Source organism: Lysinibacillus sp. GbtcB16, from assembly GCF_019091145.1.
Classification (GTDB): Bacteria; Bacillota; Bacilli; order Bacillales_A; family Planococcaceae; genus Lysinibacillus; species Lysinibacillus fusiformis.
The window spans coordinates 1-115343 of record NZ_JAGXJV010000006.1; the positions used below are offsets into that span (position 1 = coordinate 1).

General features: G+C 36.8%; 113 protein-coding genes, 15 tRNA genes, 1 other RNA gene, 4 riboswitches and 1 other annotated feature (1 of these 134 running past the window's edge). Of the genes, 86 read left to right on the plus strand and 43 right to left on the minus strand.

The window, feature by feature from the left end:
• The 17 genes from KVT27_RS17965 (at position 1) to KVT27_RS18045 (ending at position 3271) form a co-directional block, all read left to right on the plus strand.
• Positions 1-76 (plus strand) — tRNA-Thr (locus KVT27_RS17965).
• Positions 77-83: 7 nt separating this feature from the next.
• A tRNA-Tyr gene (locus KVT27_RS17970) sits at positions 84-167 on the plus strand.
• A gap of 4 nt (positions 168-171) precedes the next feature.
• Positions 172-245, plus strand: a tRNA-Trp gene (locus KVT27_RS17975).
• A 43-nt stretch (positions 246-288) separates the two neighbouring features.
• Positions 289-364: transfer RNA gene (locus KVT27_RS17980), tRNA-His, on the plus strand.
• Between the two features lie 9 nt (positions 365-373).
• Positions 374-448 (plus strand) — tRNA-Gln (locus tag KVT27_RS17985).
• A gap of 13 nt (positions 449-461) precedes the next feature.
• Positions 462-534 (plus strand) — tRNA-Lys (locus KVT27_RS17990).
• Positions 535-552: 18 nt separating this feature from the next.
• Positions 553-629, plus strand: a tRNA-Arg gene (locus KVT27_RS17995).
• A gap of 9 nt (positions 630-638) precedes the next feature.
• Positions 639-715 (plus strand) — tRNA-Pro (locus KVT27_RS18000).
• A 17-nt stretch (positions 716-732) separates the two neighbouring features.
• Positions 733-808 (plus strand) — tRNA-Ala (locus tag KVT27_RS18005).
• 13 nt (positions 809-821) lie between these two features.
• Positions 822-914, plus strand: a tRNA-Ser gene (locus tag KVT27_RS18010).
• 4 nt (positions 915-918) lie between these two features.
• Positions 919-994, plus strand: a tRNA-Phe gene (locus tag KVT27_RS18015).
• A gap of 6 nt (positions 995-1000) precedes the next feature.
• Positions 1001-1074 (plus strand) — tRNA-Gly (locus tag KVT27_RS18020).
• 4 nt (positions 1075-1078) lie between these two features.
• A tRNA-Ile gene (locus KVT27_RS18025) sits at positions 1079-1152 on the plus strand.
• 7 nt (positions 1153-1159) lie between these two features.
• Positions 1160-1236 (plus strand) — tRNA-Asn (locus KVT27_RS18030).
• Between the two features lies 1 nt (position 1237).
• A tRNA-Glu gene (locus KVT27_RS18035) sits at positions 1238-1309 on the plus strand.
• Between the two features lie 328 nt (positions 1310-1637).
• On the plus strand, positions 1638-2684 hold the full coding sequence (locus tag KVT27_RS18040) for a nitric oxide synthase oxygenase (RefSeq protein WP_036122329.1): 1047 nt from the start codon (positions 1638-1640) through the stop codon (positions 2682-2684).
• 65 nt (positions 2685-2749) lie between these two features.
• Entirely contained in the window at positions 2750-3271 is a 522-nt protein-coding gene (locus KVT27_RS18045) for a hypothetical protein (protein ID WP_036122332.1), read from the plus strand.
• Positions 3272-3328: 57 nt separating this feature from the next.
• On the opposite strand, the gene KVT27_RS18050 is transcribed toward KVT27_RS18045, so the two are convergent.
• Positions 3329-4561, minus strand: a complete 1233-nt coding sequence (locus KVT27_RS18050; RefSeq protein ID WP_200886556.1) for a CynX/NimT family MFS transporter — start codon at positions 4559-4561, stop codon at positions 3329-3331.
• A gap of 151 nt (positions 4562-4712) precedes the next feature.
• A riboswitch (Lysine riboswitch) is annotated at positions 4713-4889 on the plus strand.
• Between the two features lie 82 nt (positions 4890-4971).
• On the opposite strand from KVT27_RS18050, the gene KVT27_RS18055 reads away from it, so the two are divergent.
• From KVT27_RS18055 to KVT27_RS18075, 5 genes are all read left to right on the plus strand, one after another.
• Positions 4972-6435, plus strand: coding sequence for an amino acid permease (locus KVT27_RS18055; protein ID WP_036122337.1), 1464 nt, complete (start codon positions 4972-4974; stop codon positions 6433-6435).
• Between the two features lie 163 nt (positions 6436-6598).
• A complete protein-coding gene (locus KVT27_RS18060) occupies positions 6599-7291 on the plus strand; it encodes a response regulator transcription factor (RefSeq protein ID WP_217581714.1) in 693 nt (230 codons plus the stop codon).
• Between the two features lie 5 nt (positions 7292-7296).
• Positions 7297-8232 (plus strand): sensor histidine kinase, encoded by a 936-nt coding sequence (locus KVT27_RS18065; protein WP_217581715.1) that lies wholly within the window; start codon positions 7297-7299, stop codon positions 8230-8232.
• A gap of 136 nt (positions 8233-8368) precedes the next feature.
• The gene (locus KVT27_RS18070) at positions 8369-9292 is read left to right on the plus strand and encodes an ABC transporter ATP-binding protein (RefSeq protein WP_217581716.1); all 924 of its coding nucleotides are present in this window, start codon (positions 8369-8371) and stop codon (positions 9290-9292) included.
• Complete coding sequence (locus KVT27_RS18075; RefSeq protein WP_036145329.1) at positions 9285-9974, plus strand: ABC transporter permease; 690 nt, start codon at positions 9285-9287, stop codon at positions 9972-9974. The genes KVT27_RS18070 and KVT27_RS18075 overlap by 8 nt, the downstream gene beginning before the upstream one ends.
• 238 nt (positions 9975-10212) lie before the next feature.
• On the opposite strand, the gene KVT27_RS18080 is transcribed toward KVT27_RS18075, so the two are convergent.
• The gene (locus KVT27_RS18080; protein ID WP_036122355.1) at positions 10213-11478 is read right to left on the minus strand and encodes an Nramp family divalent metal transporter; all 1266 of its coding nucleotides are present in this window, start codon (positions 11476-11478) and stop codon (positions 10213-10215) included.
• Positions 11479-11691: 213 nt separating this feature from the next.
• On the opposite strand from KVT27_RS18080, the gene KVT27_RS18085 reads away from it, so the two are divergent.
• From KVT27_RS18085 to KVT27_RS18125, 9 genes are all read left to right on the plus strand, one after another.
• Entirely contained in the window at positions 11692-12381 is a 690-nt protein-coding gene (locus KVT27_RS18085) for a response regulator transcription factor (protein ID WP_036122358.1), read from the plus strand.
• A complete protein-coding gene (locus tag KVT27_RS18090; protein ID WP_217581717.1) occupies positions 12378-13676 on the plus strand; it encodes a sensor histidine kinase in 1299 nt (432 codons plus the stop codon). The genes KVT27_RS18085 and KVT27_RS18090 overlap by 4 nt, the downstream gene beginning before the upstream one ends.
• Entirely contained in the window at positions 13673-14338 is a 666-nt protein-coding gene (locus tag KVT27_RS18095) for a PepSY domain-containing protein (RefSeq protein WP_217581718.1), read from the plus strand. The genes KVT27_RS18090 and KVT27_RS18095 overlap by 4 nt, the downstream gene beginning before the upstream one ends.
• 92 nt (positions 14339-14430) lie before the next feature.
• Positions 14431-14949, plus strand: a complete 519-nt coding sequence (locus KVT27_RS18100) for a PepSY domain-containing protein (protein ID WP_254636190.1) — start codon at positions 14431-14433, stop codon at positions 14947-14949.
• A gap of 213 nt (positions 14950-15162) precedes the next feature.
• Positions 15163-15312: riboswitch (cyclic di-AMP (ydaO/yuaA leader) on the plus strand.
• A 119-nt stretch (positions 15313-15431) separates the two neighbouring features.
• Positions 15432-17255, plus strand: coding sequence for an APC family permease (locus tag KVT27_RS18105; RefSeq protein ID WP_217581720.1), 1824 nt, complete (start codon positions 15432-15434; stop codon positions 17253-17255).
• 165 nt (positions 17256-17420) lie between these two features.
• Positions 17421-17522, plus strand: a riboswitch (purine riboswitch).
• A 131-nt stretch (positions 17523-17653) separates the two neighbouring features.
• Complete coding sequence (locus KVT27_RS18110; RefSeq protein WP_217581721.1) at positions 17654-18238, plus strand: xanthine phosphoribosyltransferase; 585 nt, start codon at positions 17654-17656, stop codon at positions 18236-18238.
• The gene (locus KVT27_RS18115) at positions 18238-19536 is read left to right on the plus strand and encodes a nucleobase:cation symporter-2 family protein (RefSeq protein WP_217581722.1); all 1299 of its coding nucleotides are present in this window, start codon (positions 18238-18240) and stop codon (positions 19534-19536) included. Before KVT27_RS18110 ends, KVT27_RS18115 begins: the two co-directional genes overlap by 1 nt.
• Positions 19537-19784: 248 nt before the next feature.
• A complete protein-coding gene (locus KVT27_RS18120; RefSeq protein ID WP_031418286.1) occupies positions 19785-20135 on the plus strand; it encodes a VOC family protein in 351 nt (116 codons plus the stop codon).
• A gap of 238 nt (positions 20136-20373) precedes the next feature.
• The gene (locus KVT27_RS18125; protein WP_036122375.1) at positions 20374-20895 is read left to right on the plus strand and encodes a DUF2179 domain-containing protein; all 522 of its coding nucleotides are present in this window, start codon (positions 20374-20376) and stop codon (positions 20893-20895) included.
• A 36-nt stretch (positions 20896-20931) separates the two neighbouring features.
• On the opposite strand, the gene KVT27_RS18130 is transcribed toward KVT27_RS18125, so the two are convergent.
• On the minus strand, positions 20932-22221 hold the full coding sequence (locus tag KVT27_RS18130) for a DUF2252 family protein (protein ID WP_217581723.1): 1290 nt from the start codon (positions 22219-22221) through the stop codon (positions 20932-20934).
• 171 nt (positions 22222-22392) lie between these two features.
• Between KVT27_RS18130 and KVT27_RS18135 the strand changes: the two genes are divergently transcribed.
• Positions 22393-22965 (plus strand): YitT family protein, encoded by a 573-nt coding sequence (locus KVT27_RS18135; protein WP_036122380.1) that lies wholly within the window; start codon positions 22393-22395, stop codon positions 22963-22965.
• A gap of 56 nt (positions 22966-23021) precedes the next feature.
• Here KVT27_RS18135 and KVT27_RS18140 read toward each other — a convergent pair whose 3' ends face one another.
• The 4 genes from KVT27_RS18140 to KVT27_RS18155 all read right to left on the minus strand — a co-directional run bounded on the left by KVT27_RS18140 (position 23022) and on the right by KVT27_RS18155 (position 26923).
• Positions 23022-23918 carry a DMT family transporter gene (locus KVT27_RS18140; RefSeq protein ID WP_036145347.1) on the minus strand — a complete coding sequence of 299 codons (897 nt, stop codon included), beginning with the start codon at positions 23916-23918 and terminating at the stop codon, positions 23022-23024.
• Between the two features lie 105 nt (positions 23919-24023).
• Positions 24024-25184: a PucR family transcriptional regulator gene (locus KVT27_RS18145; protein WP_217581724.1), complete on the minus strand. Its 1161-nt coding sequence runs from the start codon at positions 25182-25184 to the stop codon at positions 24024-24026.
• Positions 25185-25329: 145 nt separating this feature from the next.
• Positions 25330-26748, minus strand: a complete 1419-nt coding sequence (locus tag KVT27_RS18150) for an amidase (protein WP_036122388.1) — start codon at positions 26746-26748, stop codon at positions 25330-25332.
• Positions 26738-26923, minus strand: coding sequence for a hypothetical protein (locus KVT27_RS18155; protein WP_036122390.1), 186 nt, complete (start codon positions 26921-26923; stop codon positions 26738-26740). The genes KVT27_RS18150 and KVT27_RS18155 overlap by 11 nt, the downstream gene beginning before the upstream one ends.
• A 326-nt stretch (positions 26924-27249) precedes the next feature.
• Between KVT27_RS18155 and KVT27_RS18160 the strand changes: the two genes are divergently transcribed.
• The 3 genes from KVT27_RS18160 (at position 27250) to KVT27_RS18170 (ending at position 30745) form a co-directional block, all read left to right on the plus strand.
• The gene (locus KVT27_RS18160; RefSeq protein ID WP_150908328.1) at positions 27250-28131 is read left to right on the plus strand and encodes an EAL domain-containing protein; all 882 of its coding nucleotides are present in this window, start codon (positions 27250-27252) and stop codon (positions 28129-28131) included.
• Positions 28109-29059: a GGDEF domain-containing protein gene (locus tag KVT27_RS18165; protein ID WP_036122399.1), complete on the plus strand. Its 951-nt coding sequence runs from the start codon at positions 28109-28111 to the stop codon at positions 29057-29059. The genes KVT27_RS18160 and KVT27_RS18165 overlap by 23 nt, the downstream gene beginning before the upstream one ends.
• A 291-nt stretch (positions 29060-29350) precedes the next feature.
• Positions 29351-30745 carry an L-cystine transporter gene (locus KVT27_RS18170; RefSeq protein WP_008179575.1) on the plus strand — a complete coding sequence of 465 codons (1395 nt, stop codon included), beginning with the start codon at positions 29351-29353 and terminating at the stop codon, positions 30743-30745.
• A 45-nt stretch (positions 30746-30790) separates the two neighbouring features.
• Here the strand turns inward: KVT27_RS18170 and KVT27_RS18175 are convergent, their stop codons facing one another.
• From KVT27_RS18175 to KVT27_RS18185, 3 genes are all read right to left on the minus strand, one after another.
• The gene (locus tag KVT27_RS18175; protein WP_036222931.1) at positions 30791-31105 is read right to left on the minus strand and encodes a hypothetical protein; all 315 of its coding nucleotides are present in this window, start codon (positions 31103-31105) and stop codon (positions 30791-30793) included.
• 100 nt (positions 31106-31205) lie between these two features.
• Positions 31206-31745 carry an SLOG family protein gene (locus KVT27_RS18180; RefSeq protein WP_191967808.1) on the minus strand — a complete coding sequence of 180 codons (540 nt, stop codon included), beginning with the start codon at positions 31743-31745 and terminating at the stop codon, positions 31206-31208.
• A 228-nt stretch (positions 31746-31973) separates the two neighbouring features.
• Positions 31974-33113: a DUF418 domain-containing protein gene (locus KVT27_RS18185; protein ID WP_036122407.1), complete on the minus strand. Its 1140-nt coding sequence runs from the start codon at positions 33111-33113 to the stop codon at positions 31974-31976.
• A gap of 103 nt (positions 33114-33216) precedes the next feature.
• On the opposite strand from KVT27_RS18185, the gene KVT27_RS18190 reads away from it, so the two are divergent.
• Both KVT27_RS18190 and KVT27_RS18195 read left to right on the plus strand, forming a co-directional pair.
• Complete coding sequence (locus tag KVT27_RS18190; RefSeq protein WP_036122410.1) at positions 33217-33918, plus strand: response regulator transcription factor; 702 nt, start codon at positions 33217-33219, stop codon at positions 33916-33918.
• On the plus strand, positions 33915-35558 hold the full coding sequence (locus tag KVT27_RS18195) for a sensor histidine kinase (RefSeq protein ID WP_217581725.1): 1644 nt from the start codon (positions 33915-33917) through the stop codon (positions 35556-35558). The genes KVT27_RS18190 and KVT27_RS18195 overlap by 4 nt, the downstream gene beginning before the upstream one ends.
• Before the next feature lie 36 nt (positions 35559-35594).
• Here KVT27_RS18195 and KVT27_RS18200 read toward each other — a convergent pair whose 3' ends face one another.
• On the minus strand, positions 35595-36512 hold the full coding sequence (locus tag KVT27_RS18200; protein ID WP_008179565.1) for a TetR/AcrR family transcriptional regulator: 918 nt from the start codon (positions 36510-36512) through the stop codon (positions 35595-35597).
• A 157-nt stretch (positions 36513-36669) separates the two neighbouring features.
• On the opposite strand from KVT27_RS18200, the gene KVT27_RS18205 reads away from it, so the two are divergent.
• The 8 genes from KVT27_RS18205 to KVT27_RS18240 all read left to right on the plus strand — a co-directional run bounded on the left by KVT27_RS18205 (position 36670) and on the right by KVT27_RS18240 (position 45360).
• Positions 36670-38184: a DHA2 family efflux MFS transporter permease subunit gene (locus tag KVT27_RS18205; protein WP_036122415.1), complete on the plus strand. Its 1515-nt coding sequence runs from the start codon at positions 36670-36672 to the stop codon at positions 38182-38184.
• 154 nt (positions 38185-38338) lie between these two features.
• The gene (locus tag KVT27_RS18210; protein WP_217581726.1) at positions 38339-39358 is read left to right on the plus strand and encodes a serine hydrolase domain-containing protein; all 1020 of its coding nucleotides are present in this window, start codon (positions 38339-38341) and stop codon (positions 39356-39358) included.
• Entirely contained in the window at positions 39355-40668 is a 1314-nt protein-coding gene (locus tag KVT27_RS18215; protein WP_217581727.1) for an ABC transporter substrate-binding protein, read from the plus strand. The genes KVT27_RS18210 and KVT27_RS18215 overlap by 4 nt, the downstream gene beginning before the upstream one ends.
• A 56-nt stretch (positions 40669-40724) precedes the next feature.
• Complete coding sequence (locus tag KVT27_RS18220; protein WP_191967804.1) at positions 40725-41669, plus strand: carbohydrate ABC transporter permease; 945 nt, start codon at positions 40725-40727, stop codon at positions 41667-41669.
• 11 nt (positions 41670-41680) lie between these two features.
• Positions 41681-42508, plus strand: coding sequence for a carbohydrate ABC transporter permease (locus KVT27_RS18225; protein WP_036127525.1), 828 nt, complete (start codon positions 41681-41683; stop codon positions 42506-42508).
• Complete coding sequence (locus KVT27_RS18230; protein ID WP_036122421.1) at positions 42495-43502, plus strand: N-acetylglucosamine kinase; 1008 nt, start codon at positions 42495-42497, stop codon at positions 43500-43502. The genes KVT27_RS18225 and KVT27_RS18230 overlap by 14 nt, the downstream gene beginning before the upstream one ends.
• A 5-nt stretch (positions 43503-43507) precedes the next feature.
• Entirely contained in the window at positions 43508-44413 is a 906-nt protein-coding gene (murQ, locus tag KVT27_RS18235) for an N-acetylmuramic acid 6-phosphate etherase (protein WP_036145362.1), read from the plus strand.
• Between the two features lie 71 nt (positions 44414-44484).
• Entirely contained in the window at positions 44485-45360 is an 876-nt protein-coding gene (locus tag KVT27_RS18240; protein ID WP_036145363.1) for a MurR/RpiR family transcriptional regulator, read from the plus strand.
• Positions 45361-45616: 256 nt separating this feature from the next.
• Here the strand turns inward: KVT27_RS18240 and KVT27_RS18245 are convergent, their stop codons facing one another.
• Positions 45617-47803, minus strand: a complete 2187-nt coding sequence (locus KVT27_RS18245) for an MMPL family transporter (protein WP_217581728.1) — start codon at positions 47801-47803, stop codon at positions 45617-45619.
• Between the two features lie 118 nt (positions 47804-47921).
• On the opposite strand from KVT27_RS18245, the gene KVT27_RS18250 reads away from it, so the two are divergent.
• From KVT27_RS18250 to KVT27_RS26750, 5 genes are all read left to right on the plus strand, one after another.
• Entirely contained in the window at positions 47922-48551 is a 630-nt protein-coding gene (locus KVT27_RS18250) for a TetR/AcrR family transcriptional regulator (RefSeq protein WP_244294762.1), read from the plus strand.
• 237 nt (positions 48552-48788) lie between these two features.
• The gene (locus KVT27_RS27095) at positions 48789-48920 is read left to right on the plus strand and encodes a hypothetical protein (RefSeq protein ID WP_255319038.1); all 132 of its coding nucleotides are present in this window, start codon (positions 48789-48791) and stop codon (positions 48918-48920) included.
• Between the two features lie 83 nt (positions 48921-49003).
• Entirely contained in the window at positions 49004-49432 is a 429-nt protein-coding gene (locus KVT27_RS18255) for a helical membrane plugin domain-containing protein (RefSeq protein WP_004227758.1), read from the plus strand.
• Between the two features lie 45 nt (positions 49433-49477).
• A complete protein-coding gene (locus KVT27_RS18260) occupies positions 49478-50662 on the plus strand; it encodes an NAD(P)/FAD-dependent oxidoreductase (RefSeq protein WP_036122428.1) in 1185 nt (394 codons plus the stop codon).
• 128 nt (positions 50663-50790) lie between these two features.
• Positions 50791-51744: a methyl-accepting chemotaxis protein gene (locus KVT27_RS26750; RefSeq protein ID WP_036145369.1), complete on the plus strand. Its 954-nt coding sequence runs from the start codon at positions 50791-50793 to the stop codon at positions 51742-51744.
• A gap of 68 nt (positions 51745-51812) precedes the next feature.
• On the opposite strand, the gene KVT27_RS18270 is transcribed toward KVT27_RS26750, so the two are convergent.
• Entirely contained in the window at positions 51813-53474 is a 1662-nt protein-coding gene (locus KVT27_RS18270) for a M20/M25/M40 family metallo-hydrolase (RefSeq protein WP_150908310.1), read from the minus strand.
• Between the two features lie 238 nt (positions 53475-53712).
• On the opposite strand from KVT27_RS18270, the gene KVT27_RS18275 reads away from it, so the two are divergent.
• On the plus strand, positions 53713-54441 hold the full coding sequence (locus KVT27_RS18275; protein WP_036122436.1) for an IclR family transcriptional regulator: 729 nt from the start codon (positions 53713-53715) through the stop codon (positions 54439-54441).
• Positions 54442-54481: 40 nt separating this feature from the next.
• Here KVT27_RS18275 and KVT27_RS18280 read toward each other — a convergent pair whose 3' ends face one another.
• Complete coding sequence (locus tag KVT27_RS18280; protein WP_217581729.1) at positions 54482-55723, minus strand: MFS transporter; 1242 nt, start codon at positions 55721-55723, stop codon at positions 54482-54484.
• Positions 55724-55787: 64 nt separating this feature from the next.
• Positions 55788-56050, minus strand: a binding site (T-box leader).
• Positions 56051-56086: 36 nt separating this feature from the next.
• Complete coding sequence (locus tag KVT27_RS18285; protein WP_217581730.1) at positions 56087-56728, minus strand: hypothetical protein; 642 nt, start codon at positions 56726-56728, stop codon at positions 56087-56089.
• Between the two features lie 64 nt (positions 56729-56792).
• On the opposite strand from KVT27_RS18285, the gene KVT27_RS18290 reads away from it, so the two are divergent.
• Positions 56793-57761 carry a quinone oxidoreductase family protein gene (locus KVT27_RS18290; RefSeq protein WP_036122442.1) on the plus strand — a complete coding sequence of 323 codons (969 nt, stop codon included), beginning with the start codon at positions 56793-56795 and terminating at the stop codon, positions 57759-57761.
• A gap of 50 nt (positions 57762-57811) precedes the next feature.
• Here the strand turns inward: KVT27_RS18290 and KVT27_RS18295 are convergent, their stop codons facing one another.
• Both KVT27_RS18295 and pdxR read right to left on the minus strand, forming a co-directional pair.
• On the minus strand, positions 57812-58618 hold the full coding sequence (locus KVT27_RS18295) for an EcsC family protein (RefSeq protein WP_036122443.1): 807 nt from the start codon (positions 58616-58618) through the stop codon (positions 57812-57814).
• Positions 58619-58767: 149 nt separating this feature from the next.
• Positions 58768-60129, minus strand: coding sequence for a MocR-like pyridoxine biosynthesis transcription factor PdxR (gene pdxR / locus KVT27_RS18300; protein WP_217581731.1), 1362 nt, complete (start codon positions 60127-60129; stop codon positions 58768-58770).
• Between the two features lie 96 nt (positions 60130-60225).
• Between pdxR and KVT27_RS18305 the strand changes: the two genes are divergently transcribed.
• Together KVT27_RS18305 and ldmS are read left to right on the plus strand one after the other, a co-directional pair.
• Positions 60226-60810 carry a GNAT family N-acetyltransferase gene (locus KVT27_RS18305; RefSeq protein WP_036122450.1) on the plus strand — a complete coding sequence of 195 codons (585 nt, stop codon included), beginning with the start codon at positions 60226-60228 and terminating at the stop codon, positions 60808-60810.
• A 113-nt stretch (positions 60811-60923) separates the two neighbouring features.
• Positions 60924-62075: an L-aspartate--L-methionine ligase LdmS gene (ldmS, locus tag KVT27_RS18310; RefSeq protein ID WP_217581732.1), complete on the plus strand. Its 1152-nt coding sequence runs from the start codon at positions 60924-60926 to the stop codon at positions 62073-62075.
• A 17-nt stretch (positions 62076-62092) separates the two neighbouring features.
• On the opposite strand, the gene KVT27_RS18315 is transcribed toward ldmS, so the two are convergent.
• The 5 genes from KVT27_RS18315 to KVT27_RS18335 all read right to left on the minus strand — a co-directional run bounded on the left by KVT27_RS18315 (position 62093) and on the right by KVT27_RS18335 (position 66476).
• Complete coding sequence (locus KVT27_RS18315; RefSeq protein ID WP_036122455.1) at positions 62093-62800, minus strand: ABC transporter permease; 708 nt, start codon at positions 62798-62800, stop codon at positions 62093-62095.
• Entirely contained in the window at positions 62797-63645 is an 849-nt protein-coding gene (locus KVT27_RS18320; RefSeq protein WP_217581733.1) for an ABC transporter ATP-binding protein, read from the minus strand. Before KVT27_RS18320 ends, KVT27_RS18315 begins: the two co-directional genes overlap by 4 nt.
• Positions 63646-63791: 146 nt before the next feature.
• Positions 63792-64748: a LytTR family transcriptional regulator DNA-binding domain-containing protein gene (locus tag KVT27_RS18325; RefSeq protein WP_036222859.1), complete on the minus strand. Its 957-nt coding sequence runs from the start codon at positions 64746-64748 to the stop codon at positions 63792-63794.
• 12 nt (positions 64749-64760) lie between these two features.
• Positions 64761-65375 carry a dienelactone hydrolase family protein gene (locus tag KVT27_RS18330; RefSeq protein ID WP_217581734.1) on the minus strand — a complete coding sequence of 205 codons (615 nt, stop codon included), beginning with the start codon at positions 65373-65375 and terminating at the stop codon, positions 64761-64763.
• Positions 65376-65606: 231 nt separating this feature from the next.
• A complete protein-coding gene (locus KVT27_RS18335) occupies positions 65607-66476 on the minus strand; it encodes a GNAT family N-acetyltransferase (RefSeq protein WP_036122467.1) in 870 nt (289 codons plus the stop codon).
• Positions 66477-66999: 523 nt separating this feature from the next.
• On the opposite strand from KVT27_RS18335, the gene KVT27_RS18340 reads away from it, so the two are divergent.
• The 4 genes from KVT27_RS18340 (at position 67000) to KVT27_RS18355 (ending at position 71349) form a co-directional block, all read left to right on the plus strand.
• Positions 67000-68049: an NAD(P)/FAD-dependent oxidoreductase gene (locus KVT27_RS18340; protein ID WP_036122470.1), complete on the plus strand. Its 1050-nt coding sequence runs from the start codon at positions 67000-67002 to the stop codon at positions 68047-68049.
• 114 nt (positions 68050-68163) lie between these two features.
• Complete coding sequence (locus KVT27_RS18345; protein ID WP_208996553.1) at positions 68164-68931, plus strand: helix-turn-helix domain-containing protein; 768 nt, start codon at positions 68164-68166, stop codon at positions 68929-68931.
• A gap of 107 nt (positions 68932-69038) precedes the next feature.
• Complete coding sequence (locus KVT27_RS18350; protein ID WP_036122476.1) at positions 69039-70553, plus strand: DEAD/DEAH box helicase; 1515 nt, start codon at positions 69039-69041, stop codon at positions 70551-70553.
• 16 nt (positions 70554-70569) lie between these two features.
• Positions 70570-71349 (plus strand): YqhG family protein, encoded by a 780-nt coding sequence (locus KVT27_RS18355; RefSeq protein WP_217581735.1) that lies wholly within the window; start codon positions 70570-70572, stop codon positions 71347-71349.
• Between the two features lie 35 nt (positions 71350-71384).
• Here KVT27_RS18355 and KVT27_RS18360 read toward each other — a convergent pair whose 3' ends face one another.
• Entirely contained in the window at positions 71385-71705 is a 321-nt protein-coding gene (locus tag KVT27_RS18360) for an ArsR/SmtB family transcription factor (RefSeq protein ID WP_036122482.1), read from the minus strand.
• Positions 71705-72127 carry an SRPBCC family protein gene (locus KVT27_RS18365; RefSeq protein ID WP_036122484.1) on the minus strand — a complete coding sequence of 141 codons (423 nt, stop codon included), beginning with the start codon at positions 72125-72127 and terminating at the stop codon, positions 71705-71707. The genes KVT27_RS18360 and KVT27_RS18365 overlap by 1 nt, the downstream gene beginning before the upstream one ends.
• A gap of 165 nt (positions 72128-72292) precedes the next feature.
• On the opposite strand from KVT27_RS18365, the gene KVT27_RS18370 reads away from it, so the two are divergent.
• From KVT27_RS18370 to ytxJ, 6 genes are all read left to right on the plus strand, one after another.
• Positions 72293-72931, plus strand: coding sequence for a LysE family translocator (locus KVT27_RS18370; RefSeq protein WP_217581736.1), 639 nt, complete (start codon positions 72293-72295; stop codon positions 72929-72931).
• A 220-nt stretch (positions 72932-73151) separates the two neighbouring features.
• Entirely contained in the window at positions 73152-74024 is an 873-nt protein-coding gene (locus tag KVT27_RS18375) for a LysR family transcriptional regulator (RefSeq protein WP_036222838.1), read from the plus strand.
• A 119-nt stretch (positions 74025-74143) separates the two neighbouring features.
• Positions 74144-74851, plus strand: a complete 708-nt coding sequence (locus tag KVT27_RS18380) for a CoA transferase subunit A (RefSeq protein ID WP_036122491.1) — start codon at positions 74144-74146, stop codon at positions 74849-74851.
• Complete coding sequence (locus KVT27_RS18385; RefSeq protein ID WP_036122494.1) at positions 74851-75492, plus strand: 3-oxoacid CoA-transferase subunit B; 642 nt, start codon at positions 74851-74853, stop codon at positions 75490-75492. The genes KVT27_RS18380 and KVT27_RS18385 overlap by 1 nt, the downstream gene beginning before the upstream one ends.
• Positions 75493-75561: 69 nt before the next feature.
• Positions 75562-75975, plus strand: a complete 414-nt coding sequence (locus KVT27_RS18390) for a VOC family protein (RefSeq protein WP_217581737.1) — start codon at positions 75562-75564, stop codon at positions 75973-75975.
• 99 nt (positions 75976-76074) lie between these two features.
• Positions 76075-76404 carry a bacillithiol system redox-active protein YtxJ gene (gene ytxJ / locus KVT27_RS18395; RefSeq protein WP_208704845.1) on the plus strand — a complete coding sequence of 110 codons (330 nt, stop codon included), beginning with the start codon at positions 76075-76077 and terminating at the stop codon, positions 76402-76404.
• Positions 76405-76454: 50 nt separating this feature from the next.
• On the opposite strand, the gene KVT27_RS18400 is transcribed toward ytxJ, so the two are convergent.
• A complete protein-coding gene (locus tag KVT27_RS18400) occupies positions 76455-76916 on the minus strand; it encodes a hypothetical protein (protein ID WP_029986952.1) in 462 nt (153 codons plus the stop codon).
• 66 nt (positions 76917-76982) lie between these two features.
• On the opposite strand from KVT27_RS18400, the gene KVT27_RS18405 reads away from it, so the two are divergent.
• Entirely contained in the window at positions 76983-77141 is a 159-nt protein-coding gene (locus tag KVT27_RS18405; RefSeq protein ID WP_158499504.1) for a hypothetical protein, read from the plus strand.
• Between the two features lie 37 nt (positions 77142-77178).
• Here the strand turns inward: KVT27_RS18405 and ssrS are convergent.
• Positions 77179-77371, minus strand: a non-coding RNA gene (gene ssrS, locus KVT27_RS18410) — 6S RNA.
• 80 nt (positions 77372-77451) lie between these two features.
• Between ssrS and KVT27_RS18415 the strand changes: the two genes are divergently transcribed.
• Together KVT27_RS18415 and KVT27_RS18420 are read left to right on the plus strand one after the other, a co-directional pair.
• Positions 77452-77592, plus strand: coding sequence for a hypothetical protein (locus KVT27_RS18415; protein WP_155269809.1), 141 nt, complete (start codon positions 77452-77454; stop codon positions 77590-77592).
• 25 nt (positions 77593-77617) lie between these two features.
• Positions 77618-77956, plus strand: coding sequence for a zinc ribbon domain-containing protein YjdM (locus KVT27_RS18420; protein ID WP_036122619.1), 339 nt, complete (start codon positions 77618-77620; stop codon positions 77954-77956).
• Positions 77957-77990: 34 nt separating this feature from the next.
• Here KVT27_RS18420 and KVT27_RS18425 read toward each other — a convergent pair whose 3' ends face one another.
• Both KVT27_RS18425 and KVT27_RS18430 read right to left on the minus strand, forming a co-directional pair.
• Positions 77991-78527 carry a zf-HC2 domain-containing protein gene (locus KVT27_RS18425; RefSeq protein WP_217581738.1) on the minus strand — a complete coding sequence of 179 codons (537 nt, stop codon included), beginning with the start codon at positions 78525-78527 and terminating at the stop codon, positions 77991-77993.
• Positions 78528-78630: 103 nt separating this feature from the next.
• Positions 78631-79269 carry a YfbR-like 5'-deoxynucleotidase gene (locus KVT27_RS18430; RefSeq protein ID WP_191967802.1) on the minus strand — a complete coding sequence of 213 codons (639 nt, stop codon included), beginning with the start codon at positions 79267-79269 and terminating at the stop codon, positions 78631-78633.
• Between the two features lie 171 nt (positions 79270-79440).
• On the opposite strand from KVT27_RS18430, the gene KVT27_RS18435 reads away from it, so the two are divergent.
• Positions 79441-79881 carry a hypothetical protein gene (locus KVT27_RS18435; protein ID WP_150908283.1) on the plus strand — a complete coding sequence of 147 codons (441 nt, stop codon included), beginning with the start codon at positions 79441-79443 and terminating at the stop codon, positions 79879-79881.
• 47 nt (positions 79882-79928) lie between these two features.
• On the opposite strand, the gene KVT27_RS18440 is transcribed toward KVT27_RS18435, so the two are convergent.
• The 4 genes from KVT27_RS18440 to KVT27_RS18455 all read right to left on the minus strand — a co-directional run bounded on the left by KVT27_RS18440 (position 79929) and on the right by KVT27_RS18455 (position 84297).
• Complete coding sequence (locus KVT27_RS18440; protein ID WP_036145396.1) at positions 79929-81770, minus strand: FtsX-like permease family protein; 1842 nt, start codon at positions 81768-81770, stop codon at positions 79929-79931.
• On the minus strand, positions 81760-82521 hold the full coding sequence (locus KVT27_RS18445) for an ABC transporter ATP-binding protein (protein WP_217581739.1): 762 nt from the start codon (positions 82519-82521) through the stop codon (positions 81760-81762). Before KVT27_RS18445 ends, KVT27_RS18440 begins: the two co-directional genes overlap by 11 nt.
• A gap of 103 nt (positions 82522-82624) precedes the next feature.
• Complete coding sequence (locus tag KVT27_RS18450) at positions 82625-83611, minus strand: sensor histidine kinase (RefSeq protein ID WP_217581740.1); 987 nt, start codon at positions 83609-83611, stop codon at positions 82625-82627.
• Positions 83608-84297: a response regulator transcription factor gene (locus tag KVT27_RS18455; protein WP_217581741.1), complete on the minus strand. Its 690-nt coding sequence runs from the start codon at positions 84295-84297 to the stop codon at positions 83608-83610. The genes KVT27_RS18450 and KVT27_RS18455 overlap by 4 nt, the downstream gene beginning before the upstream one ends.
• A gap of 366 nt (positions 84298-84663) precedes the next feature.
• On the opposite strand from KVT27_RS18455, the gene KVT27_RS18460 reads away from it, so the two are divergent.
• Positions 84664-85674: a GGDEF domain-containing protein gene (locus KVT27_RS18460; RefSeq protein ID WP_036122638.1), complete on the plus strand. Its 1011-nt coding sequence runs from the start codon at positions 84664-84666 to the stop codon at positions 85672-85674.
• A 43-nt stretch (positions 85675-85717) separates the two neighbouring features.
• Here KVT27_RS18460 and KVT27_RS18465 read toward each other — a convergent pair whose 3' ends face one another.
• Complete coding sequence (locus KVT27_RS18465; protein WP_254636195.1) at positions 85718-86830, minus strand: response regulator; 1113 nt, start codon at positions 86828-86830, stop codon at positions 85718-85720.
• A 466-nt stretch (positions 86831-87296) separates the two neighbouring features.
• On the opposite strand from KVT27_RS18465, the gene KVT27_RS18470 reads away from it, so the two are divergent.
• The 5 genes from KVT27_RS18470 (at position 87297) to nhaC (ending at position 92381) form a co-directional block, all read left to right on the plus strand.
• Positions 87297-88052, plus strand: coding sequence for a 3D domain-containing protein (locus tag KVT27_RS18470; RefSeq protein WP_036122645.1), 756 nt, complete (start codon positions 87297-87299; stop codon positions 88050-88052).
• A 122-nt stretch (positions 88053-88174) separates the two neighbouring features.
• Positions 88175-88726, plus strand: coding sequence for a superoxide dismutase family protein (locus KVT27_RS18475; protein ID WP_217581743.1), 552 nt, complete (start codon positions 88175-88177; stop codon positions 88724-88726).
• Between the two features lie 482 nt (positions 88727-89208).
• A complete protein-coding gene (locus tag KVT27_RS18480) occupies positions 89209-89352 on the plus strand; it encodes a hypothetical protein (RefSeq protein WP_008176247.1) in 144 nt (47 codons plus the stop codon).
• Between the two features lie 190 nt (positions 89353-89542).
• A complete protein-coding gene (locus KVT27_RS18485) occupies positions 89543-90652 on the plus strand; it encodes an amidohydrolase (protein ID WP_036145408.1) in 1110 nt (369 codons plus the stop codon).
• A 280-nt stretch (positions 90653-90932) separates the two neighbouring features.
• The gene (gene nhaC, locus KVT27_RS18490) at positions 90933-92381 is read left to right on the plus strand and encodes a Na+/H+ antiporter NhaC (protein ID WP_025115547.1); all 1449 of its coding nucleotides are present in this window, start codon (positions 90933-90935) and stop codon (positions 92379-92381) included.
• A 56-nt stretch (positions 92382-92437) separates the two neighbouring features.
• On the opposite strand, the gene KVT27_RS18495 is transcribed toward nhaC, so the two are convergent.
• Positions 92438-93679, minus strand: coding sequence for a hypothetical protein (locus KVT27_RS18495; RefSeq protein ID WP_036122652.1), 1242 nt, complete (start codon positions 93677-93679; stop codon positions 92438-92440).
• Positions 93680-93759: 80 nt separating this feature from the next.
• On the opposite strand from KVT27_RS18495, the gene KVT27_RS18500 reads away from it, so the two are divergent.
• Positions 93760-94872, plus strand: a complete 1113-nt coding sequence (locus KVT27_RS18500; RefSeq protein WP_036122656.1) for a mandelate racemase/muconate lactonizing enzyme family protein — start codon at positions 93760-93762, stop codon at positions 94870-94872.
• Between the two features lie 11 nt (positions 94873-94883).
• Positions 94884-95564, plus strand: coding sequence for a hypothetical protein (locus tag KVT27_RS18505; protein ID WP_036122658.1), 681 nt, complete (start codon positions 94884-94886; stop codon positions 95562-95564).
• A gap of 59 nt (positions 95565-95623) precedes the next feature.
• Here the strand turns inward: KVT27_RS18505 and KVT27_RS18510 are convergent, their stop codons facing one another.
• The gene (locus tag KVT27_RS18510; protein ID WP_036145415.1) at positions 95624-96334 is read right to left on the minus strand and encodes a hypothetical protein; all 711 of its coding nucleotides are present in this window, start codon (positions 96332-96334) and stop codon (positions 95624-95626) included.
• A 118-nt stretch (positions 96335-96452) separates the two neighbouring features.
• On the opposite strand from KVT27_RS18510, the gene KVT27_RS18515 reads away from it, so the two are divergent.
• Positions 96453-96884 carry a DUF4395 domain-containing protein gene (locus KVT27_RS18515; RefSeq protein ID WP_036122662.1) on the plus strand — a complete coding sequence of 144 codons (432 nt, stop codon included), beginning with the start codon at positions 96453-96455 and terminating at the stop codon, positions 96882-96884.
• Positions 96885-97175: 291 nt separating this feature from the next.
• Here KVT27_RS18515 and KVT27_RS18520 read toward each other — a convergent pair whose 3' ends face one another.
• The 3 genes from KVT27_RS18520 to KVT27_RS18530 form a co-directional block, all read right to left on the minus strand.
• Complete coding sequence (locus KVT27_RS18520; protein ID WP_217581744.1) at positions 97176-98138, minus strand: DMT family transporter; 963 nt, start codon at positions 98136-98138, stop codon at positions 97176-97178.
• Positions 98139-98288: 150 nt separating this feature from the next.
• On the minus strand, positions 98289-99518 hold the full coding sequence (gene pepT, locus KVT27_RS18525) for a peptidase T (protein WP_036145420.1): 1230 nt from the start codon (positions 99516-99518) through the stop codon (positions 98289-98291).
• Between the two features lie 29 nt (positions 99519-99547).
• Positions 99548-100198, minus strand: a complete 651-nt coding sequence (locus KVT27_RS18530) for a lysoplasmalogenase (protein ID WP_036122671.1) — start codon at positions 100196-100198, stop codon at positions 99548-99550.
• 367 nt (positions 100199-100565) lie between these two features.
• On the opposite strand from KVT27_RS18530, the gene KVT27_RS18535 reads away from it, so the two are divergent.
• A complete protein-coding gene (locus KVT27_RS18535) occupies positions 100566-102245 on the plus strand; it encodes a tripartite tricarboxylate transporter TctB family protein (RefSeq protein WP_036122674.1) in 1680 nt (559 codons plus the stop codon).
• Positions 102246-102288: 43 nt separating this feature from the next.
• On the opposite strand, the gene KVT27_RS18540 is transcribed toward KVT27_RS18535, so the two are convergent.
• Together KVT27_RS18540 and chrR are read right to left on the minus strand one after the other, a co-directional pair.
• The gene (locus tag KVT27_RS18540) at positions 102289-102714 is read right to left on the minus strand and encodes a hypothetical protein (protein ID WP_036122677.1); all 426 of its coding nucleotides are present in this window, start codon (positions 102712-102714) and stop codon (positions 102289-102291) included.
• Between the two features lie 210 nt (positions 102715-102924).
• Positions 102925-103656, minus strand: coding sequence for a class II chromate reductase ChrR (gene chrR / locus KVT27_RS18545; protein ID WP_036122680.1), 732 nt, complete (start codon positions 103654-103656; stop codon positions 102925-102927).
• Between the two features lie 366 nt (positions 103657-104022).
• On the opposite strand from chrR, the gene KVT27_RS18550 reads away from it, so the two are divergent.
• Positions 104023-105543 carry a succinyl-CoA:acetate CoA-transferase ScpC gene (locus tag KVT27_RS18550; RefSeq protein WP_036122682.1) on the plus strand — a complete coding sequence of 507 codons (1521 nt, stop codon included), beginning with the start codon at positions 104023-104025 and terminating at the stop codon, positions 105541-105543.
• Between the two features lie 80 nt (positions 105544-105623).
• Here KVT27_RS18550 and KVT27_RS18555 read toward each other — a convergent pair whose 3' ends face one another.
• The gene (locus KVT27_RS18555) at positions 105624-107105 is read right to left on the minus strand and encodes a DASS family sodium-coupled anion symporter (RefSeq protein WP_217581745.1); all 1482 of its coding nucleotides are present in this window, start codon (positions 107103-107105) and stop codon (positions 105624-105626) included.
• A 199-nt stretch (positions 107106-107304) separates the two neighbouring features.
• Positions 107305-107937, minus strand: coding sequence for a glycerol-3-phosphate acyltransferase (locus KVT27_RS18560; protein ID WP_036122687.1), 633 nt, complete (start codon positions 107935-107937; stop codon positions 107305-107307).
• Positions 107938-108092: 155 nt separating this feature from the next.
• Positions 108093-108206: riboswitch (SAM riboswitch) on the plus strand.
• 116 nt (positions 108207-108322) lie between these two features.
• Between KVT27_RS18560 and KVT27_RS18565 the strand changes: the two genes are divergently transcribed.
• The 3 genes from KVT27_RS18565 (at position 108323) to KVT27_RS18575 (ending at position 111804) form a co-directional block, all read left to right on the plus strand.
• Positions 108323-109627, plus strand: coding sequence for an O-acetylhomoserine aminocarboxypropyltransferase/cysteine synthase family protein (locus KVT27_RS18565; protein WP_217581746.1), 1305 nt, complete (start codon positions 108323-108325; stop codon positions 109625-109627).
• 330 nt (positions 109628-109957) lie between these two features.
• Entirely contained in the window at positions 109958-110344 is a 387-nt protein-coding gene (locus tag KVT27_RS18570; RefSeq protein WP_217581747.1) for a hypothetical protein, read from the plus strand.
• 473 nt (positions 110345-110817) lie between these two features.
• Positions 110818-111804, plus strand: a complete 987-nt coding sequence (locus KVT27_RS18575; protein WP_036122696.1) for a homoserine dehydrogenase — start codon at positions 110818-110820, stop codon at positions 111802-111804.
• 65 nt (positions 111805-111869) lie between these two features.
• On the opposite strand, the gene KVT27_RS18580 is transcribed toward KVT27_RS18575, so the two are convergent.
• Positions 111870-112100 carry a MerR family transcriptional regulator gene (locus KVT27_RS18580; RefSeq protein ID WP_036122699.1) on the minus strand — a complete coding sequence of 77 codons (231 nt, stop codon included), beginning with the start codon at positions 112098-112100 and terminating at the stop codon, positions 111870-111872.
• Positions 112101-112251: 151 nt separating this feature from the next.
• Here KVT27_RS18580 and KVT27_RS18585 point away from each other — a divergent pair, with 151 nt between their 5' ends.
• The 4 genes from KVT27_RS18585 to KVT27_RS18600 all read left to right on the plus strand — a co-directional run.
• The gene (locus tag KVT27_RS18585) at positions 112252-113130 is read left to right on the plus strand and encodes a DMT family transporter (RefSeq protein WP_036122702.1); all 879 of its coding nucleotides are present in this window, start codon (positions 112252-112254) and stop codon (positions 113128-113130) included.
• Positions 113131-113206: 76 nt separating this feature from the next.
• Positions 113207-113899, plus strand: a complete 693-nt coding sequence (locus tag KVT27_RS18590) for a response regulator transcription factor (RefSeq protein ID WP_036122705.1) — start codon at positions 113207-113209, stop codon at positions 113897-113899.
• The gene (locus KVT27_RS18595; RefSeq protein ID WP_008176206.1) at positions 113877-114032 is read left to right on the plus strand and encodes a hypothetical protein; all 156 of its coding nucleotides are present in this window, start codon (positions 113877-113879) and stop codon (positions 114030-114032) included. Before KVT27_RS18590 ends, KVT27_RS18595 begins: the two co-directional genes overlap by 23 nt.
• A gap of 15 nt (positions 114033-114047) precedes the next feature.
• Positions 114048-115343, plus strand: the 5' portion of a protein-coding gene (locus KVT27_RS18600) for an MFS domain-containing histidine kinase (RefSeq protein ID WP_217581748.1). Its footprint extends 909 nt past the window's final position; only the first 1296 of its 2205 coding nucleotides appear in the window; it begins with the start codon at positions 114048-114050; its stop codon lies beyond the right edge, outside the window.

A 115343-nucleotide genomic window follows, 5' to 3' on the forward strand; every position in this document is an offset into this window, starting at 1 on the left:
GCCGGTGTAGCTCAGTTGGTAGAGCAACTGACTTGTAATCAGTAGGTCGTGGGTTCGACTCCTATCGCCGGCACCATTCCCTTGGAGGGGTAGCGAAGTGGCTAAACGCGGCGGACTGTAAATCCGCTCCTTAGGGTTCGGCGGTTCGAATCCGTCCCCCTCCACCATTTTAGGGGCATAGTTCAACGGTAGAATAGAGGTCTCCAAAACCTTTGGTGTGGGTTCGATTCCTACTGCCCCTGCCAGGTATTGAGGTACTCGTTCATATATGGCTGTTATTATATAGTGGCGGTTGTGGCGAAGTGGTTAACGCATCGGATTGTGGTTCCGACATTCGTGGGTTCGATTCCCATCAGTCGCCCCATTTTAAAATTGGGGTATAGCCAAGCGGTAAGGCAACGGATTTTGATTCCGTCATGCCTAGGTTCGAATCCTAGTACCCCAGCCATTTTTTCTTTTACGAGCCATTAGCTCAGTTGGTAGAGCATCTGACTTTTAATCAGAGGGTCGAAGGTTCGAGTCCTTCATGGCTCATCATTTTTTATTAATTTTGCGCCCGTAGCTCAATTGGATAGAGCGTCTGACTACGGATCAGAAGGTTATGGGTTCGACTCCTGTCGGGCGCGCCATAAGAACAACGGGAAGTAGCTCAGCTTGGTAGAGCACTTGGTTTGGGACCAAGGGGTCGCAGGTTCGAATCCTGTCTTCCCGACCATTTCCAAAAAATATTATGGGGCCTTAGCTCAGCTGGGAGAGCGCCTGCCTTGCACGCAGGAGGTCAGCGGTTCGATCCCGCTAGGCTCCACCATTTTAATATTTTTGGAGGTATACCCAAGTCTGGCTGAAGGGATCGGTCTTGAAAACCGACAGGCGGGTAACACCGCGCGGGGGTTCGAATCCCTCTACCTCCTCCATTTCGGGTCAGTAGCTCAGTTGGTAGAGCATTAGATTGAAGCTCTAAGTGTCGGCGGTTCGATTCCGTCCTGACCCACCATTATTTGCGGGTGTAGTTTAATGGTAAAACCTCAGCCTTCCAAGCTGATGTCGTGAGTTCGATTCTCATCACCCGCTCCAAAATGGGCCTATAGCTCAGCTGGTTAGAGCGCACGCCTGATAAGCGTGAGGTCGATGGTTCGAGTCCATTTAGGCCCATCATTATTCCGAAGTAGCTCAGTTGGTAGTAGCACCTGACTGTTAATCAGGTTGTCGCAGGTTCGAGTCCTGCCTTCGGAGCCACGGCCCGTTGGTCAAGTGGTTAAGACACCGCCCTTTCACGGCGGTAACACGGGTTCGAATCCCGTACGGGTCATCAAGCATGTAGCACAGTTGTGTGCTACATGCTTTTTTCTTTATCTTTTAATAAACAGGTATCAAAGCTACAAATCCTTTGACAGGGTTTTGTAGCTTTTTCATGTAAGGTCTAAACATTTCCTTCTACCAAATGCTCATAATCCCTCTTTTTTTAAGGCTCTTTTAAAGGAGTACTATAATTCAATTCAATTACTACTTGGAACGTTGCTTTATATTAAATTTGAACAAACTATTTCATATATGCAATATGTATGTTTTTTCACTAGCTATTTTCATGGTGCTTATTGACTTGTTCCTCTAATATGAGGATAAGTGGAGGAATCGATATGAATATACAGGAGATACAATGCTTTTTAAATCAATACCAGCTGGAACAAAATGAATCCAAACTTTGGTTAGAAAATAGATTACAACAGATTAAAAGTGCAGGGGAATATAAGCCTACTACAGAGGAGCTAGTTTTTGGAGCACGAGTTGCATGGCGTAATAGTAATAAATGTATTGGACGGTTGTTTTGGCAATCATTACATGTTGTAGATGCACGAGAAGTTTTAGATGAACAGGGCATTTTTCAAAAGTTACTAGAGCATATTGAGTATGCCACAAATCATGGGAAAATTCGTCCAACTATAACTGTGTTTGCAACTGATAGAGTACGGATTTGGAATCATCAGCTAATTCGTTACGCAGGCTACGAGACAGAAGAAGGCATTATTGGGGATGCACATTCTATCACTTTTACAAAAGTATGCGAATCGATGGGCTGGAAAGGCGAGCATACGCCGTTTGATGTGTTACCACTCGTCATACAGGTAGACGAACGTGCTCCCCAGCTATTTACGATTCCAGCTGAGTATATTTTAGAGGTTCCAATACGTCATCCAGAATCGGAGGACGTGGAGAAATTAGAGTTGAAATGGTATGCTGTTCCTATTATTTCGAGTATGCGTTTTCAAATGGCAGGCATTGATTTTCAAGCGGCTCCATTTAATGGCTGGTATATGGGGACTGAAATTGGGGCACGTAATTTAGCCGATCATGAGCGCTATAATATGCTGCCAGCTATTGCAGATATATTTAATCTGGATACAACCAAACAAGCTTCTCTTTGGCGTGACCGAGCATTAGTGGAGCTCAATATAGCTGTCCTTCATTCTTTTAAAGAGGATGGTGTGAGCATTGTAGATCATCATACTGCTGCTCAGCAGTTTAAATTATTTGAGGAAGCTGAGGAATCAGCAGGGCGAGAAGTTACGGGTAACTGGACATGGTTAATCCCACCACTTTCCCCTGCGACTACTCATATATTCCATAAGCCTTATATAAATACCTACCATACGCCCAATTATTTTTATCAGAAACCATGTTATTAACTTTAAAGGAGTTGTTCATAAACGAACAGCTTCTAAGTACCTTTTTGGGAGAGAGGAAATTCAAGATGTTGAACCAAAATATTTCGAATATCCCTTGGCAACAATTGACGACACCTTATGGCAGAGGAACAGATATTCCTCGTCTAATTGAACAGAAACAATATCAAGAGCTGACTGAACTAATTGAACATCAAGGAACACTTTGGCAGGTGACGCCATGGGTAGTATTTATTCTTTTAAAAAAGCTCTCAAGTAAAAATGTGGAGGAAGTCTCCTTAGCAGAAATAGAGCTTTATTTAGCTGTGGCTCATGCAATAACTAAGGATTATCAAGATTCAACACATAACGTTTCAACGATGCAGGAGCTTTTGGATAAGAAATATTTATGGGTGGAAAATGAAGAGGATGATGAGCTTGAATGGGAGGAAGATACGCCTAGAGGCTATGAACCAGAAGCTTTTTTAGGCTATTATTATTTTAGTTTTTTACTCCTTCAAGAGGCAATCCCTGTTTTTACTGCTATTAAGGCACGTTCCAAGAGCATAGCAGAGGAAATTGAGGAACTGCTAGCCTTACTAAAACATTAAAAAAAGAAATGTTATATAGATAAAGCAGATGGGCTCAGCTTCCCCATCTGCTTAAATTTAATGGACATATTCATCTTTAGAAGCTCGCATGGAACATAAGAAGAGTGTTATAGCTACAACAACAAAGAGCCAACCTGCAATATTCCATCCACCAAATAAATCATGGAGGTATCCGAAAAGAATCGGCCCAATGGCAGCGAATAAATAGCCCAATGATTGTGCAAACCCTGATAGATCAGCGGCTTCAAATGCTGTACGCGTACGGAGTGTAAAGAACATCATTGCTAATGCGAATGAAGCTCCACCTGCTAAACCTAGAAGGATCATCCATAATATCCCCAACGTTGTCCATTCCATTACAACGCCGACAAATCCTACTAAATAAAACGATGTAAACATAAGGACAAGTGGTCTTTGTGAAGTCATTTTACCAGCAATAATGGGGACAGCCAATGCCATGGGGACTTGTGAGAATTGCATTATGGAAAACATCCATCCAGCTTTATCAGGAGCCAATCCTTGCGCAATATAAATTTCAGGAATCCAAGCTGCTGTCGTATAAAATAATAAAGATTGTAAGCCCATTGCACCGGTTACTGCCCATGTAACAGGTGATTTATAAAGAGGTTTACCTGTTTTTTTTGCCGTAGTAGCTGGTTCTGGCTTATTCAATTTCAATTGAGGTATCCAAATTAAAATCGTTAATACGACTAATATAAGCGCCACAGCCAATGCTCCTTGCCAACCTAGTGAAGAATTAGCTATTGGATAACTAATACCTGCTCCAAGTCCAGCCGTTAAGTTCATAGACATAGTAAAAAATGCCATTAGTAACCCTACATGGTATGGAAATTTTAATTTTAATAAACCTGGAATCAACACATTTCCAAATGATATGGCTACGCCAATGAGCACTGTGCCAAATACAAGTAACCCTGTTGTACCAAGGGAGCGTAGTACAATTCCTAAGGCCAATAAAATAGTGGATAAAAATAAGGTTAGCTCAAGCCCAAGTTTTCGTGCTACAACTGGTGCGAACGGTGATATAATGGCAAAAGCAAGCAATGGAATAGTTGTCAAAAAACCGGCTAGAACATTGGAAATACCAAGATCGTCACGGATAAAGGATACAATTGGACCCACAACAGTTAGTGGCATTCGTAATGTAGACGCTATAAATATTATTCCAAAAACTAATAATAAGGTTGTTCCCTTCCAGCTAATTTTTCTGCTCGGGTAGCTGGCGGAATGATCATGTAAAGTCAAAATAATTCCCCCTGTTATAACCATTCTAATTGAACTACTATAACACTTTATCACACTATTAAAAATAGTGGAAAATTCACAAAATACAAAACATTAATGGTTATATTGAAATGTCTTAGGTCTTATGTTAGTATAGTAAACATCATAAATTTAATAATTATATGCCTCATGTTTGTAATGAGGTAGAGGTCGCGATATTTATAAGTAAGCTAATTGAAATGACAAGCATTGAAGAGATTAGTTGAAAGGAAATATTGCCGAAGTGTGAGGGGACTTGAAAACCTCATGCTGGGGCTGTATCCGAAAGGAACAGAACTGTCACGTTTGTACAACGTGTTGAGCTATCGTTTAGGAAAAACTGAGGATTAACTTAGCCATCACATTGTTCATGTGATGGCATTTTTTTGCCTCATAAATAGGAAGGAAGCTATATCGTGAGTGAAATAAAAGTAAATCAGCTCGGCCATAAAGCACCGAAGCTGAAAAAAGAATTAAAAAGCCGTCATATCACAATGATTTCTTTAGGCGGTACAATTGGTACAGGGCTATTTTTAGCCAGTGGTGGTGCCATTGCACAAGCAGGACCGGGAGGCGCATTGCTTGCCTATGCGTTAATCGGTATTATGGTATATTTTTTAATGACAAGTTTAGGGGAAATGGCTGCCTATATGCCGTCCTCGGGTTCTTTTAGTACGTATGCGACAAAATTTGTAGATCCCGCTCTAGGCTTTGCACTAGGTTGGAACTATTGGTATAACTGGGCAATTACGATTGCAGCCGAAATTGCGGCAGTGTCATTAATTATGAAATATTGGTTCCCAGATAGCTCATCAGCACTTTGGACAGTATTATTTATTGTAATTGTACTGACATTTAATTTATTGTCTGTAAAGAGCTATGGCGAAAGTGAATATTGGTTTGCGATGATAAAAGTGGCTACGGTCATTGTATTTATTATTATTAGCATATTAATGATTTTTGGTATTTTAGGTGGACAGGCACCAGTTGGTTTTACAAATTTCTTTATTAGTGATGGACCATTCCATGGTGGCTTTCTTGCTACATTTGGTATTTTCCTTGCAGCAGGATTTTCATTCCAAGGAACAGAGCTACTTGGGGTAACTGCAGGGGAAACAGATGATCCTGGAAAAAATATTCCGAAGGCAGTAAAATCGGTGTTTTGGCGTATTATTTTATTTTATATTTTAGCTATTGCTGCTATAGGGATGTTGATTCCATTCACAGATGAGCGCTTATTATCGGAGGATATCGCTGTATCACCATTTACGCTCGTGTTTGATCGTTTAGGCATTGCTTTTGCTGCCTCCTTAATGAATGCCATTATTTTAACAGCTATGCTATCAGCAGGTAATTCTGGACTATATGCATCTTCACGTATGCTATGGCAATTAGCGGTGGATGGTCATGCTCCTAAATTCTTTGCAAAGCTAAGTCGTCGAGGTATTCCGATTTATGCATTGATCGCAACATTAGCTGTAGGCTGTGTAGCGTTTTTAGCATCATTCTTTGGTGATGGGGTAGTTTATATCTGGCTTTTAAATGCCTCTGGGATGTCAGGTTTTATTGCTTGGCTAGGTATTGCATTTAGTCATTATCGTTTCCGTCGTGCTTTCGAAGCGCAAGGCTTAGATCCAAAGCTATTACCGTATAAAGCAAAGCTATACCCATTCGGTCCACTATTCGCCTTTACTATTTGTATGATTGTTGTAATTGGACAGAATTACACAGCGTTTATCGGAGGTACAATCGATTGGTATGGTATCCTTGTTTCCTATATTGGTATTCCACTGTTCCTATTGCTATGGCTAGGGTACAAAATTAAACATAAAACAAAAATGCTTCCTCTTAAAGATTGTGATTTAAAAGTGGAAAATTAAATAGAAGAGCTGTTCTATAAACCGTTGTATGATGGTTGATGGAACAGCTTTTTTTATCGGGGGACCTTTAAAATTATTACAAAATTAATGTCATATATATGGTAATATACTATAGATATGGAAGTGTGATTTTTGACTTTCTAGTAGAGAGAGGTGCATGAAAATGCAAAAACATATTTTACTAGTGGAAGATGATGAGGCTATTCGCGAAATGGTAGCGAATTTTTTATTATTGGAAGGCTTCGAAGTCACCACTGCCAATAATGGAGAAGAGGCATTGCAATATTGTTTAAATCAAACCTTTGATTTAGTCATCCTAGATATTATGATTCCTAAGCTTAATGGATTAGAAGTTTTAAAAGTCATTCGAGAACAGGCAGCACTTCCTATCATCATTATGTCCGCAAAGGATAGTGATGTAGATAAAGCGCTTGGCTTGGGATTAGGGGCAGACGATTATATTGCTAAGCCATTTTCTATGCTGGAATTCTCAGCTCGCGTAAAGGCCGTTATTAGAAGAGCTACGAAATACGCTGGCCAAATAGATCCCAAACAAGATGTAATAGTTATAGGCCATTTAAAGATAGATATTGTTAATTTCTCAATAAATAAAAATGGACAAGAAGTGAAGCTAACATCAAAGGAATTTGCCATCTTAAAGCTATTTGTAACAAACCGTAACCGAGTTTTTACGAAAGAGCAAATTTATCAGCTAATATGGAAAGATGCATATTACGGTGATGAAAATATTATTAATGTACATATTCGAAGGCTACGCGAAAAAATTGAAGATGATCCATCCAACCCCCAGTATATTAAGACGCTGTGGGGAATTGGCTATAAGTTTGAAGGATAACAGATATGATAATCATGCTATTAATCATAATTGTGGTGCTTATAGGAATAGTTATTTTTCAATGGAAAGCAAAAAAAGAACAAAATCAGACGATCCAATATATGAATGAAAAACTCCAAGCCATTGTTCAAGAAAAAAGTAACGAAAAGATTTTGGTAACTACGAGCAATTCACAAATTCAACAGCTACTTATTTCGATAAACGCTTGGCTGGACCATCACCAAAAAGTTCAGGCGACCCATCGCAAAATGGAAGATTCCATGAAAAAAATGCTGGCCAATATTTCACATGATTTAAAAACGCCTTTAACGGTTGTGTTAGGCTATATTGAAATGCTTCAGCTTCAAGGCTCAGCTAGTGAAGAGGAGCGTCAAAGACTATTAGCGGGTGTACATGCTAAAACATTAGAAGTATTAAAAATTATTCATACATTTTTCGATCTTGCCAAATTAGAGGCAGGGGATACAGATTATCCAATCACTAAAATCAATGTCTGTGAAATTAGCCGTAAAAATATATTATCATTTTACGATATGGTCACGTCCATGGGACTAAATATTACTATTACAATCCCTGAAACACCTATGTATGCCCTTGGTAATGAAGAAGCGTTAGATAGGGTTCTCAACAATCTTTTATCCAATGCTCTTGCCTATGGAGCGGATGGTAATGTAATTGGCTTAACCGTAAGAAATGATGAAACGACTATTTATATAGATGTATGGGATTGTGGTAAAGGAATCGATGAATACCATATTGATAGTGTTTTTGAGAGAATGTACACGCTAGAGGACTCTCGCAATAAATCCTTCCAGGGGAGTGGCTTAGGTTTAACGATTACAAAGCGATTAGTGGAAATGATGGACGGTTCCATCCAGTTATCAAGTATTCCCTATAAAAAGACCATTTTTACCATTGCATTAAAACGAATGATGTATTGAAATCACAGCTTGTAGAGCTTTTATTGTGCTTTACAGGCTTTTCTTATGCTCTTAAGAAATTTGTAAGAATCCAGTAATAAATTAGAGAGTTTCATTTTTTATAATGAAAATAGCCACATTTGAGGGAGAGATTGACATGACATACATTGTGAAAACAAACCAGCTTACGAAAGTGTACGAAGGAAGAGAAGTGGTTTCTGCTGTCAATATGAACGTGAAGAAGGGAGAGATTTACGGCTTTTTAGGCCCTAACGGAGCGGGTAAAACGACAGTTATGAAGATGCTAACGAATCTGACGAAGCCAACCAGTGGAGATGTTGAAATATTTGGTGAGAGGTTGACCGATCAATCGTATGAACTATTAAAAAGAATGGGAACGATTATCGAATATCCTATTTTCTATGAAAAATTAACGGCTAGGGAAACCTTAGAATTGCATTGCGAATATATGGGCTATTACAATAAGCAGGAAATTGCCCATGTACTTAACCTTGTAAAATTAACAAATGCAGAGGAGAAACGGGTAAAAGATTTCTCATTAGGGATGAAACAGAGACTAGGTATTGCACGCGCTATTATTACAAAGCCAGAGCTCCTAATTTTAGATGAGCCAATTAATGGACTAGATCCCATTGGGATTAAAGAGTTGAGAGAGCTTTTTAAAATGCTCTGTACGGAGTATGGCATTACGATCATTATCTCTAGTCATATATTAGGGGAAATTGAACAATTGGCCGATACGATTGGTGTCATCAAGGAAGGTAGGCTCATTACTGAAGTAACGATGGATACGATTAATCGTAATCAAGCCGACTATATTGAAGTGATCGTAAACGATGGTAAGAAGGCAGCCTTTATTTTAGAAAGTGAATTGAGAATGGCTAATTTCAAACTGATGGATGACAATTCTATACGAATTTATGATTTGACAGTATCCCAAAAGGTTCTAACAAAAACATTGATTGAACATGACATTGAAATAGAGGAGATTAGCAAAAAAACTAGCACATTAGAGGATTACTTCCTTAAGCTAATAAATGGAGGGATTGTTCATGCTTAATTTAATGCGTTTGGAAATGAAAAAATATCATTTAGGCTCCTATGTTAAAAGTGCTATGTTTGCTAACTTTATTATTTTAGGATTTATGTTTATGATTTTATTTATTTCTAAAGTAGAAGGGGAAGTTGATATTGCAAATTATGAAATGGCTTTAAGTGTCATCGATTCATTTGTCAGAGCCGTATTTATTATTTTTGCAGCTACATTAATAGCTAAACTGATCATCGGAGAATATAAGTTTAAAACAATCACATTGGCCTTTATGTATCCTATAAGCCGAAAGAAATTAATCGCTGCTAAGCTTGCGATTGTCATGCTTTTTACCTTTAGTGCAATCATCGTTTCAAATATCTTGATTACAACCATTTTTTGCATCGTAAGCGATAAATTTGATTTAATTCCTGATGTTTTATCTAATACTTTAATCATGCAACATATACCATCTGTACTCATGAATGCAATTGCTGCCTCAGGGATGGCATTAATTCCATTATATTTCGGAATGAGAAAATACTCTATTCCAGCAACAATTATTTCTTCTATTCTAATCGTATCAGTGACTTCATCCAATACAGGTAACTTCACATTAAATGACATCATTATTATTCCAATCTCGTTAGCAATCATAGGTATTAGTATTGCCTATCTAGCTATCCGCAATATCGAGAAGGTTGATGTTTAATGAAAGAGCCATAAATTTTGTTGTTATCGAACGATGATGATAGCAATTCGATAAAGGTGATTTCAATGAAGAAATTAACTGTAACTTCTGCGCTGCTTTAGCTATCCTACAAGAGTAAAGGATCATGTAGGATCCAATGGTAGTAAATTTGTCTATAATTATCACCTTTAGATTATCAACAAAAAGGCATCGAGATTTTTCTTCTCGATGCCTTTTGTTAGTCTATTAATTCACTATTTTATCCAAATATTGTTTCACCTAGTAAGTAAATATTTAATGCCACAACGATGACAACTACAAACCAGCCTAAAATAGTAGTAATACGGTGGTTCACTAAACCACCCATAATGTCTCGTTTGCTTGTAAACATAACGAGAGGGACGAGGGCGAATGCAATACCGAAAGATAACACAACCTGACTAAGAACGAGCGCATGGGTTGCATTTACACCAGATGCAATAATCGCTAACGGAGGCACCATTGTAATGGCTCTCCGTAAATAAAGTGGTATTTTTCGTTGAATGAAGCCTTGCATTACTACGTCACCTGCTAATGTCCCTACAGAGGAGCTAGCTAGCCCAGCAATTAGTAAACCAAGACCAAAGGAAATGGCAGCCATTGGGCCGAGAGCATTCTTTAGGCCGTTATAGGCAACATCTAAATCCTCTACTACAATCCCCTGTGTGTGAAATACTGCTGCCGCGATAATGAGCATACTCATATTGATGGCTCCTGCAATGATCATAGCGATGATAATATCAATAAATTCAAAACGGAAAATTCGTCTTTTTTCTTCTTCATTACGACCGATAATACGACTTTGTGTTAAAGAAGAATGTAAGTAAATAGCATGGGGCATGACGGTCGCACCTAAAATACCTGTTGCTAATAGTAATGAATCCACCCCTTCAAATTGTGGCGTGAACATACCAAACGCTACTTCGCCCCAATCTGGCTGTGCTAAAAATGTTTGGAAGGCAAATGCTAATACGACAATTAAAACCATGCCAGAAATGCCTGCCTCAAAGGCTCTGAAGCCTCTTCTTTGAAGCTCTAGAATAGCAAATGATCCGACTGCTGTAATGATAGCTGCTGGAAGCATAGGGATATTAAATAACAAATAAAGCCCTAATGCGGCACCTATAAATTCAGCAAGGTCGGTAGCAATAATGACTAATTCAGCCTGAATCCAAAGAAATATAGATGTCTTTTTAGAAAAATGTTCACGTGCCACCTCAGGTAAATTTTTTCCTGTCGCAATACCAAGCTTGGCAGATAAGGATTGGATGAGCACCGCCATTAAATTAGAAAAGGCTATTACCCAAAGGAGTAAGTAACCATATTGAGAGCCAGCTGTAATATTTGTGGCAAAATTGCCAGGATCAATATAGGCGACCGCTGCAATGAATGCAGGTCCAAGAAAAGGTAAAAACCGTCGCCAACCTTTTATATCTCCATCTAAAACCGCCTCAGCAGACGATTTTGTGACTTGTTTGTATACCATATTTGTTCCCTCATTTCAAAAAGTATCGTTTGTGAAATAAAGTTTCCTGGAGGAAAATAAGATAATAGTATTCTAACGCTAGGATTAGAAAAAGGGAAGCGCTTTGCTTAAAATTTTTAAAAAATAAGTATGCACATTTCTCATCAATTTCTAATTAGACTTTCCTTACCTGTATCGTTTACGATGAAAGAAAAGATGAAGGACTGATTCGACATGAGCAATCGAATTTTAATTATAGAAGATGAAGAAAATATTGCGAGAGTGCTCCAGTTAGAGCTTCAGTTTGAAGGCTATGAAGCGGTGATGGCCCATACAGGAGCAGACGGTTTATTGCAATATCGTGAGCAGCAATGGGATTTAATCTTACTGGATATTATGTTACCCGAAATGAGTGGCATAGATGTACTAAAGCGTATTCGCGCAACAGAATCACAGACCCCAGTTATTATGCTGACTGCTAAAAGTGAGGTGGAGGATAAGGTAAAGGGATTGGATTTGGGAGCTAATGATTATGTGACAAAGCCCTTTGAAATTGAAGAATTACTGGCCCGTATCCGGAATGCACTACGGTTTTCTCAAAAGGCTAGTCCAACAAAGGTTGGTGTATCGTTTGGACAGTTATCGATCGATGAGCAGACAAGAGAAGTTATTTATTATGGTAAGGAGATCCAACTGACTCCTAGAGAATACGATTTATTGTTATATCTAATGAAGCATCCTAAGCAGGTGCTCACAAGGGAACAAATATTAGAGACGGTATGGGGCTTTGATTACTACGGAGATACAAATGTTGTGGATGTCTATATTCGTTATGTGCGCCAAAAGCTTGAAATCGCTAATGTAACACCCATTATTCAAACAGTTCGCGGTGTAGGTTATGTGCTGAAGGAAAATAAATCATGAAGCTTAAAACAAAAATTCATCTACTTACCACTTTATTAATGCTAGTAATTTTAGTGGCAACTAACAGTGGAATTTACTTTTTGTACGAGAAATTTGCCTATAATACGGAATATAGTCAACTTCATACACGAGCGAATGATTTAAGCTCAACATTAAGCCAGTTAAATACACAAACCAACCTACAGCAGGTATTAAGAGCATATATGCCAGCTGGTGGTGCTATCTATGTATATGGTGGAGAAAATTTAAAGACCAAGGTTCAGGCCACTCTAGACATGCCAGATGTTACTTCTATTGCCTATACAATGCCTACTATTTGGATGGATGGGACAATTGTGGACATCACCTTACAGCAATCCATGGAGGAAGTAGAAAGTACACTGGATTTATTAAAGGCTATTTTGATCGTTGTGTCCATTATTGCCACCATTCCAATCTTTTTAGCGAGCTTGGCACTCGGTCGCCTAATTTTGTTACCACTAGAACGCTTAAATGCGACAATGCGCAAAAGTGCATCGACGGGAAAATATGAAAAAATGGACATCCCAGCTAAAGGTGGGGATGAATTAGCAAAAATTAATCGAACGTTCAATATGATGATGGAGAAGCTTGAACAGCACTATCAAAAGCAACAGGAATTCGTTTCAAATGCTTCTCACGAATTAAAGACGCCCATTACTGTCATTGAAAGCTATGCAAAGTTGCTCTTGCGAAGAGGTTTTGACAATCGTGAAGTAGCGCAGGAATCGCTACAGGCTATTGCAAATGAATCTTCTCGTATGCATGAAATGGTATTACAATTATTAGAGCTAGCCAAAAATAATGAGCATATGGATATTCATATTGAACAGCTAGAGCTAGCTCCCTTCCTTAATAAAGTGGCTGCACAAATGCAGCAGGCATACCATCGGAATTTTATAGTCGACGCAGAAGAAGCACCACAATTTATTGACAGTGATGAAAAAATTTTGAAGCAATTACTCTTTATTTTGCTTGATAATGCTAGGAAATATAGTGAGGATGACGTTCATATTTCCACAGCTGAAACTACTACGCATGTACGAATGACGATTCAGGATTTTGGCGTCGGTATTCCTGCAGAGCATGTTTCACATTTGTTTGAGCGTTTTTACCGTGTCACAGAGGATCGTAATCGTAAAACAGGCGGTTCTGGCTTAGGGCTTGCGATTGCACATGAACTTGCGGGACAATTGGGCATCACCATAGATGTGGAAAGTACAGTTGGAGAAGGTTCAAGTTTTACCTTGTGTATACCAAAGGAGGGGCAGCAATGAAAAAGTGGGTTTTAATACTTATTGTGATTATCCTTCTTTGTAGCGGAGTGCTTTGGTTTATTCAAAATCGCTATTTTCAAAAGGAGCCTCTCAGTGAAGCGGAGGCCATACGCCATATCGAAGCTATTTATAAGGGTCAAGTTTCAGAAGTAAAAAAGCGTGGAAATTCATTTGAAATACAATTTACACGTGAGAATTTGAAATATACAGCCATGCTTGATGCTACAACACAGCAGGTTTCTGATCTAACGTTGCAAAAAGGGCAAAGTAAATTATTGTTAACAGAAAATCAAATAAGAAAAATGGTGAAAGAAAAATATGGTGAGGTAGAAAGCGTCATGCTCACAGATACCATTTATACCGCACGTGTTGAAAAGGAGCATAAGCAAAAAGATATAACAGTAGATGGCTATTCGGGTGAAGTGTTATCTGAAAAAGATGTAGAACCATTAAATCAGCCTGAAAAACCTCACATTATTACCGAACAGCAAGCCATTGATATAGCGCTGCAACAATTAACAGGGAAAGTGGATTCTGTAGATTTTGAAGATACTGCGGAGGGCGGTTATTATTTAGTTGAAATTGAAACAGAGCATGAAGAAGCCACGTTCCAAATTCATGCTGTATCTGGAAAGGTCCTTTCTGTTTCATGGGACGATTAAAGAGTTTTCTCATGGAATTCTAATGTTCCTCTTATAGTTCTATCATCTTTGCTTGGTAAGCTAAAAGCAGATAAAACAAAGGAGAGATGAACATGAAAAAAATAATGATGATTCCTGCATTAGTGGTGACTCTTGGTGTTGGAGCGGCAATTGGTTCAACAACTTTATTATCAGGAAGTGCACAAGAAAAAAAGATCCTATCCATGCAAGAAATCGAAAAGAAAGCATTATCAGTAGTGGATGGGACAGTAGCAGATATTGAACTAGATCAAAACCGCTACCGCTCTGTTTATGAGGTAGAGGTGCATGCTGATAAAGAAGAGTATGATTTAAAATTCGATGCCTATACTGGTAAATTACTTAAGCAGAAGAAAGAGCGTCAAGATGACGATGATAATGAATGGGTTAACGCTAATACTGCTACTAACCTTATAAGTAAAGAAAAGGCTATTGAAGCGGCTCTAACAAAAGCAAAGGGTACAGTCACAAAAATTAAATTAGATGATGGTATTTATGAAATTGAGTTAAAAAATGGGCAATATGAATATGATGTTGATGTTGATTCGATTACAGGAGAAATTGTTGATTTTGAACAAGATATGGAAGACTAATAATAGTTGTTGCCTTAAAAGTAGAGCATACTTTTAAGGCTTTTTTTGTTGTAAAATGCCTTTAAATTAGGTATTCGCGGGTAAATTAATTTCTACCATGGATATTAACAATGTTTTCAAAAAGTCTATGTATTTCACTTGTAAAAAATAAAAATTTTCTTCTTTACTTTTTTAATCGACAGGCGTAATATGACATCATTATTAAAGTTTCAAATTTCTAAATCGCTGAAGCAAACTAGACGCGGGGGACCCATTTTAGACGGAGCGCATAAGCAATCCTTGGGGTGAATCTCTTCTTTTGAAGGGTAGGGCTACTCAGGCCCGAATCCGACAGCTAACCTCGTAAGCGTTAAGAGCAGAAAAGTTGGAGCTTGGCAGACAGATGAGCGTCTACAAGTCTTATTTAGTGATGACTTGTAGGCGTTTTTTGATCTCATTTAGGAAGGCGAAACACAATCTAAGAAACTAGAAGGTGTTTATTGATGAAATCCTCATTTAAACGTTATGTAATCGGCAAACCATTAAGATCCGATGCGTTAGGGGAACAAAAGCTTAGTAAAACAAAGGCATTGGCAATATTATCGTCCGATGCTTTGTCTTCCGTAGCCTATGGACCGGAACAAATTTTAATTGTCCTGATGACTGTGGGAACATTAGCATTTTGGTATTCTTTACCGATTGCGGTAGGGGTCGTTGTCCTATTGGTGGCGCTGACTTTATCATATCGTCAGGTTATATTCGCCTATCCACACGGGGGCGGCGCTTATGTAGTTTCTAGGGAAAATTTAGGTGTGAACGCAGGTCTTGTAGCAGGTGGCTCATTGCTCGTTGATTATATTTTAACGGTAGCGGTAAGTGTATCAGCAGGGACAGATGCAATTACATCGGCATTTCCAAGTCTGCACCCATACAATGTGCCAATTGCTATTATCTTTGTGATTTTTTTAACGGTCTTGAACTTACGTGGTGTAACAGAGTCCGCCTCTGTTTTGGCATACCCTGTCTACCTGTTTGTAGTCGTTATGCTAGTGTTGATTGGGATGGGGCTCTATAATGTTGCAACAGGTCAGGTGCCAGCAGAGCTGCATCCAAAGATAGGTACACCTGTCGCAGGGATTAGTTTATTTATATTATTAAAGGCATTTGCGACAGGGAGCTCAGCTTTAACAGGGGTAGAAGCTATATCGAATGCAATCCCTAATTTTAGAAATCCTGCTCCTAATAATGCTGCTAAAACATTGTTAGCAATGGGCGGAATCTTAGCGGTTTTATTTATCGGTATTGTTAGTTTAGCTTATTTTTACGGAATTGCGCCAACTTCGGAAGCGACAGTCGTTTCCCAACTAGCAGAAGCAAGTGTTGGTCGAAATTTCTTTTATTATATAGTACAGGGTACAACAGCGATGATTTTGGTACTTGCAGCAAATACGGGCTATTCAGCATTTCCTCTACTTGCTGTCAATTTATCAAAAGACGGTTTTATTCCGAGAATATTTCAAATGCGTGGGGATCGCCTAGGGTATTCTAATGGCATTATGATGCTAGGGCTAGCAGCCATTGTCTTAATCATCTTATTTGATGGGGCAACAGAGCATTTAATTCCACTCTATGCTGTTGGGGTATTTATTCCGTTTACATTAGCGCAAACGGGAATGATGCGAAAATGGTGGCGTGAAAAACCTACTGGCTGGATGGCAAAATTTACGATTAACACAATTGGTGCAGCTATTTCGTTTATCGTAGCGATGATGTTTTTTGTAACGAAGTTGCCTCAGGTATGGCCAGTGTTTGTCTTTTTACCAATTATCATTTTTGTATTTCATCGGATCAAGCTTCATTATCAAGCCGTTGGAGAACAGCTGAGATTGAGTAAAGAGGAAGTCGCTACTATTGAAGGAAATGTATTCATCGTACCAGTAGCTGGTATAACGAAGGTGGTTGAAAATTCCCTTCATTATGCGAAATCACTAAAGGTTGATAAAATTATTGCCTTTTATGTGGCTTTCGATCAAGCTGATGCAAAAGCCTTCGAAGAAAAGTGGCAGGCTTGGCAACCAGACATTCGACTAGTAACCTATTATTCGGCTTATCGTAGCATCACACAACCATTGATCAAATTTATAGATAAAGTGGACCATCAATGTGCGAAAACAGGTCATAAAGTAACGGTTGTCATCCCTCAATTTTTACCGAAAAAGGGCTGGCATCATATGCTTCACAATCAATCAAGCTTATTAATACGTACAACATTGTTATTTCACAGAAATGTCGTGATTATGACAGTACCTTTTCATTTATCAAAATAATGCTAGCATGCTAGAAAATTGTCTGTTATAATCAGTACGTTGATTGAAAACACGAACGTTTACAATTAAAAAGTCGCAGAATACCATTAAATTCCGAAAAATTAAACTTTTTTCAGTAGGAGAAATAGGCTTCTACCGAATAAAGTGTTTAAATTGGGTATTCTGATAGATTCATACAATTTTACTCATATAATAGCGAGGATATGGCTTGCAAGTTTCTACCGATTTACCGTAAATAAATCGACTATGGGTAGCAATGCTTTTAGAGAACTTCTTTCATGATGTTTTCTATTCCTTTCGACGTTTTAACGCTGAATGCTTTGCTCCACTCGTAGCTGAATGGGACCAAGGTGTTCAGCTTTTTTTATTAATATTTAAGAAAGAAGGATATGACAGAAATGAAGTTATTACACGACAAAATTATGCAAGAGGGTAAAGTTTTATCATCTTCAGTATTAAAAGTAGATTCATTTTTAAACCATCAAATTGACCCATTGTTAATGAAGGAAATTGGTCATGAATTCGCAAATCGATTTGCTGACCAAGTAATTACAAAGATTTTAACAATAGAATCTTCAGGCATCGCTCCTTCTGTCATGCTAGGACTAGAAATTGGTGCACCGGTAGTGTTCGCTCGTAAACGTAAATCATTAACACTTTCAGATAACCTTTACACATCAAAAGTACATTCATTTACTAAAAATGAAACGAATGATATCTCTGTATCACGTAATTTTTTAAGTGAAGACGACAATATTTTAATTGTTGACGATTTCTTAGCAAACGGAGAAGCTGTAAAGGGTTTACTTGATATTGCAGCTCAAGCGGGTGCTAATGTTGTAGGAGTTGGCATTGTTATTGAAAAAGGCTTCCAAGATGGGGGCAAATTATTACGTGAGCAAGGTGTTCGCGTAGAATCATTAGCGATTGTAGATTCTCTTGAAGATGGCAAAGTGACATTTGCTACGGAGGCTCACGCGTAATGAATACCTTTAAATCAACGACGCTAGCAATTCAACATTTACTTGCGATGTATGCTGGAGCCATCCTAGTGCCACTTATTATTGGAGGGGCAATTGGCTTTAATTCAACACAAATGACGTATTTAGTGGCGATTGATATTATGATGTGCGGGGTCGCAACACTTTTACAAGTTTACTCAGGTAAATTTATTGGTATTGGCTTACCTGTTGTACTTGGTTGTACATTTACAGCGGTAAGTCCAATTATTGCTATAGGTACAAACCCAGAGCAAGGTATCACAGATATTTATGGTTCCATTATTGCATCTGGTTTGATTGTCGTGATTATTGCGGGCTTCTTCGGGAAGCTAGTGAAATTTTTCCCGCCAGTAGTAACAGGATCTGTCGTTTCTATTATCGGTATTTCTTTACTGCCAGTAGCTTTAAATAATATGGCAGGTGGACAAGGAGCAGAGGATTTTGCATCCGGCTCAAATATTGCATTAGCATTTATTACACTAGTCATTATTTTAATCGTCTATCGTTTTTCTACAGGCTTCATCCGTGCTATTTCCATTCTAGTTGGGTTAGTAGCTGGTACAATTTTAGGGGCATTCATGGGCAAGGTTAATTTCGACCCAGTAGCAGAAGCGGATGTATTCCATATGGTACAACCATTCTACTTTGGAATGCCTACATTTGATGTAACGGCTATAATTACAATGACGCTTGTAGCAATGGTATCTTTAGTTGAATCATCTGGTGTTTATTTTGCACTAAGTGATATATGTAATAAAAAATTAGATTCAAAAGATTTGGCTCGTGGTTATCGCTCAGAAGGTCTTGCATCTGTAATCGGTGGAATTTTCAATGCCTTTCCGTACACTACATTCTCACAAAACGTGGGACTTACACGTATGTCAGGTGTTAAAGATCGTAAAGTCATTTACATCACAGGTGGTTTACTAGTAGCACTTGGCTTCCTACCGAAAATCGCAGCGTTAACAACGATTATTCCAACATCCGTACTAGGTGCGGCAATGTTAGCGATGTTCGGTATGGTGATTACACAAGGTATGGGTATGCTTGTACCAGTTATGAACGAGTCAGCAGAAAACGCGATGATTGCTGCGATTGCAGTAAGTTTAGGGGTCGGTGTATCAGTCGTTCCTGGCATTTTTGATGCACTACCAGAAAAAGTGTCTATTTTAACATCTAACGGAATCGTCTGTGGTTCAGTCACAGCAATTATCCTTAATATTTTATTCAACATGATTGGGCCGAAGCATAAAAAAGACCCGATGCATGGAGAAGCATAAAGAAATAATTCAATAGCATGTATCAGAATACAAACATATAAATAACGTTGTCACCTACTTTTATCTATTGATTTAGATGGGAGGAGGTGGCATTTTTTTATGCGAAAACAGGGCAGAAAATGTTCGAAGAAAAACATTAGGTACTAATAAGCAAGTTTCTTGTTTATCGTGATATGTTAATGAAAGAAGGTATTCACATTTAAAACTAGAATTTAAATTCATAACTAATTGGTAGGAGGGAGATCTTTATGAAAGTAAAGGGATTGGGAGGAATCTTTTGGAGGTCTAAAAACCTAGAAGAAATTAAACAGTGGTATAGCAAAGTTCTAAACATGGAAATTGAAAGTTGGAATGGTACCATGATTACACCACAGCCAGGCAATGAAACAATTTTTTCCTTCTTCTCTGAGCATGACAGCTATTTTCCAACAGATCAGCAAGTGATGCTAAACTTTCAAGTGGAAAATCTAGAAGACAGTATCAAACATCTTGAAAAAATAGGTGTGCCCCTTGCAATGGACAAGACAATTCATGAGTTTGGAAAATTTATTTGGATTGAAGATCCAGAAGGAAGACGTATCGAGCTTTGGGAAAAATAAATCAAAGGAATTAATTTGAAAGTGACAGCAATATGTTAACTTCGTTTAAATAGTAGGGGAAATAGCTTGTGGTTCGCCTTTAAAGTCGTTTGAACATTTTAGTACACAGCTTGTTTTAGGCGTGGATGTTTAGAAATGAGTGGCGAGGGAATTTATAAATAAGGTATTTTTAATAGAATGTAACTCTCTATTTCAACATACACTTATAAATAACTACTCTTAGAAAGGTCTAGTATAAATGCAAAGTATCGTTTTGATTTTAATACTTCAATTAGTATATGTACCATTTTTAACTTTACGTACAATATTTTTGGTGAAAAATATTACTTTCCTTGCTGCCATATTCGGTATGCTAGAGATGCTCGTGTATGTATTTGGCCTTTCGCTTGTTTTTAGTGGGAAACAAAGTTTGTTAGCTATGGTCGTTTATGCAATTGGTTTTGGCTTAGGTATTTTTTTAGGAGCCAAAATTGAACGAAAGCTGGCGATTGGCTATGTTTATGCAACAATCAATACTCAAAATAAGAATGAAGAGCTTGTGAGGTTTCTCCGTAATGAGGGATTTGCTGTGACAATTTATGTTGGTGAGGGGCGAGATAGTAATCGCTATAAATATGAAATTTTAACAAAGAGAAATCGAGAGGCAGAACTCTTTCAAATAGTAGAGCAATTTGAACCGAATGCTTTTATAATTTCGTATGAGCCAAAGTCATTTAAAGGCGGTTTTTTACTAGCTCGTATGAAGGCTAGGCAAAAATAATAGGACCTTAGCTACTAGCTGAGGTCCTTTTCTTTGCTATTTAAACTTTGCATCCATCCAGTTTTTAAAGAGGTGATAATCTGAGTAGACTGTATCTTTGTAGTTCATAGACTGTAAAATTACTTGTTCAACAAATACATGTCGATCTTTCCCAATCGTTTTTAATATTTCATCCTCACTATGATAGGTGAAAACAGGAGAATAATCGATATCCGCTCGTGCATGTATTTTAGCGGCAATTTGTCCCATAATCGAAGTTGTTGTATAGTAATCGTCGACATTTTTATAGTTTTTAGGCTTTACCTTCTTTTTATAAGGGGAACGCTCTCGAATGTAAAATTCCTGCTCATTCATGGTGATATAGTGTAAATGAGGATCCTCTAGATGGTGCATAGCTTTTTGTGTCCCAACTACTCTCGCACCTTGATGCTCATAATGCTTCCAAAATTCATGATTGTAAGGAAGGAAATAGGCAGGGATTGCTGTGCGGACCTCTTTCATTTCTAATACTAAATCGTCTACTCCCGATGCATCTTTTTTGTCTTCCACTAAAATATAGTAACGTTTTAAGCCGATTGAAGCAGTTCCTGAGCCATACTTGTAAGCAATGTCCTTAATCTTGTAAGCAGGAAGTGCACTCGAAATTGCATTATATTCCTCGGCAGTAACGGGCTTAATTTCATCATTGCTAATAAATAGGCGTTGCCCGTCTTCATCGACATAGGAAATATCCTGTAAAAACTGGGAGCGTTGGCGTTTCTCTAGCTTTTTCAATAATTTTTTGGCGGGTCCTTTTGTGTTGTTTTTCGTAAATACGAGCGTTAGAGGATCATCCTGTTTACGCTGAAATCGTTTAAGCTGATCGATATAGCTATTGAGCAGATGTTGAATGGCCGTTTCCTGAGCAGCCTTATGTATGCCTTGTTCTTCTAAATAAAGCGCAATACTGACACTCATTCGAACAATATCATATAAATAAGAACCAACATAACCCTCATCAAAATCATTGACATCAAAGACAATCGTGCCGTCTTCATTTTGAAAGGCACCGAAGTTATCCATATGCATATCTCCTTGAATCCAAGTCGGTTTGAGTGTAGGCGTATGGAAAATGGAAGAAGTTTTTGTTATGTCAAAATAAAATAGATAAGCACTTCCTCGGAAAAAACGGAATGGACTTTCAAGCATTTTCTGATACTTCTCCAAACGCTGTGCCTCAGTTAACTTCATTCGTTGAGCATCAAACTCCTCAAAGATGGTATTTAATAGCTCCTTTCTTAAAAAAACTCTTGTATGTTTCACCTGTTCCAATAATGCATGCTCCATCTAAAAACCCCCTTTAGGTTACATGTATATACGAAAAATATAGGAATAGGTTTCGAAGAAATTTATCAAAAGTGCTCGATAAAAATGGCTAAGGATCTAGGGTTATTTCGTAACATGTTCAATCACCTATTTTCATACTATAAGACATGCTTAGTTACGGAGGGGGGTTATATGTATTTTTTGACAAAAAGCCTTGTCATTATAGTAGGGAGTATTTCTTTGTCGTTAGGAATTAATTTATTCTTAACGCCCTATGAAATATTAGATGGGGGAGTAGTAGGATTAGCGCTGATTTTACATTATTTATATAAGTTAAAGATTGGTCTAATGATTATTATCATTAGTATCCCTATTTTTATTATTGCCTGGTTTAAATATAGAGCTTATTTTTATAATAGTATTCATGGCTTAATTACCTCTTCCTTGACTATAGATTTGTTAAAGCCAGTCAGAAATCTCATTCATATAGATGCTCTTTACAGTGCTATACTTGGTGGGATTCTCGTAGGCTTCGGAATTGGCTTAATGCTTCGGTTTCAGACAAGCACAGGAGGGACAGACCTCATTGCGCAATTTATTAGTGATAAAACAAGTATTAATGTAGGGATATTAATATTTTTTATTGATTCTATCGTTATTGTTGTGGGCGGCTTCCTGTTATCCTCCACTACTTTTTTATTGTCTATTATTACGGTTCTAGTAGTAGGCATAACGACAAGCATCATTACGATTCGTGCTTCATAACATTCGTTTACTCCTGAACGTATCGCATAAAAAATAGCTCCAGTAAGAGACTGAAACTATTTTGGCGTTTGATTGTCGAGTGTTTTCATTAGCTTCTTTTTAGGGTGTGCTGGTTTGACCTCTGCAATGAGTATGGCGAGTAAGATAAGAACAGCTCCTACAACCATACGGCTCGTTAAAATTTCGTGCAGGAAGATAACCGATAAGATCATGCCGAAAAAAGATTCCGTTGATAGAATAATCGCAGCCTTTGTAGCAGTTGTATATTGATTCGCCACATTTTGAAAAAGGTAAGCAATCGTTGTTGAAAAAATTCCTAAGTAAATAATCGAATAAATAGCTTCTTTTTCTAGTGACGTAGGGATTTCTCCTTGGCTTATGATCACAAAAATACCTATGAAGGAAGCGGTAAGAAATTGAATAATAGTTAGTGCAATGGCATCTTCCTTTTGAACAAAAAGATTTGTACAAAATATATCAAAGGCAAAAGCAACGGCACAAGCTAACGAAAGGGCATCACCAATATTCATCGTCAATGAACCTTGTAACGATAAAAAGCCAATTCCAATAATGGCCATTAAGGATCCAATAATTTCATACCCATCAATACGACGCTTATAAACCGCATAGGCGATTAATGGAACGATAACAACATTAACTGCGGTTAAAAAGGCATTTTTCGATGGTGTTGTATATTGAAGTCCAACCGTTTGAAGAGCAAATGCTATATACAATATGGTACCTAATAAAGCACCTTTCCATATGACCGATTTTGACGCTTTTTTTAATCGGGAACCAAATAAAACAGTTAATATAATTGAAGCTATTAAAAATCTACCAGCCATAACTTGATAAGCCGTTAAATATTCTAAGGCAATGGCTGTTATAACAAACCCACTGCCCCAAACAATGGCTGTAACGAGTAGCATGCCATCCGCTATGTAAGTTTTCATGAAATTCTTCCTCCTAACTTCAATTAGGATAGCATAAGAGAGAAGAAAATAATTTGATTTTATTTCTAAATATTCAGGCGTTTTTTTGTACTTATTCCAAAGCGATTATTCATCACTCAATTTGCTATGTAATAAGTACAATTTAACGGCTGCAGCTAGACGCTCATAAAATACATAATCATTATCTATAGGTACTACTAACTGACGGATTTTAGCCATGCGATAGCGGACGGTATTGGGATGACAATAATGGTCAACAGCTACTTCTTTAATGTTTCCTTTTTTTGTAATATAGGTTTTGGCTGTTTCCAATAAATCTGGATCTGCCTTATCTTCGAGTAAAGGCGCTAAAAAGGAAGTAACATAATCCATCGCAAATGTAGGATCTTTACGATACAGCTCTATTAATAAACGATCTGATGCAAGGGACTTATAATGGCAGCTTGGTACCTTATCAATTTCAGCCAAAACACTAGCAAAAAAGGCTTCTCGTAAAGCAGTTGAGATGCCTGTATGTGTGTCATACCAATTGCTATAGCCAAAGGTGAATGGTTCGGTAGGGATAGCACTTAATGTTAGCCATTCATGTATAAACCTCTCAGCCTGAAATTGCTGAGATGGGTGAGTGATAATTATAAAAAGACTTTGCTTATAGGAACAAATTAAACCAGATTTTAATAAAGGCTCCATTGATAAAAAGTTCTGCTTCCAATCACTTTGAGATAAACCCCTTCCTCGTAGATTAGCGACAAATACATACTTGTCAAAGGGTCTATCGATTTGCTGTAAAATCGACTTCAGCTGCTCCTCTGCAAGATCCTCCTCCATTAATCTTCGTACAATTGTTTCTAAAAAGAACGAGTAATCCTGTGTTTTAGCATAAGCCATCGTTTCTAAAATGATTTTTTCAAAAAACTCATCTCCACCAAATCGAAGGATAGGAAAATTACGTTCTTCCGCATAAGTTAAAACCTCTTCAGGTAAGTCTTTATAAATAACAGGCTTATAGGCTAAGGCACTTGCTCCTAGCTCGATTAAGCTTTTGACGGCATTTAATAAATACTCAGGCTTTTGCTTTGCAAATAATAAGCTACTTAACACAACACTGTTAGGCGTGAATATTGTATCTCGCACATGATGTATATCTGGGGAGAATTCAAAGTCGAGTATTTCTACGTTGTGAACAGCTTTATGCAAACCGTTGTGACCGGCAACAACGATAAAATCTTTTGTAATGGGTAATTGTAAAAAGTTCTCTACATTCATGAATGGATCATTGCCTTTCTTGTAGTAAGCTATTATCTTCTATTATAAAAGTACATCTCAATAAAAAACTATTAGTTTGAAAAGTTTATACATATAATAAAAAAATCTGCTCCTAGTGAGCAGATTTTTCAACATTATTTATCGATTAAATAGTAGAAAAAATATTTGGCTTTCTATTTTTTAATGGGTTTGTTTGTTCGATAGCATACCCAACATTTAAAATTCGACCTTCTTTAAAGGCAGGACCAATAATTTGAAGACCTATTGGTAAATTTCCTTTAAAGCCGCAAGGAACTGAAAGGGCAGGTAAGCCTGTTAAGTTACTTGGACCTGTAAAACGAATGATATTATCAATTAAATCTACTTTTTTGCCATTTAGCTCAGCGAAATCATCACCAATGGTATTTGCCACTACAGGTAGAGTAGGGGTAATAAGCACATCTACTTGATTAAAAATTTCGTTAAACTCCTGCTTAATTTGACGACGTACTTGCTGTGCCTGTAAGTAATCAACTGCAGAAGGTAGTTCCCCTAGCTCAAATAATAACCGGATATCGTCTCCGAAATCTTGAGGTCTCTTTTGTAAATCAGAATGGTGTATAGCTGCTGCCTCTGAAAGGGATGTTACAAGCTCTGCCCATTCTGCATATTGTAAGGATGGAATTCGCACTATTTCCACTTTAGCACCTTGATCTACTAAACTTTGAATGCTCGCTCGAACAGCCTTTTCTATGTCAGCATCTACGTCTTTAAAGAAGTATTCTTCATTAATGCCGATGACTAAATCCTTACTATTACCTGATATTTGCTGCATATAATTGCCAGTAGGTACGTCTATGCAAGTAGGGTCTCGATGATCAAAACCAGAAATGACTTCCAGCAAGCCTGCTGCATCCTTTACTGTCTTTGTCATTGGGCCGATATGGTCTAAGCTCCAAGCAAGTGGGTAACAGCCATATTTACTTACACGACCATGTGTAGGCTTTAAGCCAACGATACCACAGGCAGAAGAAGGGATTCGAATCGAGCCTGCGGTATCCGTTCCTAGTGAGGCGACACTTGCACCAGCTGCAACAGCGGCACCAGAGCCACCACTAGAACCACCTGGAATCTTATCTAAATCCCAAGGGTTGCGAACGGGTCCGTAATGAGGGTTATTATTAGTAATTCCCCAAGCATATTCATGCATGCTTAATTTTCCAGTGAAAATAACACCAGCGTCACGAAGTTTCTCTACTACTGTTGCATCGTAATCTGAAACGAAGTCCTTATGAATTTTGGAGGACATCGTTGTTATTTTATCTTTAAAATATAAATTATCCTTTAAGGCCATCGGAATTCCGTGATACATTCCTTTATATTGCCCGTGGAGAATCTCTTTTTCTATTTCATTTGCTCGAGACAAGGCTTCTTCTCGATAAAAGGCCATATAGGCATTAATCTTAGGCTGGCTTTCCTCAGCAAAATCTAGAATAGCCTTTGTAAGCTCCACGGGAGATAAAGCCTTTGATTGTAGTAAAGGCGCCAGTTCTTCAACGGATTTTAAATGTAAATCAGTTGTCAATGTGATCACCTCCAGGGATGCTACGTACAGCGATATCTGCGTCATCAATCGCAATACCTTCTAGATGGCTACGAAGTGACTGCATACCTTCCCAGCGTGCTTTTAATAGTTCAAGGTGTTCAGGTTTCGGTGTAATTCCTTTGTTCTCCAATAATTGTTGAATAGACAAGCTCATTAACAAGATCCTCCCTTGAATGGTTGTATTATCTAAATAGGTTTCCCCATAAAGACCAGTATCGTCAATCACAAATAAATATAATAGGTAATATAATCCTATTATTACAATCATACACTAACGATAGTTTATATCAAATAAATAATTTGTAATAGAATGAATATTATGAAATTTTAACTACTTAATAGATATGAATAAAAGCTTACTACTTGGAAGGGATACCCTGAATTCTAGCGCTAGAGCTTGCTCTTTTTACATGCGATTCACAGTCTATTTACAATTGAAGCGTACAATGAACCATAATAACCAATTGAAGAGGTGCAAGCATGGAGTCAGCTGTGGAACAAAATATAAAAACGAATAATGTTTTTTCTTTATTAAAATATTTATACGGGCAACATCAACAAAATACGTTATATATGAAACGTTTAAAAGCATTGAAGCAAATTATACAACAAGGTTCTTTACATACATATTTTCAGCCTATTGTGGATTTACAGACAGCACAAACAATTGGATTTGAAGCTTTAAACCGTCCAATACCCTCGGAATTGTTTACAAGTGTCGACCAGTTTTATGAGTTTGTAGGACAAACAGATTGTGTATTTTTATTTGAATGTTTTTGTAGAAATCTTTCTTTACAACGTTTCAAGGAACGTATGCACAATGATTTGGTGGATAAAAATCTTTTAGTGTTTCTTAATATACATCCGAATGTATTATTAGATAAAAAATATCATAGTGGGGAAACGCTACAATTATTAAAGGAACTTGGCATTAAGCCACAACAAGTAGTTTTTGAATTAACGGAGCGTAGTGCTGTTATAGATTTTGTTGAGTTTGAACGTGTATTATCACATTATAGATCGCAGGGCTATCGTATTGCGGTAGACGATGTTGGCTCAGGCTACAATAGCTTGAAAACACTTATTTATTTAAAGCCAGAATTTATTAAACTAGACCGTTCATTAATTCAATGTATTGATCAGATTAGTGAGCAGCAGCAGCTTGTTACATTGCTAATGAAATATGCCGAGCAGGCCAAAACTAAAATTATTGCTGAGGGAATTGAGAGACAGGAAGAGCTTGAGTATCTACATCGTATCGGTATTCACTATGCGCAAGGTTATGCGATAGGAAAGCCCGCAAAGGAAATACATTTGGGAAAAATAAGGGTGGGTGACCATGAAGATTGGGGAAGTCATTGAAAAGGTTCCATGTATTGATGAATTTGTGAAAAATAAAGAAGTAAATGTACTTTTTACGAGTAATCCTTCATTACGTAGTGTTGTGGTAGTTCGTAATGAAAAACCTATTGGGCATATTACACGTACACATTTCTATCAAAAAATAGGTACTCAATATGGCTATCATTTATTTATGGGACGGCAAAATCAATTAATTATTAAAGAAAATCCTTTAATTGTAGATCGGAATATGCCGATTACTGAGGTAAGTACTCAAGCAATGTCTAGACCTCCGGAGGACTTATATGATGATGTGATTGTCACTAAAAATGATGTATATTATGGAATGGTTAGTATAAGGGAGCTTCTGTTAAAGCTCGTCGATACACAGGTGGCCATTGCTAGCTTTTTGAATCCACTAAGTAGTTTACCAGGTAATAAATTAATCAATGAAAAGCTTGAGGAAGCCTTAAAACTTCCACAATATAGTTTAATTTATTTCGATTTAGATCATTTTAAATCCTATAATGACACATATGGCTTCAGTAAAGGCGATAAAATCCTTCTATATTTAACAGATATACTTAAAAGACATATATGTGAGGTAGATGATTTTTTAGGGCATATTGGTGGCGATGACTTTGTAGCGATAATACCCTATTATGATGCTGCTTCGATCTGCCAAAGAATTATTGACGATTTTGATGCTAATATTATGAGTTTTTATGAATTAGAGGATCTTGAATATGTGCAGGTAGCCAATAGAATTGGAAAACTGGAGCCATTAACATGTACTACTTTATCCGTTGCAGTTATTACGAATGAATTTCAATATTTTGACTCCGTAGAACAATTATCTAATGCGATGGCACACGTGAAAAAGCAGTGTAAAAAAATTACTGGAAGCTGTTATTTGATTAATAAACAAGAAACCTACTTCGTTCATTAAACGATGTAGGTTTTTGTTAATGTTGGAGGCTTTTTGGGTATTAATTTTGTAATCACAGGGATGGTAACCAATTAAAGTGATAATGTTGTCACCAATTGAAGCATGGGAGACTAAAATATTTTAAAGAAATCTCTTTAAATGATCGTTTTACGTTTTGAGGGCATAATGAATGTTGGCAAATCGTTTTTATTTTTATGAAATTATTAATCTTAATAAAACATACTTGAATTATAGGGATTATAGGTATATAATTCGATTACATTATTATAAAACACCTTAGGAGGCATTCCATTGTCGAATTTACAAATCATTCTTAACGTAGCAGTTCTGCTTGTGTTCGTTGGAATTTTATATGTGATGAATAAAAAACACGTCAAGTTTTCGAATCGTGTTTTTGCAGGTCTAGGTTTAGGGATTTTGCTTGGTCTTGGACTTCATTTTATCTACGGTATTGATTCTGAAGTTTTAGCTAAAACAACATCTTGGTACAATATTATAGGTACTGGGTATGTTAAATTATTACAAATGGTAGCAATGCCATTAGTATTTATATCTATTCTCATTGCCTTTACAAAAATGAAAATTGGCAAAAATTTTGGGAAAATGGCTGCTCTTATTTTAGCTATTTTAATTGGTACGACAGCTGTTTCAGCAGCAGTAGGTATTCTTTCTGCAACAGTATTTGATTTAGATGCAACACACATTTTACAGGGTGAAGCGGAGACAGCACGTGGCCAATACCTTGAGGAAAAAACGACTGGCTTAGCAGCACCAGATTTACCAACACAAATTGTTGAGTTATTCCCAGCCAATCCATTCCTAGATTTAACAGGAGCTCGTTCAACTTCAACAATTGCTGTCGTAATTTTCTCAGCATTCCTTGGCTTTGCTTATTTACGTGTAGCACGTAAAGATGAAGGAACAGCAGCAACAATTAAAAAAGGGCTGGATGCTATTTATGCCCTTGTCATGGGTGTTGTAACAATTATTTTACGTTTAACACCGTACGGAATTTTAGCTATTATGGCTCGTACTGTAGCAACATCTGATTTCGGTGCCATCTATAATTTAGGTAAGTTTGTGATTGCCTCTTATGCAGCTTTAATAATTGTATTTTTAGTACACTTATTAATCTTGACATTAAGCGGATTAAACCCAATTACGTATGTGAAAAAGTCTGCGGAAACATTATTATTCGCCTTTACTTCACGTTCAAGTGCGGGTACTTTACCGATGAATATTAAAACGCAAACAGGTCGTCTTGGGGTATCTGAAGGTATCGCCAACTTCTCAGGTTCATTTGGTTTATCAATTGGTCAAAATGGCTGTGCTGGTGTATATCCTGCCATGCTAGCAATTATGATCGCACCTACAGTAGGTATTAATCCACTTGATCCTGTGTTTATTATTACAGTTATTGCAGTAGTAGCAGTTAGCTCATTTGGTGTAGCAGGTGTTGGCGGTGGTGCAACATTTGCAGCGATCCTTGTATTATCAGCTCTTGATTTACCAGTTGCCCTTGCAGGTGTATTAATCTCAGTTGAGCCTTTAATTGATATGGGACGTACAGCTTTAAATGTAAGTGGTTCAATGACAGCTGGTGTTACAACAGCACGTGTTACGAAAGAATTGGATACAGAAATGTATAATAATAAAGAGTTAGGTGCTCAAGTAGCAGACCTATAAGATAGAACAACCCCCTTTAAAGGTGAAGCTTTAAAGGGGGTTGTTTTATATGATCTTTACATAAAAATCTTTACCATTGATTATTTCAGTAATTTCAATATTAAAGTTTTCTTTATAGTACTCAAAAATATTGTAGGCTAAACCGGAGTGTCCATTTAAATATGTTCCTTTTTTAATCTCCTTACGAGGGTTATGAAAATCAAAATATAAACGGGAATCCCTACTCATAGTCCTTAAAATGGCTAGAAATTCTTGTTCTTCAATATGAATACCACGCGTATAGCTACACTCTCTGCGATACGTATCATGAGCAATATTTATCGGAGAAGCTTCAAAAATTACTTCGATTTGTTTCTTCAAATGTGACAGCTCCTTTCGAAGTGTGATCAAAAAGTTAGCTACAGACAACCTAATTCATAATACTAGTATATAATTATCAGAAAATTATAGCAATTAATATCTACCAATCTTGTTGCTGTATTTCCTCCGCTATAATTTGTAAATCATAGGCATTGATTGTCAAAAGTGAATAGTCATGAGACTCCATAAATTTTTCTGCCAGACGTTTGATATATTTTGGAGAGCCTTCATTTTCTTCATCATAAATTAATAATAGACCATCTGTATTTTGAATAATAAATTTATCCTTCTCAATAAATTGCCAAGGAGCTTCGTACGGTTTTTTCGTAATGCTTGTGACGAAATCTGCTCGGGCCATTATGGTTTGATATTTTTCCTTTTTATGGTCCTGCCAATTTTTCTCTTGTTCTAAAAAGGGTGTGATAACTGCATATTTTAAATGAGGAAATTCTTTTTTTAGCGTCCATACAACTTCAGCACTCCAAGATTCTACACCTTGTTGGCCGCTAATAATAACCCATTCGAGCCCTTCATCAAGTAGAAGACGTAGACGGTTTTCCAATGCCTTTTTAATGATACTAATCCCAGGATGTTTATCATTAAAAATACCAAGTTCATGTGGCTTATAGCCTGTAATCATTATACGCGTTAACAAGAAAATGCCCCCTAAGCTGTATGATTGTAGTAATAGTATACAGTAGGGGGCAAGGAAAACGAATGCCGATATTATCGATTAAAATGCAATAGTGTTAAAATTACTGCTACAGCCGCACAAATACCTAAAAACCACCACGAGTCTGTAAAGTCTTCTTTAGAGTCACTATTCATATGAAATAATTCCTTTCGTATATAGTAGTTTGTAAGAGTCTTACTTCACCTGACCGGTCCACGACCAATTCGTCCATACACGTAAGACTGTTTCAAATGGGCCACGTTTAAATTTCTTTAAATAGGCAAGGCTGAGGACACATTGTAGGCTGTAAACAACGATACCGAATAAAATACCGCCAAAGACACCTAACTTGCCATATAATCCGAGACCATAACCGTAAAAAACAGTTGTACAAATAATAGTTTGTAGTAAATAATTGGTTAAAGATAATTTTCCCACGCTCTCAAATGCAGGAGCAAGGAGTTGTACAGGGCGTGTTTTATAGAGTAAGGCTGCAAGGCTGACATAGCCGAGTGCTAATAGTTGAGATCCACCCATCATTAAGATGGAAGAAAAATTACCTTCTATAAAACTTACACTTTTACATGCGAGACCTATAGGAACTAGGAGTGCCCCTAGCTTATACCACTTTACTTCCTCGTCCATTTTCGTAAAGGCTTGCTTTTTAGCGAGTGCCATACCGAAGAGGAATAGGGGAGCATAAAACATTGGCGCAAAAATTAATACAATAAAGATGAAGGAAGGGTCTTCCATTCCAGGTACTTCTGCATTTGCTCGGAAATCAAAAATTTCTAAGTAGCTTCCATTAGCATAGACATCATTTGCTTGTTCGATGTAAGTATCTAATTCCTTTTGTTCCTTTTTAGTTGCCTCCATAGAACCATATGTTAAAGCCGTCGTAAGGACAAATAGAATACCCGCCCATATAAACAAAGTTTTTGGTTTACGATTAATAAAGGGAATTAAAAATAAAGTCATACAGCCATAAGAAAAAAGAATATCGCCTTCCCATAATAAAATGGAATGGAGTAAACCGAGGGCAATTAAACCAGTTGCCCGACGTAATACTGACCAGCGGCTTTTATTTTTTTTTCTTCGAATGGATTCAATTAATTTAATAAGCGAGAAGCCGAATAAAATAGTAAAGATTGGCATAAAGGAGCCTTCAATGACAATCTTTACAAAATATAAAGCTCCATTATCTAAGGTAGAAAGATTTTTTAATTCATCTTTACCATACATCCCAAATTGGAATATCAGCAAATTCGCCATTAAGATGCCAAATAAACTAAACCCACGCATTGTATCAATGAAAGTAACACGATTAGTTGTCATTGCGTTTTATCTCCTTAATTGGTTATCTTATACATAGAATAGTTGAAGAAGCTTATGGTGAAATAATGACTACCTTAAAGTAATCTTAAAAGTAGGTGAGGATATGCAGAAAGCATCCATATTAGTATTAGAGGATGAACGCGCGATTGCTGAAATGATTGATATCATTTTAAGAAAAGAAGGAATGACAAGTATTACAGTATGTAACACGATAGAAGCAGCGAAATCCGAGATTTATGCTAAAACATTTGATTTTTATCTTTTAGATATTATGCTGCCAGATGGTAGTGGATTAGAAGTGGCTCATATTATTCGGGAAAAAAGCGATGCTCCTATTTTTTATTTAACAGCTAAAAGCAGTGACGCCGATAAACTTCGGGGTTTTATGAATGGTGCAGATGATTATATTACAAAACCATTTAACCCACTGGAACTTGTTGCAAGGGTGAAGGTACAGTTAGCGCGTTATATGAAGAAAAAGCAAGTCACAGAAAATCATCTTTTTACATGTAGCCGTTTTACATTCGATATAGATGCTGCAGAAATCACTGTAGATGGAGTAAGGGAAATCATTAGTGGCCGTTTGTTTCATTTATTGAAGTATTTATGTGATAATGCCGGACAAGTTTTATCTAAGGAACAAATTTACGAGCGTGTATGGGGAGATTGTTTGTTTGATGATAATACAGTAATGGTACATATACGAAAACTGCGAGAAAAAATTGAAAAGAATCCTGGAAAGCCTACCTGTATTATAACGGTCAGAGGTATTGGCTATAAGCTTGTAGGGGATGTTTCTTCATGAAGCCAGCTGGGAAATTAACGCTTCGTTTTGTATCTTATTTCATCATATTTTATTTATTAATTATTTCAGGCTTTATTATGAGCTTGGTATTTTTTGCGATCTTTATTAATGATCGTGTAGGAGACAACATTCATGTCATGAGCTCCTTTGAAATTGAGGATGATGCTGTCGTCGAAAAAGGAGAAACCATTAAAATTGCCGATTATTTAGTAAAGCGTGCTGAGGAAAATGCAGGACAACTTTACTTATTTGATCAGTCGATGACCATTGTAGATTATACAGGGGAAAGATGTGAACTATGTGGAATGCCTGATAGCGAAATTTTTGCATTAAAGCAGCCGGGTATGCATACATGGGAACTCCCAAAATATTATTTGTTATTCCTACCTATTTCTCCTGTTCAGCCACTATTTGAGGAGGCTCTTGATAATTGGTTAGCCACAGGAACCATTTCAGAAGTGACACTACAGCGTTTAAAGGAACAAAAAGCTAGTGTTGAAATTTATGATACGGAATGGAACCGAACGGACATTGTAGGAAAGCGTTACGAAGAGCTGAAGAAGCCGCAACTGGTCGAGGAGAAATACGATATTTTTGAGCATGAGGAACTTAAGCAAAGCACGACCTTAGCGGATGATTCCACATTTGTTGTTCGCATGCCGAATCCATCCTATAAACCGTTCGAAGAGCCCTTCAATAAGGCAATGATTTTATTTGTTTCTGTTTTCTTTGGTGGGCATATTATTTTATTACTGGGCGTTATTTTTTTATCGATTAGTATTTCACGACAATTTGTACGGCCACTTGTTTATGTCATATCACGCATTGAACGACTTACCCAATTCGATTACAGTGATATAAGTGATAAGAAAATTCATCATAAGAAAACAGGGAAATTGAAACGGAAATTTAAATTATTTCAGCCTGTAGAGGAGTCCCTCAACCATTTATCTGAGCGGCTTGATTCAAATGAAAGGCAAATTAAGCAATCGGAGCAGTTGCGTGAGGAGTGGATTACAGGCTTATCGCATGATTTAAAAACGCCTCTAAGCTCTATTTATGGCTATTCCACAATGCTTGCCTCGGAGGATTATGAATGGACAAAGGATGAGATGCGTATTTTTGCACAAACGATGCAGGAAAAGGCAACATATATGGATGCGCTTATACAAGATTTAACGTATACGTATCAGTTAAAAAATAAAGCCATACAGCTTGATAAGGTATTACTGCCTTTGACAACATGGTTAACACAATTTGCAGATGAACAGGTAAGCGTAAAGGTTTATGGCGATGTAATGCTGCAAGCAGATGAACTTTTACTTAAGCGGATTATGGATAATTTAATAACCAATGCAAAGAAATATACACCTATAGGCACGAAGGTAATGGTGGAAGCGCAACATACTGGTAAAGAAGTGATGCTAACAATTGCTGATCATGGTCCTGGCATTCCTCAGGAAGAGCTCGATAACCTATTTGAACGCTATTATCGTGGAACTAACACTACAGATGATACAGCAGGGACAGGGTTAGGACTAGCCATTACGAAACAGCTCATTGATCTCCACAATGGCACCATAAGTGTACGTTCAGATCGTGACGGCACAGTATTTATTTTAAAATTTAAATGTCATTAAAAAGAGGTATCAAAATTCACTTTGATACCTCTTTTATTATTGTCTATTTTTATTGCAGCGCTCAGCTGGGCGCTCAATTTTTACATAACGCCATAGGCTATTAGCGATATCGCGGGCTTCTGCGACATGTTCTGTTCCAACGAATGCTTTACGGAAAGGTGTAAGAAGTGATTCGATGATAAAGAGCTTTGGATTTTCGCGTTGAAGCTCTTCTAATAAGAATTCCGCATACTCCAAGCCTTCCACTGTTTCATTGTTCGTTAATCCTTTGGCAAAGCCATGTAATTGATCAATGACCATATCTTTTGTAACGGTTTTATAATTCACTACATTTTGAATAGTATTGATCATTTCAACGCTAACGATGATTTCTTTCGATTCAAGCATCGTAGGTATAATAACGCTAATATTGCGCAATGCTACACGTACAATGGCTTCTCGATTGATATATTTATTATAATCAGCAATAAAAACTGCGCGCAATGTGAGGTTAATCATTCCAAGTGTTTGCACAGCACATTCATAGCTTATTGGGCTAATTTCTTCACCAAAGACTTGAACAAGTCGATTAGCTAACCATTCTAATTCCTGTAGGTGGTAGTTAATAATAATTTTTTTCAGTTCTTTATCTCTTGAATGGAAGATCGATTCAAAAATTTGAATTAAATTATGTTCACGATTGACGTACATGAGAACAGCAACTTGCTGTGTTAATACTTCTAAATCTGTAGGATCTTTCCCGTAAATAAGTTCATGTCGACGATTACTTGCTTCCTCACGTCCTTCATCTAAAATTGCGATTAAGCATTCGTTCTTCGAAGAAAAATGATTGTAAAACGTCCCCTTTGAAATTTTAGCATCATGGATAATGTCATTAATTGATGTATCTAGAAATCCTTTTTCAATAAAAAGTGCGCGTGCAGCTGTAATTATCTGTCTTTTTCTTTTGTTCATGACCTCACCTTTTTTAAAATATTATACTCTTATTCTACACTAAAAACGCTGATATATCAACGTTTATAAAAAATATAAACTTATTTGTTGAAAAAAGTAGACTACGAGTATAAAATAAGTTTTATCGAAAAACACAAGAAAGAATTGAGGGATATAAATGAATAGTGAGCAGACAATGAAGAAGCCCCCTTATGGCATGATTGCTATATTATTTGTGGGTGCTTTTGTTGCTTTTCTTAACAACACATTGTTGAATGTGGCATTACCAACAATCATGAAAGATTTTGGGATCACATATTCAAAAGTACAATGGCTCGCAACAGGTTATATGCTAGTAAGCGGTATTTTAGTTCCTGCTTCAGCATTTTTTGTGACACGCTTTAAAAATAGACATTTATTTATTGCGGCGATGTCCATCTTTACTATTGGTACAATTATGGCAGGCTTCGCTCCTAACTTTGACGTGCTATTAGCAGGTCGTATGGTGCAAGCAGCCGGAGCATCTAGTATGTCACCACTGTTAATGAATGTTATGTTAACTAGCTTCCCGAAAGAGAAGCGTGGGGCAGCAATGGGGATCTTCGGTTTAGTTATGATCATGGCTCCAGCAATTGGACCGACATTATCAGGTTATATTGTTGAGCATCATGATTGGCGTATGCTTTTCCAAATGATTATTCCTTTTGCGATTATTAGTTTATTATTTGGTGTTTGGAAATTAAGAAACGTGATGGAGACACGTGAAGTTCACTTAGATTTCCTATCAGTACTTTTATCAACAGTTGCATTCGGCGGTATTTTATACGGCTTTAGTACAGCAGGAGATAAAGGCTGGTCAAGTCCTTGGGTATATGGCACAATTTCAATTGGCTTTATTGCCTTAATTATTTTCATCATTAAACAATTAAAAATGGATCAACCATTATTGGAATTACGTATTTATAAATATCCAATGTTTGCATTAGGGTCTGTTATCTCTGTTATTGTTTCGATGGCAATGTTCTCAGGGATGATTTTAACACCGGCTTACGTACAATCTATTCGCGGTATTGAACCTTTTGAAGCTGGCTTAATGATGCTTCCAGGAGCGCTTGTAATGGGGATTATGTCACCAATTACTGGTAAGCTTTTCGATAAGTTTGGTCCACGTATATTGGCCATTATCGGATTAACGATTACAACAATCGCAACATTCGGTTTAACAAAATTAGAAATTGATTCAAGCTATACATTTATTGTATCGATGTATACAATTCGTATGTTCGGTATGTCGATGGTAATGATGCCTATTATGACAAACGGTTTAAACCAATTACCACAAATTATGAATCCACATGGTACAGCTATTAACAACACATTACAGCAAGTATCAGGAGCAATTGGTAGTGCGATTTTAGTTACATTCATGAATAATCGTACAAAAGCCAAAGCTGAAGAATTAATTGTCGAGGCGAAAGCAAATGCGGCACAAGCAGGTGCAGCACCCACCGCAGAGCAAATGCAACAAATGCAAGATCAAATTATGCAAACTGCTTTATTAGATGGTATTACACACTCATTCTTAATTGCAGCTGGTATAACAGTGATTGCAGTCGTGCTTGCATTCTTCTTAAAACGCGTAAAGGTTGAAAGCGCAGCAGCTTCAATGGATTTGAAAAAACCAACTAAATAGTGAAGAAACTCTCTATCAAGTAAGCAATTACTTGGTGGGGAGTTTTTTTATGTGAAAAAAAATTTTAAGATTGGAGTAATTTTTTATCATTTTATTTTATATGATAATACTAATTTACAGAAAATTTAGATAGTTATAATTGTGGGGTGTTCATTTGGTAGATGCCTATATAAATGAATTAGTGCGGAAAAAGGAAATTCCAGGTGCAGTATTGATTGTTCAACAACATCATAAAAGAATTTTGTCTCGTAGTTACGGGGCTTTTACAGCGCAGGATGGCAGCAAACAACCCATTTTGAGCCATACATTATTCGATATAGCGTCATTAACAAAAGTAGTGGCAACGCTACCAGCTACTTTACTGCTCTTGAGTCGACAGCAAATGACTGTGGACGATAAAGTTCAAACATATTTACCGAATTTTAAGTATGCCAATATAACCATTCAACATTTATTACAGCATAATTCAGGGCTACCAGCAGACTTAATGCCAGTAGTGAAGAGGCATCATCAACGCGACATCATGACAGAGATATTTTCCAGTAAAGTAGTGTTTCAGCCAGGCAAGCAAGTACTCTACAGTGATTTAGGTATGATTTTATTAGGGAAAGTAATTGAAATAGTATCAGGAAGGTCACTTAGCCAATTCGTTGAACAGGAAATATTGAAGCCTTGGGGGATGAAGCATACTCGCTTTCAATTACCGGACCATCAACAGGCACTAGCGGCATCCACAGAAATGGTGGATGGTAAATTTGTTCAAGGAATTGTCCATGATGAAAAGTCCCTGCTGTTGGGAGGTGTGGCTGGTAGTGCTGGTCTATTTTCATGTGCGGAAGATTTAGCGAAGTATGCAGAAATATGGTTAGGTCTTACACAACAAGATGTTCTTCCATATGAGTGGCTAGAACTTGCTCATACGAAGACATTTCGGAATAGGGGGCTGGGTTTTGAAGTATGGAACGGAGACTGCTCATCATCCTGTTTTGCTAGGAGGTGGAGTAAGGGGTCATTTGGTCATACAGGCTTTACAGGCACAAGTATTTGGATGGACCCTATTGAAAAGGCCTTTGTTATTTTCCTGACGAATGCAGTTCATTATGGAAGGAATACAAATATGAGAAGTATTCGGGAAAAGCTTCATACGTTGATCTGTGAAAAATTACTTATATGAAGGGTGGATTAGTTGATATGAAACAAAAGAGTAAATGGTTATGGCTGTTTCCATTATTATTCGTTGTAGCTTTAGTGGGGTGTACCTCAAAAGAGAAAACAACGGTTTCAACAACACCTGATAAGGAAGAAGGGGAGAAAACGGAAGAGATTTCTCTCACGATAGGAAGTTGGCGTACTGAAGATGTGGCAAAATATGAAAAGGTGATTGCTTTATTTAATGAACAACATCCCGAAATACACATTTCCTTTAATCCAACTAAAAATACAGAGTATAACACTGTTCTCAATACAGCACTACAGGCTAGGGAAGGCCCAGACATTTTCCACTTACGACCTTATGCAGCAGGATTAAAGCTTGCTGAAGCAGGATATGTAGAGAACATAAATGGCTTAAACGGTTTAGCTTCGTTTCCTGAAGAGGCATTACTAGCTTCACGTGATGAAGATGGAAATCAATACGGGGTACCGATCAATTTGAGCTCCACGCAATTTTTCTATAATAAAAAAATCTTCAAGGATAATAACCTTGAAATACCGACTACTTGGGAGGAGTTTATAGCATTAAATGATCAATTGCTTGAAAAGGGCATTACACCGATAGCAATGGGTACTAAGGAAGGGTGGCTATTGTCATTACTGCATGGGATTGTTGGACCAGCGATTTACGAAGGGAATGATTTCTACCAAGCAGTGCTTGCTGGAGAAAAGGATTTTACAGATGCTCAGTTTATAGAATCCATACAAGTAATGAATGACTTGAAGAAGTATTTTCCTGCAAATTCAGAAGGCTTAGGAATGGATGATATTCGTACTTTGTTTGCATTAGAGGACGCTGCTATGTTCCCGCTAGGTAGCTGGGAAATTCCTGTTGTATTAGAAATGAATCCAGATTTAGAGTTAGGGTATTTCCCTATTCCATCTAAAGGGGGTCAGAAAACAGTGACGACTTGGGTGGATGGCTCATTTGCTATTAATGCAAATTCCAAAAATATAGAGGCTGCCAAAGTATTTTTAGAGTTTTTAACAACAAAGGAATTTGGAGAGTTGTTTGTGAAGGAGTTTTCCATGATCAGTGCTATACCTGATATTACCTCTGACGATGCCCTATTAAATGAGATTAGTAAGTCCACTGCAAATGAAGCGACACCATACATGTGGGTGACTAATTTTACAGGTGGGGACCCAACAACAAAAAGTTTACTTGAAAGTGAATTACAAGGTATGTATTTAGGTCAGGTAACGCCTGAAGAGGTCGCTGCAAAAGTACAAGAAAACGCTAAAACTTGGTATACGCCATTTCAAAAATAAATAATGCTCCTACAAGGAATCTTCCTTTTTCAAAAATTTAAAGGGGGCTGTTCATCATGAAAGAACCTACAGCTTCACCGTTATCAAAAAGAAAATCATGGGCAGGGTGGTCTATCCACCTTTTCCCTATCCCTGCAATTATCATTTATGGAATGTTTGTGCTTTATCCAATTCTAGCGGCTCTATCCTATAGTTTTTTTGAATGGAAAGGGATGGCACGGGGGGACTTTATTGGCTTCCAAAACTTTGTGACGCTTTTCACGACAGAACCTTATGGCTCCATGTTTTGGAATGCCTTCAAACATAATGTTCTTTATTTTATTGTGCAAATGGTGGTCATGAATGGTGTAGCTTTCTTTTTAGCATTTATTATCTACCAAAAAATTAAAGGTGCTGAGTTTTTTAAGGCAGCCTTTTTTCTCCCACGAGTTTTATCTGTAATTGTCGTAGGTTTTTTATGGAAGCTTATTTTAAACCCCAATTTCGGAACCTTAAATGTCCTTTTAGAGAAAATAGGTTTAGAGACGTTGCAAAAGGCTTGGCTCGGTGATCCTGGAACAGCTTTGATTGCCATTATTTTAGTCAATTGTTGGTTTGGACTAGGATTTGGCGTCTTAATTTTTTTAGCTGGGTTCCAGGGCATCCCCAATGAATTAATTGAAGCTGCGAGACTAGACGGTGCAAAGGGCTTCACCTTATTACGTACGATTTATTTACCCTTAATGGTGCCATCGATAATGATCATGGGCATTTTAACATTTATTCAATCCTTTGAGGCATTTGAACTTGTTTACGCCATGCAAGGTTCGATGGGAGAGCCTTATTATTCTACAGATACATTAGCCGTCTTTTTCTATCGCTTAGCATTTGGTAGTTCTACAGCTTCTGGTGCGACAGCTATTGGCTTAGGATCTGCGCTAGCGACAGTACTGTTCCTATTTATATTAATTTGTACAACGCTGTTTTTACGCTTGGCCAATAAAAAAGACGTCCAAATGTAAGGGGGAAGTATATGAAGCAAGAAGCCATTTGGGTTCGACCATTCTATTATCTTGTTGTGTTTACAGTGGCGACAATCAGCATATATCCTATATTGTTAATGATCTTGTCCTCCTTTAAGAAAAGTGTGGACATTTATAAGGATCCATTAGGCATTCCATCTAGCTTTAGCTTAGATACTTACCGCACACTATTGTCTAAAATTCCATTCACCACATATTTTATGAATAGTCTATTTGTCAGTGTTGTATCTGTTGTACTGATTGTTGTTGTTTGTTCATTGGCATCCTTTTATATTGCACGCTTTAAATTTTCTTGGAATCATGCCTTATTCTTCATTTTCTTATTAGGCATGATGATCCCAATAAAATTGGGGATTGTCCCTCTTTTCATTTTAATGCGTGATTTAGGACTAATTAATTCTTTATGGTCATTAATTTTAATGAATACAGCGACAGGTATACCTTTATCCATACTCATACTAACAGGCTTTTTTAAAACGATGCCGTCTGAATTGGAAGAGGCTGCCCGTATGGATGGAGCAGGAAATCTAAGGGTCCTTTGGTATGTTGTTTTACCATTAATGCGGCCTGCACTAGGAACAGTCGTGATTATCAATTTTATCGCAGCATGGAATGATTTTTTTTTCCCGCTTATTTTTATTACGGAAAAGATGAAACGGACAATCCCGGTCGGAATGATGTCGCTGTTTGGGGAGCATTCGGCTGATTGGGGCTCATTATTTGCTGGACTGACATTAGCATCATTACCAATGATTCTATTATTCTTTATTGCTTCAAAGCAATTTATGGAGGGGCTGACGGCAGGTGCCATTAAATAATCAATATATTATTGGAGTCGATGGTGGTGGAACGAAAACCCGTGCCATAATCGGTACAAAAGAAGGAAATATTCTCGCCTTTATGGATGGACACGGTACGAATATAAAATCAACTCCAGCCCATGAGGTAAGGCAACATATTCAACATTTACTGGAGAGTCTAGTGCAAAAAATAAGCGCTACAAAATACGATGTTTCAACGATTTTCTTATGCGTGGCAGGAGGGGATCGTCAGGAGGATATAAAACGCTGGAAGGCGTGGATAGCTCCTATGCTCCCTTCCACTTCCTGTAAAGTTACTGTCACCAATGATGCAGTGGCGGCACTTACTAGTGGGACGTTTACGCGGGAAGGGTTAGTAGTTATAGCGGGAACGGGCTCAATTGTTTATGCGGTTCAACAAAATTCTATTAGTCGTATGGGGGGATGGGGTTATCTATTGGGAGATGAGGGAAGTGGCTACTATATTGGCCAAGAGGCATTGCGTGCCATTACTCGTCAATATGATGCTTATGGTTTAAATGAAGATGCCTTTTCTAAAGCCATTTTAGAGCGTCTAGCACTAACAGATCCTACGGAAATTATTACACTAATTTATGAGCATACGCAGCCACGCATATGTATTTCCTCTATTACTAGGACGGTATTACTTTTAGCTACCCAAAATAATGAGATAGCGAAGAGGATTGTTGACCGTGCAGTTACCCATTTAGTTCAACTTCTCCAAATGATGTTTAGAAAAGAACCACAGGTGAAAAAATTCCCTATTGTTACTTGTGGAGGATTATTCGAAAATCAATACTTTGTTCAATGCTTTCAAGCAAAATTGCAACAATCTACTATTGATAATCAAATTATTCAGCCTGAAGTACCACCTGCTATTGGTGCTTTTATAAATGGGCTCTTTAGTGAAGGAATTCCAATGACAAAGGCTTTACAACAAACAGTAAAGGAAACTTGGATGAATATAAAAAAATCGAATGGAGGGATTTGATTTCGATGGAGCGAATGACAAAACTGACGACTGAGGATTATCATCCAGACACAACCAATTTAGATTTAATGTCCATTGCTGAAATTGTAAGGCTAATGCATGAAGAGGATCAAAAAATTCCACAGGCTATTGCCAAAGTATTACCTGAAATAGAACAGGCTATTATGGCTGTTGTACATGCGCTAAAAAATGGCGGTAGATTGTTTTATGTAGGGGCAGGGACAAGTGGGAGAATCGGGCTTTTAGATGCTGTTGAATGTCCACCAACATTTAGTACTTCGCCTAAGCTAGTGCAAGCCATATTAGCGGGTGGGTCAGAGGCAGTAATGATCGCTATAGAAGGGGCAGAAGATGATTTATCTTTAGGTCGGCAAGAATTGGAAAAACAACGCTTAACAAATCTAGATATAGTCATTGGTATTGCGGCAAGTGGTAGAACGCCTTTTGTCAAAGGAGCTTTAAATTATGCTCAGCAAATAGGAGCCAAAACGATTAGCTTGGTCAGCAACGCTCGTTCTACCATTAGCGAAAATGTAGATATAGCTATTGAGGTTATTACTGGTCCAGAAATTCTAACCGGTTCCACTAGACTAAAGGCTGCAACAGCCCATAAACAAATTCTCAATATGATTACGACCTCAACTATGGTCAAGCTTGGTAAAGTCTATAAAAATTTAATGGTGGATGTTCATGCTAGTAATTTTAAATTGCGAGAACGTGCCAAGCAAATTATTTGTGAAGTGACAGGAGTATCGTATTTTCAAGCTGAGCAAGTTTTAGAGCAAACCAATTATCAAGTAAAACTGGCTATTGTCATGTTACTAACAAATACAGTGTTGGAAGAAGCGACCACATTACTCGCCGAATCCGAAGGGCATGTCCGTAGAGCAGTAGAATTACGTAAGCTTTGAAGAAAGAGGTGGATGGAACTGCTCCATTCACTTTTCCGTGAAGGCTACATACTAGAGGTGGGGATGGACGTATGGAAAAAATAAATGCTGGTTTAATTATGTTATCAGAAATGCGTGAGAAGCTGCCCCCTTCCGAAAAAAAGGTGGCGAGCTTTATTTTAGAGAATCCCACTCAGGCGATTAAAATGACCGCTGTAGAGTTGGGAGAGGCAAGTCAGACAAGCAGTGCAGCTGTTATACGATTATGCAAATCTCTGCACGTCAGCGGCGTTCAGGAATTAAAATTGCGTATTGCCGGTGATTTACAGCGTAAGAACACCTTCGACAGAGATATAGAGGCAAATGAGCCGTTACAATCAATTGTAGAGAAGGTAACCTTGCAAAGTAGTGAAATTTTGACACAAACGGCTAATTTAATAGATAAGGCTGAATTAGAACGTGCTGTATCAGCTTTAGCAAAGGCTAGAAGAATTATTTTTTTTGGCGTAGGTGCTTCTGGAATTACTGCAATGGACGCAGATCAAAAGTTTTTAAGGATTAATAAGCATAGTAAAGTATTCATGGATTTACATTTAGGAGCTACAGCGGTCGTCAATTCACAGGAGGGGGATGTGGTAGTTGGGATATCCTTCTCTGGGGAAACGCATGAAGTGGCCAAAATCCTTGAAATAGCGGGCAAAACTCCTGCTACTACCATAAGCTTAACGCGTTACGGTAATTCATTAGTATCGAGTTTAGCCGATATTTGTTTATATGTGTCACCGAATGTCGAAGCGACCTTTAGAAGCGGTGCCACTTCCTCTCGTCTTGCCCAGCTTCTTGTCATTGATATTTTATTTATGGGAGTAGTGACCAGTGCCTATAATCAGACAATTGATTATTTAGATGAGACACGAACGGTAATTCAAGGACTGCATAAAAAAGTTGCTAAAAGAAAAATAAAGTAGCATGAAGACGATTTCTTAGCATCGTCTTCTTTTTTGTTGCTCTGTCACAAATGGAGTGTTGGTACAGCAGGGTTAAAAAACTAAACATGGGAGAAAGATTACTAGCCTCAAGTAATTCAACCACATCGACTGGTAGCACCAAAGGAAAAGCAATAGGTCCAGAAAAGATTTGTAGCAGCTCTTTCTAGTATTCATACAAAAAATAACACGGATATTAGCAAGTAGAGTTGCTAATGACCGTGTTATTTAAAATAGGCTAGACTTCTTTTTTGAATAGTTTTCCTGGCCAAAAGGCGTATTTGCCTAGAACCGTTGTAATGGCTGGTACAAGCAATGGTCGAACAATGAATGTATCCAGAAGGACACCGATTGCAGTGACCACACCGAATTGAACAAGTACTTGAATTGGTAATGTTGCCAGAACAGCGAAAGTCCCTGCTAAAATGAGACCAGCAGATGTTATGACACTTCCCGTTCGGACAACCCCTTCTTCTACAGCTGTTAAATGATCCGTTGTTTTTCGTTTTTTCCAAATCTCTGAAATCATAAAGATATTATAATCTTCGCCGAGCGCTACTAAGAACACGAATGCATACAACGGGATAGCTCCAGAAATGGCTTCTGCTCCCATGATATGATGTAAAATCAGCCAACCTGCCCCTAATGCTCCAAAGTAAGAGATGATCACGGTTGCTAATAAATAAACAGTGGCTGTAATGGAACGTAAATAAACAAATAATAATAATGCAATTAAAGCAATCATAGTTGGCATAATAACCGTTTCATCACGCTTAGTTATTTGTTGGGTATCATACTGACTAGCAGTTTCTCCACCGATCCAAACATGCTTATCAGCATTTTTAAGCCCACTTTGCTCCAGCATTTCGACAACTTCTGCCTTTAACTCAGGAATATGAGCCAATGATTCCTTCGCATAGGGGTTGGCGTTTAAAGATAGCTCGTATAACTGAATAGCGTTATTTTTTTCACCTATTTGCACATCTGCCACGCTATCAATATAAGAAATTGTTGAAAGTTGTTGCTGTAAATTAATTTCATTTCCCTCTGTATCAATCACTAATTGTACAGGTGCTAATTCACCAGGCGAAAAATTCTCTTCTATTAAAGTAAAGCCTTCTCTTGACGGCATGTCTTTTGGGAAGGATGAAAGTAGATCAAACGTATATTGGATACGTGGAACGAATGCCGCTAATCCACCAAGTAAAATAACAGTTACAGCAATAACTATCCATGGCTTATGCGTAACGAAATGTCCGATTTTATGACTAATCTTATGTGACGGCTTATGTTGTTTCTTTCCTTTGCTAAGTGCCATCTCTTCTGTACGTGGAACAAATGGGAAGAAAGCTACACGACCAATGATGACAAGAATAGCAGGAAGGACGACGAGAGCTGCAATCCCCATTACAAGTACACCAAAGCTGAATGGCACGGCAAAGCGTTGGAATGCACCATAATGAGCCAGACTAAGGGTAGCTAGGCCAATGACCACCGTCAGGGCACTCATTAAAATAGCGCCACCTGATTCTTTCACAGCGAGTTTCATTGCGACAGTTTTATCTTCAACATGGAAGAGAACTTCTCGGTATTTAGAAATCAGGAATAAACAATAATCCGTACCTGCGCCAAAAAGCAATACTGTCATAATAGAGACAGCCTGCGAATCTTTATCAATCCATCCTTGATCCGCAAAGAAGCCTAATGTTGGGCTGATCACTCCATAGGCAAGACCTACAACTAGTAAAGGAATAATAGCCAGTAATGGCGAACGATATATGATAATAAGTAGTACTAAAACAAGCAATACGGTTGCAATCAATAGCTTCACATCTGCCTGGGAGAATAAACTAACAGCATCAGTAGCGATTCCAACTGGCCCTGAATAGCGTACATGAAGCATGTCATTTGAAAGTTTCTTATCTAATTGAACTTCGTTACTCTCCATTATTTTTGTAAGTTTATCTAAACTATCTTGTAGGGCATCTGTAGCGACACCTTTTTCAAAAAACACAGGTGTAACAATGGTTGTGCCATTTTCTGAAGCGGAGGCTGATAGAGCCTGAGGTGGCATTTTATCAAATGGTGGAACCATTGTTTGATGAGCTAATGGTTTAGCTTGAAGCTCACTGTATATACTTTGTATAGCTGAATAGTCCTCAGTCGTTAAACCGCTGTCTCGATACCAAACTAATAATAATGGTGTACCAGCATCATTAGGGAATTGTTCGGCAATCATTGCCGCGGCCTGTTCAGACATTTCCGTGTCAGGTAGGTTTTTGCCTGACTCACTTTCGATGCTATTAATTTGTGGCCAAGCAAACGACAATACAATGACAAATAACACCCAAAAGGCTAGTGCTAATAAGCGCCCCTTTTTACTTGCAACCATTGAGCCCCATTGCTCAAGTGGATGTTTTTTCATGAGAAGACCTCCATTTCATGTAAGTGATTTAATTATATATACTAGAAGGTTAATTAATCAATCTAGAAATACTGATATGTTATAATATGAGTAAAAAGACTGCTTATTTATAAAGGAGGTGAACTTGTTGAAACAGTCACCGCGTGTGCTTGGAAGACCTCGCCATGATGAAAATGCGAAACCGACAAAAGATCTAGTCCTTGACACGGCTACAAAACTTTTTATTAAAGAAGGCTACAAAAATATTTCAATGGATGATGTAGCAAAAGCTTGTAACATAACAAAGGCGACTATCTATTACTACTACCCAACTAAAGGCGAATTGTATACATCGGCACTCATTGCAATGATGGATCGCATCAGGCTATCCATTCTACAAATCTTGGAGCAACAAAAACCATTTAAAGAACGCCTTGAACAACTCGTTGAAGTTCATTTATCAGCAACTATTGATATTGATATGAATAATTTTATGCGGGAGGCCTCCATCAATTTATCGGAATCTCAGTTGAGACAAGTACAAGCATCCGAAAATGAAATGTATCAAACAATTGAGCGGGCTATGCAAAAGGAGATGGAGAAGGGCACGATTCGAAAAGGTAATGCCAAGTTTTTTGCTCATAGCTTTATGGCATTGATGACAGTAGGATATTTTAAAGATGGCGATGGAAAAACTTTGTTAGGTTCAGTAGATGTAACAGCAAAAGAAGTAACAAATTTCTTTTGGCTATCTGTTCAAAATAAATAAAGCTTTGAAAGGAGTTATCTCATTAGATTAGAGATAACTCCTTTCATTGTTATATTTCAAAAAAGGGTTCTAAAAATGACAAGAAAGTGAATAATCATAAAAAAATTGATGGATTAGAAAATTTATGATAGTAAGGCAGTTAATAGTTGATAAAATCAATGAATTTTGAAAAGATTGTCGAAATTGTGATTTAGCGCATTGAAATAATGTACAAACAGTCTTATAATGAAGGTTGTAATGTCACCAAGACAAGATAAGGATGGTATTATGATGCGCTTTTTGCGACTTAAAGTTAACATTGTAATAACAAGTCATACGAATCGCTATCCAGCCCTTGTGACTGGTGATTGTGTAGGATATACGCTGTAACGACTGTTAAGTTTTACCTTAATGGTCTTTTTTACATGTAAGCAATAAAAAATAGTACTAGTGATGGCAAAGGAGAGTTCAAAATGTCAGAAACGAATAACCAAACACAGGCTGAACAAGTAACTGTGAGTAAAGAGCAATTAGATGTACTAGATCAATTACTAAAACCTGAAGTTCAAGAATCACTTACAACTTTAGTTGAGCAATTACCAAAGTTAACTGAAATGATGACTTTATTAACGAAATCATACGAGTTTGCTCAAGCTGTTGCAACAGATGAAGTGCTTAAAAATGATACTGTTGGTGCAGTAACAGAAATCGCTGGACCTGTAGTAGGCTCTGCGAAAAACCTAGCAGCAACTGCAATTGAAGCAAAAGACCGAGCATCTGAAAGCCACGAAGTAATTGGTTTATTCGGTCTTGTGAAAATGTTAAAAGACCCTCAAGTTCAAAATGTTTTCCGTTTTGTTAATGCTTTCTTACAAGTAAGCTCAGAACGCAAAGCTAAATAAGACTTAAGGTAAATTCAATTCGTAAGGACGGAGGATTAATTAATCATGTCAAAAGAAATCGTCATCTTAGGTGCGGGTTACGCTGGCGTTTTAACTGCATTAACTGCACGTAAGTATCTATCAGCTGATGAAGCTAAAATTACTGTAGTAAACCAATTCCCAACACACCAAATTATCACTGAACTTCACCGTTTAGCAGGTGGTACAATTGCAGAAGGTGCTGTTGCATTACCACTTAAAAAAATCTTTAAAGGTTTAGACATCGATCTACACATTGCAAAAGTAACGAAATTCAATGTAGATAATAAAAAAGTAGATTTAGATAATGGCTATACATTAACGTACGATACGCTTGTAGTATCTTTAGGAAGCCAAACTGGTTTCTTTGGTATCCCTGGATTAGAAGAAAACTCAATGGTTCTTAAATCAGTAAATGATGCCAATAAAATTAACAAACATATCGAAGATCGCATCAAAGCATATGCACAATCTAAAGATGAAGCAGATGCAACAATCGTTATCGGTGGTGGCGGTTTAACAGGTGTTGAGCTTGTTGGTGAAATCGTGGACAACTTCCCGAAAATCGCTGCAAAACACGGTGTTAACTTTGCGGATCTTAAAATTAAACTTGTTGAAGCTGGTCCAAAAATCTTACCAGTACTTCCGGATACACTTATCCAACGCGCTACTGAAAGCTTAACAAAACGCGGTGTAGAATTTATTACTGGAACACCTGTAACTGGTGTTGACGGCAACGTTATTTCTCTAAAAGACCGTGAACCAATTATTGCAAACACACTTGTCTGGACAGGTGGGGTAGCACCACTTCCACTAGTAGGTGAATCAGGCCTTGCAGCTGATCGCGGTAAAGCAACAATTAATGAATTCCTACAATCTACATCACACGAAGATGTATTTGTTATTGGTGACGCATCTGTAGCATTACCAGCTGATGGTGGTCGTCCACTTTACGCACCAACTGCGCAAGTTGCGTGGCAAATGGGTGAGCTTGCTGGTTATAATGTCTTTGCACAATATAAAAACCAAGAGATGAAATCATTCTCTGCAGTGAACTCTGGTACACTTGCAAGCCTTGGCCGTAAAGATGCGGTTGCTACAATTGGTGCAAGCAATACAGAACTTAAAGGTCTTCCTGCAACATTAATGAAAGAAGCTTCAAATATTCGTTATCTAACACATATTAAAGCTCTATTCGGTTTAGCTTACTAAAAATTAGTATCCCACTTCCATTAGGAGGTGGGATTTTATTATGGAAAGTTTGCTGTTACGATATTTGTTTATTAATTACTTCAAAGAGAGTAAAATTAATACAAATCTAGTTACTGGAGTGATGACATGTGTTAACGATATTTCAATCAAAAAGAGAAGATATAGAGCAATTTAAGGATAAAATTGATGAGTTGAATGCAAAGCTAGATAAGAAGGATCACGAATTTCAAATTTTTCTCAATGAATTACATAAGGAATTAATTTCGACGATTGGACAGCACGATATAGTTAATCACCAACATGTCATTTTGGGTGAAATGGTTACTACTATTTTGAACGAGTTTAATCGTGTAGAAAACAGCACCATTGAATCCAATACCATATCTGGCCATGCCCTAGAAAAAGGAAACTCTTTAATTCTTTCATCAGATGAAATGGTTTCTTTATCGATTGATAGTAAACAAGCTGTAAAAGAAGTGCAGCATGTTATTGATGAGCTTGGTGAGCAATCAAGAAAAACAACAAATAGTATGAACCATTTAAGTGAACGTTCAAAGCAAATAACAGATATCGTCAAAGTCATCAGTGAGATTTCGAATCAAACTAATTTACTGGCATTGAATGCATCTATTGAAGCAGCGAGAGCAGGGGAGCATGGCAAAGGGTTTTCAGTCGTTGCAGAGGAAGTACGAAAGCTTGCTGAAAATACCAAATCCAGTACAGAGGATATTGTAAATCTTACGAAAAAAATTGAGGATCAAATATCTGAGGCATATGAGGATAATAAAAATAATATGCAATTGGTGACAGAGGGACTTCAGAAGAGCACGGATACTTCTGAGCAAATTAACGCATTACTCCAAATCATTATGAATGTCCAAGGTGAAGTGAAGGAATTACTTCATTATATAGATAGCCAAAAAATTTCGACTGAAGATGTTATGAGTAAATTTAAAACAACGACAGTACTTTTTGATGAAACAAATAAAGTTTTAACGGATCATATTGATGAATCAGATATTGTCACAAAAAAATTACTAGAAGCAGTTGAAAAGGTGAAGGGTTTCCCTCATTCAATTTAACAATAGTTATACTTGATACATAAAAAAGGCACCGTTCTAAAAATGAGTAGAATGGTGCTTTTTCGATATTAAAGTTTGGATTTAAATATTTCTTTTGTAGCCTTCTGTATTAGCTTTGGTAGCACGCCGAAGGAATAAGGTTTGTAAACTCTCTCAGTCCATTTGTGTCCATCTTTTCCATATACACCCATAGTAACAGAAGGGATATTCAGCGCCTTTATTTTTTCAAATGGTAGGGGATAGAGTGTATCCCATTTTGGGAAGTTATTGAGCAACTCTTGGAGTTCCTCCTGTGTAGCATGAATAGATAAGAAGCTTCCATCCGCTAAGTAAGGGAAAAAGCGCTTAACTTGAAATACTTCGCCTGTTTCATTCGCTACCTCATCAACGACTTGTGAAATGGTCTGCTTTAATAACTGATCTCTTACCACATTTTCCTTTAAATAATTATGGGGTAGGAATGGTGGTGCAAAGAATAGCACAACTCGAGGCTTATGCTCGGGATCTGCCTTTTGCAGGGCATCAACGATTGCAAACGACTGTTGGCGTAATTCCTTGCCTGCATTTCTTCTCAAGACATCAGCAATAATAGGCTCGGTTTGAATACCCTTTCCGTTTAAATAAACAATAAGCTCATCATAAGTAACAACTTCAATATGCCATGATAATGAGCGCTTAGGTACGTTGGAGCGTTCTATATATTTCTCATACTGAAGCTGTAAATATTGTTCTGCCTCAAGACATGCCTGTTGTGCGACAGACTTAAGTTTCTTAACAACTTGATCTGGTGACTCTTCATATAAAAAATAGTTAAAATAAATCTGGCTAGTAGATGCTGTTTGAACCGTATAGGATTCTTTGGTGTCACGTTGGTATAAGCATGTAGGTGGAAGGATGGTTTCTCCTACAATTGCCTCCGTTAATGCTAAATTATTATGAATACGCTCCGTTATTTTAGCTGACACATAATTAGGATCAATGCCACTTAATGTATCTCCCACATGTACTTCCCGTCCATAAATGTGGAAGGAGGGTAGTAACTTTCCGGCAACACCAGTATAAATATAACGGTGAGGATCTTCACCATATAAAGGAGTTGTAAAGTCAGTATTAATCGCCATTAGAAAATCTAGCGCTTGTTCCATTTTTAAACGATTAAGCTCATCTAATGCATCAATAATTCCATTATGCTCTGCTTCTTCGCCACCGTTTAAAATAAGTAATATATTTCCTTCTAATTCATGAAGATGATTGGTGAAATATTGAATATTGGCAATATGGACTGCAGCTCCGCTTTTCATATCTACAGCTCCACGCCCAAACATCCAGTCACCACTTTGAGCATCCTTCTGTACATCCGTATTTCCTTCATAGGTTTTAAAGAAATCCTCAAGCTTGGTAGGGGAAAAAGCAAACTCTTTTAAATGACCATAATCTTCTATATCCACTGTATCTAAATGAGCGTGATAAATAATTGTCTTTTTTGTTTCATTAGGACTTTTTACGAAGGCAAAAAGATTTTTTCGACCAATGGGGTCCTGTTTTACGTTTAAAGTCCAAAGAAATGCAGGGTTTTCTTGATAGTAAGGGAATTCCTTCATTTTCTCATAGATATACTCGATAATTTTCCCTTCACCTTGAGTACCATTAATACTATTAATAGTTACTAACTCATTTGTAAGCTCTTCAATTTGCTTTGCGATGGGTAACTGTCTTAGTTGTGAATACATGTATATTGCTCCTTTTTTGTTCGAATAGATATCATTCAAAATAGCAACTATATTTACTTAATTGTTTCGTTATGTGAAAATAAATCCGTATAGTGGAATATAATTCATCATATAAGAAAAAATCGTAAACGTCAATTTTCATTTTTATAAAATTCTGTTTCTTTTTATTAATTTATTCGGTTGCAAGTCTATATAAATGAGTAAAAATTCGTTAAAATGAATAAAAGGAGGATGAGCAATGATTCAATCCATTGAAAGAGCAATGATGATTATTCATGTACTAGCCAAGAATCCTAAACGATTCTTTTCTGTTCAAGATATATATAATGAAACAGACTTACCTAGCAGTACAATTTATCGTTTATTGTATACATTAGAAAACTTTGATTTAGTAGAAAGAAATGAGGAAAAAAAGGAGTTTCGTTTAGGGTATACATGGTTACAGCTCGGCATGAAAATGTACCACCATACAAACATCCGAGAAAAAGCCCATCCTTTATTAGAAGAGCTTGCCATTAATGTGCGAGAAACAGCGTATTTAAATATTCCAAAACTAAATAATTCTATTATTATTGATCGTGTAGATAGCCCAAAAAATGTACGTATCATTGATATGATAGGTGAAAAAATTCCCTATCCGATTGGAGCAGCGAATAAAGTATTACTTGCATTCTCAGAGAAGGAAATGCATGCAGGCTTTCTAAAAAATATAAATGATCTTGAAAGAATAGAGTTAATGGAACAATTAAATATCATCAAAGATAAGGGATACTCTATTAGCTATGGAGAAAAAACAAAGGGAACAGTATCGGTGGCTGCACCTGTTTTTGATTTAAATAAAGAACCAATTGCAGCAATTAGTGCAGAGTGCTTTGAGTATGATACGGATACTGAAAAATTAGAAAGTATTGCAAAGGAAGTCACAAGAGCTGCTCACCTTCTTTCACAAGAGCTGGGTCATATGTAAATAGGTCTTTTCCACATAAGGAAAAGACCTATTTTTTTGTTTACCTAGGAGAAGTACTTTGGTACAAAATCGCTTTAGAAGGGCGTATCGCTAAAATAAATAAAATGATAGCTACCGTCACCATGACAAATGAGGCACTTACTATAACAAATCGAATAGAAATAAATGCAGCAGTCATTCCAAATGCAGCAGTCAGAATTATGATGAAAAGGGCTTCAAAAAAACCATAAATACTCCCTATGCGTCCCATGCTTTCAGCAGGGATATTATTTTGATAAAAAGTATAAAAACCTGTATTCGCAAAAGCTGTTGCGAATGATAAGAGGAAGCAACCTAAAGCTGCCATAAAAAAAGTATTGGAAGAAGTAAATAGTAAATAACCGAAGGCCGTCGTTATAGACCCCATGCCGATTAACCAAGCAGTAGAGGTTTTTTCAACAAAGGCTGAATTGGTTAGAGAGCCAATTAGTACACCGACACCTGCAATACTGACTAAAACCCCATATTCCCCCTCCGATAAAGCAAGCACTTGAGTGGCAAAAGCAGCCTCTAAAGAATCAGTCGCTGTCATCAATACAATGGTAGTACTAAACAACAAATAGACTGCCATCACATAGGCATTTTTTAAGCTAAAGTGGATGACCATTTTCCAATCATGGAGCCATATTTTATAAAGTGTTGCATTTTCTGTACGATGAGCAAAGCCTAATTGTTCATGTCCTTCAACGTCCGGCATCTTTATAGTTATGCAGGCAGAAAAAAATAAAGCAATAGCATTTAAGTATATAGCCATATTCGGTGTACCGAGCGTAAATAGAAAGCCTGCAATAGCTGGACCTGTTAGGAAGGCCCCAGAATCAAGCAGACTACGTAACGAGTTAAAGCGTTTCCTTTGCTCTATCGGTATCAATTTAGTGATATAAGTCATAGAGGTAGGATGATACATAGAACTAGTAGCTGTAATGAAAAAGACTAAAACATAAATCCATCCTAAGCTGGATAAGCTGGGAAGTGCGACAATCAGTATGGACCGGCAAAGATTTAATAGGATCATCAGGTGTTTTTTATTAAAGCGGTCTATTAAACTACCAGACCAAAAATTAATAAACAATGCGGAGAGGGCCCTGACAATATACAAGCCCGAAACAGCAAGTGCGGATCCTGTCAGATTGAGTACAGTAAGGTTCAAAGCAATAAAATAAATCCATTCACCGATACTAGAAATACCAATACTACTTAAAAGGATCATTGGATAGCGCCACGATTTTAAAGATTTTTTCATATAAATTCCTCCTTTAGCAAAAGTGCTCTTGCAAAATAAAAAATCCCACCCCCAAGACAGTAGTCTTAGGGACGAGACGGAAGAATTTATGCTCACGTGGTGCCACCCTAGTTCACTATTATGTTGCCATAATAGCCTTTTCAGTACGGCATGAATGAATGCTTATACTGTAACTCTATAACGGGAGTTCCCGTCGCACCATCATTCTAATAGAAATCCAATGCGCTACTCTGAGGCTTGTTTCAATAATTCGTTCTTGCTCGTTTTCAGCAACCGGAGCTCTCTGGGAAGAACAGCCTTATTTACTCTTCTCTTCACTGTATTTTGGATAGTGTAGCATATATAGATAATTTTGGTAAAGCGCTACATTGAAATAGATGGTTCATTTTTTTGAATGTAAGCTTTTAGTTGTATGAAAAGCGACTCGCAAAACTGGATGGACTGAATTATATTGGAAGCATCCTCAAGGGAATGATTAAGACCATCAAAAACAGCAAGATCGAGAGTAGTAAGTTGAGCTATTTTTTCCTGTGAAAAATGTGGATCAGCTGTGCCAATCGCCAAAAATGCTTGTTTATTTAATAGATTAGCCATTGTATGATCTAGCGACAATAGTGGTGTTAAGAGTATATATCGAGTAGGTATTAAAGACGACTGTTGCATATAAAAGTCTATTATAGGTAAGGTTCCTAATGATTTACCTATATAAACTGCATTTGTATAAGGTTTTGTTCTTAAGCAGTGTTCTACAATAGGATTGACAATGCTATAGACCATATTTGAAATAGCCTGTGGTTCCTGTTCGAACAGTTGTTGTTCAAACGAATAATTGATTTGGATAACATCATATCCAAGCTCTAACAGTAGTAATCGTGAATAATAAAGAACAGGTTTTTCGTAGCTATAGCCTGTACCAGATAACATAAAGCATATGCTATTGCTGTTTTGATCAAAAAAATCATAAGGTATTCCATTACAGTTCTCTTGCTTAGCTTTAATTTTCATAAAGATATATCCATTCTTTGGAAATTTAGTTTATAATTCGACTATAACAAGGAGGGAGAGAAAAATGAAGGCTATAGTAATAAATGAATTTGGTACGTCTGATGTATTAACATATACGGAATATCCAAAGCCTACAATCTCTACAGGAGAAATCCTAATACGTACAATCTATACGAGTGTGAACTATGCAGATATTAAAAACCGTACAGGTAATAAGGCTAAAGGGAATTTTCCAATGATTCTTGGATTAGATGTTGCTGGTATTGTAGAAGAGGTTTTTAATGAAAACAGCAATTTTCAGAAGGGGGACCAGGTCATTGCATTTCCTACAAATGGTGCTTATGCAGAGTATGTCGTAGCAAAGGAACAATTAGTTTTTAAAGTCCCCTATGATGTACCGTTAGAGAAGGTAGCAGCTGTGCCAACTGTATCATTTTTATCGTACATCTTAACACATCAGATAGCACCTATTAGTCAAAATGATTCGGTATTAATTCATGCTGCATCTGGTGGGGTAGGAACAATGCTTATTCAAATGGCCAAAAAGCTAGGCGCTAAACAAATTATTGGTACTGTAAGTACTTTGGAGAAGGCATCGATAGCTTATCAGCTTGGGGCAGATCATGTTCTTACATACGATCAATTTAGTGAGCATGTACGAGGCTTTACTGGAGGTCTTGGTGTAAATATTATCTTTGATTCCATTGCGGGAGCTATAACGGAGGAAAGCTTAACTTGCTTAGCACCGTATGGCACACTTGTACAATTCGGCAATAGTGGTGGCAAGGCAGGAACTATTAAAACATCGGATTTACATAGTAGCTGTCGTAATGTAAAAGGATTTAGTCTTGGTACGACTAGGGACTTAAGACCGGAAATGTTACAACAGGTCGCTCAACATATTTTTTCTTTATTAAAAGAGGATAGTTTTCAAGTGCCCATTGCTAAAATATTTTCATTAGAGGATATGCAAAAGGCTCATGAACTGATGGAAAGTCGTCAGCATCAGGGGAAAATAGTAATTAAAATATAGAAACAAGGGGAGAGTGACGCTCATATAAGGAAGAGCGCCATCTCTCTACATCAACTTTCTAGTTCATTCATTTTTTCAAAAATTCGTCTTTTCCGATATAGCATAATACCCGTTTCGGCAACATCTTGAATCATGCCTTTATTTGCGTATGCGCCGAAGATCATACCAGCAATAGGTATCATTTGAAACAGTTTTTTCCAGCCCATCTGGTCCCGGTACGTATAAAATACCTCCTGCCAGCCTTGTAGCTGGGAAATCATATTATCAGTAGCTTTATTAGTACTATTCATAGTGGAAAGCTCCTGTAGGATGGCTTCCTTACCGACAATATCTGCTGATGTGAATTGCAGGCATTTCACAATAAAAATACGCTCCATTTTATCGTTAGGGTCATAGCCGTGAATAATAGCAATTTCTTGCAATGTCTTCAGAGCGGTTCCTAAAATAACAGGTATATCGATAGCCAAGGTAAATATTCCGCCAAACCCAGTAGAAGCCCCTTGAACAGTCGCAAACTTTACACGCTCATTTTGCAATTTATCACTAAGAGTAATCATATCCTCTAATGGGATTTGACCAATATCTGAAATGCCCAAAATATGCTCTGTGGAAGAATAGTTACGGATTTTTTGAATCATAGCTTGTTCATTGATTAAATATTTTCCACCGGATTGTATGTAGTTCCCTAATTCATCGACTAATAATGCAATTTTATTTTGAATAAAAGTAGGCGTCATTTTATCTAACAATTTAAACGGTATTCTACCTAGTTTCTCCCAAAACCATAAATCCTTTTGATCCTTTTCCCAAACCTGTATTTCCTGCAAGTGCTGCTCTAATAGCTGACGGTTCTCCATTAGTGTCTATCCCCTTATGTGTTCATTTACTTTACATACGAAAAAAATAGTATAAGGTTTCGCCTTGTCTTGATTCATCTGTATATTTTTTGTGTCGAAAATAAAGGTTCAAGTACAATTGGACTCCGACCGGCTAATAAAATGATATGTTATTGCCAGATGGAAGCAAGGAGTGTAATACCTTCATCTATTTGCTGAAGTGTCAGTCCCCCGTAGCCTAAAATGATTAAAGTATCCTCTGTTCCATGCTGATAGGAAGTAGAACATGGATAGACAAGAATTCCAATCTTTTGAGCAAGTTGAATCGCATTTTTCTCAGAGAGTCTATTAGGTAGCTTCATCACGATATGTAGCCCAGATTTTTCACCGATGATTTGGAATTCCTCTGAAAAATGAGTGGAGATAGCAGTTAGTAGAGCTTGTTGTTTTTTACGATAAACTGTTCGCATTTTCGCTAAATGCTTATCAAATTGACCTTCTGCAATGAAATCAGCTAAAACAAGTTGCTCTACTCTGGAGACAACGGATTTTTGTTCATAGTTAAAGGCATTAAACGATGTAATTAATGACTTTGGTAAAATCATATAACTGATTCGCAAAGAAGGCAGCAACGTTTTAGAAAAAGTTCCAAAATAAATAACTCGCTGAAGCTGGTCCATTTTTGCTAAAGAGGGGATTGGCTGCCCTTTATAACGAAATTCTGAGTCATAGTCATCTTCAATAATGTATGCATCATTAAAATTTGCCCATTGCAACAAGGCGGCTCTTCTCTCTACGGTCATAATCATGCCCAAAGGAAATTGATGAGCTGGTGTTGTGTATAACATGTGAATTGTTTTTGAAGGAAGAGTTATACCGGCTTTATCCACAGGGATGGCCTCTGTAGACAATCCACATTGTCGTAAAGTAGTATGTACCCGTTTAAAACCTGGTTCTTCTACTCCGACCTTACTCTGAGGACCAAAAAAGAGACTAAGGGCTTGAAGTTGACTTTGTGTGCCACCATAAACAAACACTTGAGAGGCATTACAAACAACGCCACGTGAACGTTGTACATAGCGCGCAATTTCAGATCGTAAAACGTCTTCTCCTGCCCAAGGACTTGTGGATAAATTATTCTTGTTTACATGTTTTTTCAGGAGCTTATGCCAAAGTGAATAGGGAAAAGCTTCGTTATCCACATGACCGTTATGAAAATCATACTGAATGTCATTGGATATGATTGTCCTTAGAGGAGTCTCAAGCTGCTGTTCCTCTTGTACCCAGTCAAATTCAAAGGGAGCGATAAAATAACCCGACCGCTCTTTACTATAAACATAACCTTCTGCCAGTAATTGTTCATAAGCCTCCTTCACAGTATGTACACTTACATCGAGAGTTCGCGCAAGAGCTCTCTTAGAGGGTAATTGCTCATGACCTAAAAGCCTTCTTGCTAAAATAGACTGCCTAATTTCTTCGTAAATCTGTATGTATTTGGCTGAATCTCCTGTCAATGAAATGGATAGCTCCACAAGATAACCTCCTCTGGTATGGTGTGGTTTTTAATAATTGGTACTTTCTATCATATCAATTTTACCGTTAAATAATTAAAAAAGGAGTGATATATCATGGAATTTATTGCATTAGAAAATGAAATAGTTAAACTGAAGCCTTTAGAGTTAAATGATTTATCGGGGATATTAGAGGCGGCGAGTTATCCAGAAATTTGGTCACATATGTCCACAACGATCGAAAAAATGGTGGATGTGAATAACTTTGTGGAAAATGCTTTATTAATGCGGCGTAATAAAACAGAATTTCCTTTTGTTATTGTGGATAAAAAGACGGGAGAGATCATAGGGTCTACACGTTTTATGGATATAGATGATACACATCAGCGGGTTGAAATAGGAACAACATGGCTGACACCAGCCTACTGGCGTACTGCTATTAATACCAATTGTAAATACCTATTATTACAATACTGTTTCGAAACCCTTCATTTACAGCGAGTTCAAATCAAAACTGATCATGAAAATAGTCAGTCTCAGAAAGCTATTGAGCGTATAGGAGCGACAAAGGAAGGGGTATTACGGAATCATATGATTCGTAAAGATGGAACCACTCGCCATACAGTCATGTATAGTATTACGTTAGAGGAGTGGCCGCAGGTGAAAATTCACTTAAATCAATTATTAGGCGAATCTATTTAATATTTGGGTTTTAATGGATTTTTATTGGCCGCTAAGGCTTTTTTTTCTATTAAAAAGTGTCAAAAAATAAGGGAAAGGGTAGAGTACTTAAAAATTGAAAGAGGGTAATCTACTTGAAACCAAAATACACGCTAAGACAAATCTATGGTGAGAATGCAGTTTATACACCAAGAACGCCGTTTAGTGATAATCCATGGATGATGGACGATCCTCATAAGCTGGATGCCCTAACCTCTAGAGAAGTAGCAATTGCGGATATTCCTGTATTGGTGCACCGAGCTACCCAAACTGAAAAAGCTCAGGAACTACATCGATTAACAGGTTTACCATGGGTAGAACAGCCTTTTAGTTATGACACACAGGAGGAGTATTTAGCTCATATTCGTTCTTGGTGTGAAGACGACAAAACGATTGTTTGTCAATATATACATGACTTGGAACAGATGGACCGTCAATGCTATTGGATGGATGCCGAGAAATTTAATGAATTGAATTCAAAAGCATATATTGATCATTTAATAGATAGCAAATTTGTTCCGAGTCGTTTAAATGTTGAAACCTATAGGCTCTCAGATGCCATCAAAAATTGGCAACCGCCTGTGGTACTTAAGCCGGGCGATGATTCCCCAACCTCTGGAGGATATGGAGTCATCATTTGCCATAATAAAGAGGAACTGACGGAAGGTCTGCGGCAATTTCGAATGACCGGAACGGAGAGCATAATTATTGAGGAGTTATTACAGACAAAGGACAATTATAGTTGTCAATTTGTCTACTCCGAGGAGCTAGGTATCCAATATTTAGGAGCGTCTCAACAAATTACCGATGAAAACGGTATTTATCACGGTAATATTATAGTAGATGAAGTTCCTGAAAAGGTCATCGAAGTAGGAAGACATATTATGGAGCAAGGCGTTGCAGAAGGATTCGTTGGTGTGGCAGGGTTTGATTTAATTGTCACAGAGGCTGGTGATGTTCAGGCTATTGATTTGAATTTCCGCCAAAATGGATCCACCTCAATGCTAATGTTTCATGATACTTTAGATAAGCCTATCAATAAATTTACCTCCTATGTTGCACAAAGTCCACAGGAAAATGAAGTTTTCTTTCAAAACATTAAGAAGTTTGTTGAACAGAAAATTTTATTTCCGTTATCATTTTATGACGGGAATTATTTCGATGAACCTGTTCCCTCTAGATTCGTTGGAATATGGTATGCCGATCAACTTAGCGAGATTGAAAAACTTGAGCAGGAACTATTATAGTAAAAAAGGAATGGTCATTAATCGACCATTCTTTTTTTATAAATAAATGCAGCAAGAAACCAAGAAAATAGAGACCATACAACTATCGTAATCATAGGAATGAAAACATCTGTCATTGAATATTTACCTTCTAATGCTTCTGCTAATTGTAATAATTGTGAGCTTGGTAACCATTCTGCAATCTTTAGGATTGGATAAGTAGAAGCAAGATTTAGGGCGATTGGGCCAAAAGAGAAAATTATGATAACCGGTAAAACAATGATGGAACCTTCCATAATAGACTTAGAAAATAATCCACAAATCGTTCCAAGTGCAATATAAAATACAGTAGAAAGTATTAATGAAATCGCTAAAATGAGTAGGTTAGATGGTTTATATCCGACAATAAAAATAGACATAGCCACCACGATCATCGTTACGATAAGAACAAATAAGCTTTTACCAATTAATATATCTACTAGTGAGGCAGGGGAGAGCATCAGGCTGCGCAATGTATTTTTCTCCTTCTCCTCCGCAATTAAACAGCATTGTATATAAGCCGTTACCATTGAAAACGTCATATTAATAGGTAAGAGATAAGCGTTTATAGAGGATGCCCCGGATTGGTTATATAAAAATGCCAAAATTATCGGCAAGAGTACCATCGAAGATACAGCATAGTTACGTGAAAATTCCTTATAATCTTTCATTAATATAGCTTGAATTCTTGTCATTGAAATATTCATACTAAATCACTCCCTGTTATTTGCATAAAAATATCGCCTAATGTTGGTTCATTTGTATGGATTCGAGTAACAACGTTGGCTTGCATCCATTGATACAGCTTTTGAGCATCTTGAGCGCCGTTTTGAATAACTTCTTGTGTACCATCTGAAAGTTCGACAGTCATAGAATCGGTGCCAAATTCCTGCTTTAAGTCGCTTGGAGCACCAATTGCTCGAATTTTCCCTTTATGCAAAAAAGCAACTCGGTCACAAAGTATTTCGGCTTCGCTCATGTCATGTGTTGTTAAAAATATCGTTGTCCCCATGGCATTCAGTTTTCGTAAACCATTATATATATGTTCTGTATTGACAGGATCAAGGGCAGAAGTAGGCTCATCTAAAAATAATAATTCGGGCTTATGCATAATAGCTCTAGCCAGTGTAACCCGCTGAATCATTCCCTTTGATAGCTGACTAATCTTCTTTTTGCGATCAGCATATAAGTTCACAAAATCAAGAGCTTCTTTAACGGCAGTGACTGACAGCTCATATAACTTACTATAGAGTAATAAATTCTCTTCAATAGTTAACCTAGTATACAAACCGCTATTATCTGTTAATATACCAAAACGTTTACGATTTTGACTTTGTTTCATGCCAGCTGCTGGCTGTCCAAATAAAAGAACATTTCCAGCAGTTTTTTCAGTCTGCGCAGTCAATATTTTAATAGTAGTTGTTTTTCCAGAGCCGCTCGGACCAAGGAAACCAAATATTTCTCCTTTTTGTATAGTAAAGGAAACATCTTGTAGTGCGGTTTCTTTATTAAAGGTTTTTTTCAAATGCTGTACATCAATTACTGCGTTCATGTGTAAGCCTCCTGTTTGTTGTTGATGTCTAAACTATAAACAACAAGTGAAAGGTTCACAGCAAAAATTAGATGAGAGGCGGAAAAAAGACCATCAACGAAACAATATAGAAGGTGACAGGAGTCGTTTATTTCCTGGGAAATCTACTAAATTCCGAGTATTTCCTTTAAATCTGCTAGTTTATTTTTCGACAAAGGCACAACGGTTTTATCAGTACTGTTGAGTGCAAGGCTATAGCTATTGCGTGTCCATGTAATGATTTCTCGAACCTTTTGTAGGTTAACAATGTATGAACGGTGGCTTCTGAAAAAGCCGAATGGTGTCAGTTTTTGCTCTAGCTCATTCAGTGATAGTGTACATGGATAGGCTTCACCTGCAACATTAATAGAAACGATACCTTCCACACTTTCAATATAATCAATTTCTGGTGGATTGAATAAAATGATCTTGTCATTCTTCTTTGTTGGAATTTTATCAATGCGAATTGGTGAATTTTCAAGATGGGGAAGTGTTTGCTCTAATTCTTCCTCTTTAACATCCAAGGTATGTAAGCCGGCCCCATCTAATCTATGTATAGTAGTACTGGCAATCATTAAGTCTTCTAGATTATTAGAAAGTAAAATGATGCTTTTTCGCCTTTTTGTGAGTGTTTTTAGTATTTGTTGGACATTTTGCTTAGAAAACTCATCGATATTTTGAAAGGGTTCTTCTAATACAAGAAGAGAAACTTCCTGAAGATATGTACCCAATAACTTTAATCGCTGTTTTTCACTAGTAGAAATCTTACTAATTCGAATGTTTCTTTGATCAGTTAAGCTAAATAGCTTTAATAAATCCTCAACCTCATTAGTTGGACGTTTGAATAATTTTAAATAAAAACGTATATGCTCACGAACAGTAAGGCGTTCATAGAGTGCACTTTCGCGAAAATATGTAAATGTATGATCTCGTTTCATAAACCATTGCATTAAAGTATGTATTTTAGAAACATCTGTGTAGATGCCGATAATCATGCCGGGTTGTAAGGATATAGGAAAGCTCGGATAAATCACATTACCTCCTTCAATATAAGGGTCAACCAAAATATCTATATGCTGTTCCATTGTTTGTTCCTCCTAATGTTGTTCTACTCGTAAAAAGTTTAAGATATTTGCATGTGCTTGCAAGTAGCTAGCTGGACAAAAATTGGAATTATAAGTATCCATAAAACCGTGATGTCCTTGATATTGCTCTATTTGAACATTGGATTTATGTCTGAGTTCCTGTTTTATTGCATTCACATCAAAGCTACTTTCATAGCTAGGTAAAATGATCAAAGTTGGACATGATGGTTGGACATCTAAGAATTGTCGTATTCGTGAGCCATAAACACAAATAACTCGATGTAAGGGAAGAGTTGATAATCTCCAGGCTAATGTGGCACCTACACTATATCCAATTAGCACTACTTCATCATAATTTTCACATGCCTCTAGTAGTTTTTTGGATAACATCTCAAGAGGTGCGTCAAAGCCGACTGTATGTAAGAAATAATCATAAGCTTGTTGTTCCTGTTTGTATGAAAAGGATTTTCCTTCTGGATAAAGCGAAACACAGCAAACGGAGGTATACTCGTCAAGGTAGGCTTGGGCTTGTTCTTTGATAAATTGATTGATGCCATATATTTCATGTAAAATAAATATTTTTCTTTTCATAACGACCTCTTTTGGCTTTTTCCAATAGTGTAACAAAAACTAACGTTTACGTATATTTTAGTAATTTATGGATTAGGTTTTTGTTTTACTAGAATAATTTATATTTAGGTTAGATGGGGAAAAGTGTTGAAAATAAAGGGACCACACAATTTAGATATATCTAATATGTGTGGTCCTTTATTTAGTTTCTTATTCAGCTAATGCGCCCAATTGTGGAAGAACGTTATTCAACTATATACCTCGAAGTTTAATAAAGAGTTTCGGATCCTATCCAAATATTTGGGCAGCGATAGCAAATAACTCCTTATTTCTGTATGGCATATTAAGAGAGTTTTTTATCATAAGGGGTGGTTCACTAACTTTTACAAATCCACTTTTCTGCAAGAAAAACATTAACTCGTTATTACTGGATGCCACATCAATCCTTAACTTCCCTTGATGATTAATAGCTAGCTTATCGATTATCATAGCTGCCGTTTGGGAATCTGGTGCTACAATAGGTCCTAATATTAGATTTATTGGTCCTAAGATGGATAGACCAAAACCAATAATCTTTCCTTTTTGATTTCTAGCAACTAAACATTGTTTCGATTGCTTTATCCTGTTAAAAAGAAAACTTTTTCTCATATCACCAAATGCACCCGAATCTAATTCAACTATTTTGTTAAAGTCATTCTCATTGTATTTTTCTATAGTAATATCTTGATTATTAAAAGTTTCAGTGTGAATATAACTATTGCTTAAAAACTTTTGTACAAAGCCCACAGTAATAAAACCCAGGGTTTCATACAGGGGTTTCCCATCTTCAGTTGAGATTAACATTATTGAAGTATCTTTTGAAACACTGTCTATACATTTCTGAGTAACTTTTTTCCCTAAGCCTAATCCTCTGTACTCTTTATTTACAATAACCATACCAATTGAAGCTAAATTAGTATCATAAGGTATGATTGCGGCACTCGATACAATTTTCCCCGTAGTATTCTTATGGCCGAATATCTTACCGGATGACATAACAGTTCTAATTTCATATTCATCATAATCCCAGCCAACCGATGCAGAAAGTTCTATTAAACCTAAGATATCATATTGATCTAGTTCCACTAATTCCAATGCTGTTTTATTGTCTGTATGCATTAGATATCCCCCTATTTCGTTTAATACTTTAATACTTTAATACTTTAATACTTTAATATTGTCTTTCACTAACCTGTAACGATAGTTTAAGTTTAATCCTTCACAGTCTCAATTGCATTAACAAAGATATTTTTTCCTTTATTCAACAATATGGCCCAATTGTTGAACCTCTATCTTTTATTGGAGCAACGTGCTCGTATAGCTAAGGAGCAGTCTGCTGCCAGGACAGCTATTTTTTATACTTCATCCATATTAAAACTAGCAATTAATGTTAGTTTGAGAGTGCATGGTCGATGGAATTACGATATAAAAATAATTTAGTGAATAGTAAGAATTGACAAAATAGCTTTGAAAAGGGGAAGTTTTACTTGATAATGATTATCATTATCGTATAATAGGGGAGTAAGGAAATAATAAGCATTTTTATAAGATGAAAAGTATACAGTAGGGGTTGTAGTTCAGCTGATGTCGCAGCCTAATTGTTGAGATAGGAAATAAACATAAACGAAAGGTGTGTTAAGTATTGTTTGAACAAGAATTGTATGATGTAACGATCATTGGTGGAGGACCAGCAGGGTTATATTCTAGCTTTTATTGTGGCTTACGTGAAATGAAGACGAAGCTAATTGAATCACAGCCGCAGCTTGGGGGGAAAATCCACGTTTACCCAGAGAAAATGATTTGGGACATTGGGGGCGTTACGCCAATTTCAGGTGGACAACTCATTAAGCAGTTAGTAGAGCAAGCCTTAACATTTAATCCTTCTATTTACACAGATGAAAAGGTATTATCAATTGCTAAAAACGAAGAGGGTATTTTCGTTATTACAGCCGAGTCTGGGAATATCCATTATTCAAGAACGGTCATAGTTGCTATTGGTGGAGGCATCCTTAATCCTCAAAAAATAGAGATTGAGGGAGCTGAACGATTTGAGGTATCTAATTTAAACTATACTATTAAATCCTATGAAAAATTTAAAAATAAAGCGGTCATTATTTCTGGTGGCGGCAATACAGCGGTAGATTGGGCACTAGAGTTAATGGAAGTGGCGTCAAAGGTCTATTTAACGTATCGGAAAGATCAATTGTCTGCACATGAGGCTCAAATTACGGAGCTTACGAATAGTGCCATTGAATGCCATTATAATTCTGAAATTACAAAATTAATTGCAGATGAGCAAGAAGGAATGATTAAAGCAATTGCTTTGACAAACCATGAAATGGGTACTGTAACGGAAATTCCTATCGATGAAGTTGTTATTAGTCATGGCTATGTACGTGATAAAGAGCTTTTAGATAATAGTCCATTAGCAATTGAACGTAAAAACGACTATTTCATAGCTGGTACTATAAATAGTGAATCATCTATTCCGGGTCTTTATGCGGCAGGAGATATTTTGCACCATGATGGCAAAATCCATTTAATTGCAGCAGCTTTTCATGATGCATTGCACGCAGTGAATAGTGCGAAGAAGTATATTCAGCCAGATGCTTCTGATGGCGGTATTGTATCCTCCCATAATGATATTTTCAAACAACGTAATCGCAAGCTATTACAGGAAAGCTTAAAATAATCAATCTTAGGAGCACTAATGCATTTTAGGTGTTCCTTTCTTGTTGTTTTAAAGCATGCTATAGGAAGGGAGCTATTCAGTATCAATACGCAAGAAATTATAGAATTCTATACAATGGCACCTTTAACATTTACGTCTGTCACTACTGGCCAGATTTCTTCAGAAATGGTTGCTGAGACTAGCGAGACAAAGGAAAATGTAGCTAGACTTATCTTCCCATTCGATGGGATAGGAGACGTTAAAATTGAAGGCACTAATTATCGCATAAAAAAAGGAAGGATCCTCCATGTTGGTCCGAACTTTCCCATTCAATTCTTAGCTGCAAATGAGGCCAAATTAGAATATGTAGTCATTTACTTTCACCTATCTGATGAAGAACAGGCGAAACTTCCTCATTATAATAGTCATTTTCCTTTACAGATTGTAGAGCACATGAAATTAATGAACCTCGTGCAACAATTAATCGAAACAAATCAAAAGGGTAGTCATTTATCATTTCTTCAATCCAAAGTACTCTTTTTAAATATTTTAGAGGAAATAATTTTATTGATGAAGGTGAAAGACTATCAAAACATAGCATCCATTTTGACGTATATACAAGAAAATTTTACAAAGAATATTACTGTGAACGATATAGCTAATGAATGTAATTGGGATCGTAGAAAATTGAGCTATGTATTTGAAAAAAGAATGGGTGTCAGTCCCCATGTTTATTTAACTGATTTACGTATCCAAAAATCTAAAATGCTATTAAGGTCATCTGATTTTTCTATAAAGGAAATAGCTGATCGAGTAGGTTATACGGATTATTTTTATTTTAGTCGTGTCTTTAAAAAGGTGACAGGTTTATCACCTAGTATTTTCCGCAAACAGATGAATTAACAAACACTCGATGAAAAAATTACATTCATTGGGTGTTTTTTGTATAGATCGAACATAGCTTTAACTTTTTTGGACAACCTAAGGAGAAATACTGACATGGTGGGGTGATGATCATGAAAATAGAGAGGTCGTCAGAGTGGGAAGAAGGCTTTATCAATCGCGTCAATGATCTTGAACAATGGCATAGCTGGACATTATATAAGATGAACTATGATATTGTAAAAATGAAATTAATCCCTGATTTCAAAGGTCTACAAGCTACAAAGTATTTACCAAATTTAAAACCTCTTGCACATCAGCTAGAAGCAGCTGAAACAGTCATTGAACGCATGAATGGAAAAGCCATTTTAGCAGATGAAGTAGGTCTTGGTAAAACAATTGAAGCGGGTTTGATTTTAAAAGAATATCTGTTAAGGGGCCTTGTGAAGAAAGCGTTAATATTAGCGCCAGCTTCTCTTATTAATCAATGGATTGAAGAGTTAAATTTAAAATTTCATATACCTGCTATTGCTTATAAAAAAAATTGTCCAATAGAGCGCTATGACGTCATTATCATGAGTATGGATACGGCGAAAAAGAGCCCTCATAGGGAGCGTATTTATGAGCAGGATTACGATATGATTATTATTGATGAAGCCCATAAATTAAAAAATAATAAAACACAAATTTATGAGTTCGTCCAAGGATTAAAGAAAAAGTTTTGCTTATTATTAACTGCCACACCTATACAAAATGATGTTTTCGAATTATATTATTTAATTTCCTTATTAAAACCAGGACATCTGGGGAACTATGATACCTTCCAATCGGCCTTTTCAGCTAGTAAGCATCATCTAGAACATGATGATTATTTGAAAGAATTGGTTAATCAGGTGATGGTGAGAAATCGAAGAGAAGATACAGGTATTGAATGGACCAATCGTTGCGTTCAAATTGTGCCGATTACCTTTACGGAAGAAGAAAGAGAAGTTTACGATCTCCTTGGCTCACTTGAAAACAAAGGATCTTTTGCATTAATTACTTTGCAGAAGGAAATGTGCAGTAGCAAGGAAGCAACAGCATTAACATTAACAAATATGCTGAAGGAGCATGGACAATCACAAGAAATGGAAGATATTATAGCCAAACTAATGGCGTTAGAAGTGAATTCTAAAGCAGAAAAGACGATTGAGATTATTGAACAGGCGAAGGATAAAGTTATTATCTTTACAGAATACCGTGCAACTCAAATTTACTTACAATGGTATTTACATTCTAAAGGTATTACAAGTGTATTGTTTAACGGAAAATTTAATAAAAGTAAACGAGATTATATGAAGCATTTATTCAAAGAAAGAGCACAAGTACTTATTGCCACAGAGGCTGGTGGAGAGGGAATAAATCTTCAATTTTGTCATCATGTCATCAATTATGATTTACCATGGAATCCAATGAAGCTAGAGCAACGAATTGGTCGTGTCCATCGTTTGGGGCAGGAGCATGATGTTCACATATATAATCTTGCTATTGAAAATACCATTGAAGAAAAAATCTTAGAATTACTTCATACCAAAATCGATGTGTTTGAAAAAGTGGTTGGTGATTTAGATGCCATTTTAACAAACTTAAAAAAATCAGTATGAGGTAAGGAGGGAAACTATGTATCCGCAGCAAGTTCATGAGTATTTAAAGGGATTTTTCACCGAAAATGAATGCCCTATTTTAGGGGAAGAGGATCATTCTTTGACCGTGCAGTTGACGGTAGATATTGATAAAAGAATTATGAATAGACCATTTTATTGGCAATATATAGAGGCAACAAATAGTGAACCAAACCCAGCTCAAGTGACCTTTATTACAGATCAGACAGCTATGGACGGTAACTTGTTTGGTGAAGTGATTCATTATGGCTCACCACGGTTAAATCAGCTTTTTCATGCGACAGGAGAACTAGGTGCCTATGTCCAATTATTTGAAAAAGTTGATCATGCAATGGGGCAGGTTATCCTTACACCATGGCTAGGCGTTAATTTTAAAGTTTCCTATTGCTGTGATCGGACAAAAGAAATGATGTATTCATTTGGTATTAATTTATTAACGGGTGTTATCAAAGAGAATTTTCATGAATCGATTTATGCCTCAGATTTTGACACCGAACCAGCAGAGAATGTTTTTCATGTGCAATATATAATTAAACCAGTACGTGCTCTTGAAAGATTAAATGCAGCAGTGGAATCCATTATTGAAAAGGATGATCATTCGTGGGCCATTGAAGCGCAAAAGAGATGGCAACGTGATCAACGAGTATTGGATTATTTTTATGAGGATGTAGAGGATAAACCGGAATGCTATGAAATTGAAAGAAAAGCATTAGAGGAGCAATACGAATCTAAAATTAAAATTGACATTATTAATGGAGGATTATTTTATCTCTTTTAAATAAGGAGCTGTCCCTAATAAGACAGCTCCATTTTTTAATTGTCTTCCACCAGGCTTTGTAGCTGGGCCAATTTATTGTCCCAAAATAAATGAAAGTATTGGAGCCAATCCTCAATTTCCTTTAAACGCTCACTATGCAAAGTGTATATCCTTTCGCGCCCCTTTTTTTGAGCAGACACAAGTTCTGCCTGTTCTAAAATTTTTAAGTGCTTCACGACAGCTGTTCGACTAATCGCAAAATGCTCTGAAATATTAGAGATAGGTCGATCACTAGATGCAAGTAGCTTTAAAACATTTCTTCTTGTAGGATCTGCAATTGCCTGAAAAACGTCATATTTAATTGCTTCTTGGATCATTAGGCTTCTGCAATTTCTTTTAATTTATGGTGGATGATCATTGTCCAGCCGCCATCCATTTTTGTGCGTATGGCTTCAGTAGCAGCGTTAGCTTTTGGAATAATATGTGAAGCTTCCTTCCAGCCACCATGTGTTAAGGTAAATTCTGTTTGTTCTCCGACTTCTTTTAACTCAAAAGTAACGAACCAACCATCCTCATCCCAAGCAAATCTTAGAAAATGTGGCGCATCTACACGTTCAACTTTACAGGGTGAAGGACCAAACGGCGATTGAATAGTAAATTCATGACCTTCAATAGGTTGAAAATCATTGGGCATAAACCAAGAAGCGATTTTTTCTGCAGTTGCTACAGTATCCCATACCTTTTCTATAGGTGCATTAAGTGTAATTGTTTTAACAATATCGGGTAATTTTCCGCTCATGTGTCAATCTCCTTTATAGATAAAATGTAACCATTAGGTGTTATGAATATATAACACCCAATGGTTGTATGTCAATGTCAAAAGAAAAAATTTAGTATCTTTCTGTAAGGAAGTACATATGCTACAATTATTTTTATAATTTTCTGACAGAAAGTAGGGAGCAAAATGGTGAACATCTCTGTTTTCTTAATTATGTGCATTTTACTCATAATTTTACCTGGTCCAGATACAGCTATTGCGACAAAGAATACCTTGACTGTAAGTAGAAAAGGAGGCTTACAGACTATTTTAGGGTCTTGCGGTGGTTTATTGATTCATACGTGTGCAGCAGTCATTGGGCTTTCCGCTATCATTGTGAAATCAGCTTATGTGTTTGCTGCATTAAAGTATATTGGTGCAGTTTACTTATGTTATTTGGGTATTAAAACATTGTGGACCTTACGGACAATTCGCGCACAATCACCCGAAGTGCAGGATGAAGCTAATATGGATCATAAGTACTCACATCAATCATGCTTTAAGCAAGGGTTCCTCACTAATGTGACGAATCCGAAGGTGGCTGTATTTTTCCTAACATTTCTTCCTCAATTTGTGGATGGAACGAGTGGAACATTGCTACCGTTTTTAATCATGGGATTAATATATACAACTTTAACGATGTTATGGTTTGTATTTTATGTTTATCTATTAGATCGCATTAGTGCATTTATGAAAAGGCCAACTACTAAGGCAGTAATCGAAGGATTGACGGGTGCGGTATTAATAGTCTTCGGCATTAAATTAGCATTGGAAAAGGCCCACTAATATCCAATACACCACTATATTTAGATGTAATAATCTAATGATAGGTGGTGTATTTTTTTGTTGAAGAGTGTGTGAAAAATACAGGAATATCTTCTGAATGAAAGTTGTAGTTTCAGTGCACTTATTTTTTAGAAGGATTACCATAGATGAAGAAGAATTAATTACTATAAGAGAATTTTGCTGAGGCATTCATCAAAAAGAATAAATGGGGAAGATAGTTATGGAATTACGAGATTTAAAAGCATTTATGTCTGTTGTCGAGTATGGTAGCTTTACGAAGGCTGCGAATGAATCATTTGTATCTCAGCCTTCACTAAGTAAAAGCATAAAAAAATTAGAAGATACATTGCATGTAGAATTATTGAATAGATCTACACGCAATGTCGAGCTAACAGATGCAGGCAGTATTGTCTTTAAACAGGGGCAAAAGATCATGCGTTCCGTTCAAGACCTGCACATTTTACTAGATGATTTATTAAATATAAAGACAGGCTCCATCAAGCTAGGGATTCCACCTTTAATTGGGACATTATTTTTTCCGAAAATAGCTAGAGAATTTCATCAACAATATCCTGACGTGCATTTGGAGCTTGTTGAACGAGGTGCAAAAACGGTGGGGACGTTAGTAGAAAACGGTGATGTTGATATGGGTATTGTCGTACTACCGACGGATGAAAGGAAGTTTTCGGTTCAGCCATTTGTAGAAGATCAATTTTATGTATTTATAAATGAACTACACCCATTAGCTCAGTTTAACGAAATACAATTGCAGGATTTAAAAAATGAAACCTTTATTATTTTTGCTAAGGAATTCGCTTTACATGATTATGTGATTAAATCATGTGAAAGTGTTGGATTCTCACCAAATATAGGCTATAAAAGTTCACAGTGGGATTTGATAGTTGAACTGGTATCATCAAATTTAGGAATAACATTACTGCCATATTCTATTGCTGCTAAGCAAACAAATAATAATGTCAAAATGATTCCCTTAGCTAATTTTGACATGCCCTGGCGTTTGGGGATTATCACCAAAAAAAATACATATCAATCGTATGCCTTAAAACAGTTACTTAATACGATACGTAAGTAAGACATATAGCGATTTATTCTATTTTGGAATAAGTAGTATTCTAATTAATTCCTTTACTTGTAAAATGCTGATAAGGTAGAATTTTTCTTAATAAACGAGCAATTTTAGGGGGTTTCGAGATGAAGGATGGGAAAGTGTGGGGTTCATTTGAAGAAGCGGTTGCTGATATTAAGGACGGAGATATGTTAGCAGTAGGAGGCTTTGGTCTATGCGGTATACCAGAAAAGGCTATTGCAGCTTTAGTGCAAAAGGGCACGAAGGATTTAACAGTCGTCAGTAATAACTGCGGTGTAGATGATTGGGGCTTAGGCTTACTATTAGCGAATAAGCAAATAAAAAAAATGGTTGCCTCTTATGTAGGTGAGAATAAAATTTTTGAGCAACAATTTTTAAGTGGTGAGTTAGAGGTAGAGTTAACGCCTCAAGGAACGCTTGCCGAGCGCCTACGTGCAGGAGGAGCGGGGATTCCTGGGTTTTATACAGCTACTGGAGTTGGTACGCCTATTGCTGAAGGCAAAGAAGTAAAGGTCTTTGATGGGAAAGACTATATATTAGAAAAAGGAATTACTGCTGATTTTGCTCTGGTTAAAGCATGGAAAGCAGATAAGCTAGGTAATTTAGTGTATAGAAAAACATCACGTAACTTTAATCCGCTAGCTGCGATGGCAGGTAAAATTACCATTGCTGAGGTTGAAGAAATTGTAGAAGTTGGCGAGTTAGACCCAGATCATATCCATACACCAGGAGTTTTCATTCAACGTGTTTTATTGGGTGAAAGTTATGAGAAACGTATTGAGCGTTTGACAGTGAAAAAGGGGGAAGCGTGATGGCTGATACGAGACAAAGAATCGTAAATAGAGCAGTAAAAGAAATTCAAAATGGCATGAATGTAAATTTAGGTATTGGTATTCCAACTTTAGTTGCCAATGCTATTCCAGCCGATTATGAAGTACTTTTACAATCAGAGAACGGATTACTTGGCATCGGTCCCTATCCAGTTGAAGATGACGTAGATCCCGATTTAATTAATGCTGGGAAAGAAACCGTGACTGCTATGCCAGGTGCCTCCTTTTTTGATAGTGCAGAATCATTTGCTATGATTCGCGGTGGCCATATTGACCTTGCTATTTTAGGTGGTATGGAAGTTTCAGAGAACGGGGATCTGGCAAATTGGATGATTCCAGGGAAAATGGTCAAAGGTATGGGAGGCGCCATGGACCTTGTAGTAGGAGCAAAAAGAGTCATCGTCGTTATGGAACATGTTAATAAAAACGGTGAATCCAAAATAAAAAAACAATGTGAACTCCCATTAACAGGTAAAGGTGTTGTCCACCGGTTAATTACGGACTTAGCTGTATTTGATTTTACTAAAGACGGGATGCAACTTATTGAATTAGCAGAAGGCGTTACTTTAGAGGAAGTAAAAGCAAAGACTGCGGCTTCATTTCATGTAGCTTTAGCACAATAATTTCAGACTTAGGACTGTTTTCAACGTGGTTGTATCATCCTATACTCATTTAAAAAGGGAGAATTCCGGATGGACCAACAATGGACAAATGAACTAGCAGTTGCACAGGTCAGAGTAGCAAGGCCAACAGATCAATTAGAAGAAATTGAACGATTTTATTGTGAGGGCATAGGATTAAAGAAAATTGGTTCTTTTTCAGGGCATCGTGGCTATACAGGAATAATGATTGGTCTTCCAAATGCACACTATCATTTGGAATTTACAGAACATGTTGAAGGGAGCCCTTGTCCTGCCCCAAGTAAGGACAATCTGTTAGTGCTCTATATTCCAAATAAAGAAACAATTCATAGCATTGCTAAACGCTTATCACGAATGGGGTACCCTGAAGTAGAGCCTGAGAATCCATATTGGATGCAGAAGGGTATTACGATTGAGGACCCTGATGGCTGGCGCTTTGTATTAATGAATACAGAGGGCATTTAAACAGAAGAAGGAATGCACGAGCTATAATGGTAGTCTCGTGTTTTTTTGTCAAAATAAATACCCTTTATAGTATATAGTTTATAAGGGGGGTATTTATATATGCAACGAATTAAAACTTTGGATAGTTGGAGAGACGTGTTAGAACAATCTCACGAAATGCCATGTCTTGTCTTGAAATTTAGTCTGACATGTATAAGTAGTATTTCAGCTTTAAAAGAGTTCAAAGCATTAGCGACAGAATTACCTAAATATGTAGTCATTGTCCAAAAGGAACGTGATGTTTCCAACGCCATAGAACGTGATCTACAGGTAAAGCACGAATCACCACAGTTATTAATTTTGCAGAATGGTAAAGGGATTTGGCAAGCAACCCACTACAAAATAAAACGGTCTCTTTTAGCGGAGGGACTTAGCCTGTATGTGAAATAAACAACAGATACCCCTTCATACATGGAGGGGTATCTGTTGTTTCGATAAAATTAATCCTCTAAAGCTTCACTTTCATGATAATTCGTTGCGGTTGATTCGATATCAACCTGTAAATAATTAGCCCAATCTACTTTATGATAATCCTCTTCACTAAAATAAATATTCAATACTTCTGTCATGGTTTTATCTCCATCTGGTTCAGTAAGGGGAGCATACCAAGTAACAGCAGGTGTCTTTACATCTTTCAGCTTCGACAAATCAGCAAAAATTTTAGTGGAGTCCTTCAGCATCTGACTTTTCGATCCCTCTGTCACATCCGTATCTTGTATTGATATTGTGACAACACCTTTGGATTCTTCAACCGTGAACTCATTTTTAACAATTGCTCCAACAATATCTTCAACGGAAGTATTTTGATCTACTGCGACCTCTTTTGGATCGTCACTCTTTCCGCAAGCTGTTAGAAGCAGTGAAGCAAATACCATTACATACATTAACTTTTTCAATATCATTACCTCCCTTGTTACTCCATATATGGGCAAATTGGAAGGGAATTATACAAAATATGAGAAGGTTGTATGCACTTTTTAAAACTAGGATTTAAAACGGTAGATGAACATGTCCTTTTTGAGGGGTTTAGGAATAGGATAATTAAAAATGAAGATATAGCAGGTGCTGTAGGGCAAATGCGTATGTGGTATTTAGATACATTTTTCAAACATAAAAAAGCACCTTAACCATATTGGCTAAGGTGCTGTAAAAGTAAATGTAATATAAAAAGCCGCGTATGCCGTAGTTATTATAGAAAGTTTTAAACCACCACTCCTCAAAGTGGGTGTTCGCAGAAGTTTTCCTGCTTATCCTCATGCACCGTAGTGTGAGGCCCGTCATTCCAACTCCAATAATAAAACTCCCTTTTACAGCTTAAAGGTTAAAACTTAATATTATACGAACAATGCAGCCTTTATGGATATATTAAAGCATGATCGACAAACATGCAAGTAAGATGATTGCTTGAAATAAGTCAATGGGCAGGTGTCCCAAATTATGCAATACGTAACGACAAATGCCTTTAGAAATGAACTAGAGCTTCATATTATTTTCACAAATACGAACAAAAAATACGAACAACCTTTGCTTATTATGGACGACTATGTAAAGATAGGAGCATATAGAGGATTTATCTAGCAAAAAGTTAAGGGAGGAAGCAGAAATGGCAGCTTATCCAAATTGTCCAAAATGTAATTCTGAATACACATATGAAGATGGAACGAATTATGTATGTCCTGAATGTGCGCATGAGTGGAGCATGGACGCAACGGAATCAGAAACAGATGCACTTATTGTCAAAGATGCAAATGGTAATCTGTTAGCTGATGGTGATTCAGTTACGGTTATTAAGGACCTAAAGGTAAAGGGGAGTTCATCCACTTTAAAAATAGGAACGAAGGTAAAAAGCATTCGCCTTGTAGAAGGGGATCATAATATTGACTGTAAAATTGATGGCTTTGGCGCTATGAAATTAAAGTCAGAATTTGTGAAAAAAGCATAAAGAATTGAAAAAGCGTCTAAACTCACAAGAATGTTTAGACGCTTTTTTTATTAGTATTTATTTTAAAGATTTTGCGTAATAAAATGGCAAAGGCCGCACCTACTAAGGCAAAAATCGTATGTAAGAGAGCGATATAGCCTGCTCCCATCAAAAGTGCTCCAAACTCTGTTAAGGAGTAGGTGGTAATATAGAGCTCATTCGTAAGGTTGTCGATAATCGCCCAAACAAATACGGGCACAGAGCTAATGATAAAAACAATCCAAATGTTTTTATAAAAAAGGTAAGACAGACAACCAAAAACGGCATACGAAATAACAAAGCCCATTTGATTGCCAAGTAACGATGAATTAATGGCAAACATGAAAGAAAGTACAATAAATATAAGATGAAAAAAAGATAATGTTTTTTTCATCGGTATGTATTCTTTTTGAATTGGTTTTGAGCTAAAGAGCTGCTGACAGTAGGAACAACTTGCTAAATGCTGCTCTACATATATTAATGTTGGTGCTTGGAGCATTTGTTTCTTATATAAAGGTAATAAATCTTCTACGATTGGGCAATCTTCTGACAAAACTCTCCCTCCATTCCATTACCTTTCATTATACGATTTTTTTAGAGGAAATAAAAAAAGCCTTCCTGAACTTTTCATTCGGAAAACTTGTACATGCACCTGACTATTTGGCTGTTAGTACTTCATTTGTTAATGCTTGAACATCAATATGGGTTTTTTCCTGTACGGCGTCTTTTAATATTTCAGTGCGGAAATATTGGACAGTTGCCTCAAGTGGAATGGCTAAAAGTTTCGATAAGGCATTTTGATACATATAGACGAATTCTTTGTCAGTATTACCTCGCTTTAATTCTGCAAAAGCTTCGTAAAATTGGTCCAGCTTATCTGCAAATTCAAGTAGACGCCCTTCTATCGTGCTATCCTTGCCTTCTTTCATGCGCTCAAAGAAAATGGCTTGAAATTCTTCTGGGATTTCATTGCTAATAAACTTTTCCATCATCTTTTCTTCCACATGCGCTAGCATTTGCTTGAGCTCAGGACTAGCATGTTTTACTGGGGTTTTAATGTCACCAATAAAAACTTCAGCAAAGTCATGATTAATTGTTTTTTCATATAAAGATTTCCAATTAATTTTTACGCCATTCATTTCTTCTAATGTCGCGAAGAACATCGCATATTGTGACACTTTCCAAGAATGGGCAGCCACATTATGTTCTTCAAATTTGAATCGCCCAGGGCAACGAATAATTCGTTCTAAATCATTGAGACTTGTAAAAAATTGATGAATACCTATATAAATCACTCCTTTTGTTCTATAAGTGCATGTTACTATAAACAATACCCTCTTTGTGAGATTTTCAAACAATTTAACAATGATTCAATTTGTGTTTACAAAGGATTCACAATTACCGAATAAGCAGACGAAGGTTGAATGCTATAATGTAGGGGACTGATGAAAGGGGGAGTACACATCATGTTTTCCATTTATACGCTTCTTCTTTATATACATATTTTAAGTGCGGTTCTTTCGATTGGGCCATTGTTCGTTGTGTTAACGATTGTAAAAAAAATGCGTACAGCTTCAAATGGCGAAATGCCACCATATATAGAATCTTTTAAAGGGGCTATTGCCATTGTCAAACATTCAGGACATGTACTTGTAGGATCAGGTATTTTACTAATGTGGTATGCCGGTTACCATTGGAGCACTTCGTGGATTGTTCTCACTTTCCTCGTGATGCTTGCATCCATAGTATTTTTAGCCAGAGCGTTTAAACCAACATTACGGACTTTTAATACACCAGCTTATAATCACCATCGATTTGTTGCTCTATTACAGCGCAAGACGTGGATGTACATTTTGCTATTGCTCATTATGCTATGGCTAATGGTTGCAAAGCCAATTGTTTGGTAACGAGTCTTTTATTATTGAAAAGTCGCACCCCGAGGAGTGCGATTTTTTTAGTTTACTAAACGCTTGAAATAGTTTTTTCGTATCCATAAATAACTGATGAGGAACAGCACAAAGAAACAACAAGAACTAGCAATGGAAACTTGTAAAAATGCTGTAGAAACCATTGTACGCATAGCTAATAAAGTAGTGAGTAATAGCAAAATTGCTATTGTGAACGGTACAAATATAAGAATGGCCAATTCCTTTGCAATTACGGAGGCTAATTCTTTATTAGACAGTCCTAGCTTACGAATGCCCATATATTTTTCTTTTTCCTGTAACAATGTTGTTTGTAAATAGAAGTAAAGTATACTCATGGCTGCACTTAAGAAAATTAAACTTAACATAGAGCCAATGAAGAACATAACGCTTTTAACAAACATTTCCGTATCATATAAGTTGATTTTGGATGTAACGTAACGTTCGCCAGGTAAGGATGGTATATTTTCGGTAATGGTCTTTGCTAATTCTGTATGTGCTGTCCAATTTTCTAATTCATAAATATAGGTTTTATAAACAGGGTAGTCAATCGACTGATAAATAGAATCTGGCACAATGAAGTAAGTTTCCTGAAACCCTGTAGATAGTAGGTTCTTTTCGTTAATTTCAGCGAGTTTGAATGATTTTATATAACGGTCACTAGCAATGTTGGTTATCGGTGCTATACCATGATTCCCAGCAACGGCGATAAATTCATTTTCATTAAGGCTGAATTCCTTTTGCTGTAGTAGGTTGTAATCAGATAATGACATATAGCCAAGGCGTCGATTCTCATCTGATTTAAATTCAATAAAATACTTGTTTGCTTTTACTGCTGCTAGCTTCGCTTCAAGATGGTCTAAATTTGCCTGTATTATACTGTCATCAGCTTTTGGATCCGCGATATATTGAAAGCTATACGGATAATTTCCTTCACTATCTTTCTGAACATTGTAATAAGAGCTAAACAAAATGCTTGTACATAGAAATACGCCACTTAACAATAGGGTAATTAAAAATAGCATATTTGCATGAGATTTCATTTTTGCATTTAAATTCGATGCTAAAAGCATATTTGTTTTGCGAAGGTAAGCGGGAGATTTCTCAAATATTTTCAGAAATAGACGTAAGCCTTGAGCAATAACTAAATAAATCGTACTAATAATGCTAGCGAAAAATAATAAATAATAGAGAACGCTTAAAGACTCTACAATAGCATGCTCAATCTTTAGTAAATAAGCTAAAAGGGCGGTCATTACTATGCTAGCAGCTAATAAAATATAATGTGGTTGAATTGATTTTTCGATAACAGTATCACTTTTTAAAAGCTGTATGGAGGCTTCCTTATTAATAAATTTAGTGACGACTATGGAAATTACCATAAATAAGATTAAAAATAATCCTATTGTTAAACCAATTGCCTGTAGAGGTATATACATACTAAATGTTTCTGCTTTTAACACTACTTTAGCAGCCATTAAGAACAGGGGAGTCATGACAAGACCAAGAACGATTGCTGCTATAATCGCCATAATTCCAATGAATAGATTTTCGCGGAATATTAGTTTTCGTACTTGTTTCATGGAAGCCCCTGTAATCATGAAAATGCCAAGAGTTTTTGTCTTTTTGCGTAAAAATGCCATGATCGAATAGGTGATATAAATAAATGAAAATAAATAAACAAGCATACTAGCAAGCATTAATGAAATGCCAAGTGTTGAGTCAGGATCTAGGCTTTTTAAGCTGGGATGAAAGACGATTACAGAAAATAAAAAGAATATAATGATGGAAAACATACTGCTTAGAAAATAAGACACATAAGTCCATTTATCTCGTAAAATATTTTGGATAACAATGTGGTTAAAGGTCATGTTGCCCACCACCTAGAAAAGCAAGAGTGTCCATAATTTCTTGATAAAATTGCTTACGATTGTTGCCTCGATGTATTTCATTGTATAATTTTCCATCCTTGATAAATATAATACGATTGGCAAAGCTTGCTACGTAAGGATCATGTGTCACCATGAGAATGGCAGTTTGTAGTTCTTGATTGATGGAGGTAAATAAGTCCATCACATCATTGACGGATTTTGAGTCCAGATTCCCTGTAGGCTCATCCGCTAACAATAAGCTCGGTTCATGGATAACAGCACGAGCAATAGCTACTCGTTGCTTTTGCCCACCTGAAATTTCATAAATCCGTTTCGATAATAGCTCCTCAATTCCAAGAAATTGCGCTACATGCTTTAAACGTTGACGCATTTTGGCGCCAGGTATGCTATCTAATGTTAGCGTCAATAAAATATTTTCCTTTACCGTCAACGTATGAACAAGATTAAAATCCTGAAAAACAAAGCCTAATTCAGAACGTCTAAATTTTGCAAGTTCCTCATCATTTAAAACATAGGGATTTCTATTATTAATAATAATATCTCCAGCAGTGGGGCGATCAATTGTGGATACACTATTTAAAAATGTTGTTTTGCCACTTCCAGAGGGCCCCATGACCGCCACAAATTCCTGTTGCTGTAACTGGAAATCAATGCCGTTTAATGCCTTGTAGGTAATCTCCCCGATATATTCTTTTTGCAAATTGGTCACTTGAAGAATGATGTTTCCCAACTTGGAACAACTCCTTTAAATTGATTTGATAGCTTTAGTATAAAAAAGGAGCGATCAATAACCCATTTCGCTTGATGACGGGAATATGACAAAGTTGTCATATTCATTTTTTAAGACTGCTTGAGAAATTGATGGAAAACGTAGTGTGATCATGTGAGGAATCCAAGGTGAAGGGATGGTCTAGTATCGTTAAAACCTTTTTCACTAAAAATAATCCTATGCCTGTTGCTTCTCCATTTGTTCGTCCTTTTTTGCCCGTATAAAACAAATCAAAGACACGAGAAATTTCGCTAGTAGGGATAGTCTCACCACGGTTATCGATATGCAAAATGTCGTTGTCATAATCAATATGGATAGTGCTTGCAGCTTCACTATATTTGACAGCATTATTTAATACTTGATAAAGAACAACCTTTAACCATTTACGATCGGAGTATATCATTTGATCTTCCACCAGCGTTAATTTTGGGAAAACCTCTTTTGTAATAAAAAAATCTTTCAAATCATTCACGACTTCTTTTACAAGCTCTTTTAAAAAAATAGGCTCAATTTTTAAATCAGCTACTAAGTTTGAACTACGCTCATACGTTAATAGTTGATTGAGTGTAAATGTCAGCTTATCACATTCTTTACTAATTGTTTGCCATTGCTGTAATTCGTTAGAAGTCTTGGTGGACGCAGATTGTGTAAGTAATTGAATAACAGATAGCGGTGTTTTCATTTGATGTGCAAAATGTGATAATACAAGGTGTTTTTCCTCCGCTTTCTCGTCTAATTGTTGCTGTTGCGTTAAAAATAAATATTGCATTTGTCTTAGTTTTTCACTATAGGCTTGTTCGATTGAAGCTTGGGGCTCATACAGATGAAGGTCGTCCCTCGATAGATCATCTTTTTCTAAGTGTGTATATAGTCGTCTCCTTCGGTAATAACGGCCAACAAGCCAAAGGATAAATAGAAAGCTAACGAGAAAAATAAAATAAAAATAATGCGCTGTTAAATCATCCAATGCTTCAATCATCCAAGGTAAGAGAAGAAAGCTGATACCATAAAGAATAATAATACTCATATGATCTTTAAAAAACAGCTTCATTTTTCTTCCTCCACAAGTTGATAACCTAGGCCTCGAATGGTTTTAATTTCAAGCTGAGAGTGGATAGCTTCGAATTTTCTTCGTAGTCGACCAATGTTCACAGATAATGTGTTTTCCTCCACAAAGATTTCATCATCCCAAATAGCACTTAATAGTTTTTGCCGAGCTACAACATTTGGATAGGCCTCGAATAATAGTTTACTGAGCTGCATTTCTTTTAATGTTAACAGGCTTTCATTGCTATCTGTTTGAAGACGGACTGTGTCTGGGTTTAATGTAGTATTGGCTATTGTAATGGTAGATGTATCAAAGGAAGCATACTCACCATATGTACGCCGAAGTAACCCATTTACTTTTGCCATAAAGACATCTAGTGAAAATGGTTTAGTAATAAAGTCATCGGCACCATTTTCAATACCGTATACTTGATCGATATCATTGACTCTAGCTGAGACAATGATGATGGGACAAATGGAAAGCTGACGAATTTTACGTGACCAAAAATATCCATCAAAGGTTGGGAGATTGATATCCATAATGACTAAATGAGGTTGGATGTCATTGAACTCTTCTATGATGTGCTGAAATTGTTGCACTGTATGGCATTCAAACTGATATTTCGATAAATGTTCGACAATCAGTGAAGCTATATTTTTATCGTCCTCTACTATGTATATCTTGTACATTTCTATCGACCCTTCCTTCGTTCTTTACTTTATAATGTACCCTTTTTCCATAAATCTATAGAAGAATTGTACCTTGGAACATTAAAAAAGAGCTACCACAAACTTACTTGATTCTATTTTTAGATAAATCTCCTGTTAGACCTTTAGAATTATAAAGAATACTTTAAGTTTGAATAGAAAGAACTAATTATGATATATGCTTTCTTTGATTTCAAGCGCTTTTCCCGATAAAGTAAAAAATACCCAGCTGTTAAGTTTTCTTTAAGAAGTATGACGTATGATGATTAAATAGATATATTAAAGTTTTAATTAAAACATAGATAAGATTTAACGAAAAAATCATCTCAATGGGAGAAATGATCTATTGTGGGTAAATTCAAGTTAAAGTTATCATTTCTTATTGTTTGTATGACAATAATGATTGTACTGGCGACATCTGGTGTTAGTATTTGGAGTAGCTATCAAAGTTTTAACGAAATTTTGATGGAAAATAATCATGTTATGCAAGATACATACGTAAAGGGATCTTCCGCAATTAAAGACGGCTATCTAGAAGACTCGAAGAAGGAAGATATTACATTAGAACCATTTTTGGAACAGATAGCTTCTAATGAACCAATTATTCCTTTTAGCCTGTTTCTTAAAAAGGTTATTGTCCCTATCCTTTTAGTCATAGCTATAGTAGTGGTGCTCGCTATATGGCTTGCATTAAAAATAGTACGCCCCCTAAATGAGCTTTCGACCATGATAGAAGTTGGCGAAAACGGGCAGGGGAACGGACATATTGCTGATTGGTATGATGAAGCAAAGTTGCTGAAAAAAAACGTACAAAATATGATGATTTGCGCAGAAAGTAAAATTACTGATTTAACGGATCAATTAAATTTAGACTCATTAACAGGTATTCCGAATCGTAGAATAATGGATCAAACTCTCAATGAATTAATTATTAATAAAGTTCCGCATGCAGTTATCTTAATTGATCTAGATGATTTTAAAAGTATAAATGATACGTATGGTCATACCGTAGGAGATGAAGTTTTAAAAGCTTTCGCTCATCATATGCAGCTCAATATGGAGGAGCAAGGTATGTGCTTTAGATATGGCGGAGAAGAGTTTATGATTATTTTGCCTTCAAGGAGTATAGATGAAGCGGTAGAACTTGCAGAAAGTTTGCGGGTTAAACAGGCCTTACAGGAAACTGCGTGTGGTAGACCTGTTACAATGTCTGCCGGAATTACTGCTTTTACACCAAATGTACAGAGCCCAAATCAATTGATAGAAATTGCAGATCATGCTCTGTATAAAGCAAAACAGTCAGGGAGAAATTGTTTATGTGTAGTACGGAATATGAGACAAATGATTATTAAATCATGAGTAAAAGCATGCTGGCTTTCTACACTAGCATGCTTTTTTGTCGTCATTCTTGTTCAGAGATAGTTTGAAAAAGAGTTGTTGTTTCCTGCATAGGCAAAACATTTAACTCAGACAATAGAGTACGTTTAAAAGAACGGTAAATTTTTATAGCCTCTGCTCGGTTCCCAATATTAGCATAGTGCTTGATTAATGGCTGGACAGCTTGATCGGAATATGGATTTAACTCTAAAGCTATAAGTAACGAACGTTCTAGGTTTTTGACATCCTGAACTTGTTCATAATAATGGGCTAGTTCTTTCAGTAATTGAGTAAATAATTTATTCATCAAATTTGCTTTACTAGCAATCCATGGGTAGGCCATGGTAGCCATGAATTCTCCACGATAGTCTTGAAGGAGTGCTTCAGCGCTTTCGATATCCAATTTTCCGGTTTGTTCTTTTTTATTCAAAATAATCTCTAAGTCATTAGCGTCACATTGAATATAGTCTAATGTTAAAATATAACATCCGTTCGTATAATCGATTACCTCTAAAAAGCCATATGCTGAAAGGGAGGAGCGAAGGTATGAGACAGTGGTATGCAGTTGAACCCTTGCTTTATTAAAATCAGTATAACTCCACAGATTATCAATAATAGTGTCACGAGGCACAGGGGTATTGAGATGTAACAAAAGTAGTGCAAACAATTCTTTCGTTTTAATAGTCCGCCAATGGAGAGGTTTTCCTTCATAGGAAACAACAAATTCTCCGAAGCATTTTATTTTTAGCAATGGCTCTGAATGAAATAATGTTGGCAATGACGTTATTTTTGGCTGAAGAAGATCCTCAATCCTTTGAATAGTCGTCGCTAAGCGAGATGTTGAAATAGGCTTTAACAGGTAATCAATGGAATGTAGTTCAAAGGCTTGAACAGCATAGTCTCGGTAGGCTGTAACAAAAACAATGTAGATGCTATCATTCCACGATTTTAATAGTTCGGCAATGTCTAATCCATTCATACTTGGCATTTCAACATCTAGAAATGCTACTTGAAAGTCCAAGCTCGGCCCCTCTGTAAGGAGATCTTTTACAGATGTAAAAGTTTTTATAACCTCAATCCTATCAAATTTTTGCAAGTGTTTCTCCATACTAATAAGTGCTAAAGGCTCGTCGTCCATCAATATCGCCCGAATCAAAATAAAAAACACGACCTTTCATTTCAGTCTAGAGGTTATTAGATTGAGATATCTATCCTTTGTATGGATATGTGGATATTTGCTACTGAGATGAATTGTTCAGTGATTGTATGGTAGCAGACATATTTAGTTTCTATGCATGTTGCCACGTTTACTTTACGATTTGAAAATGTTTTTGAATTCTTTTATTGCCCTTAAATAGTAAATATCTATATAAAAAATACTAGTCTAAACGATGGATTTTTTCCATCTAATTGGACAATTTGCTAAAAAAATAATCGAAATTGTATAATTTTCCGTTTTTATAGTAATAATTCCTAATATCAGGCAGACAGTCCTGAGTTATTAATTTGTAAGCTTATTGTTGCTTGCATACTAGATTATTTGACTCTAGCGTGCTAACAGCAGACTTGCAAAAAATAATAAAATATTGGAGGTATTACTAAACATGAAGAAGAAAGCTTTAGCTTTAGCAGTAACATTGACAGTTAGTTTGAGCCTATATGCCAGTCCTTCCTCTGCGAAAGACAATTCCGGCAATATTCTATGGGCACTCCCTCAAATTTATAATTTAACCGTTGGAGAATTTCAACAATTGGCAGAAATGGATTCGTTTTGGTTTTATCCAGAGCAAGATTTAGTGAAAGACACATCTAATACAGAAAAAACATTGGAAGATGAATATGTCATTAAAGGCGGTGACACATTATTTTCAATCGCACGTAAAAACGATATAACAGTAGATGAATTAAAAGTATGGAATAACCTTGGTACAGATTTGATTTTTGCTGGTGAATCTTTAGCTATAAAAGCTTCGGCAGCTAAACCAAAACCTAAAACATCCGAAGCAGTTTCAACAAGGGTTGCTTCAACAGCAAAAACGAAACCTGCGAGCGCTCCATCAAGTGGATCTGGTAGAACGTTAACAATGCGTGCTACAGCCTATACTGCCTATTGTGAAGGATGCTCTGGAATTACAGCGAATGGAACAGATATTCGATCCAATCCAAATTTAAAGGTAATTGCGGTTGATCCTCGTGTCATCCCGCTTGGCTCAAAGGTATGGGTAGAGGGATATGGTGAGGCGATTGCAGCTGACACGGGTGGAGCTATTAAAGGAAATAAAATTGATGTCTTTATTCCTACCGAGGGACAAGCTCTTCAATGGGGCGTCAAAACAGTAACCGTCAAAATTTTAGACTAAAACATGAAGGGATTTCTCATAGGAGAGATCACTTTTGTGCATGTAACGACCTCGGAAAATTAATAAGAAGTGCATAAGTATTGATTAACTTGGAAACCATCAGAAATAGAGGAGGTATTTTTATGAAAAAAATTAGCTTAATTAGCCTTTCTTTATTAGTTTTAGTTGGTGGTTGTAGTTTCTTTGATAAGAAAGAAGAAAAAGTACAAGTAAATGCATCATCCCCTTTAACAGCTACTGCAAAAGTCGTTGGTGCAAATAACGAAAGTTATGGGAATGCGTATTTTCAGGAAGAAGATAATGGTGTAATGATGACACTGGCATTATCAGGCCTACCACCAGGTACACATGGAATTCACATTCATGAAGTAGGGAAATGTGAGCCCCCTAAGTTTGAATCGGCTGGTGCGCACTTTAATCCGACCAACAAAGAGCATGGAAAGTTAAATCCAAATGGTTATCATTTAGGGGATTTACCTAATCTAGAGGTTGGTGACGATGGCAATGTCGATTTGAATTTCTTAGCAGAAGGGCTAACATTACAAAAAGATCAACCAAATTCGTTGTTTGACAGTGACGGAAGTTCAATTGTTATTCATGAATCGGCAGATGACTATAAAACAGATCCAGCAGGTAATTCAGGTTCAAGAATTGCTTGTGGCGTTATTCAGTAAAAGAGAAACTGTATCCAATCATCATTGGATACAGTTTTTTAGTTTTTGTTATTTATATGATCTTATAATTTTCTTTCCTAATAGGGGATTAATCAATTAAGGCTATTTATTTGATTACATTGATAATCGCTGTTCCTTTTTTGGGGGATTTGATTGAAATATCTGTGATACAGGATTATATACTTGTAATCACAATGATCATACAAATGACAAAACGGGTGTGACTGTATCGTAAATTTTTGATGTAATACAATAGTAGTCTGCTCTATTAATAGCTGGCCCTCGATTTCGGTCAGGTGTTAATAGGCAGACTTTTTTATTATTGGGAATTAAAAGGGGTTTTTTGTAACTTAATCGTTCTAAAATTGAGATTGATTTTATATTTGTAATGCATAATGAGTATAATTTATTGCATTTTATCGAAGTCCTATTGTATAATTCTTTTATCAGAAAATTCAATTAAATAAAAGAGGGGTGATACAATGGGTAAATTGTTGAATTCAAAATTTGAGACATACTTAATGGATCAAGAATTTGACCGTAAGGAAGAGGAAGAAAGAAATGAGGAGTCATTAGCAATCGTGCAATATGAGGAATATCCAGAAGGATTTTTTACAAGTTTATAATAAATACTTGATGGGCTATGTTGAAAGAGATAATAACTTTTAACATAGTCCATTTTTTGTGTGTCCTTGCAATTTTAAGTGCATATAAATTTATTAAGTCACTTCATATTAATGGGTCTTACTGCGTATATACTTTTATAAAATAGATTCATGTATAATGAGAAACAAAAATGCGTATAGAGGTGTCGTTATGTCAAAAGCTATAACATTAGAAGAAACAATGTATCAATGGTTTGAACATTTTCACAAATACCCTGAAGTGAGCTGGAAGGAGTTCGAAACGACAAAAAAATTAGCGTCAATCTTAGACGAATTGGATGTTTCCTATCGCTTGCTTGGGGATGTACCTGGATTAATTGCAGAAATTGGAGCAGGTGAAGAAGTTGTTGCGGTTCGTGCTGATATTGATGCTTTATGGCAAGAAGTGGATGGGAAATGGCAGGCCAATCATTCTTGTGGTCATGATGCTAATATGACTATGGTGCTTGGGGCATTATTACTACTTAAAGATCAACCATTACAACATCGCGTCCGTTTTATTTTCCAGCCTGCCGAGGAATTAGGGAATGGTGCAGTTGCTGCTTTTGATCGAGGAGCTGTAGAGGGGGTATCCCATTTATTTGGTGTACATTTAAGACCTATTGAAGAGCTACCGCTTGGTAAAGTTTCACCAGCTATTCATCATGGTGCTGCCTATTTCCTAGATGGGACTATTCAGGGAATTGACGCTCATGGAGCGAGACCGCACCAAGGGAAAAATGCTATTGATGTCATTATGGCTGTTCAACAAATGCTAAACAGTATTCATCTATCGCCTTTTGAGCCACATTCTGCAAAGTTAACAAAAATAATAGCAGATGGCGGTAGTACAAATATTATTCCAGGGAACGCTAGTTTCTCGATGGACATTCGAGCACAGCATAATCAACAACTTGAATTACTTCGTAACAAAATTGAATCTGGCTTAAAATCAATTCAGCAACAATTTGAGATTGATATGGATTGGAAGTGGCTTGATTTCACACCAGGCGCGGAGGTTTCAGCAATTGCTGCAAAAATGGCGAAAGAAGCAATTGTTCAAGCATTGGGCGAGGAATATTTAGCAGATGAAATAACGACGCCAGGCAGTGATGATTTCCATTTTTATACCGTGAAGAAGCCAGAATTAAAAGCGGCAATGATTGGAATTGGGGCAAACTTAACACCAGGATTACACCATCCTAAAATGACATTTGATCGTAGCGCATTAATCGATGCTGCCAAAGTACTTGCTTGCGTATTAGAAAAAAAACCTGAATAAAAAAATATTTTTTTAGCTATATGAAAAATGCAATAATTTTTTCATATAGCTTTTTTTGCATGAACATCTTTTGAAATGCATGGATATTCAAGGGTTTGCGGAGCTTTTTATTGCTACTTGAAAGCGTTTTATTGCCCTAAAACAAAGGGATTTGCTAGAGAAGCATAATTTTTTTGCGTTGACTTTTAATTTTTTGAATATTAAGCTAAAAAACGTAAAAAATTATTTGCGTCGTTGAAAAACCGAAAAGGGATTTGGTGCAAAAAAAGGGGATGGAAAAATGAAAAAGGATATAAATGCGGGCTGGGCACTACTAACTTTTGCAATTATGATTATTACAATGTTGATTACAGTAGTTGTTTTAGAGCAAAGTCCTCACGTACCTCTTCTTGTCGGCACAACTGTAGCAGCAATTGTTGCCAAAATGCATGGATACAAATGGTCGGAAATTGAAGAAATGATGTATAAGGGGATACGTTTGGCATTACCTGCCATTGTCATTATTATTTTGGTAGGTTTGACAATTGGAGCATGGATTGGCGGCGGGGTCGTAGCAACGATGATTTTCTATGGCTTAAAGCTAATATCTCCAGCATGGTTTTTAGTGACAATTATGATATTATGCTCGATCGTGTCATTAGCTATTGGTAGTTCGTGGTCGACGATGGCGACAATCGGCGTCGCAGGCATGGGTATTGGTTTAAGTATGGGTATTCCAGCGGCTATGATTGCCGGTGCGGTTATTTCAGGTTCTTACTTTGGAGATAAAATGTCACCATTATCAGATACAACGAATCTGGCAGCTGGTTTAACAGGTACAAATTTATTTGAACATATTAAGCATATGCTTTATACAACAATTCCAGCGTTAATTATTTCACTTGTTGTTTTCGGATTTTTGGGCAGAAAATTTGCAGATGTTTCGATGAAATCGGAAGAAATTTTAACAACGTTAAAAGTGATGGAAGAAAGCTTTGTTATTTCTCCTTTACTATTACTTGTACCAGTGGGTGTTATTGTTTTAGTAGCTAAGAAAGTACCAGCAATTCCAGCTTTAATTATTGGGATTGTATCAGGTTTCTTACTACAAATTTTTGTACAAGGTGGTTCGGCTGCAAGTGCTGTACAAGCATTACAAGCTGGATTTGAAATCTCGACAGGCAATCACATGGTTGATGATTTATTTAACCGTGGTGGTTTAGATTCTATGATGAATACGGTTTCAATGACCATTGTGGCGATGACTTTTGGTGGTATTTTAGAGTATTCAGGGATGTTGAAAGCTCTTATGAATGTAATCGTGAAATTTGCTAAATCTACGGGGAGTCTTATTGCTTCAACAATTGCAGCGTGTGTCACAACGAATGCAACTTGTTCAGAGCAATACATTTCAATTGTAGTCCCTTCACGGATGTTTGCAGGTGTCTATCAGCAACGAGGCCTACATTCTAAAAATCTATCTCGTGCTTTAGAAGATGGGGGAACATTAACATCCGTTTTCTTCCCATGGAATACTTGTGGTGTGTTCATTTTAGCGACATTGGGTGTAGGCGCTATGGAGTATGCACCATATGCCATTCTTAATTTCATGGTACCTATTATTTCCATTATCTATGGTTATATTGGTTTTGCTATTGTTAAATTAACGCCAGAAGAAATGGCGGAAGCAGAGAAACGTAAAAAGGAACAAGAAATGGAAAACACTGATAATATGGTAATGGTTGATTAATCATATGAATTCTCGTAGATGCTTAGCATTTACGAGAATTCCTTTTATATAATTGGTTAATAGGTGGCGAAATTTAATTCATAAATGGTGCGAGGTCGACCCTGTTGATGTGTCATTTCTTCGCCAACGACCTTAGCATACCCTTGATCTACTAGTTTTTTTATAATACGCTCAGTTGTACGTCTAGTAACCTGTAGGTATTCTGAAAGATTCTGCGATGTAAATTGTGCGGATTGCCTTTCATGACTAAAATTGATGATTTTAGAAATATTTAATGGACTTAAGCTTGTATTTTTGGCCATTTTTAATACATAAGGATCATCTGTTTTTAAAGATAATTTACCTTCTGATTTGGGAAAGGGACCTAAAAGGTTTTTATGTTCATCTAGAATATAAATTTCAAATGGTTTCGAAAATGTTAAAGCATGCTGAGCATTTTGGGTGGCTTCTAACATGGAGTGCCCATACCCGAAGGCTAGTTTAAATGGTATTTCAATTTGTTTAATAAGCTCTTCTAAAGTTTCCTTTTCGAGTGCATTTTGTAAATGGCCAGCAGTTGTATAAAGCTCAAAGCTTTGTGATGAAATTTGTTTATATGTTGAAAAGGTAGCCTTCGCAATTTGATTTAAAATAGCTGAATCAAAGGAAGAATCCGTAGGGAATTCTAAAAATCCAACTACGGCCTTAAATGATTCCGATTTTGTTAAAAGTGATTTTGATCTGGTTTCTTCGAGACATTGAATAATAGAATTCGTGGCATCTATCATGCGCATGGCAGGTATTTGATGTGCTTGTAATGTATCAAAAACACTGTGGATACTTGTAATTACGAAATCTATGCTTTTGGTATTCCACAGCGCAATGTGACGCTTTAAAATATTTTCTGTTGGTTCTGTAATAGAAATATGTTGAATATGTGGCTTCGAACCCTTATAGTCAATTTCTGTTAAAACGTTATCTACAAATGCTGGATTCATTACATCAATTGAAATTCTATTGATCGGTATAGCATGTTTAGCTACTAGTGATAACAGAGTTGTAGAGATAGTTGTTTCATCTTGTTTTATATAATTCCAAGGTATTGGTATTTCCGATAGGAGAGGCTGAGCATGTAAAAAGGGTAATGTACCTCCGAATAAAAGAGCATCACAAGGTTTAATTTGCTTCATTAAAATTGGCGCCTCAGAGGGGTGGTTGTATAGATAAAATTCTAATTGAATATTGTCTATATTTTGTGCGATACTAATAATACGCTTCATAAATGCTTTAGAACAAATAATCGCTATTTTCGTAGACATGGGCATCGTTCCTTTTCTATTTTTTTAAATATTTAGCGACGTATTAGCGACGTATATAACGACAAAGGAGACTGATTATTATGAAAATCCAACAAGTAGAAATTTATGCTATACATTTACCGCTAATTGATCCATTTATTATTAGTTATGCTACATATGATACAATGCCTTCTATTATTTTAAAAGTAACAACTGATACTGGTATTGTAGGTTATGGTGAAGCGGTTCCTGATGAACATGTAACGGGGGAAACATGGGAAAGTACATATGCTGTGCTTCAACATCATCTTGCACCTGCTGTTATTGGTGAAGATCCAATGGCCTTTGAAAAATTGCACGATAAAATGAATAAGATTGTAAAAGATGTTCCGGCAGCAAAGGCAGCTATTGATATTGCTTGCTTTGATATTGCTGGGAAAGCATTGGGGGTTCCAGTATATCAGCTTTTAGGTGGGCGTTATCATGAAAAATTCCCTATTACACATGTGTTAAGTATTGGAACGCCCGAGGCAATGGCTGAAGAGGCTGCGAAGCGTGTAGAGATGGGGTATCGTTCATTTAAAATGAAGGTAGGTACAGAGGTAATCCGTGATGTTGCTCGTATTAAAGCAGTCAGACAGCAAGTAGGTGAAGATATCGCCATCCGAGTAGATGTCAACCAAGGGTGGGGGAATGCTGCAACTACATTACAGGGCTTACGTGCGATGAAGGATTTAAATATTGATTGGTTAGAGCAACCCGTTGATAGTGAAGATATCGATGGAATGGTTGAGATTAAGTCAAAATCTGATGTACCTCTAATGATTGATGAAGGAATTCGAGGAGTACGTGAAATGCGTGAAATCATCGCCAAGCGTGCTGCGGATAAAGTAAATATAAAATTAATGAAATGTGGAGGCATCTATCCTGCAATGAAGCTAGCAGTTATGGCAGAAATGGCTGGTATTGAATGTCAAGTTGGTTCCATGGTAGAGTCATCTGTTGGCTCTGCGGCAGGTTTCCATGTAGCATTTTCTAAAAAAATTATGACAAGTGTTGAATTGACAGGGCCATTGAAGTTCTCAAAAGATGTGGGTAATCTTCATTATGATGTTCCTTTTATCTGTTTAAATGAACAACCGGGTCTCGGTATTGATGTAGACGAAGCTGTTATGAAGGAATTGTGTAAGTTTTCAACTGTTGTCACAGCCTAAGGAGGCGAAACATGGAAAAAATATATGAAGGTATGCTAGGGGAGACTCCATACTTTGTCACAGAGTTAGCAATTCAACATTTACAACAAATCGAAGACTTGCAGGTGGAGGTATATGAAGCTTTAGCTGATAAAAGCATCTTACAGCCATTGAGCACCGAGGAATTCGAATATATTCTATGTGGACAAGGTATGATGATAGGCGCCTATGCAGGTGAGAAGTTGATTGCCTTCCGTGCCCTATTAAACCCTCCTATTGATGAGGAACATCTTGGGTATGATTGTGGAATTCCTGAGAGTGAATTTAATCGAGTTTTGTATCAGGAGATTTCTAATGTTTCACCAAAGTACCGTGGCTATGGCTTACAAAAAACATTAGCGACAATAGTGATGAGTAACATCGATGTGGAAAAATATGATTATGTATGTTCTACAGTCAAGCCATTTAATATTCCGAGCTTAAAGGATAAGTTCGCTCAAGACCTCGTTATTAAAGGATTAAAAATTAAATATGTAGACAAACTACGTTATATATTCTTTAAGGATTTACGTCAAGAGATCCCTTTATTGACAGAAAAACAAGTGATTAACATGGAAGATACAGCGGCTCAACAGCAGCTTTTGAAGCAGGGCTTTCTTGGCACGTCTATGTATGCCGAAAATAATGATTGGTTTGTAGTATACGAAAAATAACATACAAAGCCTTAGCTTTCACATGAATTTGTGGAAGCTAAGGCTTTTTTGTCTTGCTACTATTTCATCATTGGGCAAAATCCGCAAGCCATTAATCCTGGTATATCTTTCGAAAAACAACACGATTTACGGACAGGGACATTGACTAAATTTGTTGGACTTAGACCCCCTGTATATTGTGCCCACCAAGATTTATTAGAGAAGCGTGCCCATGTTTTTGGGTCCTCCAATATTTCTATATCGTCCATTGCTTGATCGGCTAAGCCAGGGTTCGATAGTAAAATATGATAATGCCATAGTAAATAGCCAAAGAAATTTTCCCATATAGTAAGAGGGGAGATTGAAGTTACTTTTCGAAGTTGTTGAACAATCACATGACCATCGTATAGAATTTTTTCAATGACCACCTGACGTTCATTTTCCTCAACATAGCGCCAATCATTTGGATTAACAAACATAGCGACTGTAAAGCTGTTGAATTCCTTGGCAGCATCGAAGCGTAATTCAATTGGCTTTCCATCCCACACTTCGTCATAAGCGGCGAGCATATAAAGTTGCATAGCAAAAAACATCCCATAGCGGCGTGCGAAGTGAGAAATAGCGGCAGTTTCCGTAGCGGCGTCCGTGATACCCATCATGAGATTTAAAAAATCAGGATGGTAAAAGTCTTTATGTATATCAGCTAAAGTAAATAACGTTCGCTTTGGTTCTGTTGTATAAATACTATAGGAGTTTAATTGTTGAACTTGATCCATCGTTAAAGCTGGCATGATGATCCCCTTTTCTTAAGAGCTTTCGTAATTCAATTATAAAGTAATCATTTTTGCTTCACAAATGGAATGCCATATAGTAAAATACATTAAACATATAAGAAAGGTGGGTTTTGAAGTGTCATTGCCTCATGCAATTCCTAGACCGCTGGTACGACTTAATCAATGGGCGATACTGTTAAGTGTGATCGCCACATGGGTTACAGGAATCATATGGATTTTAGCCATTCCATTGGTTGCAAATTTATTGGGCGTCTTCTTTAACTATAACCCCATTATTCGGTTTGGGAGGTTGTTTCTTAAGAAAGCTCCATCTACCTATATACCAGAGGATGCACAGCAACAAAAATTTAATGCGAGTATAGCTAGCTTTTGTTTAACGGGTGGCTTGTTAGGCTATCTATTAAATTGGCAGGTAGTAGGTCATATCTTTACGACAATGGTAGCAATAGCTTCTTCCATTGCTATAGCAGGTTTTTGTATAGGTTGCTTTTTACATTTTCAACTGAAGCAATGGCAGTACCGCCGTTCGTTAAAAAAATCTTTTTAAAAAATTATTAGATTATTGTTGACAATTTAATTGATAATGATTATCATTATCGTATAAAGATTATTCCTCCACTACAATACAGTGTAGAGAGGATGAACTTTAGCTACTTTTCTCCAGAAGTTTGCTAGTTCATGATTACGCTCCTAAAACCCCCCTCATTTTTTGGGAACGTGAAAATCTCAGACGACTCTTTCTATTATAGAATGGAGTCGTCTTTTTTTGAATTTATCTGTAGGGCAAACGTTTCGATTTTCATACAACCAAGAAAACACAGCCCATCAAAATGAGCTGTTAGGAAGAAGGCGTTTGTTGGGTGGTACTTTTTCTCCCAAAAATCATTGTGTAATAACTGTGCAGTAGCATTCCGACAACAATGACGCCTAGACCTGCCAAGGCAATCGAGTTAGGGAATGGAATACCTAATAATATTACCTCACCAATAATGACAAAAAGAATTTCTGTTGACTGTGTCGCTTCAACCGCTGCTAGTTTGCCCTGATGATCTTTTACACGATCTGTTGCAATGAAAAATAAAATAGTTGCTATGACGCCTGAACTAATACCCACAAGTAATGATTGGAATAACTGGCCTGTTGAAGGTAGGCCAACTGTGAACAGGGCATAAATAGCCATGATAATCCATGCTGGCATGGAAGCGATTGTCATACCAAGAACACGTTGGAAGGTATCAATACGCCCTCCACAGACGTCCATCATTTTACGATTGCCGAGAGGGTAAGCAAATGCAGCGACGATGACAGGCAAAATCCCTAGCATTAAACTTTTAAATGAAACCGATTGTGCCTGAGGTATTTGGATTAGTAAAATACCTACTAATATGACACATGAGATTAGAAGAGAAACGAATGGTATTTTTTGACGCACTTTTTTTCCAGCAATAACAGTCATAAAGAGTGGAGCTAATAATACACCTGCAACAATGGTAAATTGCCAAGTGCCAGAAACCAACCAGCCTGGGCCAAATGCAGCGGCATAGGTTAACGGTGCATAGAATAAGACAAATCCTACAAAGCTCCAAAGAAGCCAAGCTGTAGGCTGTGCTTTTATCTCAGTAGATAATTGTGAAAAGCCTCTGCGATAAAACACAATGATAAGTAAAAAAGGTAGCATGAAAAAATAACGTAATGACGCGCTCCATAGCCAGCTACCACCTTGCATTTCCATGGCATGATTTAAAATAAATGTTACAGCAAAAAAAAGGGAAGCTACTATGCCTATAGCAATTTCTTTCATTATGATCACCTCGATTTGAGTTCATCACTCAAATTCTTTATGTAATTAGAATATTCAGTAATTAATATATAAAAAATGACGAAGAAAGGGAAGAACCTTTCTCCGTTATATTTCAAGTCCACTTAAAAAACTACTTTGGCACAAGATAAACTATTCTGCACGTTTTTCAAATAGCTGAACGATTTCAATGATGACTTGTGTTGCCTTTTCCATTGTTTCAGCAGATACATATTCAAATTTACCATGCATATTTTCGCCACCAGCAAAAATATTTGGTGTTGGTAAGCCCATATAAGATAATTGTGAGCCGTCAGTACCACCGCGTATAGGTAGAGTAATTGGTGTAATATCTAATTTTTCCATAGCCTCACGAGCGATGTCCACAATTTCTTTTACAGGCTCGATTTTTTCGCCCATATTATAGTATTGATCCTCTATAGTAATGCTTAAAGCATTCTCACCAAATTGCGCTTGAATTTTGGCTGCAGCATCTTGCATTAACTGTTTTTTCTCTTCGAATTTTTGACGATCATGGTCACGAACGATATACGATAGCTCTGCATGCTCGATAGCCCCTTTAAAGCCCATTAAATGAATGAAACCTTCATAACCTTCAGTCTTTTCAGGAACCGCCTCTGTAGGCATTTCATTTTGGAAGGCAATAGCCATTGTAATGGCATTGACCATTTTATTTTTTGCAGATCCAGGATGGACACTTGTTCCTTTTGTGATTACCTTTACACCAGCAGCATTGAAGCTTTCGTATTGTAGCTCACCTAATGGTCCGCCATCCATTGTATAGGCATAGTCTGCTCCAAATGCAGCCACATCAAATTTATGTGGGCCACGGCCGATTTCCTCATCAGGTGTAAACGCCACGCGTAATTTACCATGCTTAATACTTGGGTTTTGGATAAGGTATTCCATAGCTGTTATAATTTCAGCAATACCAGCCTTATCATCTGCTCCTAACAATGTTGTACCATCTGTCGTAATAAGTGTTTGACCAATGTAATTTTGAAGCTCAGGGAAATCAGTTGGTGACATCACTAAGTTTTCATTTAGCTGAATATTTCCACCATCATAATTATCTAAGCGCTGCGGGTTAACATTTGTTCCCGTAAAATCCGTAGTTGTGTCCACATGTGCTAAAAAGCCGATAGTTGGAATGTCTTTGTCTGTATTTGCTTCTAGTGTCGCAAATAAATAGCCATTTTCATCTAATGTAATGTCTGTTAAGCCTACAGTAGCAAGTTCATCTTTCAAAACATGTAACAGATCAAATTGTTTTGGTGTAGAAGGAGTAGTTTCGCTTGTGAAATCTGATTGTGTATCAATTTTTGCATAACGTATTAATCGCTCAATTACTTGTTCTTTCATAAGTATGGCCCCCTAATGTGTATGTGTAATTATTGTAACACTTTACTTCGGATTTCGGAATATTGAAGAATACTTAAAGCTATGAGTAATTGGGCACTATAATAAGTCAGCATAATGACTTCATGGGAAAAAGCTAATGGCATTACAAATTTATTAATAGATAAATAGGAATCTGAGGCGATAAATAACAAAGCACCTATTGTTGCGAATTTAGAGCCAGTTTTAATTGCGGTCCATCCCATCGTTAAAATGACTGCAATATAGGCGATCACTGCAATAGCTAAAATTGTTTCACCAGTTTTGAAAACGGATCCTGCTATCCAAATGGCCATTCCTGCTCCGTACAGTAATAAGATTATTTTTGCCCATATTGGCACTTGTCGCTCGTTTGCAGATGAGAAGGCAAAAATATAAAAGATATGGCCGATTAGAAAACTAGTTAGCCCAATTAAAAACCATTGCAATGTATAGTCGCCAATCATACAAAATACTAGACCTGTAATAATCAATAATTGATATTTTTTTATATGTACTGGTTTCTGAATGGCCGCTAAAATAATCATCAACAACATCGGGATGACCTTAAAGATTAGTTGTAAGCTTTCTGGAATATGCGAAAAAAGAAAAATGTAATACAACCCAAATAAAATAATGAAAGCAATTAATAATTTTTTAAACACTATTTTCAGCTCCTTTTCTATTATGAAATTCTTTCTTTATGATAGAATTCCTTTATTTAACTAGGCAGCAAACATTTTTTATCTGATAGTGAAGAGCAGGGACTCATCTCTTTAAGTAACGAGTCGACAGGTAAAGCGAATCTAAACGACATTGAAATAAAGGATATGCAAAATAATACGTCCTTTGGATATTCCGGTGGTCCAACATTTTGATGGAGAAATTAAAATCACCACCAGATGTTAGAGACTTTAAAAAAGCCTGGACATAATAACGCCGACATGTAATTTAATATACCTTATGTATGAAACTTTTTTAGTATGTAACCGTAAATAAGAAGACAGAAAGCTTTGAGAGAGGATGAACCAAATGACTAAGCTACTAATAGCTTCTGCAGTCATTGCATTAATCGCGAGTGTGTTAGTAACACCGCTTATTACTAAGAAGCGAGAAGATGGAAAATCTAGAAAGGTGATTGGATACTTCTTTATTGGTGTCTTTGTGCTAGGGTTTTTAGCAACAGGAATCACATTGTATGTAACAAAAATTGACGTCAATTGGCTTGTTTTCTGGCCAGCTATTATTTTATTAACGTTAATTGGTGCAATGCTTGCAAGTGGCATTGAACGAAAAATAAAAGGTGTTTTATTTTTAGCGAGCCTAGGTGTTGCAGTCTATGTTCTATCAGCACCATTATGGAACGCGAATGAGAAATTTAAGTCTTCAGAAATGAAGGAAGAAGTGGAGCTAAAGCCGTTTGATGAGACACAGACACCTGCAAGTGTTCCACCAAAATTTGCTCGTAATAAAATGAAAAAGGCATTCGGGCAAGTACCGAATACAAGCTATTATGAATTAGGTCGTTTACAAATTCAAAAAGTAAAAGGTGAATATGTTTATATCGCACCGGTTGAATTTTCGGGATTCTTTAAATGGATGAATGGTGATACGACACCTGGTTACTTTATTATGAGTGCTACAGATTCAGCAGATAATCCCAAATTTATAAAAGAGGAAATGAAATATGTTCCTTCAGCCTATTTAAATACCAATTTAGAGCGTCATATTCGTTTGCAACATCCATTCCTTATATTCTACGGAGATGTACAACTTGAAGTAGATGATGAAGGGAAGCCTTATTATATTCGCTCATATGGTGAATTTATTTCTGGGCGTAATGGCTTTGATGTAAAAGGTATCGTCTTGGTCGATGCACTTACAGGGAAGTCAGAAGTGGTTAAGCTTGATGCTATACCTGAATTTATTGATGGTGCAGTTTCACCAGAGACTGTAAGCTTACAGAACAGTTATTTCGGTAATTATGTTCATGGTTTTTGGAACAGTATGTTTGGTAAGAAAGATGTAAAAATTCCTTCGGACGAAGGTACAGAATCGAATGTCAGTCCTATTTTTGATGAAAAAGGAGATATGTATTATTTCACCGATTTTACAAGTCCTAAAGAAGGCGTAGATTCCATGTTAGGTTATTCCTTAACGAATGCAAGAACAGGGGAAGCAACCTATTACACAGGTAATCTAGATTCAAGCTATATGGACTCACAGGGGAATTTGCAAATTATCGAAAAGAAATTTATCGAGAAAAAATGGGCTGGTGAAATGCCTGTATTATATAATTTTTATGGAGAAGCTAGCTGGCTGACAGCGGTGCTTGATTCAAATGGATTTTTACAAAACTATTTCATTGTTTCAGCAGCCAATCCTGAAATTTCTGTTTACGCTACTACTCCAAGGGAAGCTCTGAAGCTGTATAAAACTGCTTTAAGTCGTGGGGGAAATACGGTAGATGGTAGTTCAAATGCAGAAGAAAAACAGGCTAGCGGAAAAGTTGTCCGAGTTTACAAGGAACGACTTGGTGATTTTACGACGATTTCTTTCTTATTAAGCGATGGTGAAAATTACTTAGTAAGTGCCGAAACAGAACCTTTAGCTATTTATTTACAAGAGGGTGACGAGGTTATTATCAAATATGGTGAAACAGGAGAGCAATTCCTACCAGTCCGTTCTTTAATTATTAAAGGCTTACAATAAAAAAGTAAAAGACGATCTTGTTCGTATATCGAGATCGTCTTTTTTATGTTCCTTCGTTTTCAATAAAGCTGAGCATTTTTTCTCTATGGTTTATAAAGAGTGTTTTTGCATGATCGTTTAATGTGAAAGTGTCTTGTAAGTATCCTTTGAGCAATTTTTCCTCGTAGGCAAAAGACTGGTTGTCCTCATTTTCTAAAATATAGGATAGTAGAAGAGCATGTAATACTAACACTTCTAAATTTTGAGTATTAGTAATAAATTTTAAATTGAGGATAGAGGTATGAGCAACAAATTGATTAACATAATCTATCGCATATTTATAAACGGCTATATCTGTTTCAGGTTCAAGTCGTTTTCTTAGTTGAGTGCAAGCAGCATTTAGTTCTTCAATTTTTAAAAATAAACCTCTTACACTTCTCTTATGTTGTTGTTCTAAGGTACGAGCAAGATGTTTATTGATATAGGACATTGCTTGTATAACTCCCTTCGTAAATAAGTAATCATTTATTAATATGAATGGAATTGTTTGAAAATGGAAGAGTCTTTTCGTTTAATTTATTAATGTACTTAATAGATATATCGAGACATAATGACTATAGTTTATACAAATAGGTAACGAAATTATGAAAAAAATGGGGTTATTATCATTCGATAGTAACCCCATTTTAGAAAACGTTATTTATTTCCAGTTAAATCCTTTAGTAGCTAAAAACTCTTTTATATGAGGACGACGTTGCTCAATTAAAAAATCAGCCATTTGTTTTGTCCAATTATCGATTTTTCTGTTAGATGATCGACTATTATAATAGGCTTCCATTGTCTCATTATATGTTGATAAAAGTTCATCATACTTCTCGGCATTGTATTCATTTTCATGTAATACGGCAGACACAGGCAAACGTGGTTTTACCTCATTACGACGAACAGGTACGCCAATTGTTAGACCGAACAACGGGAAAACATGATCAGGTAAATTAAATAAATCGCTTATTTCTGAGGGGTTATTGCGCACTCCTCCAATATAGCAAATGCCATATCCCATTGATTCTGCTGCAATAACAAAGTTTTGTGCAAACAATGATACATCAGCAACTCCAACAAGGACATTTTCGGCTGAATCTGCCACGATATCTACTCCCTCTAACTTACCTGCCATTTGTAGCCGTTTGAAATCAACGCAAAAAACAAAGGCGCCACCAGAAGTTTCATACTGACGGGGATTCCCAGAGAGTAATCCTAATTTCTCTTTTTTGTCTGCATCTGTTACCCATATAACACTATAGGCTTGCACAAAATGTGACGTGGCAGCCATTTGGGCTGTTGCGATTAATTCTTCAATAATTTCTTTTGAAATCGGGTTTCCATCATAGATTCTTACTGAAGAATGGTTTCGTAATAATTCTTTAACCATTTGTCTACTCTCCTTTGTCACTTATATATCAAGAGCATAGCACGCTTTCCAATCAAAATCGATTAAAGAGGGGTAGATAATTATATTTAAATAGTGTGGGAATGTAGAAATTATCTCGAAAAGTTAAATATTTCATTTGATATAGATTAAATATTCTAAATAGTATAAAATTATATAATCGGCTGTTTATTTGGTTGTGCTACCAAAAATTAGATTATTCTTATGCAGAAGAGGAGTGGGGTTAGCTCTTTTAATTAAGGATAAAGCCTCCTGCATATCTATTTGAAGCGGAGGTAATTTTGATGACAGAGATAATGGAACCAAATACTAGTTGAACAAAAATAAAGTGGGATGGAGGAATAAGGAATGGAAGAAAAGTTAGCGAAAAAGCTTCGTCATGAGCAATTACGGGGCAAGGTTGTAACAGCAGAAGAAGCAGCATCTTGGATTAAGGATGGCATGGTATTAGGGATGAGCGGTTTCACTCGTGCTGGGGATGTAAAAGTTGTACCTCTTGCGCTTGTAGAGAAAGCTAAAAAAGAGAGCTTCCAGGTAGATATATATACAGGAGCATCTCTAGGCCCTGAGGTAGACCAATACCTAGCAGAGGCTGGCGTTATTCGCAAACGAGGACCTTTCCAGGCAGATGCTGGTATTCGTAATAAAATTAATAGTGGTGATATCACATTTGTGGATGCACATTTATCACATAATGCAGAGTTGGTTCGCCAAGGCATTATAGGACCTATTGATTTTGCAATTATTGAAGCGGCTGCTATTACAGAAGATGGCTTATTAATTCCTACAACTTCAGTTGGTAACTCTCCGATTTTTGTGCAAGAGGCAGATCAAATCATCATTGAATTAAACGTAGCACAACTTGATGCATTAGAAGGCGTACATGATATTTTCGTTCCTGCACAACAAGGGAAACGGGACCCAATCCCTTTACAAAATGTGTCTGATCGTCTCGGTACAATCGGTATTCCGTTAGATTTGGATAAAGTAAAAGGTATCGTAGTTTCTGATATTCTAGATGCGCCATCAACGATCGTTCCTGCTGATGAGGAAACAGATATTATGGCTAATCATCTGTTAAACTTCCTGCGTGAAGAGATTAAAGTTGGCCGTTTAACAACAAGCTTGCGTCCAATTCAATCTGGGGTTGGATCAGTGGCGAATGCAGTATTACTTGGTTTTAAAGATTCTGAGTTTGAGAACCTAGAAGTATTCTCAGAAGTACTTCAAGATGCAGTATTTGAATTAATCGATGCAGGAAAAGTGAGTTTTGCTTCTGCTACTTCCATTACCCTCTCTGAACAAGTAGGAAACCGCGTTTATGGGAATTTTGACAAGTATGCGGATAAATTAGTACTGCGTCCACAAGAAATTTCTAACCAACCAGAAATTATTCGTCGACTCGGCTTGATTTCAGTGAATACGGCATTAGAAGTTGATATTTACGGAAATGTTAATTCTACGCATGTTTCTGGCACTAAAATGATGAATGGTATCGGTGGATCGGGTGACTTTGCCCGTAATGCACGCTTAGGTATTTTTGTGACTAAATCCTATGCTAAGGGTGGGAATATTTCTAGCATTGTCCCAATGGTTTCGCATGTGGATCATACAGAGCATGATGTTGATGTTATCGTAACAGAGCAGGGAGTGGCTGATTTACGCGGGCTTGCTCCGAAAGAACGTGTAGGTCTAATTATTGATCATTGTGCACACCCTGATTATCGTGAGCAGCTATGGCAATATTTTAACGACGCTAATGAGGCAACTGGTGGACATCATACGCCGCATGATCTTGAAAAAGCGCTGTCATGGCATGTCAATTACGCAAAAAGTGGAACAATGAAAGACCCAGCTTTATCAAAATAGAATTCTAATAAAAAGGCCTTGAAGGACAGCTGCTCCCTCAAGGCCTTTTGTTGTATAAGTTTATCTATGACGATTAGCGTTTATAGTAGGCCAACCCATTTCCAATAAGTTGCAGAGAACAGTAAAATTAGGAGGAAGCCGAGAATCGTTAATGGGATACCTGATTTCAGGAAATCCTTTGTTGTAAATGCTCCTGTACCATAGGCAAGCATATTTTGTGGTGCACTAATTGGTAATAGGAAACCAAAGCTAATAACAAATTGTTGTACGATAACAAAGCCAACCTGATCAACATTTGCTGTTAATGTGGAAGCTAACACGATAAACACTGGTATAAGTGCAGAGGCTAAGCTTGTTGCACTAGCGAAACCTAAATGAATAAGAATATTAAATAATGTTACGATAGCAATCGTAGCAAGAATTGGCATAGTATCTAGACCGAGTGAACCAAAAAATTTATCTGATAACCATGATGCACCTTTTGTATTCAGCAAAATAGTTCCGAGCATAATACCTACTGCAAAGACAATGATTGTTCCCCAAGGGATATGAGGTTCAACTTCCTTCCATGAATAAACGCCTATTTTAGGCATTAGTAGTACAGCAATAGCGATAATTGTAACCGTCGTTGTATCAAATGGATGGAGCTTGCCTTCCGTTGCCCAGAAAAATAGTAAAACTAATGATGTAACGATCAATCGAATCTCAGGTGCTTTTAACGGCCCAAGCTCAGCCAACTGTTTCTTGATGACTTCTTTACCACCATCAATATTGCTCGTCTCAGGCTTAATAAGCGTAATCATAATGAAAAATAAGGCTACTGACATAATAATCGAGAATGGAGCAGCATAAAGTAACCAAGCACCCCATGATATATTCACATTAAATTGCTCTTGGATGAAATTCAAAGCAACCATATTTTGCGCTGCCGCAGTTTTAATACCGATATTCCAAATGGAGACGGCTTGTACAGAAGTAATAACAAGTAAAGCAGCAAGTCGACTATCACGTGGTAAACCGAATGCTGCGACCATGCCAAGAAGAATAGGGACCACTGCGCCAGCACGTGCAGTAGCTGAAGGAACAAAAAATGCAAGGGCAATTGAAACTAATATAGCACCGAAAACAATGGCTTTTGTTTTTGTTCCTACAAGCGAAAGAATCCAAAGAGCAAGTCGTTTATGCAAATTGGTAATTTGCATGGCTGCCGCTAGAAAAAGAGCTGCTGCTACTAGGGCCACGGCAGAGTTACTAAAACCACTTAATGATAGTTTTAAGGCGCTAGCAGTACCTAGTTGTGTTGTTGGATCATCCATAGATGGTGCAAGTCCTAGTAAAACTGTGACGAGTGCAATAATCATTGCAGAGCTAACAGGATATGAAACAGCCTCTGTTACCCACAGGATAACCGCGAAAGCTAAAATGGCTAAAGCGCGCTGTCCAGCTACAGGTAGATCACCGTTATTAGGTAAAAAAATAATGATAATTAATAAAGCAAAAGCCAACCCAATCCATAAAGGCTTTAAATTACGCTTCGTTGTTGTTTGTTTAGATGAAGACATATTTTCTCATCCCTTCTACGTCTACGTAAAATGACGGTTATTATCCATAACATCGGTCAGTATAATGTTTTTTTAAGATAAGAATTCGTCCGTTTATTGTATAGAATGAAAAGAAGCGGAATATGTCTGTTTTACAGCTTTAATAGTAATTAAAGAGATAATTTGTGGTCATAAAATATACAAATATCTCCTAAAAATATTATTTCTTTTTCTTGAAGGCAGAAGTAACTTTAGGCTCGGTTCCATTGATTAAACGTTGAATATTTTCAATGTGCAAAATAATAGCAATAGCAAAAAGTAGAATGGCAATAATGGTCGGGCCAAGCCCAGGAATCCATAAGTAAGTAGCGGTACAAAAAACGAGGTAAAATTCTAATACCCCAACAATTAAATAGTTCGTTGCAAAAGATAAAATAACAAATAGAATAAGTGCAAATAAACCAATCTTCCAATCAACCGCAAGTAAAATTCCAATGATAGAGGCAGTCCCTTTTCCACCATTGAAGCCCATATAAAAAGGGAAATTATGCCCCAAAATAACCCCTGCAGCTATCAAGTAGGTGAGGAGCCATGTTTGTTCTGCTGTTAAATGTGTTACATCTGTTAAATAAAAATGTGCACCGACAATGGCTACGACGCCTTTGCCAATATCGATAAGAGCTACTAAAACGCCATATTTCCAGCCGAGTGAAAGCGTAGCATTAGAGGCACCAGCATTGCCATGGCCAGCTTTTTTTAAATCAACCCCGGATAAAAATTGTGCCACCTTAGAGCCGTGAATACAGCCAATCAAATAGCCAACAACTAGAAAACAGATCACGGCTTTTACCATAAAAATACTCCTTTCAAATTTTTTTCTAAAATAGTGTATGCGTTCTTACTACGTAAAAGAGCAGACAGAAGTTTCGGAAAAAATAAAATTTAGATGTTGACAGAAAAAAACTCTATGCTTATACTTTGTAACAACGATGGAAATTGAATCTCATACTCTTATCAAGAGCGGCGGAGGGATAGGCCCTATGATGCCCGGCAACCAGTAGGTGATGAACTTACTAAGGTGCTAATTCCTACAGATTCTTACTTGGATCTGGCAGATAAGGGGAGGAAAACTTGCAACCGCAACCCTCTTCTTAGCTGAAGAGGGTTTTTGTTTTCTACAGAAAAATCCTCCTCATCTCCGGTACCATCGTAAAAAAATAACCAAATGGAGGTACACAATGACAAATTTTAAACCAGAAACACTGCTGTTACATGGCGGTCAAGAGCCAGACCCTGTGACGGGTTCTAGAACTGTTCCTGTTTACCGTTCAACTGCTTTCGTTTTTAAAGACACTGCTCATGCGCAACGTCTTTTTGCCTTAGAGGAAGCGGGGAACATTTACACGCGAATTACGAATCCGACAGTGGATGTTTTTGAAAAGCGTGTGGCTTTATTAGAAGGTGGAACGGCAGCAGTAGCACTTTCATCTGGTGCAGCAGCTATTGCATTTTCTATTTTAAATCTAGCTGGGGCAGGAGATGAAATTGTAGCAGCTAGTTCTTTATATGGTGGTACGTATAATTTATTCGCGAATACATTACCAAACTATGGCATTAAAACGATTTTTGTAGATGAAACAAACCCAGAGAATTTTAAGACTGCCATTACTGATAAAACAAAAGCTGTCTTCGCAGAAGTTTACGGTAATCCAAGCTTAAAGGTTTTAGATATTGAAGCTGTAGCTAAGATTGCACATGACAACAGCTTACCATTAATTATCGACAGTACATTTGCTTCTCCTTATGGGTCTACACCAATTGACTACGGTGCAGATGTGGTAGTTCACTCAGCAACGAAATGGATAGGTGGCCATGGGACAACTCTAGGTGGTGTTGTTGTAGACGCTGGTAAGTTTGATTGGACTAGTGGGCGATTCCCAGGCTTTACAGAGCCGGATGCTTCTTACCATGGTTTACGCTATGGAATCGATACAGCTTCTGCAGCCTTTGCTACAAAGCTGCGTGTACAGTTGTTACGTGATTTTGGACCTACATTAAGTGCAGATGCAGCTTTCAATCTTTTACAAGGTTTAGAGACGCTTCATTTGCGTATCCCTAAACACAATGAAAATGCTTTAGCTGTGGCAGAATATTTACGTAACTACCCATCTGTGGAGTATGTAAATTATAATGGCCTAGAAGATTTTCCAACACATGAGTTGGCGAAAAAGTATTTAAAAAATGGCTTCGGTTCAGTGCTTACATTTGGCATTAAAGGTGGACGTGAAGCAGGACGAAAGCTTATTGATCATGTAAAGCTGTTTTCACATGTAGCAAATGTAGGGGATGCCAAGTCGCTAATTATCCATCCAGCATCTACTACACACCAACAATTATCAGCAGATGAACTAATTCAAGCTGGCGTAACCGAATCGCTCATTCGCTTATCAATCGGTTTAGAGGCAGTGGAGGACATCATTGCAGATTTAGAGCAGGCTATTACTCAGGCAACAGCAACAACTGAGCAAACAGTAGAAGCTTAATATAGAATGACAGGCGAATGTTGTAGCGTTTACGTATTTTCTCATTCGAATAGCCTCATTTGGTATACGTCAAACGTTGCTACATTAACCAATTACCTCATCCGGTAATTATCAGAACCTTTTTAAAAACAATACCGAGTAATTTTATATGTATTATTGACTTTATTAAAACCTTGTTATATACTTGGAATTAAGTTAAATGTACGGAAAAACCTCGTTGAAAAGGTAAATGTTTTCATAAGTGATCCCCCCACTTTTGAATAGATAGGAGAGTAGTTACATAGCCAGTGGCTACTCTTCAAAAAAACTGATGATAAAGGAGTGTTTAAAATGGGTAATCTCTATAGTGCGCAAAACATTGCATCTTATCTAATTTATGAACTAAATGAAGGTCATGTATTTGTTAACAATCAATCCATTCAACACATCCTTACATTAGTGGAATGTAAATGGCAGCAAATTTTCGGTCATTCAGCGTATCAGGAACAGGTTTGCACAGATGATATTGGCTATACGATTAAGGAAGTTTATGAGGCATATGAGAAGTATGGTGTGAGCCACATCCAGCTTCCAGCAACAGAATTTTATTTGAAGTATGGTACATTTCAATTAGTGGAACGTACGTATGCAATACCAAATTTTACAGAAGAAGAAATTAGTGTTGTTCAACAAGCTTTAACACAATATCGTTTTCAATTGCTTTCAAAAGCGAGCTAAATAATCCCTCATATATTTAGGCTCATTCTCTGCTGCTACAGGGAATGAGCCTTTTTTATAGTAGTTTAATTATTTAGCTGGTTTATGGGTGTCTGAACATACATATATATAATAGAAGAAAGACATCATAATTTGAGAGTAAAGAGTCAATATTTGTTCAAATCTTATGGATAAACTAAAAAAACGTATAGTAAAAGGAATGAAACCGATTTCTTTTGCACGTCTAGGGAAAACAAATGTCCTTCCTAGAAAGATTTTTCTTGTGTAAAGTATATATATGCGTTACAATTTTCTTTAAGTTAAATTTCGAATTATTTGAATTTGTATATGTTCTAACATGTACTGAATATCAAAATTTATCCAAAATTAAGGGTTGGCTAAGGCCTGCGGTTGGTGTCAAATGATTTGGCACAACCCCACGGAGAGTTTGGCTTGATGAAACTGCGGAATGTAAGTTGGAGGGAATAATAAGAATGGCAACTATAAAGGCAGCGATTTTAGGATTTGGAACGGTAGGTCAAGGAATCTATCATATATTAAATGAAAAGCGGGAAGATCTTAAAAATAAATTAGGCATTGAATTGGAAGTAGCTAAAATTTTAGTAACAGATGCTAGCCGAGAACGTGTACCAGGCACAGCACATTTGATGACTACAAGCATGGATGATGTATTGGCAGAACCAGGCATGCAAGTAATATTTGAAGCCATTGTGAATGAAGAGCCTGCATATAGTTATTTAAAGAGAGCGGTAGAGCATAAATGTCATGTTATTACTGCCAACAAAGTCATGTTTGCAAAGCGTGGATTAGAGTTACAAGAACTTGCAAAAGCAAATGGTGTCTTTGTAGGCTTTGAGGCGACAACTGCTGGAGGAGTACCTGTTATTAAAACGATGAAAAATATATTACTTGTTAATGATGTTAGTCGTATACAAGGTGTTTTAAATGGTACTTGTAATTATATTTTAACTAAAATGCGAGCAGAGGGCTGGTCATTTGATACAGCTTTAAAAGAAGCGCAAAGTTTAGGCTACGCTGAGGCAGATTCGTATAATGATGTTTCTGGTCAGGATGCCTTTAAAAAGTTAATGATTTTAAGCGCCCTAGCATTTGGAGAACAACCTGATTGGGCGGATGTAGAAGTTATCGGCATAGATAGTATTTCAGCTTCGCAGGTCCATGAGGCATGTGAAAAGGGTTTACGTTACCGTCATGTAGCTGAAGTGGAAAAACTAGCTAATGGGAAAATTGTAGCAAAAGTTGGACCACAACTGGTTGATAAAGAACATCCACTTTATCCAGTCGATGATGTGTTCAATGCAGTTGCATTAGAAACAAATTATATTGGTACTTTAACCTTGGTAGGTCCTGGTGCTGGAATGTACCCAACAGCAAGTGTGATGGTAGAAGATTATGCTGAAATTATCGGGAAAAGGGCAGGGTTTGTTGTAACGATTTAATCATTATTATTTTATAAAGTTAACCCGCCATTCAACAATGATCTATTGATTGAATGGTGGGCTTTTTAATCCTCGTCTTTTACGTCAATATCCTCTGGTATCGGGGTAGATCTCCATATTTCAATCTCCTCTTTAATACGTTCCAATTGATTAAAATACGTACTAAATTGTCCACTATTTATGAGTATCATATTTCCATCGAAAACGGAACGGATGCGTCCCTCATAAACTAGGCGTATTATTTGTTCTTCAGGCATACCTAGCTCAATTGCTGTCTCTTCAATTGTTTTGTACATACAACTCGCTCCTTTAACTGTATTCATTATAACGTCCATTTAACCGAATGCATACTGGAGTGGATGAAAGAAAAAGCAAAAATGATAATTGTTTGATTTTGGATAAATATGTATGATTAGTATTAGAAGGAAGAAGGCGGAGGGGGTCTACATGTTAAATCCGTTATTTGTATTGTTAGCAGCTATTTTATGGGGCATGACAGGAACTGCCCAAACGTTTTTAGATAATAATGTATCTCCGATTGCAGTCGCCACTATTCGTTCTGCCATTGGTGGTGGACTTCTCTTAGCAATTACAATTTTTTTGCGAAAAATTAATTTTCTACATTGGTCATGGAAATGGACGATTTTAGCTGCGGCTAGTATTGCTCTTTTTCAAGGTCTTTTCTTTTCATCAATACGTCTAACAGGTGTAGCGATTGGAACGGTTGCGACCATTGGAAGTGCACCGGTATTTTCGGGCATTATTGAATGGATTATATGGAGAAACCGACCATCAATTATTTGGGGGCTAGCTACATTGATAGCGATCATGGGTTGTGTTTTATTGTTTATCAATAATGGGGAAGAAGCTGTACAAATGGGTGGCTTTGGTTTAGCGCTCTGTGCAGGGTTATCTTTTGCCTTTTATACAAATATTAGTAAGAAATTAATGGCGCAGGAAGATGCTTTACCAGCAGTTGCTATGACGTTTTCGCTCTGTACTTTATTTTTACTACCGTTTTCACTGTCTAATGGTTTTGCGTGGTTAGAAAATATGCAAAATTTATGGACGATACTATTTATGGGAATTATGTGTACAAGCGTAGCTTATTTACTGTTCTTAAACGGTTTGCAAAAAATAAATTCATCAACAGCTGTAACGCTATCCTTAGCTGAGCCATTGACAGCCGCAATACTTGGCGTTTTTCTAGTTGGAGAACAATTAAGTGGTGTGTCCTGGCTAGGTGTAGCAATGCTATTAGGCAGCATTGTTGTGTTGACGATAGGTGGGAGGCAAGGAAGGCTTCATAATAAGCTAAAACCTTAAGAAATTCTTCATTTTTTTACTAGCTGGATTTTAAGATTTGAAAGGTACACTTATATTTGAGAGCGAGGTGTCTATCATGACGAAACTAACAGTTCTTGTTACAGACGACGATCAAGATATTCGTGATGGTATTGAAATTTATTTAAAAAATGAAGGCTATAATGTTATAAAAGCAGCAGATGGCTTAGATGCAATAGACAAGCTAGAAAATAATGAAGTACATTTAATTATTTTAGATATAATGATGCCAAATATGGATGGAATTACTGCGACATTTAAAATTAGAGCAGAGCGCAATATTCCTATTATTATGCTTAGTGCAAAGGCAGAAGATGGCGATAAAATTCATGGATTATCGGTGGGCGCGGATGATTATGTAACAAAGCCATTCCATCCATTAGAGCTATTAGCACGAGTGAAATCGCAGCTTAGACGCTATGTACAACTAGGAACGTATAGTGAAGGTGCAACAAAAGTAGAAATTGACGGGCTTATTCTTGATGAAGATGCTAAAGAAATCATTTTAGAAGGAGAACCAGTTCGACTAACTCCAATAGAATATAAAATTACGGAATTATTAATGAAAAATGCAGGGCGTGTTTTTTCGATTCGTGAAATTTATGAACGAGTTTGGAATGAGGAAGCCTACAATGCTGAAAATATTGTAGCTGTGCACATTCGAAAAATTCGTGAAAAAATTGAAGCGGACCCAAAAAACCCACGTTATCTAAAGGTGGTATGGGGCGTTGGCTATAAAATGGAAAAATAAAATAGAGAAGTATATGACTATTGCAGGATTCATTGCAGGTGTTGTTGGACTTATTTATTTTGGCGTTTATGCTTATCAAATCGTTGATTCTCGCTCCTCAGAGGTTTTACAGTTACTAGAAAGAATTTTTTAGAGGAGTGTTAGTAGTATGATAAAAAAATGGAAATTCCTACTGGTGTTAATGAGTCTCATTTGGACTATTTTCGGCATCTTTACTTTTTGGCATGTGGGCTATCAGTATATTGGTAAGTCCTTTTTCGAATCAGAAAATTTCCAACATGAAATCGATAATTTTACTTCAGAACTTGGGCCGTTAGTAATAAATTTACCGAAGGCTGAAGACTTAAAAGGGAAAATAGAGATTACGCAGTCTCAAATAGAAGAGCATCGTAATTATTATGGTACATTAGGACAGCAAATCGATAATATTAAACAACAATATGAACAGCGAATTCAGGAAGCAATGGATGCCAATGCGGGAGAATTACAATTAAAGTTAGAGACTGAACGAGATAATAAAATTAAAGACATTACGGCAAATTTTGAAAACGATGAACATGTACGAAAGAAGATTCTTGCTGGAGAAGAAGCACTCATCGATAAATATATAAAAGCAGCACAGAGTGAAGCTAAGAACTTTAAAAAGTCTTATGATTACTGGTCTTATGAGTTGACGAATACGGAAACAGGAGAAACATACCGTGCAGGTGATGTTTCAGAAAGTAGTGCCTATAAAATAAAGTATTCTGAGCGAAATCCATTGTATGTGGGGAATATTAGTAATAATGTAAGGGATATTTTTTACCGGACAGAAACTTATGTGGATGTCGATAATCTTTATGAAACAACTGAATATACAGGTGTCTTAACCATCTCTAAAAAAGCAGTTCAATCATTAGGTGTTATGCAGGATTATAATCGTTTTCACCGTAATCAATATACCTACTTCTTTATATGGCTCACTAGCATAATAACAGCAATTTTTGCTTGGAGAGGTCGTAAGGATGTACTGCAAACGGTTAGAGGAATGAAGGAAAAAGACGTTTTAAATAAGGTGAAATTTGATTTTCAAGTTGTTTTAGTGTTGATCACAGGGTTTATGTATCTTATTTCATCTCAAATTGTTTTTGAATCGATTGAATACACTTACGATTACAATTTCCAATATAATTATGTACGCTCTATACTAGATTTCGCCTTTAAATTAGGTGTGTTAATTATTATAGGAATTGCTTTCTTTATTCAATTAATTTGGCTTTATACAAGAATAGATACGTTGAAAAAGTTAGAGCAAAATGTGAAATCCAGTTATTTATGGTCACTCGGGGATTCGATTACGGATTTATTTATTAATCGCTCTATAGCGATGCACGCATTGTTCATGTTAGGGGCAGCCTTCTTTGGAGGAGGTAGCCTTGTCGCTTCTATGCTAAGAGGAGGAGCT

Bases quoted from the DNA above. Each gene is read 5' to 3' on its own strand.
- KVT27_RS18450 (WP_217581740.1), bottom strand. From the start codon at position 83,611: ATGAAGCTGTTTTTTAAAGATCATATGAGTATTATTATTCTTTATGGT.
- KVT27_RS18260 (WP_036122428.1), top strand. From the start codon at position 49,478: ATGTCAAAAGAAATCGTCATCTTAGGTGCGGGTTACGCTGGCGTTTTA.
- KVT27_RS18145 (WP_217581724.1), bottom strand. From the start codon at position 25,184: ATGAATGTAGAGAACTTTTTACAATTACCCATTACAAAAGATTTTATC.
- KVT27_RS18475 (WP_217581743.1), top strand. From the start codon at position 88,175: ATGAAAAAAATTAGCTTAATTAGCCTTTCTTTATTAGTTTTAGTTGGT.
- KVT27_RS18360 (WP_036122482.1), bottom strand. From the start codon at position 71,705: ATGATCCAAGAAGCAATTAAATATGACGTTTTTCAGGCAATTGCAGAT.
- KVT27_RS18070 (WP_217581716.1), top strand. From the start codon at position 8,369: ATGACATACATTGTGAAAACAAACCAGCTTACGAAAGTGTACGAAGGA.
- KVT27_RS18485 (WP_036145408.1), top strand. From the start codon at position 89,543: ATGTCAAAAGCTATAACATTAGAAGAAACAATGTATCAATGGTTTGAA.
- KVT27_RS18185 (WP_036122407.1), bottom strand. From the start codon at position 33,113: ATGACAACTAATCGTGTTACTTTCATTGATACAATGCGTGGGTTTAGT.
- KVT27_RS18500 (WP_036122656.1), top strand. From the start codon at position 93,760: ATGAAAATCCAACAAGTAGAAATTTATGCTATACATTTACCGCTAATT.
- KVT27_RS18455 (WP_217581741.1), bottom strand. From the start codon at position 84,297: ATGTACAAGATATACATAGTAGAGGACGATAAAAATATAGCTTCACTG.
- KVT27_RS18415 (WP_155269809.1), top strand. From the start codon at position 77,452: ATGCAATACGTAACGACAAATGCCTTTAGAAATGAACTAGAGCTTCAT.
- KVT27_RS18405 (WP_158499504.1), top strand. From the start codon at position 76,983: ATGCACTTTTTAAAACTAGGATTTAAAACGGTAGATGAACATGTCCTT.
- KVT27_RS18400 (WP_029986952.1), bottom strand. From the start codon at position 76,916: ATGATATTGAAAAAGTTAATGTATGTAATGGTATTTGCTTCACTGCTT.
- KVT27_RS18440 (WP_036145396.1), bottom strand. From the start codon at position 81,770: ATGACCTTTAACCACATTGTTATCCAAAATATTTTACGAGATAAATGG.
- KVT27_RS18520 (WP_217581744.1), bottom strand. From the start codon at position 98,138: ATGAAAGAAATTGCTATAGGCATAGTAGCTTCCCTTTTTTTTGCTGTA.
- KVT27_RS18470 (WP_036122645.1), top strand. From the start codon at position 87,297: ATGAAGAAGAAAGCTTTAGCTTTAGCAGTAACATTGACAGTTAGTTTG.
- KVT27_RS18040 (WP_036122329.1), top strand. From the start codon at position 1,638: ATGAATATACAGGAGATACAATGCTTTTTAAATCAATACCAGCTGGAA.
- KVT27_RS18540 (WP_036122677.1), bottom strand. From the start codon at position 102,714: ATGTCCTATATCAATAAACATCTTGCTCGTACCTTAGAACAACAACAT.
- KVT27_RS18280 (WP_217581729.1), bottom strand. From the start codon at position 55,723: ATGAAAAAATCTTTAAAATCGTGGCGCTATCCAATGATCCTTTTAAGT.
- KVT27_RS18165 (WP_036122399.1), top strand. From the start codon at position 28,109: ATGAAGATTGGGGAAGTCATTGAAAAGGTTCCATGTATTGATGAATTT.
- KVT27_RS18570 (WP_217581747.1), top strand. From the start codon at position 109,958: ATGGGTAATCTCTATAGTGCGCAAAACATTGCATCTTATCTAATTTAT.
- KVT27_RS18135 (WP_036122380.1), top strand. From the start codon at position 22,393: ATGTATTTTTTGACAAAAAGCCTTGTCATTATAGTAGGGAGTATTTCT.
- KVT27_RS18365 (WP_036122484.1), bottom strand. From the start codon at position 72,127: ATGAGCGGAAAATTACCCGATATTGTTAAAACAATTACACTTAATGCA.
- KVT27_RS18295 (WP_036122443.1), bottom strand. From the start codon at position 58,618: ATGGAGAACCGTCAGCTATTAGAGCAGCACTTGCAGGAAATACAGGTT.
- KVT27_RS18510 (WP_036145415.1), bottom strand. From the start codon at position 96,334: ATGCCAGCTTTAACGATGGATCAAGTTCAACAATTAAACTCCTATAGT.
- KVT27_RS18270 (WP_150908310.1), bottom strand. From the start codon at position 53,474: ATGTATTCACAACTAAGACAGTTACCCATCGCAAAGCAAATTGAAGAG.
- KVT27_RS18275 (WP_036122436.1), top strand. From the start codon at position 53,713: ATGATTCAATCCATTGAAAGAGCAATGATGATTATTCATGTACTAGCC.
- KVT27_RS18060 (WP_217581714.1), top strand. From the start codon at position 6,599: ATGCAAAAACATATTTTACTAGTGGAAGATGATGAGGCTATTCGCGAA.
- KVT27_RS18095 (WP_217581718.1), top strand. From the start codon at position 13,673: ATGAAAAAGTGGGTTTTAATACTTATTGTGATTATCCTTCTTTGTAGC.
- KVT27_RS18240 (WP_036145363.1), top strand. From the start codon at position 44,485: ATGGAAAAAATAAATGCTGGTTTAATTATGTTATCAGAAATGCGTGAG.
- KVT27_RS18290 (WP_036122442.1), top strand. From the start codon at position 56,793: ATGAAGGCTATAGTAATAAATGAATTTGGTACGTCTGATGTATTAACA.
- KVT27_RS18565 (WP_217581746.1), top strand. From the start codon at position 108,323: ATGACAAATTTTAAACCAGAAACACTGCTGTTACATGGCGGTCAAGAG.
- KVT27_RS18195 (WP_217581725.1), top strand. From the start codon at position 33,915: ATGAAGCCAGCTGGGAAATTAACGCTTCGTTTTGTATCTTATTTCATC.
- ytxJ (WP_208704845.1), top strand. From the start codon at position 76,075: ATGCAACGAATTAAAACTTTGGATAGTTGGAGAGACGTGTTAGAACAA.
- KVT27_RS18160 (WP_150908328.1), top strand. From the start codon at position 27,250: ATGGAGTCAGCTGTGGAACAAAATATAAAAACGAATAATGTTTTTTCT.
- KVT27_RS27095 (WP_255319038.1), top strand. From the start codon at position 48,789: ATGTCACCAAGACAAGATAAGGATGGTATTATGATGCGCTTTTTGCGA.
- KVT27_RS18225 (WP_036127525.1), top strand. From the start codon at position 41,681: ATGAAGCAAGAAGCCATTTGGGTTCGACCATTCTATTATCTTGTTGTG.
- KVT27_RS18535 (WP_036122674.1), top strand. From the start codon at position 100,566: ATGACTAAGCTACTAATAGCTTCTGCAGTCATTGCATTAATCGCGAGT.
- KVT27_RS18065 (WP_217581715.1), top strand. From the start codon at position 7,297: ATGATAATCATGCTATTAATCATAATTGTGGTGCTTATAGGAATAGTT.
- KVT27_RS18370 (WP_217581736.1), top strand. From the start codon at position 72,293: ATGGTGAACATCTCTGTTTTCTTAATTATGTGCATTTTACTCATAATT.
- KVT27_RS18385 (WP_036122494.1), top strand. From the start codon at position 74,851: ATGGCTGATACGAGACAAAGAATCGTAAATAGAGCAGTAAAAGAAATT.
- KVT27_RS18350 (WP_036122476.1), top strand. From the start codon at position 69,039: ATGATCATGAAAATAGAGAGGTCGTCAGAGTGGGAAGAAGGCTTTATC.
- KVT27_RS18080 (WP_036122355.1), bottom strand. From the start codon at position 11,478: ATGGTATACAAACAAGTCACAAAATCGTCTGCTGAGGCGGTTTTAGAT.
- KVT27_RS18575 (WP_036122696.1), top strand. From the start codon at position 110,818: ATGGCAACTATAAAGGCAGCGATTTTAGGATTTGGAACGGTAGGTCAA.
- KVT27_RS18085 (WP_036122358.1), top strand. From the start codon at position 11,692: ATGAGCAATCGAATTTTAATTATAGAAGATGAAGAAAATATTGCGAGA.
- KVT27_RS18335 (WP_036122467.1), bottom strand. From the start codon at position 66,476: ATGCATACAGACAATAAAACAGCATTGGAATTAGTGGAACTAGATCAA.
- KVT27_RS18115 (WP_217581722.1), top strand. From the start codon at position 18,238: ATGAATACCTTTAAATCAACGACGCTAGCAATTCAACATTTACTTGCG.
- KVT27_RS18435 (WP_150908283.1), top strand. From the start codon at position 79,441: ATGTTTTCCATTTATACGCTTCTTCTTTATATACATATTTTAAGTGCG.
- KVT27_RS18125 (WP_036122375.1), top strand. From the start codon at position 20,374: ATGCAAAGTATCGTTTTGATTTTAATACTTCAATTAGTATATGTACCA.
- KVT27_RS18220 (WP_191967804.1), top strand. From the start codon at position 40,725: ATGAAAGAACCTACAGCTTCACCGTTATCAAAAAGAAAATCATGGGCA.
- KVT27_RS18420 (WP_036122619.1), top strand. From the start codon at position 77,618: ATGGCAGCTTATCCAAATTGTCCAAAATGTAATTCTGAATACACATAT.
- KVT27_RS18255 (WP_004227758.1), top strand. From the start codon at position 49,004: ATGTCAGAAACGAATAACCAAACACAGGCTGAACAAGTAACTGTGAGT.
- KVT27_RS18375 (WP_036222838.1), top strand. From the start codon at position 73,152: ATGGAATTACGAGATTTAAAAGCATTTATGTCTGTTGTCGAGTATGGT.
- KVT27_RS18075 (WP_036145329.1), top strand. From the start codon at position 9,285: ATGCTTAATTTAATGCGTTTGGAAATGAAAAAATATCATTTAGGCTCC.
- KVT27_RS18580 (WP_036122699.1), bottom strand. From the start codon at position 112,100: ATGTACAAAACAATTGAAGAGACAGCAATTGAGCTAGGTATGCCTGAA.
- KVT27_RS18465 (WP_254636195.1), bottom strand. From the start codon at position 86,830: ATGGACGACGAGCCTTTAGCACTTATTAGTATGGAGAAACACTTGCAA.
- KVT27_RS18155 (WP_036122390.1), bottom strand. From the start codon at position 26,923: ATGAGCTTGTCTATTCAACAATTATTGGAGAACAAAGGAATTACACCG.
- murQ (WP_036145362.1), top strand. From the start codon at position 43,508: ATGGAGCGAATGACAAAACTGACGACTGAGGATTATCATCCAGACACA.
- KVT27_RS18180 (WP_191967808.1), bottom strand. From the start codon at position 31,745: ATGATTACAGGCTATAAGCCACATGAACTTGGTATTTTTAATGATAAA.
- KVT27_RS18215 (WP_217581727.1), top strand. From the start codon at position 39,355: ATGAAGGGTGGATTAGTTGATATGAAACAAAAGAGTAAATGGTTATGG.
- KVT27_RS18200 (WP_008179565.1), bottom strand. From the start codon at position 36,512: ATGAACAAAAGAAAAAGACAGATAATTACAGCTGCACGCGCACTTTTT.
- KVT27_RS18110 (WP_217581721.1), top strand. From the start codon at position 17,654: ATGAAGTTATTACACGACAAAATTATGCAAGAGGGTAAAGTTTTATCA.
- KVT27_RS18045 (WP_036122332.1), top strand. From the start codon at position 2,750: ATGTTGAACCAAAATATTTCGAATATCCCTTGGCAACAATTGACGACA.
- KVT27_RS18140 (WP_036145347.1), bottom strand. From the start codon at position 23,918: ATGAAAACTTACATAGCGGATGGCATGCTACTCGTTACAGCCATTGTT.
- KVT27_RS18550 (WP_036122682.1), top strand. From the start codon at position 104,023: ATGGAAGAAAAGTTAGCGAAAAAGCTTCGTCATGAGCAATTACGGGGC.
- KVT27_RS18390 (WP_217581737.1), top strand. From the start codon at position 75,562: ATGGACCAACAATGGACAAATGAACTAGCAGTTGCACAGGTCAGAGTA.
- KVT27_RS18495 (WP_036122652.1), bottom strand. From the start codon at position 93,679: ATGTCTACGAAAATAGCGATTATTTGTTCTAAAGCATTTATGAAGCGT.
- KVT27_RS18325 (WP_036222859.1), bottom strand. From the start codon at position 64,748: ATGGAACAGCATATAGATATTTTGGTTGACCCTTATATTGAAGGAGGT.
- KVT27_RS18050 (WP_200886556.1), bottom strand. From the start codon at position 4,561: ATGGTTATAACAGGGGGAATTATTTTGACTTTACATGATCATTCCGCC.
- KVT27_RS18245 (WP_217581728.1), bottom strand. From the start codon at position 47,803: ATGAAAAAACATCCACTTGAGCAATGGGGCTCAATGGTTGCAAGTAAA.
- KVT27_RS18560 (WP_036122687.1), bottom strand. From the start codon at position 107,937: ATGGTAAAAGCCGTGATCTGTTTTCTAGTTGTTGGCTATTTGATTGGC.
- KVT27_RS18130 (WP_217581723.1), bottom strand. From the start codon at position 22,221: ATGGAGCATGCATTATTGGAACAGGTGAAACATACAAGAGTTTTTTTA.
- KVT27_RS18505 (WP_036122658.1), top strand. From the start codon at position 94,884: ATGGAAAAAATATATGAAGGTATGCTAGGGGAGACTCCATACTTTGTC.
- KVT27_RS18380 (WP_036122491.1), top strand. From the start codon at position 74,144: ATGAAGGATGGGAAAGTGTGGGGTTCATTTGAAGAAGCGGTTGCTGAT.
- nhaC (WP_025115547.1), top strand. From the start codon at position 90,933: ATGAAAAAGGATATAAATGCGGGCTGGGCACTACTAACTTTTGCAATT.
- KVT27_RS18090 (WP_217581717.1), top strand. From the start codon at position 12,378: ATGAAGCTTAAAACAAAAATTCATCTACTTACCACTTTATTAATGCTA.
- KVT27_RS18190 (WP_036122410.1), top strand. From the start codon at position 33,217: ATGCAGAAAGCATCCATATTAGTATTAGAGGATGAACGCGCGATTGCT.
- KVT27_RS18585 (WP_036122702.1), top strand. From the start codon at position 112,252: ATGTTAAATCCGTTATTTGTATTGTTAGCAGCTATTTTATGGGGCATG.
- KVT27_RS18105 (WP_217581720.1), top strand. From the start codon at position 15,432: ATGAAATCCTCATTTAAACGTTATGTAATCGGCAAACCATTAAGATCC.
- KVT27_RS18285 (WP_217581730.1), bottom strand. From the start codon at position 56,728: ATGAAAATTAAAGCTAAGCAAGAGAACTGTAATGGAATACCTTATGAT.
- KVT27_RS18345 (WP_208996553.1), top strand. From the start codon at position 68,164: ATGGCACCTTTAACATTTACGTCTGTCACTACTGGCCAGATTTCTTCA.
- KVT27_RS18205 (WP_036122415.1), top strand. From the start codon at position 36,670: ATGAATAGTGAGCAGACAATGAAGAAGCCCCCTTATGGCATGATTGCT.
- pepT (WP_036145420.1), bottom strand. From the start codon at position 99,518: ATGAAAGAACAAGTAATTGAGCGATTAATACGTTATGCAAAAATTGAT.
- KVT27_RS18355 (WP_217581735.1), top strand. From the start codon at position 70,570: ATGTATCCGCAGCAAGTTCATGAGTATTTAAAGGGATTTTTCACCGAA.
- KVT27_RS18100 (WP_254636190.1), top strand. From the start codon at position 14,431: ATGAAAAAAATAATGATGATTCCTGCATTAGTGGTGACTCTTGGTGTT.
- KVT27_RS18305 (WP_036122450.1), top strand. From the start codon at position 60,226: ATGGAATTTATTGCATTAGAAAATGAAATAGTTAAACTGAAGCCTTTA.
- KVT27_RS18315 (WP_036122455.1), bottom strand. From the start codon at position 62,800: ATGAATATTTCAATGACAAGAATTCAAGCTATATTAATGAAAGATTAT.
- KVT27_RS18590 (WP_036122705.1), top strand. From the start codon at position 113,207: ATGACGAAACTAACAGTTCTTGTTACAGACGACGATCAAGATATTCGT.
- KVT27_RS18120 (WP_031418286.1), top strand. From the start codon at position 19,785: ATGAAAGTAAAGGGATTGGGAGGAATCTTTTGGAGGTCTAAAAACCTA.
- chrR (WP_036122680.1), bottom strand. From the start codon at position 103,656: ATGGTTAAAGAATTATTACGAAACCATTCTTCAGTAAGAATCTATGAT.
- KVT27_RS18320 (WP_217581733.1), bottom strand. From the start codon at position 63,645: ATGAACGCAGTAATTGATGTACAGCATTTGAAAAAAACCTTTAATAAA.
- KVT27_RS18480 (WP_008176247.1), top strand. From the start codon at position 89,209: ATGGGTAAATTGTTGAATTCAAAATTTGAGACATACTTAATGGATCAA.
- KVT27_RS18555 (WP_217581745.1), bottom strand. From the start codon at position 107,105: ATGTCTTCATCTAAACAAACAACAACGAAGCGTAATTTAAAGCCTTTA.